The sequence below is a fragment of the Mesorhizobium sp. WSM4307 genome, from assembly GCF_007003945.1.
Taxonomy (GTDB): domain Bacteria; phylum Pseudomonadota; class Alphaproteobacteria; order Rhizobiales; family Rhizobiaceae; genus Mesorhizobium.
Genome location: NZ_VFTB01000004.1, coordinates 228,058 through 340,043, shown reverse-complemented (window position 1 = coordinate 340,043; position 111,986 = coordinate 228,058). Strand labels below are relative to the sequence as shown.

108 protein-coding genes, 1 tRNA gene, 1 other RNA gene and 2 pseudogenes (2 of these 112 only partly in view) are annotated in these 111,986 nt (G+C 63.9%); 48 read left to right on the top strand and 64 right to left on the bottom strand.

Annotated elements, in window-relative coordinates:
- The 8 genes in view from cbiE to FJV83_RS11635 are tightly spaced (at most 39 nt apart) and all read left to right on the top strand, a layout consistent with a single transcriptional unit that may run on beyond the window.
- Positions 1-1,061: the 3' portion of a precorrin-6y C5,15-methyltransferase (decarboxylating) subunit CbiE gene (gene cbiE / locus FJV83_RS11670; RefSeq protein WP_142885209.1), read on the top strand. Its footprint begins 175 nt before the window's first position; only the last 1,061 of its 1,236 coding nucleotides appear in the window; its start codon lies beyond the left edge, outside the window; the stop codon is at positions 1,059-1,061.
- Positions 1,058-1,444, top strand: coding sequence for a cobalamin biosynthesis protein (locus tag FJV83_RS11665; RefSeq protein WP_142885207.1), 387 nt, complete (start codon positions 1,058-1,060; stop codon positions 1,442-1,444). The genes cbiE and FJV83_RS11665 overlap by 4 nt, the downstream gene beginning before the upstream one ends.
- Positions 1,441-2,205, top strand: coding sequence for a precorrin-4 C(11)-methyltransferase (cobM, locus tag FJV83_RS11660; protein WP_142885205.1), 765 nt, complete (start codon positions 1,441-1,443; stop codon positions 2,203-2,205). The genes FJV83_RS11665 and cobM overlap by 4 nt, the downstream gene beginning before the upstream one ends.
- Positions 2,202-3,020, top strand: a complete 819-nt coding sequence (gene cobA, locus FJV83_RS11655; protein ID WP_142885203.1) for a uroporphyrinogen-III C-methyltransferase — start codon at positions 2,202-2,204, stop codon at positions 3,018-3,020. Before cobM ends, cobA begins: the two co-directional genes overlap by 4 nt.
- Positions 3,017-4,336 carry a cobyrinate a,c-diamide synthase gene (locus FJV83_RS11650; RefSeq protein ID WP_142885201.1) on the top strand — a complete coding sequence of 440 codons (1,320 nt, stop codon included), beginning with the start codon at positions 3,017-3,019 and terminating at the stop codon, positions 4,334-4,336. Before cobA ends, FJV83_RS11650 begins: the two co-directional genes overlap by 4 nt.
- On the top strand, positions 4,333-5,109 hold the full coding sequence (gene cobS, locus FJV83_RS11645) for an adenosylcobinamide-GDP ribazoletransferase (protein ID WP_142885200.1): 777 nt from the start codon (positions 4,333-4,335) through the stop codon (positions 5,107-5,109). The genes FJV83_RS11650 and cobS overlap by 4 nt, the downstream gene beginning before the upstream one ends.
- A gap of 39 nt (positions 5,110-5,148) precedes the next feature.
- Positions 5,149-6,159 (top strand): nicotinate-nucleotide--dimethylbenzimidazole phosphoribosyltransferase, encoded by a 1,011-nt coding sequence (gene cobT, locus FJV83_RS11640; protein ID WP_095773037.1) that lies wholly within the window; start codon positions 5,149-5,151, stop codon positions 6,157-6,159.
- Between the two features lie 24 nt (positions 6,160-6,183).
- Positions 6,184-6,924 (top strand): hypothetical protein, encoded by a 741-nt coding sequence (locus tag FJV83_RS11635; RefSeq protein ID WP_142885198.1) that lies wholly within the window; start codon positions 6,184-6,186, stop codon positions 6,922-6,924.
- A 115-nt stretch (positions 6,925-7,039) separates the two neighbouring features.
- Here FJV83_RS11635 and FJV83_RS11630 read toward each other — a convergent pair.
- Positions 7,040-7,115 (bottom strand) — tRNA-Lys (locus tag FJV83_RS11630).
- A gap of 207 nt (positions 7,116-7,322) precedes the next feature.
- A complete protein-coding gene (locus FJV83_RS11625; protein WP_142885196.1) occupies positions 7,323-8,231 on the bottom strand; it encodes a PhzF family phenazine biosynthesis protein in 909 nt (302 codons plus the stop codon).
- A gap of 101 nt (positions 8,232-8,332) precedes the next feature.
- Between FJV83_RS11625 and FJV83_RS11620 the strand changes: the two genes are divergently transcribed.
- From FJV83_RS11620 to FJV83_RS11605, 4 genes are all read left to right on the top strand, one after another.
- A complete protein-coding gene (locus tag FJV83_RS11620; protein WP_142885194.1) occupies positions 8,333-9,625 on the top strand; it encodes an efflux RND transporter periplasmic adaptor subunit in 1,293 nt (430 codons plus the stop codon).
- Between the two features lie 4 nt (positions 9,626-9,629).
- The gene (locus FJV83_RS11615) at positions 9,630-10,337 is read left to right on the top strand and encodes an ABC transporter ATP-binding protein (RefSeq protein WP_095773041.1); all 708 of its coding nucleotides are present in this window, start codon (positions 9,630-9,632) and stop codon (positions 10,335-10,337) included.
- 103 nt (positions 10,338-10,440) lie between these two features.
- The gene (locus FJV83_RS11610) at positions 10,441-11,658 is read left to right on the top strand and encodes an ABC transporter permease (RefSeq protein WP_142885192.1); all 1,218 of its coding nucleotides are present in this window, start codon (positions 10,441-10,443) and stop codon (positions 11,656-11,658) included.
- Between the two features lie 126 nt (positions 11,659-11,784).
- On the top strand, positions 11,785-12,027 hold the full coding sequence (locus FJV83_RS11605) for a hypothetical protein (protein WP_095773043.1): 243 nt from the start codon (positions 11,785-11,787) through the stop codon (positions 12,025-12,027).
- Here FJV83_RS11605 and FJV83_RS11600 read toward each other — a convergent pair.
- Together FJV83_RS11600 and FJV83_RS11595 are read right to left on the bottom strand one after the other, a co-directional pair.
- The gene (locus tag FJV83_RS11600) at positions 12,024-12,740 is read right to left on the bottom strand and encodes a hypothetical protein (RefSeq protein WP_095773044.1); all 717 of its coding nucleotides are present in this window, start codon (positions 12,738-12,740) and stop codon (positions 12,024-12,026) included. The genes FJV83_RS11605 and FJV83_RS11600 overlap by 4 nt on opposite strands.
- Positions 12,741-12,780: 40 nt before the next feature.
- Positions 12,781-13,896: an endonuclease/exonuclease/phosphatase family protein gene (locus tag FJV83_RS11595; RefSeq protein WP_095787359.1), complete on the bottom strand. Its 1,116-nt coding sequence runs from the start codon at positions 13,894-13,896 to the stop codon at positions 12,781-12,783.
- Positions 13,897-14,084: 188 nt separating this feature from the next.
- Between FJV83_RS11595 and FJV83_RS11590 the strand changes: the two genes are divergently transcribed.
- Positions 14,085-14,681 carry a BA14K family protein gene (locus tag FJV83_RS11590; protein WP_142885190.1) on the top strand — a complete coding sequence of 199 codons (597 nt, stop codon included), beginning with the start codon at positions 14,085-14,087 and terminating at the stop codon, positions 14,679-14,681.
- Between the two features lie 184 nt (positions 14,682-14,865).
- Here FJV83_RS11590 and ilvC read toward each other — a convergent pair whose 3' ends face one another.
- From ilvC to FJV83_RS11575, 3 genes are all read right to left on the bottom strand, one after another.
- Positions 14,866-15,885, bottom strand: coding sequence for a ketol-acid reductoisomerase (gene ilvC, locus FJV83_RS11585; RefSeq protein WP_010910140.1), 1,020 nt, complete (start codon positions 15,883-15,885; stop codon positions 14,866-14,868).
- A 26-nt stretch (positions 15,886-15,911) separates the two neighbouring features.
- Positions 15,912-16,565, bottom strand: coding sequence for a TetR/AcrR family transcriptional regulator (locus FJV83_RS11580; RefSeq protein WP_095773047.1), 654 nt, complete (start codon positions 16,563-16,565; stop codon positions 15,912-15,914).
- A gap of 169 nt (positions 16,566-16,734) precedes the next feature.
- Positions 16,735-17,193, bottom strand: a complete 459-nt coding sequence (locus tag FJV83_RS11575; RefSeq protein WP_142885189.1) for a MarR family winged helix-turn-helix transcriptional regulator — start codon at positions 17,191-17,193, stop codon at positions 16,735-16,737.
- A 97-nt stretch (positions 17,194-17,290) separates the two neighbouring features.
- Here FJV83_RS11575 and FJV83_RS11570 point away from each other — a divergent pair, with 97 nt between their 5' ends.
- Complete coding sequence (locus FJV83_RS11570; protein WP_095787562.1) at positions 17,291-18,019, top strand: glutathione S-transferase family protein; 729 nt, start codon at positions 17,291-17,293, stop codon at positions 18,017-18,019.
- Between the two features lie 38 nt (positions 18,020-18,057).
- On the opposite strand, the gene FJV83_RS11565 is transcribed toward FJV83_RS11570, so the two are convergent.
- The 3 genes from FJV83_RS11565 to FJV83_RS11555 form a co-directional block, all read right to left on the bottom strand.
- The gene (locus FJV83_RS11565) at positions 18,058-20,838 is read right to left on the bottom strand and encodes a CHAT domain-containing tetratricopeptide repeat protein (RefSeq protein WP_185973326.1); all 2,781 of its coding nucleotides are present in this window, start codon (positions 20,836-20,838) and stop codon (positions 18,058-18,060) included.
- Between the two features lie 63 nt (positions 20,839-20,901).
- Positions 20,902-22,188, bottom strand: a complete 1,287-nt coding sequence (locus tag FJV83_RS11560) for an NAD(P)/FAD-dependent oxidoreductase (protein WP_142885185.1) — start codon at positions 22,186-22,188, stop codon at positions 20,902-20,904.
- 53 nt (positions 22,189-22,241) lie between these two features.
- Positions 22,242-22,652, bottom strand: a complete 411-nt coding sequence (locus tag FJV83_RS11555; RefSeq protein ID WP_095773051.1) for a helix-turn-helix domain-containing protein — start codon at positions 22,650-22,652, stop codon at positions 22,242-22,244.
- A gap of 136 nt (positions 22,653-22,788) precedes the next feature.
- On the opposite strand from FJV83_RS11555, the gene FJV83_RS11550 reads away from it, so the two are divergent.
- Positions 22,789-23,682 (top strand): SDR family oxidoreductase, encoded by an 894-nt coding sequence (locus FJV83_RS11550; protein WP_095773052.1) that lies wholly within the window; start codon positions 22,789-22,791, stop codon positions 23,680-23,682.
- Between the two features lie 34 nt (positions 23,683-23,716).
- On the opposite strand, the pseudogene FJV83_RS11545 reads toward FJV83_RS11550, so the two are convergent.
- The 4 genes and pseudogenes from FJV83_RS11545 to FJV83_RS11530 all read right to left on the bottom strand — a co-directional run bounded on the left by FJV83_RS11545 (position 23,717) and on the right by FJV83_RS11530 (position 29,643).
- Positions 23,717-24,742: pseudogene (locus tag FJV83_RS11545) on the bottom strand (aldehyde reductase).
- A 41-nt stretch (positions 24,743-24,783) separates the two neighbouring features.
- On the bottom strand, positions 24,784-26,703 hold the full coding sequence (locus FJV83_RS11540) for a potassium transporter Kup (protein ID WP_142885183.1): 1,920 nt from the start codon (positions 26,701-26,703) through the stop codon (positions 24,784-24,786).
- A 187-nt stretch (positions 26,704-26,890) separates the two neighbouring features.
- Positions 26,891-28,804, bottom strand: coding sequence for a potassium transporter Kup (locus FJV83_RS11535; RefSeq protein WP_095787813.1), 1,914 nt, complete (start codon positions 28,802-28,804; stop codon positions 26,891-26,893).
- 98 nt (positions 28,805-28,902) lie between these two features.
- Positions 28,903-29,643 carry a pyridoxine 5'-phosphate synthase gene (locus tag FJV83_RS11530; RefSeq protein ID WP_142885182.1) on the bottom strand — a complete coding sequence of 247 codons (741 nt, stop codon included), beginning with the start codon at positions 29,641-29,643 and terminating at the stop codon, positions 28,903-28,905.
- 161 nt (positions 29,644-29,804) lie between these two features.
- On the opposite strand from FJV83_RS11530, the gene FJV83_RS11525 reads away from it, so the two are divergent.
- On the top strand, positions 29,805-30,224 hold the full coding sequence (locus tag FJV83_RS11525; protein ID WP_095773056.1) for an STAS/SEC14 domain-containing protein: 420 nt from the start codon (positions 29,805-29,807) through the stop codon (positions 30,222-30,224).
- A 2-nt stretch (positions 30,225-30,226) separates the two neighbouring features.
- Here the strand turns inward: FJV83_RS11525 and FJV83_RS11520 are convergent, their stop codons facing one another.
- From FJV83_RS11520 to FJV83_RS11475, 10 genes are all read right to left on the bottom strand, one after another.
- Positions 30,227-31,354, bottom strand: a complete 1,128-nt coding sequence (locus FJV83_RS11520; protein ID WP_010910153.1) for an ATP-dependent RecD-like DNA helicase — start codon at positions 31,352-31,354, stop codon at positions 30,227-30,229.
- Between the two features lie 137 nt (positions 31,355-31,491).
- On the bottom strand, positions 31,492-31,854 hold the full coding sequence (locus FJV83_RS11515) for a nitrile hydratase accessory protein (protein WP_185973325.1): 363 nt from the start codon (positions 31,852-31,854) through the stop codon (positions 31,492-31,494).
- Positions 31,823-32,482, bottom strand: coding sequence for a nitrile hydratase subunit beta (nthB, locus tag FJV83_RS11510; protein WP_095787811.1), 660 nt, complete (start codon positions 32,480-32,482; stop codon positions 31,823-31,825). The genes FJV83_RS11515 and nthB overlap by 32 nt, the downstream gene beginning before the upstream one ends.
- Positions 32,479-33,096 carry a nitrile hydratase subunit alpha gene (gene nthA / locus FJV83_RS11505; protein ID WP_095790858.1) on the bottom strand — a complete coding sequence of 206 codons (618 nt, stop codon included), beginning with the start codon at positions 33,094-33,096 and terminating at the stop codon, positions 32,479-32,481. The genes nthB and nthA overlap by 4 nt, the downstream gene beginning before the upstream one ends.
- A gap of 78 nt (positions 33,097-33,174) precedes the next feature.
- Complete coding sequence (locus FJV83_RS11500) at positions 33,175-36,336, bottom strand: efflux RND transporter permease subunit (protein ID WP_095773060.1); 3,162 nt, start codon at positions 36,334-36,336, stop codon at positions 33,175-33,177.
- Positions 36,333-37,598 carry an efflux RND transporter periplasmic adaptor subunit gene (locus FJV83_RS11495; RefSeq protein ID WP_142885178.1) on the bottom strand — a complete coding sequence of 422 codons (1,266 nt, stop codon included), beginning with the start codon at positions 37,596-37,598 and terminating at the stop codon, positions 36,333-36,335. Before FJV83_RS11495 ends, FJV83_RS11500 begins: the two co-directional genes overlap by 4 nt.
- Before the next feature lie 214 nt (positions 37,599-37,812).
- Positions 37,813-38,409: a LysE family translocator gene (locus FJV83_RS11490; protein WP_095790855.1), complete on the bottom strand. Its 597-nt coding sequence runs from the start codon at positions 38,407-38,409 to the stop codon at positions 37,813-37,815.
- 136 nt (positions 38,410-38,545) lie between these two features.
- Positions 38,546-38,785: a hypothetical protein gene (locus FJV83_RS11485; protein WP_095790854.1), complete on the bottom strand. Its 240-nt coding sequence runs from the start codon at positions 38,783-38,785 to the stop codon at positions 38,546-38,548.
- Positions 38,786-38,862: 77 nt separating this feature from the next.
- Positions 38,863-39,438: an acetolactate synthase small subunit gene (ilvN, locus tag FJV83_RS11480; RefSeq protein WP_013894763.1), complete on the bottom strand. Its 576-nt coding sequence runs from the start codon at positions 39,436-39,438 to the stop codon at positions 38,863-38,865.
- Between the two features lie 78 nt (positions 39,439-39,516).
- The gene (locus FJV83_RS11475) at positions 39,517-41,298 is read right to left on the bottom strand and encodes an acetolactate synthase 3 large subunit (protein WP_095773064.1); all 1,782 of its coding nucleotides are present in this window, start codon (positions 41,296-41,298) and stop codon (positions 39,517-39,519) included.
- 515 nt (positions 41,299-41,813) lie between these two features.
- Here FJV83_RS11475 and FJV83_RS11470 point away from each other — a divergent pair.
- Entirely contained in the window at positions 41,814-43,616 is a 1,803-nt protein-coding gene (locus FJV83_RS11470) for an NAD(P)/FAD-dependent oxidoreductase (protein WP_142885177.1), read from the top strand.
- A 279-nt stretch (positions 43,617-43,895) separates the two neighbouring features.
- On the opposite strand, the gene FJV83_RS11465 is transcribed toward FJV83_RS11470, so the two are convergent.
- Entirely contained in the window at positions 43,896-44,480 is a 585-nt protein-coding gene (locus tag FJV83_RS11465; protein ID WP_095790850.1) for an HD domain-containing protein, read from the bottom strand.
- Entirely contained in the window at positions 44,477-45,628 is a 1,152-nt protein-coding gene (locus tag FJV83_RS11460) for a gamma-butyrobetaine dioxygenase (protein ID WP_142885175.1), read from the bottom strand. The genes FJV83_RS11465 and FJV83_RS11460 overlap by 4 nt, the downstream gene beginning before the upstream one ends.
- A 118-nt stretch (positions 45,629-45,746) precedes the next feature.
- On the opposite strand from FJV83_RS11460, the gene FJV83_RS11455 reads away from it, so the two are divergent.
- A complete protein-coding gene (locus FJV83_RS11455) occupies positions 45,747-46,634 on the top strand; it encodes a LysR substrate-binding domain-containing protein (RefSeq protein WP_095787800.1) in 888 nt (295 codons plus the stop codon).
- 76 nt (positions 46,635-46,710) lie between these two features.
- Here FJV83_RS11455 and FJV83_RS11450 read toward each other — a convergent pair whose 3' ends face one another.
- Both FJV83_RS11450 and FJV83_RS11445 read right to left on the bottom strand, forming a co-directional pair.
- On the bottom strand, positions 46,711-47,019 hold the full coding sequence (locus FJV83_RS11450) for a hypothetical protein (protein ID WP_095787799.1): 309 nt from the start codon (positions 47,017-47,019) through the stop codon (positions 46,711-46,713).
- Between the two features lie 4 nt (positions 47,020-47,023).
- On the bottom strand, positions 47,024-47,587 hold the full coding sequence (locus FJV83_RS11445) for an XRE family transcriptional regulator (protein WP_142885173.1): 564 nt from the start codon (positions 47,585-47,587) through the stop codon (positions 47,024-47,026).
- Between the two features lie 154 nt (positions 47,588-47,741).
- Between FJV83_RS11445 and FJV83_RS11440 the strand changes: the two genes are divergently transcribed.
- Positions 47,742-49,574, top strand: coding sequence for an ATP-binding protein (locus FJV83_RS11440; protein ID WP_142885171.1), 1,833 nt, complete (start codon positions 47,742-47,744; stop codon positions 49,572-49,574).
- 208 nt (positions 49,575-49,782) lie between these two features.
- On the opposite strand, the gene FJV83_RS11435 is transcribed toward FJV83_RS11440, so the two are convergent.
- Together FJV83_RS11435 and miaA are read right to left on the bottom strand one after the other, a co-directional pair.
- Entirely contained in the window at positions 49,783-50,574 is a 792-nt protein-coding gene (locus FJV83_RS11435) for a GGDEF domain-containing protein (protein WP_095787796.1), read from the bottom strand.
- A gap of 105 nt (positions 50,575-50,679) precedes the next feature.
- A complete protein-coding gene (gene miaA / locus FJV83_RS11430) occupies positions 50,680-51,645 on the bottom strand; it encodes a tRNA (adenosine(37)-N6)-dimethylallyltransferase MiaA (RefSeq protein WP_142885169.1) in 966 nt (321 codons plus the stop codon).
- Between miaA and serB the strand changes: the two genes are divergently transcribed.
- A complete protein-coding gene (gene serB / locus FJV83_RS11425) occupies positions 51,635-52,522 on the top strand; it encodes a phosphoserine phosphatase SerB (RefSeq protein ID WP_142885167.1) in 888 nt (295 codons plus the stop codon). The genes miaA and serB overlap by 11 nt on opposite strands.
- Positions 52,519-53,090, top strand: a pseudogene (locus FJV83_RS11420) (GNAT family N-acetyltransferase). The gene serB and the pseudogene FJV83_RS11420 overlap by 4 nt, the downstream one beginning before the upstream one ends.
- 151 nt (positions 53,091-53,241) lie before the next feature.
- On the opposite strand, the gene FJV83_RS11415 reads toward FJV83_RS11420, so the two are convergent.
- From FJV83_RS11415 to FJV83_RS11390, 6 genes are all read right to left on the bottom strand, one after another.
- The gene (locus FJV83_RS11415; RefSeq protein ID WP_095773076.1) at positions 53,242-54,756 is read right to left on the bottom strand and encodes a DegQ family serine endoprotease; all 1,515 of its coding nucleotides are present in this window, start codon (positions 54,754-54,756) and stop codon (positions 53,242-53,244) included.
- Positions 54,757-54,905: 149 nt separating this feature from the next.
- A complete protein-coding gene (locus FJV83_RS11410; RefSeq protein ID WP_056573074.1) occupies positions 54,906-55,094 on the bottom strand; it encodes a DUF2065 domain-containing protein in 189 nt (62 codons plus the stop codon).
- A 3-nt stretch (positions 55,095-55,097) separates the two neighbouring features.
- The gene (locus FJV83_RS11405) at positions 55,098-56,063 is read right to left on the bottom strand and encodes a protease modulator HflC (RefSeq protein ID WP_095773077.1); all 966 of its coding nucleotides are present in this window, start codon (positions 56,061-56,063) and stop codon (positions 55,098-55,100) included.
- Positions 56,063-57,178 carry an FtsH protease activity modulator HflK gene (gene hflK, locus FJV83_RS11400; RefSeq protein ID WP_095790842.1) on the bottom strand — a complete coding sequence of 372 codons (1,116 nt, stop codon included), beginning with the start codon at positions 57,176-57,178 and terminating at the stop codon, positions 56,063-56,065. The genes FJV83_RS11405 and hflK overlap by 1 nt, the downstream gene beginning before the upstream one ends.
- Positions 57,179-57,346: 168 nt before the next feature.
- A complete protein-coding gene (locus tag FJV83_RS11395; RefSeq protein ID WP_142885165.1) occupies positions 57,347-57,865 on the bottom strand; it encodes a dihydrofolate reductase in 519 nt (172 codons plus the stop codon).
- The gene (locus FJV83_RS11390) at positions 57,865-58,881 is read right to left on the bottom strand and encodes a DUF4424 domain-containing protein (protein ID WP_142885164.1); all 1,017 of its coding nucleotides are present in this window, start codon (positions 58,879-58,881) and stop codon (positions 57,865-57,867) included. Before FJV83_RS11390 ends, FJV83_RS11395 begins: the two co-directional genes overlap by 1 nt.
- Before the next feature lie 148 nt (positions 58,882-59,029).
- Here FJV83_RS11390 and cobF point away from each other — a divergent pair, with 148 nt between their 5' ends.
- A complete protein-coding gene (gene cobF, locus FJV83_RS11385; RefSeq protein ID WP_095774003.1) occupies positions 59,030-59,794 on the top strand; it encodes a precorrin-6A synthase (deacetylating) in 765 nt (254 codons plus the stop codon).
- Between the two features lie 113 nt (positions 59,795-59,907).
- Here cobF and FJV83_RS11380 read toward each other — a convergent pair whose 3' ends face one another.
- The 4 genes from FJV83_RS11380 to modA all read right to left on the bottom strand — a co-directional run bounded on the left by FJV83_RS11380 (position 59,908) and on the right by modA (position 62,969).
- Positions 59,908-60,249 carry a winged helix-turn-helix domain-containing protein gene (locus tag FJV83_RS11380; protein ID WP_010910183.1) on the bottom strand — a complete coding sequence of 114 codons (342 nt, stop codon included), beginning with the start codon at positions 60,247-60,249 and terminating at the stop codon, positions 59,908-59,910.
- 91 nt (positions 60,250-60,340) lie between these two features.
- Positions 60,341-61,453, bottom strand: a complete 1,113-nt coding sequence (gene modC / locus FJV83_RS11375) for a molybdenum ABC transporter ATP-binding protein (RefSeq protein ID WP_142885162.1) — start codon at positions 61,451-61,453, stop codon at positions 60,341-60,343.
- Positions 61,450-62,154 (bottom strand): molybdate ABC transporter permease subunit, encoded by a 705-nt coding sequence (modB, locus tag FJV83_RS11370; protein WP_142885160.1) that lies wholly within the window; start codon positions 62,152-62,154, stop codon positions 61,450-61,452. Before modB ends, modC begins: the two co-directional genes overlap by 4 nt.
- Before the next feature lie 20 nt (positions 62,155-62,174).
- The gene (gene modA, locus FJV83_RS11365; RefSeq protein ID WP_095787786.1) at positions 62,175-62,969 is read right to left on the bottom strand and encodes a molybdate ABC transporter substrate-binding protein; all 795 of its coding nucleotides are present in this window, start codon (positions 62,967-62,969) and stop codon (positions 62,175-62,177) included.
- A gap of 211 nt (positions 62,970-63,180) precedes the next feature.
- Between modA and FJV83_RS11360 the strand changes: the two genes are divergently transcribed.
- Entirely contained in the window at positions 63,181-63,390 is a 210-nt protein-coding gene (locus FJV83_RS11360; protein WP_095774042.1) for a molybdopterin-binding protein, read from the top strand.
- 66 nt (positions 63,391-63,456) lie between these two features.
- Here the strand turns inward: FJV83_RS11360 and FJV83_RS11355 are convergent, their stop codons facing one another.
- Together FJV83_RS11355 and FJV83_RS11350 are read right to left on the bottom strand one after the other, a co-directional pair.
- Complete coding sequence (locus tag FJV83_RS11355) at positions 63,457-64,251, bottom strand: thymidylate synthase (protein ID WP_095773998.1); 795 nt, start codon at positions 64,249-64,251, stop codon at positions 63,457-63,459.
- Positions 64,252-64,407: 156 nt separating this feature from the next.
- Positions 64,408-64,719, bottom strand: a complete 312-nt coding sequence (locus FJV83_RS11350) for a DUF2853 family protein (protein ID WP_142885158.1) — start codon at positions 64,717-64,719, stop codon at positions 64,408-64,410.
- A 169-nt stretch (positions 64,720-64,888) separates the two neighbouring features.
- Between FJV83_RS11350 and ssrA the strand changes: the two genes are divergently transcribed.
- Positions 64,889-65,249, top strand: a transfer-messenger RNA (tmRNA) gene (ssrA, locus tag FJV83_RS11345).
- 113 nt (positions 65,250-65,362) lie between these two features.
- Positions 65,363-65,914 (top strand): AAA family ATPase, encoded by a 552-nt coding sequence (locus FJV83_RS11340; RefSeq protein ID WP_142885156.1) that lies wholly within the window; start codon positions 65,363-65,365, stop codon positions 65,912-65,914.
- Positions 65,915-65,959: 45 nt separating this feature from the next.
- On the opposite strand, the gene FJV83_RS11335 is transcribed toward FJV83_RS11340, so the two are convergent.
- On the bottom strand, positions 65,960-67,165 hold the full coding sequence (locus FJV83_RS11335) for a multidrug effflux MFS transporter (RefSeq protein WP_142875822.1): 1,206 nt from the start codon (positions 67,163-67,165) through the stop codon (positions 65,960-65,962).
- 187 nt (positions 67,166-67,352) lie between these two features.
- Between FJV83_RS11335 and FJV83_RS11330 the strand changes: the two genes are divergently transcribed.
- The 4 genes from FJV83_RS11330 (at position 67,353) to FJV83_RS11315 (ending at position 69,188) form a co-directional block, all read left to right on the top strand.
- Positions 67,353-68,042 (top strand): TetR/AcrR family transcriptional regulator, encoded by a 690-nt coding sequence (locus FJV83_RS11330; RefSeq protein WP_095787784.1) that lies wholly within the window; start codon positions 67,353-67,355, stop codon positions 68,040-68,042.
- 146 nt (positions 68,043-68,188) lie between these two features.
- Positions 68,189-68,725 (top strand): SspB family protein, encoded by a 537-nt coding sequence (locus tag FJV83_RS11325; RefSeq protein WP_010910193.1) that lies wholly within the window; start codon positions 68,189-68,191, stop codon positions 68,723-68,725.
- Between the two features lie 16 nt (positions 68,726-68,741).
- Positions 68,742-68,936: a DUF4169 family protein gene (locus FJV83_RS11320; RefSeq protein ID WP_095773993.1), complete on the top strand. Its 195-nt coding sequence runs from the start codon at positions 68,742-68,744 to the stop codon at positions 68,934-68,936.
- Between the two features lie 24 nt (positions 68,937-68,960).
- Positions 68,961-69,188: a ribbon-helix-helix domain-containing protein gene (locus FJV83_RS11315; RefSeq protein ID WP_095773992.1), complete on the top strand. Its 228-nt coding sequence runs from the start codon at positions 68,961-68,963 to the stop codon at positions 69,186-69,188.
- On the opposite strand, the gene FJV83_RS11310 is transcribed toward FJV83_RS11315, so the two are convergent.
- Positions 69,185-70,981, bottom strand: a complete 1,797-nt coding sequence (locus tag FJV83_RS11310; protein ID WP_142885155.1) for a chloride channel protein — start codon at positions 70,979-70,981, stop codon at positions 69,185-69,187. The two genes, FJV83_RS11315 and FJV83_RS11310, sit on opposite strands and share 4 nt — an antisense overlap.
- A gap of 150 nt (positions 70,982-71,131) precedes the next feature.
- Between FJV83_RS11310 and FJV83_RS11305 the strand changes: the two genes are divergently transcribed.
- From FJV83_RS11305 to FJV83_RS11295, 3 genes are all read left to right on the top strand, one after another.
- Positions 71,132-71,569, top strand: coding sequence for a helix-turn-helix domain-containing protein (locus FJV83_RS11305; RefSeq protein WP_095774041.1), 438 nt, complete (start codon positions 71,132-71,134; stop codon positions 71,567-71,569).
- Between the two features lie 126 nt (positions 71,570-71,695).
- The gene (locus FJV83_RS11300) at positions 71,696-72,001 is read left to right on the top strand and encodes a hypothetical protein (RefSeq protein WP_095773990.1); all 306 of its coding nucleotides are present in this window, start codon (positions 71,696-71,698) and stop codon (positions 71,999-72,001) included.
- A gap of 31 nt (positions 72,002-72,032) precedes the next feature.
- Positions 72,033-72,920 (top strand): RNA polymerase sigma factor, encoded by an 888-nt coding sequence (locus tag FJV83_RS11295; protein WP_142885153.1) that lies wholly within the window; start codon positions 72,033-72,035, stop codon positions 72,918-72,920.
- A gap of 42 nt (positions 72,921-72,962) precedes the next feature.
- Here the strand turns inward: FJV83_RS11295 and FJV83_RS11290 are convergent, their stop codons facing one another.
- Positions 72,963-76,919: an AsmA-like C-terminal region-containing protein gene (locus FJV83_RS11290; RefSeq protein ID WP_142885151.1), complete on the bottom strand. Its 3,957-nt coding sequence runs from the start codon at positions 76,917-76,919 to the stop codon at positions 72,963-72,965.
- Between the two features lie 133 nt (positions 76,920-77,052).
- Here FJV83_RS11290 and FJV83_RS11285 point away from each other — a divergent pair, with 133 nt between their 5' ends.
- On the top strand, positions 77,053-78,039 hold the full coding sequence (locus FJV83_RS11285; protein ID WP_142885149.1) for a Dyp-type peroxidase: 987 nt from the start codon (positions 77,053-77,055) through the stop codon (positions 78,037-78,039).
- Positions 78,040-78,069: 30 nt separating this feature from the next.
- On the opposite strand, the gene FJV83_RS11280 is transcribed toward FJV83_RS11285, so the two are convergent.
- Positions 78,070-78,591, bottom strand: coding sequence for a hypothetical protein (locus tag FJV83_RS11280; protein WP_095787779.1), 522 nt, complete (start codon positions 78,589-78,591; stop codon positions 78,070-78,072).
- Between the two features lie 164 nt (positions 78,592-78,755).
- On the opposite strand from FJV83_RS11280, the gene FJV83_RS11275 reads away from it, so the two are divergent.
- Positions 78,756-79,241 (top strand): Imm26 family immunity protein, encoded by a 486-nt coding sequence (locus tag FJV83_RS11275; protein ID WP_142885147.1) that lies wholly within the window; start codon positions 78,756-78,758, stop codon positions 79,239-79,241.
- A gap of 49 nt (positions 79,242-79,290) precedes the next feature.
- On the opposite strand, the gene FJV83_RS11270 is transcribed toward FJV83_RS11275, so the two are convergent.
- Positions 79,291-80,706, bottom strand: coding sequence for an FAD-linked oxidase C-terminal domain-containing protein (locus tag FJV83_RS11270; RefSeq protein ID WP_142885146.1), 1,416 nt, complete (start codon positions 80,704-80,706; stop codon positions 79,291-79,293).
- Positions 80,707-80,867: 161 nt separating this feature from the next.
- On the opposite strand from FJV83_RS11270, the gene FJV83_RS11265 reads away from it, so the two are divergent.
- Together FJV83_RS11265 and FJV83_RS11260 are read left to right on the top strand one after the other, a co-directional pair.
- Positions 80,868-81,347, top strand: a complete 480-nt coding sequence (locus FJV83_RS11265; RefSeq protein WP_142885144.1) for a thioesterase family protein — start codon at positions 80,868-80,870, stop codon at positions 81,345-81,347.
- Between the two features lie 246 nt (positions 81,348-81,593).
- Positions 81,594-81,791, top strand: a complete 198-nt coding sequence (locus FJV83_RS11260; protein ID WP_010910205.1) for a hypothetical protein — start codon at positions 81,594-81,596, stop codon at positions 81,789-81,791.
- Between the two features lie 49 nt (positions 81,792-81,840).
- Here FJV83_RS11260 and FJV83_RS11255 read toward each other — a convergent pair whose 3' ends face one another.
- Positions 81,841-82,320: an Lrp/AsnC family transcriptional regulator gene (locus FJV83_RS11255; protein WP_142875843.1), complete on the bottom strand. Its 480-nt coding sequence runs from the start codon at positions 82,318-82,320 to the stop codon at positions 81,841-81,843.
- Positions 82,321-82,409: 89 nt separating this feature from the next.
- Between FJV83_RS11255 and FJV83_RS11250 the strand changes: the two genes are divergently transcribed.
- Positions 82,410-83,321: a DMT family transporter gene (locus tag FJV83_RS11250; RefSeq protein WP_142885142.1), complete on the top strand. Its 912-nt coding sequence runs from the start codon at positions 82,410-82,412 to the stop codon at positions 83,319-83,321.
- A gap of 10 nt (positions 83,322-83,331) precedes the next feature.
- Here FJV83_RS11250 and FJV83_RS11245 read toward each other — a convergent pair whose 3' ends face one another.
- Positions 83,332-84,180, bottom strand: a complete 849-nt coding sequence (locus FJV83_RS11245; RefSeq protein WP_142885340.1) for a dienelactone hydrolase family protein — start codon at positions 84,178-84,180, stop codon at positions 83,332-83,334.
- A gap of 440 nt (positions 84,181-84,620) precedes the next feature.
- On the opposite strand from FJV83_RS11245, the gene FJV83_RS11240 reads away from it, so the two are divergent.
- The gene (locus tag FJV83_RS11240) at positions 84,621-85,058 is read left to right on the top strand and encodes a hypothetical protein (protein WP_056573171.1); all 438 of its coding nucleotides are present in this window, start codon (positions 84,621-84,623) and stop codon (positions 85,056-85,058) included.
- Positions 85,059-85,215: 157 nt separating this feature from the next.
- On the opposite strand, the gene FJV83_RS11235 is transcribed toward FJV83_RS11240, so the two are convergent.
- The gene (locus tag FJV83_RS11235; RefSeq protein ID WP_142885140.1) at positions 85,216-87,534 is read right to left on the bottom strand and encodes a glucose/quinate/shikimate family membrane-bound PQQ-dependent dehydrogenase; all 2,319 of its coding nucleotides are present in this window, start codon (positions 87,532-87,534) and stop codon (positions 85,216-85,218) included.
- 223 nt (positions 87,535-87,757) lie between these two features.
- On the opposite strand from FJV83_RS11235, the gene FJV83_RS11230 reads away from it, so the two are divergent.
- Both FJV83_RS11230 and FJV83_RS11225 read left to right on the top strand, forming a co-directional pair.
- Positions 87,758-88,564, top strand: coding sequence for a DUF2059 domain-containing protein (locus FJV83_RS11230; RefSeq protein ID WP_246691849.1), 807 nt, complete (start codon positions 87,758-87,760; stop codon positions 88,562-88,564).
- An 84-nt stretch (positions 88,565-88,648) separates the two neighbouring features.
- Entirely contained in the window at positions 88,649-91,309 is a 2,661-nt protein-coding gene (locus FJV83_RS11225; RefSeq protein ID WP_142885138.1) for a UvrD-helicase domain-containing protein, read from the top strand.
- A gap of 51 nt (positions 91,310-91,360) precedes the next feature.
- Here FJV83_RS11225 and FJV83_RS11220 read toward each other — a convergent pair whose 3' ends face one another.
- The 5 genes from FJV83_RS11220 to FJV83_RS11200 all read right to left on the bottom strand — a co-directional run bounded on the left by FJV83_RS11220 (position 91,361) and on the right by FJV83_RS11200 (position 96,324).
- Positions 91,361-92,407, bottom strand: coding sequence for an ABC transporter permease (locus tag FJV83_RS11220; protein WP_095787769.1), 1,047 nt, complete (start codon positions 92,405-92,407; stop codon positions 91,361-91,363).
- On the bottom strand, positions 92,404-93,201 hold the full coding sequence (locus tag FJV83_RS11215) for an ATP-binding cassette domain-containing protein (protein WP_095774037.1): 798 nt from the start codon (positions 93,199-93,201) through the stop codon (positions 92,404-92,406). The genes FJV83_RS11220 and FJV83_RS11215 overlap by 4 nt, the downstream gene beginning before the upstream one ends.
- A gap of 85 nt (positions 93,202-93,286) precedes the next feature.
- Positions 93,287-94,294: a substrate-binding domain-containing protein gene (locus tag FJV83_RS11210; RefSeq protein WP_095773975.1), complete on the bottom strand. Its 1,008-nt coding sequence runs from the start codon at positions 94,292-94,294 to the stop codon at positions 93,287-93,289.
- A gap of 93 nt (positions 94,295-94,387) precedes the next feature.
- Positions 94,388-95,296 carry a sugar phosphate isomerase/epimerase gene (locus tag FJV83_RS11205; RefSeq protein WP_142885136.1) on the bottom strand — a complete coding sequence of 303 codons (909 nt, stop codon included), beginning with the start codon at positions 95,294-95,296 and terminating at the stop codon, positions 94,388-94,390.
- Positions 95,293-96,324 (bottom strand): Gfo/Idh/MocA family oxidoreductase, encoded by a 1,032-nt coding sequence (locus FJV83_RS11200; protein WP_142885134.1) that lies wholly within the window; start codon positions 96,322-96,324, stop codon positions 95,293-95,295. Before FJV83_RS11200 ends, FJV83_RS11205 begins: the two co-directional genes overlap by 4 nt.
- 194 nt (positions 96,325-96,518) lie before the next feature.
- Here FJV83_RS11200 and FJV83_RS11195 point away from each other — a divergent pair, with 194 nt between their 5' ends.
- Complete coding sequence (locus FJV83_RS11195) at positions 96,519-97,544, top strand: LacI family DNA-binding transcriptional regulator (protein ID WP_095773972.1); 1,026 nt, start codon at positions 96,519-96,521, stop codon at positions 97,542-97,544.
- An 18-nt stretch (positions 97,545-97,562) separates the two neighbouring features.
- On the opposite strand, the gene FJV83_RS11190 is transcribed toward FJV83_RS11195, so the two are convergent.
- The 3 genes from FJV83_RS11190 to FJV83_RS11180 form a co-directional block, all read right to left on the bottom strand.
- Positions 97,563-97,877, bottom strand: a complete 315-nt coding sequence (locus FJV83_RS11190; RefSeq protein WP_095773971.1) for a hypothetical protein — start codon at positions 97,875-97,877, stop codon at positions 97,563-97,565.
- A gap of 205 nt (positions 97,878-98,082) precedes the next feature.
- Complete coding sequence (locus FJV83_RS11185; protein WP_142875860.1) at positions 98,083-99,630, bottom strand: trimethylamine methyltransferase family protein; 1,548 nt, start codon at positions 99,628-99,630, stop codon at positions 98,083-98,085.
- Positions 99,631-99,641: 11 nt separating this feature from the next.
- Positions 99,642-99,932, bottom strand: a complete 291-nt coding sequence (locus FJV83_RS11180) for a glycine cleavage T C-terminal barrel domain-containing protein (RefSeq protein WP_246691848.1) — start codon at positions 99,930-99,932, stop codon at positions 99,642-99,644.
- A gap of 269 nt (positions 99,933-100,201) precedes the next feature.
- On the opposite strand from FJV83_RS11180, the gene FJV83_RS11175 reads away from it, so the two are divergent.
- Positions 100,202-101,671 carry an esterase-like activity of phytase family protein gene (locus tag FJV83_RS11175; protein WP_142885133.1) on the top strand — a complete coding sequence of 490 codons (1,470 nt, stop codon included), beginning with the start codon at positions 100,202-100,204 and terminating at the stop codon, positions 101,669-101,671.
- Positions 101,672-101,745: 74 nt separating this feature from the next.
- Here FJV83_RS11175 and FJV83_RS11170 read toward each other — a convergent pair whose 3' ends face one another.
- On the bottom strand, positions 101,746-102,534 hold the full coding sequence (locus FJV83_RS11170) for a L,D-transpeptidase (protein ID WP_142885131.1): 789 nt from the start codon (positions 102,532-102,534) through the stop codon (positions 101,746-101,748).
- 241 nt (positions 102,535-102,775) lie between these two features.
- Between FJV83_RS11170 and FJV83_RS11165 the strand changes: the two genes are divergently transcribed.
- On the top strand, positions 102,776-104,248 hold the full coding sequence (locus FJV83_RS11165; protein ID WP_142885129.1) for an MATE family efflux transporter: 1,473 nt from the start codon (positions 102,776-102,778) through the stop codon (positions 104,246-104,248).
- A gap of 3 nt (positions 104,249-104,251) precedes the next feature.
- Here the strand turns inward: FJV83_RS11165 and FJV83_RS11160 are convergent, their stop codons facing one another.
- Positions 104,252-105,460 carry an MFS transporter gene (locus tag FJV83_RS11160; RefSeq protein WP_142885127.1) on the bottom strand — a complete coding sequence of 403 codons (1,209 nt, stop codon included), beginning with the start codon at positions 105,458-105,460 and terminating at the stop codon, positions 104,252-104,254.
- 146 nt (positions 105,461-105,606) lie between these two features.
- Between FJV83_RS11160 and FJV83_RS11155 the strand changes: the two genes are divergently transcribed.
- Positions 105,607-106,182, top strand: a complete 576-nt coding sequence (locus tag FJV83_RS11155; RefSeq protein WP_095773966.1) for a TMEM175 family protein — start codon at positions 105,607-105,609, stop codon at positions 106,180-106,182.
- 15 nt (positions 106,183-106,197) lie between these two features.
- Here the strand turns inward: FJV83_RS11155 and FJV83_RS11150 are convergent, their stop codons facing one another.
- Entirely contained in the window at positions 106,198-106,479 is a 282-nt protein-coding gene (locus FJV83_RS11150) for a hypothetical protein (RefSeq protein ID WP_095773965.1), read from the bottom strand.
- Positions 106,480-106,613: 134 nt separating this feature from the next.
- Between FJV83_RS11150 and FJV83_RS11145 the strand changes: the two genes are divergently transcribed.
- Positions 106,614-107,480, top strand: a complete 867-nt coding sequence (locus FJV83_RS11145) for an SDR family NAD(P)-dependent oxidoreductase (RefSeq protein WP_142885338.1) — start codon at positions 106,614-106,616, stop codon at positions 107,478-107,480.
- Positions 107,481-107,491: 11 nt separating this feature from the next.
- Here the strand turns inward: FJV83_RS11145 and FJV83_RS11140 are convergent, their stop codons facing one another.
- The 3 genes from FJV83_RS11140 to FJV83_RS11130 all read right to left on the bottom strand — a co-directional run bounded on the left by FJV83_RS11140 (position 107,492) and on the right by FJV83_RS11130 (position 109,564).
- Complete coding sequence (locus FJV83_RS11140) at positions 107,492-107,917, bottom strand: low affinity iron permease family protein (protein WP_095773964.1); 426 nt, start codon at positions 107,915-107,917, stop codon at positions 107,492-107,494.
- Between the two features lie 398 nt (positions 107,918-108,315).
- Complete coding sequence (locus FJV83_RS11135; protein WP_142885337.1) at positions 108,316-108,957, bottom strand: DapH/DapD/GlmU-related protein; 642 nt, start codon at positions 108,955-108,957, stop codon at positions 108,316-108,318.
- 88 nt (positions 108,958-109,045) lie between these two features.
- Positions 109,046-109,564: a CreA family protein gene (locus tag FJV83_RS11130; protein WP_142885126.1), complete on the bottom strand. Its 519-nt coding sequence runs from the start codon at positions 109,562-109,564 to the stop codon at positions 109,046-109,048.
- Between the two features lie 188 nt (positions 109,565-109,752).
- Between FJV83_RS11130 and FJV83_RS11125 the strand changes: the two genes are divergently transcribed.
- From FJV83_RS11125 to FJV83_RS11115, 3 genes are all read left to right on the top strand, one after another.
- On the top strand, positions 109,753-110,331 hold the full coding sequence (locus FJV83_RS11125; protein WP_095787758.1) for an SCO family protein: 579 nt from the start codon (positions 109,753-109,755) through the stop codon (positions 110,329-110,331).
- 11 nt (positions 110,332-110,342) lie between these two features.
- Positions 110,343-111,215 carry a 50S ribosomal protein L11 methyltransferase gene (locus tag FJV83_RS11120; RefSeq protein ID WP_095790815.1) on the top strand — a complete coding sequence of 291 codons (873 nt, stop codon included), beginning with the start codon at positions 110,343-110,345 and terminating at the stop codon, positions 111,213-111,215.
- Between the two features lie 213 nt (positions 111,216-111,428).
- A protein-coding gene (locus FJV83_RS11115; protein WP_142885124.1) for an aminopeptidase P family protein crosses the window boundary here: on the top strand, positions 111,429-111,986 show its start. It continues 1,287 nt past the right edge of the window; the window shows 558 of its 1,845 coding nt (coding positions 1-558); the start codon lies at positions 111,429-111,431; its stop codon lies off the right edge, out of view.

Here is a 111,986-nt window from a genome sequence, read left to right as displayed (position 1 = left end):
CACGGCCCTGGCCGGTGCCATTCGATGCCGGGATGGCCGATGTGCTGGCGCTTGCCGGCAGAAACGTCTGTGTGCTCGCTTCCGGCGATCCTTTTTTCCACGGCGTGGGCGCCACCCTCGCCCGCAAGGTCAAGCCGCGGGAGATGCATGTCATCCCCGCGCCGCCGGCGGTTTCGCTGGCCGCCGCCCGCCTTGGCTGGGCGCTGCAGGATATCGAGATCGTCTCGCTGCATGGCCGGCCGCTCGACCTGATCCGGCCGCTGCTGCAGCCCAATGCGCGCATCCTGGCGCTGACGTCGGATGCCGAAGCGCCTGATGCAATTGCCCGCCTACTCACCGAACTCGATTTCGGCGCCTCGCGGTTGACGGTTCTTGAGGCGCTGGGCGGGCCAAAGGAGAACCAGCGCGCCGCCCGCGCGGATGCCTTCGACGTCGAAAACATCAATCCACTCAACGTGCTGGCGATCGAAATTGATTCGAACCCGCAAGCCCGCGTCTTGCCGCTCACGGTTGGTCTTGCCGACCACCTGTTCGACCATGACGGCCAGATCACCAAACGCGAAATCCGCGCCATCACCCTGTCGTCGCTGGCGCCGAGGCGCGGCGAATTGCTGTGGGACATCGGTGCCGGCTCTGGCTCCATCGGCATCGAATGGATGCTGGCGCACCCCTTGATGCGCACGATCGCCATCGAAGCCGATCCGACCCGCGCCGCCCGCATCCACCGCAACGCCGCCGCCTGTGGCGTTCCCGGCCTTGTCGTGGTGGAAGGCAGCGCGCCCAAGGCGCTGGCCGGACTGGACACGCCGGACGCGATCTTCATCGGCGGCGGCGGCAGCGATACCGGCGTGTTGAACGCTGCCATCAAGGCGCTGCGTTCCGGCGGCCGGCTCGTCGCCAACGCTGTGACGCTGGAGATGGAAGCCTTTCTTCTCGCGCAGCACACAAAGCTCGGCGGCGATCTTACCCGGATAAACATCTCTCGCGCATCTCCGGTCGGCTCGATGCAGGCCTGGCGGCCGGCAATGCCGGTCACCCAATGGAGCTGGGTGAAGCCATGATGGTCGCAGGCATCGGCAGCCGCAAATGCGTGAGCGCTGAAGACGTGCTTGCCGCGATTGAAACCGCTCTCGAAGCGCATGGGCTGGCCGTGACGGCGCTTTCCGCACTGGCAACTGCCGCACCGAAGAAGGATGAAGCGGCGATTGCCGCCGCCGGCCGCACGTTGAACCTTCCGCTCATCATCGTCGATGACGCGGCCCTTCGTGGCGCCGCAGGGGACACGCTGAGCCACTCCGACCTGTCGCAAGCAGTCGCCGGCACGCCCTCGGTTTCCGAGGCATCCGCCCTTGCCGTGGCCGGCACCGGCGCAAAGCTGCTTGGCCCCCGCATCGTGCTCGGCCCGGTCACCTGCGCCATCGCCATCAGCGGAGACGCGCCATGACCGTTCATTTCATCGGCGCCGGTCCGGGTGCGGCCGACCTCATCACGCTGCGTGGCGCAAGGCTCCTGGCAAGCTGCCCGGTCTGCCTGCATGCCGGCTCGATCGTCGCGCCTGAATTGCTGCAGCATTGCGCGCCGGGGACGAAACTGATCGACACCGCGCCGATGTCGCTCGACGAGATCGAGGCGGCCTATGTCGAGGCACACAAATCGGGCCATGATGTCGCCCGCCTGCATTCCGGCGACCTGTCGGTGTGGAGCGCCGTTGCCGAACAGATCCGCCGGCTGGGAAAGCACGGCATCCCCTACACGCTGACGCCGGGCGTGCCCTCCTTCGCGGCCGCGGCCGCAGCACTTCGCCGCGAGCTGACCATTCCCGAAGTCGCGCAAAGCCTGGTGCTGACCCGCGTGTCCGGACGTGCTTCAAAAATGCCGCCGGGCGAAACGCTGGCCGGCTTCGGCCGCACCAGCGCGACGCTCGCCATCCATCTTGCCATCCACGCCATCGACCGCATCGTCGCCGAATTGACGCCGCATTATGGCGGCGATTGTCCGGTGGCGATCGTCTTCCGCGCCTCCTGGCCGGACGAGCGGGTGCTGACCGGTACGCTGGAAACGATCGAGGCACGGCTGGCCGCCGATCCTATGGAGCGCACCGCGATCATCTTCGTCGGCCGCTCGCTGGCAGCGGAAGGTTTTGGCGAAAGTTCATTGTACGACGCCCACTACCAGCGGCGTTTTCGCGGACGGGACGGATTGTGAGCGGCAACACCAAAAACAACGGCGGCAACGCCACGCTCGAACAGGCCCTTTCGCGGCTGAATTTCAAGCCGCGCCCGCTGGAGCCGGGCCATGTCTGGCTGGCCGGGGCCGGCCCCGGCGACCCCGGCTGCCTGACGCTGGAAGTGCTGGCGGCTTTGGCCGAAGCGGATGCGCTGGTCTACGACGCTCTGGTTTCACCTGACGTCGTCGCCGTTGCCGCAAGCGCCGAGCTGTTCTTTGCCGGCAAGCGCGGCGGCCAGCCCTCGATGAAGCAGGATGACATCACCGCTCTGCTGGTCCGGCTGGCGCGCGCAGGCCGCCGCGTTATCAGGCTCAAGGGCGGCGATCCCTATATTTTCGGCCGTGGCGGCGAAGAAGCCTTGGCACTCGCACGCGAAAACATCCCCTTCCGCGTGCTGCCGGGCCTGACATCCGGCCTCAGCGCGCTCGCCGCAACCGGCATCCCGGCCACCATGCGCGGCATCAACAAGGCTGTGATCCTGGCGACCGGCCACGCCGCCGGCACTGACGACGATATCGACTGGGCGGCGATCGCCCGCACCGGCCAGCCTGTCGTGGTCTATATGGGCATGGCCAATTTGCCTTTGATCGCGGCAGCTCTGCTCGATGGCGGGCTGGCGCCGTCGACGCCGGCGGCGGTGATCGTCGCCGCCACCACGCCGCAGGAGCGGACCGTCGTCGCCACGCTCGCCACAATCGCCGAGGAAGCAGCCGCCGCCGGGCTGACCTCGCCGGCGCTGATCGTCGTCGGCGGCATCGTCGCCATGCGCGCCGCATTGACGGGGCAGGCATGACCGCCCGCGCCATCATCATCGGCGCGCCGCGCTCCGGCTCGGGCAAGACTAGCGTCACCATCGGTATCTTGCGCGCGCTCGCCCGGCGCGGCCTGAAGGTGCGCGGCGCCAAATCCGGCCCCGACTATATCGACCCCGGCTTCCACACCGCCGCCACCGGCCTTTCCGGCGTCAATCTCGACAGCTGGGCGATGCCGCCGTCGCTGCTCAATGCGCTGGCCGCGCAACAGGCCGACGACACCGACTTCGTCATCCTCGAAAGCGCCATGGGCCTGTTCGACGGCATTCCGGCCGCGCCCGGGCGAACCGGCTCTGCCGCCGATCTTGCCCGGCTCTACGGCCTGCCGGTGCTGCTGGTGCTCGACGTGTCGGGCCAGTCGACCACGGCGGCCGCTGTCGCCAAGGGGTTCGCCACCTACGATCCGGATGTGCGCATGGCCGGCGTCGTGCTCAACCGGCTGGGCAGCGAACGCCATCGCCGCCTGTCCGGCGACGCCATCGAGGCGATCGGCCTGCCCGTTGTCGGCGCCATCTTGCGCGACCCTACGCTGAACCTGCCCGAGCGCCATCTCGGCCTCGTCCAGGCCGGCGAGTATGATGATCTGATGGCGCATCTCGACCGGCTGGCCGACATGGCGGAGAAATCGCTCGACCTCGATGCCGTGATGAGGCTGGCGACGCCCCTCGCCCCGGCGGCCGGCGATTTTGGCGATGCGCTGCGGCCCCCCGGTCAACGTATCGCGCTTGCCGAGGATGCCGCCTTCACTTTCCTCTACCCGCATGTCGCCGCCTATTGGCGCAAGGCCGGCGCGGAGATCGTTCGGTTCTCGCCGCTTGCCGATGAGGCGCCCGACGATAGCTGCGATGTCTGCTGGCTGCCCGGCGGCTATCCCGAGCTTCACGCCGGCAAGCTTGCCGCCGCTGCGAATTTCCATACCGGAATGGCGCGTTTCGCCGCGACCAGGCCCGTCCATGGCGAGTGCGGCGGCTTCATGGTCCTTGGCGAAGCGCTGGAGGATGCTGCCGGCGAAACGCACCGCATGCTCGGCCTGCTCGGGCACGCCACCAGCTTTGCCAAGCGAAAGATGAATCTCGGCTATCGCGAGGCGCGGCTGCGCGCTGATTGCCCGCTGGGGGTTCAAGGCGCGCTGATCCGCGGCCATGAATTCCACTATGCGCAGATGACGGCCACCGGCAATGACGAGCCTCTGGCCGACCTTGCCGACGGCCAGGGCAATCCGATCGGCGCTTCCGGCTACCGGCGTGGTCGTGTCAGCGGTACCTTCTTCCATGCGATAGCGAGGGCCAGCGCGTGAAGCTCCCGAATTTGACCCTTTCGCCCAGGCAAATCCTCGACGACGTCGCGCTCTGCCTGGTCTTCTTCACCCGCCTGCCTTTGCCCGACCTCGACTTTCGCGGCCGCGGCCTTGCCGCCGCGATCTGGGCCGCACCGGTCACCGGCCTCGTCGTCGGCCTGATCGGCGCCATCGTCTTTGCCACAGCGGAACGATTCGGCCTTGCCATGGGGCCGGCGGCAGCACTTGCCCTCGTGGCAACCGTGATCACCACCGGATGTCTGCACGAGGATGGACTGTCCGACGTCGCCGACGGCTTTGGCGGCGGCAAGTCGCGCGGCCGCAAACTCGACATCATGCGCGACAGCCGCATCGGCGCCTATGGCGCCATGGCGCTGGCCCTGTCGCTGCTGATTCGCTGGAACGTGCTTTCGGAACTGGTGGATCCCACCCAGGCGCTCTTTGCCCTTGTTGCCGCGCACGCGGCATCGCGGGGCGTACTGGGCGCCTTCATGCATCTGTTGCCGCCGGCGCGCACCGACGGCCTCTCGGCCGGCGCCGGCACCGTCTCGCTTGAAACCGCGATCGCCGGCGCCGTGCTTGGCGCGATCCCGCTCCTCTTGCTCGGGGCCGGCGGCGCCATCGCCGCGCTGATCCTGCTCGGCCTGTTCTTTGCCGCCTTCCACGCCCTTTGCCTCAACCAGATCGGTGGCCAGACCGGCGACACGATCGGAGCCTTGCAGCAGGTGAGTGAAATCGCGGTGCTTCTCGTCGCCTCCGTTGCGCTTTCCTGATTCCCTTCGACTTGATTCCCTTCCGGAGACCTTGCCCCCATGCCTTTCAAATCCCTCGATGAATTGCGCGCCGCCTGCCTCGACCTGCCTGCCGGCAGCGATACAGCCGCCAAAGCCGTTGCCACCCGCCAGGACACGCTGACGAAGCCGCAAGGCAGCCTCGGCCGGCTGGAAACCATCGCCGCCTGGCTGGCGCGCTGGCAGGGCCGCGACATGCCCAGGCTCGACCGGGTGAAAATCTTCGTCTTCGCCGGCAATCACGGCGTCACCGCTCAAGGCGTGTCGGCCTATCCCTCCGAGGTCACCGTGCAGATGGTGGCGAACTTCGCCGGCGGCGGTGCCGCCATCAACCAGCTTGCCCGCATCGCCGGCGCCGAACTCGATGTCATCCCGCTCGATCTCGATCATCCCACCGGCGACTTCACGCAAGTGCCGGCAATGGATGAGAAAGCCTTTCTCGCCGCGGTCTCGGCGGGCTATGACGCCGTAACGAAAGACCTCGACCTGGTCTGCTTTGGTGAAATGGGCATCGGCAACACCACGCCGGCGGCCGCCATTTCGGCGGCGCTGTTTGGTGGTGGGGCGGAAAAATGGACCGGGCGCGGCACCGGCGTCGACGACGCCGGCCTGAAGCGCAAAGTGGTCGCCATCGAAGCCGGGCTAGAGCGGCACGCCGCGGCCCTCACCGACCCGCTGGCTATCGCCGCGGCCCTTGGCGGCCGCGAACTCGCCGCCATCTTCGGCGCGACGCTGGCCGCCCGCCATCTCGGCATACCCGTGCTGCTCGACGGCTTCGTCTGCACCGCCGCCGCCGCCCCGCTGGCCAGGCTGCATCCGACTGGCCTCTCCCACACCATCGCGGCCCATGTTTCGGCCGAATCGGGCCATCGCCGCCTGCTCGAAGCGCTCGGCCTGCCCCCCCTGCTCGATCTCGGCATGCGGCTCGGCGAAGGCTCCGGCGCCTGCCTGGCCGTCAACATCGTCCGCTCGGCGCTGGAGTGCCATGCGAGGATGGCTAGCTTTGCCGAGGCCGGGGTATCGGAGAAGTAGACCGCAACGCCCGGATCACACCTGATGAATGAGCCCTTGCAGATTCTCGGGGACCCCAAACAGGGACTTCGCGATATTCTTGCTCGGATTATCCGGGATTTCGACAGCAAAAGCGGGGCTTTTGCCGGCCTGAAGTACAATTCGCCGTGGATACTGGCAACACAGGATTGGGCAGAACGATCTGGCCATACGGTCGAAGAGCTGTGCGAGATGATTTCTCAATGGCGAATTTCAATCTTTTCCGGCGAGCAGGCAGGCCCGGGAATCGTTCAAGTTTTTGAAGACGTCCGCAGCGCTGCAGAAGAGTGGAGAACCGAGACAGGTTACGTCGATCCACCCCTTCCTCATGATCCTGAAGAGGCAAAATTCCTCAATCGCAAAGAACTAAAGGCGCATACCCTTAAAGCTTGGGATTCTTTGGGATTATCGACGCAATGGCATCACTATGATGCCCGAGACCTTAGTTTCAGCGGAATCTTCGAAGATAGATTTGGTCACAACGTTAGATTATCGATGACGTTCAAGCTCGCATATGGTGGCCCTATAAGATTGTTCTTCCAATTCCCTTACTATTCGGAAGGCGATCCGAGACATCTAGATCTCTTTATACTTTCGGGCGGGTTTGTGCGCCAGGACCTTCGTTTGCCCGAATCACCCGATCTTAAATGGATCGTCGGTAAAAGCAGGACAAACTTCGACACCATCGACGGCGTCTTGGCCATCCTGCGGGCAATCCTCAGTTATTTGCGACCCACGCTTCAGTAGCCAAGCCCGCACCGCCGCTCGAGCCTCGGCAGGCTCGCGCCGGAATCGACGCATGCTTAAGACGCGCCAAACGCGTCTCGCTTTCAGGGTCTTTCCACCAAGTCTTCTAGGAATTTGGTGGGTGCGCACAGGATTGAACTGTGGACCCGCTGATTAAGAGTCAGCTGCTCTACCAACTGAGCTACGCACCCACTCGGCCGGCAAAAACCGGCGTTGGCGGGCATATAGCCGCCACCATCGGTCATGTCTAGCCCTGCCGGAATCATTTCCCGACAAATCGACTCAAGCATGATCCCGAAAAGTGGAATCCGGTTTTCGGAAGAGATCATGCTCATACAAAAAGACGGAGCCCCATCCCGATTCCATCGGGATGGAACAGGCTCCGGCCCTTCTTGCGATCAGACGAACAGTCTGCCTTCCGCCACCTTGACCGCGTTACCGCCAATGCGCGCCGAGGCCAGTTTTCCGCCCTGCACGGTCAGTTCCAGGCGGATGCGCGACGGCCGGCCCATCTCCAGCCCCTGCTCGATCCACAGCTGCGAAATGCCATCCGTGGGAGCATCGAAATGCATGATGGCGCCGGCAAAGGCCGCCGCTGCCGAACCGGTCGCCGGATCTTCATAGGAAGGCGTGCCCGGCACGATCATGCGCACATGGAAGGCGCTTTCATGGTTCACCGTCTCGCGGCAATAGACATAGGGGCTGGCGAAGGCCCACTCGCTCTTGCGCGGCGCCAGTTCCGACCAGGCCTGGTTGTCCAGCCGGACGCGGCCCGCCGCTTCGAGATTGGCGACCGGAATGGTCACATAGGGCACGCCCGCCGACCAGAAGGCGACGCGGTGATTCTCGAAGCCGATCTCATGCGGCGCCAGGCCGAGGGCGGCGCCGATCGCCTGCGGATCGGCCTCGAGCTTCAACGGCTCCGGCAATTTCGCCAGGTCGAATTCGGCGAAAGCGGCGCCGTCATGCCTGCTGATGGCGCAGCGCACCGGGCCGATGTTTTCCTCCAGCACGAAGATGCCGGCCCCGCTTTCGCCATCCAGGTCGGCCAGCGCGATTGCCGAACCAACTGTCGGGTGGCCAGCGAACGGCATTTCATAGTCCGGCGTGAAGATGCGGATGCGGTTTTTATGCTTGGGATTGTCCGGCGGCAGCACGAAGACCGTCTCGGACAGGTTGAATTCGCGCGCGATGGCCTGCATCGCTGCCGTGTCCAGACCTTTGCAATCCAACACCACGGCCAGCGGATTGCCGGCCAGTCGCACGGTCGTAAACACATCGTAAAGCAAGTAATTCCGGGGTTGCATTCCTGCCTCAATCCCAACATGGGCGAAATTTAATTTGATATTTGAACCGGTAACCCTGATCTGTGCACAGATAGGGACATTACGCATCATAGGGGTCCGACGTGGACCAGATTGTCAATCTGCCAAAGACGGAATCGGATTCCGCCATCGAGACGGCGCTCGGGCTCGACAAGAAGGGGCGGAGCAAGACGCGCCGGCGTGGCTGGCTCTATGTGTTGCTGACCCTGATCGTGCTCGCCGCCGGACTTGGCCTCTATCAGTGGTATGCGGGCACGCCCGCCAGGATCGATTACACCACGGTGCCGGCCGCCAAGGCCGACCTCACCGTCCAGGTCTCGGCGACGGGCACGCTGCAGCCGCTCACCCAGGTCGATATTTCCAGCCAGCTCTCCGGCATCATCCGCTCGGTCTCGGTCAATGAGAATCAGCAGGTGAAGAAGGGCGACGTGCTGGCGGCCCTCGACACCACCAAGCTGCAGGTGCAGATCGAGCGCGCCGAGGCTTCCGCCAAGGGCGCGGCGGCCAATGTCGAGGACGCCACGGTGACGCTCGCCGAGAACGAGCGCGCGCTGGTGCGCGCGGCCGCCTTGACCAAGCGCGGCATGGCGACCGACCAGTCGCTGGAGGCGGCGACGGCGACGCGCGACCGCTCGAAGGCCGCGCTCGATAGCGCTCAGGCCAATCTGGCCATCGCCAATGCCGATCTGAAATCGCAGCAGACCGACCTTGCCAACAGCACCATCTATGCGCCGATCGACGGCATCGTGCTGACGCGCTCGGTCGACCCCGGCCAGACGGTCGCCTCCTCGCTGCAGGCGCCGGTGCTGTTCATCATCGCCGCCGATCTGCGGAACATGGAACTGGTGGCGGCGGTCGACGAGGCCGACATCGGCGCCGTCAAGGCCGGCCAGCATGCCCGCTTCACGGTCGACGCCTTCCCGGAGCGGCCGTTCGACGCCGAGATCCGCGACATCTCCTATGCCTCGGTCACGACGGACGGCGTCGTCACATACAATGCGCGGCTCGAGGTCGACAACAACGAGTTGTTGCTGCGCCCCGGCATGACCGCCACGGTTTCGGTCGTCACAAGACAGGCCAAGGATGTGCTGACCGTGCCCGCAAGCGCCTTCCGCTATCGCCCGACGCAGCAAGCAGCCCGCGCATGGAGCTTCAGCGACCTGTTCACCGGCCGCATGGGCCGTCCGGGCGGCAATCGCCAGCGCCAGGCCGCAACGGCCCCCACCGACGGCTCGCGCACGCTCTATGTGCTGGAGAACGGCCGGCCGCGTGCGGTCAACGTCAAGATCGGCTCGACCGATGGCGAACTGACCGAGATCACGTCCGGCCTGGAGGAAGGCTCGCAGGTCATCACCGCCTCGCAGTTGCGGAGCTGAGGCCGTGGCCGCGGGCGCGCCTCTCATCACCTTCGACAAGGTCTGGAAGAGCTACGGCCAGGGCGAGGCCCGGGTGCACGCGCTGGCCGGCGTCGACCTTGCCATCCGGCGCGGCGAATTCGTCGCCATCATGGGCCCGTCCGGGTCGGGCAAATCGACGGCGATGAACATCATCGGCTGCCTCGACACGCCGACGGCCGGAACCTACTCCTTCTTGGGCGTCGACGCCGGCCGGCTCGACCGCAACCGCCGCGCCATGCTGCGTAACCTCTATGTCGGCTTCGTCTTCCAGGGCTACAATCTCCTGGCGCGCACCACGGCGGCGGAAAATGTCGAACTGCCGCTGATCTATCGCGGCGTGGCCAGCCGCGAGCGTCGCGACCTTGCCATGCAGGCGCTCGCCCAGGTCGGCCTGGTCGGCCGCGAGCATCACACGCCGGCCGAGCTCTCCGGCGGCCAGCAGCAGCGCGTGGCCATCGCGCGCGCCATCGTCACGCGGCCGATGCTGCTCGTCGCCGACGAGCCGACCGGCAATCTCGACACCGCCCGCACGCATGAGATCATGGAACTGCTGACAAAGCTCAACAAGGAGCTCGGCCTGACCGTCACCATGGTCACCCACGAGGCCGATGTCGCCGACTATGCCGAGCGCACCATCCGCTTCCTCGACGGCCATGTCGCCTCCGACGACGTGAACTTGGAAACGACTTAGCCATGACGCCGAAAAGTGGAATCCGGTTTTCGGTCAGAATCATGGCCAAACAGGAAGATAGAGCCCCATCCCGGCTCTTTCGGGATGGGTCAGGCACTATATCATGATCTGGGAAACCGTCCGCCTCTCGCTACGCTCGATCCGCCGCAACGTGCTGCGCTCCTTCCTGACGCTGCTCGGCATCGTCATCGGCGTCGCCGCCGTCATCGCCATGCTGACCATCGGCTCGGGCACGACGCAGAAGGTCAAGGCCGACATCTCCAAGCTCGGCAGCAATCTTCTGGTCGTCCGCGCAGGACGCCCGGCAGGCCCCGGCGGCCCGGGCGGGCTCGACCAGGTGGTGCGGCCGCTCGCCGAGAAGGACCTCGCGACGCTGGTCGCGCATTTGACCGGCGCGCGCGCCATTTCGCCGGCCTCGCAAAAGCAGGTCCGCGTCATCTTCGGCACCGAGAGCCTGACCTCAGGCGTCACCGGCACCGACAGCGCCTATCTCGATGCGCGCGACTGGAAGCTGGTATCGGGCCGTCCGTTCAGCGATTCCGAAACCCGCTCGGGCACCGGCGTCTGCCTGATCGGCGAGACGGTGCGCCAGCAATTCTTCGGCGCAGGCGATCCCGAAGGCGAGATCATCCGCGTCAACCGCACCTCCTGCAAGATCATCGGCCTGCTCGAACCCAAGGGCTACACCGGCTTCGGCCAGGACCAGGACAATGTCGTCCTGATGCCGCTGCACGCCTATCAGCGCCGCATCGCCGGCAATCGTGACATCGACAACATCTACATCGCCGCCGACGACCGCACGCCGACCAGCGAGTTGCAGCCGCGCGTCGAGGACATTTTGCGCGATATCAGGCGCATCACGCCGGATCGCGAAAGCGATTTCGCCATCCGCGACATGACGCAGATCGCCGACGCCATGGCCAGCGCCACCACCACCATGACCGGCATGCTGGGCGCGGTCGCCGGCGTCAGCCTTCTGGTCGGCGGCATCGGCATCATGAACATCATGCTGGTCTCGGTCACCGAGCGCACGCGCGAGATCGGCATCAGGCTCGCCATCGGCGCGCACGAAAAGCACATCCTGATTCAATTCCTGGTCGAGGCGACGGTGCTGTCGCTGCTCGGCGGCATCATCGGCATCCTGATCGGCCTGGCACTCGCCGGCCTGGCCTCAGCGACGCTGACCATCCCCTTCGTGCCGAGCCCGGCGGTCATCCTGCTCGCCGTCGGCTTCTCGGCGCTGATCGGCATGGTGTTCGGCTTCTTCCCGGCCCTGCGCGGTGCGCGCCTCGATCCGATCGACGCGTTGAGGCACGAGTAAAAGGCCGGGCCGGCTCCGCCACGACTGCGGCCATCCCCAACCTTGGACGCTCGCCTGCATCGACAGCCCTGTCGCCCGCTGGTCGACGATGCTAAGGCAAGACATCTCCGGTCGAGGGAACGACACATGAGCAAGAAGACACGACTGATCGTGACGATGGTGATCATCGAGGCCGCCCTGGCAGGCATCTGGTGGTATCTCGCCCGCTTCGGCATGGCCAATCCCGATCGCGTCACCTCGGATTTCCAGGCAGTCGTCGGCCAGACCATGGGAATGGCCATGGGTGGGTTGCTGGGCATCGGCTTTATCTTGTTCCTCGTCGCGGCCCGCAACGACCGCAAGGCGGCGCAGGAGAAGACGCGCCCTTAATCCACGCCGGAAAAGTGCCACTCGATCAGCGGCTTCATATACGATGTCAGCCCGTCCGGCAGGTCGCCGGCATGGCGTATGACCACCGGCCCTTGGATCTCCGGATCGGTTTCGCTGGCGACGAAGGCTGAGATTCGCCGCGCGATCTCATCAGCCGGCGCCGGCTCGTGATAACGGCGGAAGATCACCGTGCCGCTGTTCGTCGACAAGGCGTGATAGCGCTCGCCGCGCTCAGCAGCCGACAGGTCGAGGCCGGTCTCCTCGCGCACCTCGCGGATCATGTTGAAGTCGACATCGACCAGCCCATCGCGGAAATCGACCGGCTCGAACGAACCGGCGGCGAAATAGACGCGGCCGGCATTGACCGTGTGACGTCCCATGCGGATCGCCACCAGCGCATTGTCGCCGGCCACCAGCATGGCATGGGCATAGGCGTGCTCGGCTCCGGAATTCTCGCGCTGCTTCCGCCAGAGCATGAAGGTGGAGTAGTTGACCGCATGGCAGCGGCCGATCAGGCTGTTGTCACGCCAGGCAAGCTGCGACAGCAGCACCACCGTGCCGTCGAACAGCGCCGGATTGGCTGCTATCTCGCGCTGCCAGTTCTCGGCGATCGCCGCGGCATTATCCCTGGCGAAGGGATGCGGGCCGGGATCGAGCCGGACGTCGACGGCATCGACGGGCAGGATGACATTGCGCGGAAGATCGAAACTCATGCGTCTAAGCCCCAATGTCGCCTATCGAGCCCGATTATGCTTATCCAACCATGTCCAGCGTGATCGCCACCGGGCAATGGTCCGATGCTTTCGGCCGGTCCCAGCCGGCGCGCGGAAAGCGCTCGACTTCCTGGCCAGCCGGAAAGATCGTGCGCCAGGGCTGGCCATTGCGGATGATGTCGGGAACAGCGGTGGTGTTCTTCGCCGCCAGCCCCCTGGACAGCAGGATATAGTCGAGCTGGCAGAGATGCCGCTCCTCGGGTCCGCGCGTGTGATAGAAGGTCCAGCGGTTCATTTCCGGCCGACGCTCGATGACGTTCTCGCAGAAGCCGCCGGCGGTCAGCACGTCGATGCAGGACCGCGCCTCGTCGATCACCTCGAAATGGTAGCCGTCGACATCATCGCCGGCGATCTTCACGCGCTGGCGGTAATCGTTCATGTCGCCACAGATCGCCCAGCGCTTGTCGGCGGCATGGTCCTTGCCGAAACGCTCCTCGATGATCCGCCGCACCGCTTGCGCCTCGGCGATGCGCACCGGCATCGTCGCCTCGCGCCCGTCGAGCCCGTTGCGCGGCGAGCCCATCGACTTGAAATGCACGAGATAGAGCGTCAGCGGCACGCCGCCGACGGTGATGTCGACTTCCAGGCAGTCGCGCCGGAAGATGCGTTCATTGGCCTGGCTGCCGAGGGCCGCCAGTTCAGGCGTGTGCAGCCCGAACTGCTCGTAGGTGACGTAGGCATGGCTGGTCATGCGCACGAATTCGATCGGCTGTCCCTGCGCGGTCTCGTTGCGCATCATCACGGCGACATCGATGCCGCGCGAGTCATTGCCCGAGGTTGTGTATTTCTGCCGATAGCCCTGCCCCACCATCTTGAACAGATAGCCGTATTCGAAGGCCTTCAGCGCCTCGATATTGTCGACCTCCTGCATGCAGATGATGTCGGCCCGGGTGGCGGCGATCGCCAGCGCCGTCAGCTGGCGCGTGTCGTCGGACTGCGCGATGGCGCGGGCCTGCTCCAGCATCTTGTATTCGGCTTCGCTCTGTATATCGAACAGCGCCAGCGTCCGATCCTCGTTGAGCTGGTTGCGATAGCCGGAAAAGTCGAACCTGTTCATCAGGTTCTCGACATTGAAGGTAGCAAGGCGCAGCGACATGCCCTGACCTTTGCCTGCAAGAGCGCCGGAACACAAGATCGCAGGACCACAAGCCAAGATCGTTTGGACCTGACGGCATTCGCGCCATGGTTGACGGAACCTTTCCGTTCATCCGCCGTTCAGACGCAAAGATCCACAGTAGGCCCATTCCAGGGTAGGCGTGGGGCCTTTAGCTCTTGGAGAGTGTTATGAACTCGCTCTTTTCATCCACGGTCAAATCGGGGCTTGTCGCCCTGGGCGTCATATCAGGCATCACGGCGCCATCAGCTGCCGGACCGATCATGCAACCGGATCTGTCGCTTCCCACAAGCACGGCGGCGCCAACGGTCACGCCGGTTCGCGACGAATGGGCGGGCGGCAATGACCGCCAATTCAACAACGACAATTGGAGATGGCGCCGGTCAGGTAACTGGAACGGTGGTCGGCACTGGAACGGTGGAGGCAACTGGAACGGCGATCGGCACTGGAACGGTGGAGGCAACTGGGACGGCGGCGACAATTGGCGCTGGCGCCATGGTCGCCGGCACTATCACGGCGGCTACTATGACGATGGCGCAGCCGCGATCCTTGGCCTTGGCCTCGGGCTTGGCCTCGGCAGCATGTACAACAACTACAACAACTACGACTACTATGCGCCGGCACCGCGCCGCTACTACCGCGCCGGGCGGCTTTCCAACGCCCATGTCCGGTGGTGCTATAACCGCTACCGGTCGTACCGCGCCTGGGACAACACGTTCCAGCCCTATGGCGGCCCGCGCCAGCAATGCTGGTCGCCCTATAGCTGAGCTGTAGGTCAGACCGAACAAGGTAAAATGAAAACGGCGCCGCGCGGCGCCGTTTTTTGTTTTGATCAGGAAGAACGGATTTCGCTCAGCTCTTGGCCTTGTCGACCAGCTTGTTCTTCGAAATCCCCCGCGTGCCCGCAGGGCGCAGCCCGAGGACGCGCAAAGGCAATAATGGGGATTTCGATCAGTTCTTGGCCTTGTCGACCAGCTTGTTCTTCGAAATCCACGGCATCATCGCGCGCAGCTTGGCGCCGACTTCCTCGATCTGGTGGCTGTCGTTCATGCGGCGGATGCCCTTGAAGCGAGACAGGCCGGCGCGGTATTCCTGCATCCATTCCGAGGTGAATTTGCCGGTCTGGATGTCCTTCAGCACGCGCTTCATCTCGGCCTTGGTCTCGGCGGTGATGATGCGTGGGCCGGAGACATACTCGCCCCATTCGGCGGTGTTCGAGATCGAGTAGTTCATGTTGGCGATGCCGCCTTCATAGATCAGGTCGACGATCAGCTTGACCTCGTGCAGGCACTCGAAATAGGCCATTTCGGGCGCGTAGCCGGCTTCCACCAGCGTCTCGAAGCCGGCGCGGATCAGTTCGACCAGGCCGCCGCACAGCACGACCTGCTCGCCGAACAGATCGGTCTCGCATTCCTCGCGGAAATTGGTCTCGATGATGCCCGAACGGCCGCCGCCGACGCCGCAGGCGTAGGACAGTGCCAGGTCGAGCGCATTGCCCGAGGCATCCTGGTTGACGGCGACCAGGCACGGCACGCCACCGCCCTTCTGGTATTCGCCGCGCACCGTATGGCCCGGGCCCTTCGGCGCGATCATGACGACGTCGACGGTCGACTTCGGCTCGATCAGGCCGAAATGCACGTTGAGGCCGTGCGCGAAGGCGATCGCCGCGCCGTCGCGAATGTTCGGCGCGATCTCGTTCTTGTAGATGTCGGCCTGCAGCTCGTCGGGCGTCGCCATCATCATCAAGTCGGCCCATTTGGCGGCGTCCGCCACGCTCATCACCTTGAGCCCGTCGGCCTCGACCTTCTTGGCGGTCGCCGAGCCGGCCTTGAGGCCGATGGCGATTTCCTTGGCGCCAGAATCCTTGAGGTTGAGCGCATGCGCCCTGCCCTGGCTGCCATAGCCGATGATGGCGACCTTCTTGCCCTTGATCAGGTTGAGATCGGCATCACGATCGTAATAGACGCGCATTTTTACTTCCTTCCCGTTTCTTGAGATCAGAGGCCCTGCGGCCCGGTTTTTGCTCCGAAAAGAGCGAGAAACTGCTGCGTCGCCCGCACGGCATCGCCGCCGATCGTCGCCTCAGTCAATTCCAGCCGGTCGCCAAGCAGCAGACGGATCTGCACGTCACGGGCGACCAGCCCGAAAAAGCTGCGGAATGCCGTCTCGGCATCCGCGAAATCGAGAAGCCCGGCCTGGCGCCCTGCCTCGAGCACCGGCTTCAGGCGCCTGGCCAGCGCGAAGCGGCCATTCTCCAGCACGACGGCGCCAAGGTTGTCCTTGCCAGAACCGGCATGGCCGACCGCCACCCGGTTGAGCGCGATCGAGGTGTCGCTGGAAATCACCTTCAACCAGTCGGAAGCAAAACGCTCGAGGCTCGCCGTCAGCGAGGCAAGGTCGAGCCCTTTGCCGTCGACGGGCGCCACGCGCACCTTGGAGGCCTGCCACTGCACGGTCGCCGTCAACAGCCCGTCGCGGTCGCCGAACCATTTGTAGAGCGTTTCCTTGGAACAGCTGGCCCGCCGCGCCACCGCGGTCATGGTCAGCTGATCGCCCTCCTCGACCAACAACCGCAACGCCGCATCCAGAACGGCCTTCTGCCGCTCCGTCAGCGTCTCGCTGGTGTCGATGTCAGGCACGATGTGCAACACGCTCTTCCCTCGCGGACAGCCAAGCCAATCATCCTGGCAAGCCGTACCGTACGTTACGGTTCGGCATATTGCGCAATCCGGCCCGGCGCGCAAGGGGGCGGCGCGGAAAAAGATCGACGGCCGCGAGCGCCAGTACTGTCATTGAGGCATCGCGGCACAGCGGCCAAGATCAGTCGAGGACAGGCGGATCACGCAGCCGGCCAAGCAGCGTCGACATCATCTTCAGTTCGTCCGCTGAAAGTTTGCCGCCGACCAGTTCGGCGATTGACCGTCCGTAGACAGTCCACATCCGGCGGCGCGTCTCACGCCCCTTGGCCGTGATGCGGATCGTCTGCCCGCGACCATCGTCGGTCACCGACAGCTTCTCGACCAACCCGTCCGCCTCGAGCCGGGCCAGCAGCCGCGAGATGTTGTACTGCGCAAACAAGGTGCGCTCGATCAGTTGAAACGGCCGCAGACCGCCCTCTCCCGCTTCGGCAAGCTCGTGCAGCACGTCGTACCAGGCAAGCGGCGGCAGGCCGCCCTCCTTCAGCGCGTCTTCGACGCTTTCCACAAGCTGGCGCGAAACCCGCATCAGGCGAGCCCAGGCCTTGATGGCTTCCGGCGAAGGCGTGGCTTTCTCGGTCATGGCCCACCCTAGACGATAGATGCAAATGCATCAAGCTTGACGGTAGATGCAATTGCATCTATATGCATGCAACTGCATCAACATCGGAACCAAATCCATGAACGCCCTCATTCTCGTCAGCCACCCTCTCTGCCCGTATGTCCAGCGTGCGGCGATCTCGCTGACCGAGAAAGGCGTGCCGTTCGAGCGCGTCGACATCGACCTCGCCGACAAGCCGGACTGGTTCATGGCCATCTCGCCGCTAGGCAAGGTGCCGCTGTTGCGCGTCCAGCGAAATGGCGACGAAACGACAATCTTCGAATCCGCCGTCATCCTCGAATTCCTCGAGGAGACGCAGGCCAAGCCCCTCCACCCGGCCGACCCCTACGCCCGTGCCCGGCACCGTGCCTGGATCGAATACGGTTCGGCCGTGCTGAACACCATCGGCCGGCTCTATTCGGCACCGACCGAGGCCGGTTTCCGTGCCGAGTCCCGCGCGCTGTCGGGGATGTTTGACCGCCTTGAGGCCGAACTGGCGGACGATGCCTTGCGGAGCGCGCCATGGTTCGCCGGCCACCGCTTTTCGCTGGTCGATGCGGTGTACGGCCCTGTCTTCAGATATCTCGACGCGTTCGACCGCATCGGCGATTTCGGCATCCTGGACGCCAAGCCGCACGTCCAGTCCTGGCGGAAGGCGCTGAATGATCGTCCGTCGATCAAGCACGCCGTCGCGCCGGACTATCCGCAGCGTCTGCATGCTTTCCTGCAAGCAAAGGGATCCTTCCTGTCGAGCCTCATCCGCCAAGGCGATCAAGCCGGACCTTTTGCTTTGGCACGATCGGCTTGAACGCACGGATCGCGAGCAAGCATGTGCTTCGAGTGGCATCAGTTCTCGAACATGACAAAGGCGGCCCAGACCCGCGGATCCTGGGCGCCTGATATCTTGCCGTCGCGGGCATCGCGTCGGGTCTGGCGCAGCGCTTCCGGATAGGTTTGTCCCGCGGCAAGATGGCCGTAGAACCCTACCATGAAAGCAGCGGTTCCGGCGTCGTCCACGGGCCACAGCGTCAACAGCGAGCGTTTCGCGCCGGCAATGTCGATTGCCGTCGGCAGGCCGCGCAAACCGCCGACGAATGTCTCCTGGCCGCGAGCCGTCTCACAGGCGGACAGGACAAGCAGATCGAGGCCCGACAAATCCCAGTTCATCAATTCCATGCCATAGAGCCGACCGTCATCGTCATCACGTTTCATCGACTGCCGGTCTCCCGACTGCGACAGCACGACCTGGCTCTGCCAAAGCGCGTTGACGGCGCCCACGCCGCCCTCTTTCTCATCACGGTAGGCGCCATGGGTGGCCAGATGCGCAATCGTCGCCTGCTCCATATCCTTGCGCAGCATCCGCTCGCTGGCCGCTGTGCCGGTGAGCATTTCGACCGAATAGTGATCGGCGCCCAGGATCGAGGCGATCGCGTCGACCTCCTTGCGGGTGCCCGGCAGCGGCTCCGCCCCTTTTTCCGAACCGCGCGCATAGTCCAACCCGCCGGCCAGCAAGGCTCTGCCCGTCTTGGGAAAACTCTGATCGACGCCGGCATTCAACAGCGATTCCGGCCGCGTCAGCACGCGCACCACGAAACGATCATCGAGCGACGCCCCCCTGCCGTCCTGCAGCAAGGGGAATGGCACCGAAAACAGTTTTCCGTCCGGCACCACGAAAAGCGTATCGGCGCCACCAAGCGACGGCTCCAACGGCGCGATCAGACCGGAATAAAGCCCGGTGAATGTGGCGTTCAGATCGATCAAGGTCACGGCGCCCCGTTCCTGCGCGGAGCGCGTCGACCTCAGCTTCGCGATGCGTGTTTCGCGGGCGGCCGGGATGAGCCGGCGGGGATCGCCGAGATCATAGAGAGACGGCTGCCGATCCTTGCGGGTGACGATCGCATAGAGGCGCTCGTCTTCCAGCGGATCGGCACTCTCCCGATCCGCCCGCCACTTGCGGGTGATGAAGTAGTCGATCAGCGCCTCGTTTGGCTTCAGCAGGGCGCCGGCCGACGGCAGTGGCTTGTCCACCACGCCCTGGCTGAAACTGTATTTGGCCATGACTCTGGCCGTGGCCTTTTGGTATGCCGCTTCAACCTGCTCCGGCTGCACTGCCCCAGGATCGTCGGAACTGTCACCGCTGGAGGCCGCCTCCTGATAGGCCAGGGACATCCGGATCCCGGCCTGGATCAAATACCGCGTCTCCGTATCGTTCGGATCGATCAAGCGGGACAGTCTGCGCAACAGATCGCGTTTCTCGTTTTCAAGCGTCGGCCAGCGGCGCACGGCTTCGGCAAACGCCGGCACCGCCGATGCATTGTCTTTTGCGAGGCGCGCATAGTCGTACAGCATGTCGTCGGCGAGGGCGCGGCTGGCCTCGGCCACGATTGGATTGCCGGCCGTGCCCACCTGGAACCAATTCCAACGCAGCATGTCTTCGTCGAGAGCCGCGAAATCGGCAGCCGCCTTCTCCGGGTTCGACTTCGCCTTGAGATTTGCGATGGCCTGCCGCGCGGCAAAGGTCAGCGGGTGCACCACCCCGTACGTCGCTTCGGCGATGCTTTGGGCTCGCTCAAGCTGGCCCATGCCGTTTTCCCTGTCGCCCACTGCGACGAAATGCGCGGCGAGCAGGTTGGCGATCTTGATTGCCAGTATTTCGGGATAGTTCGGGTCGGTGGTCAGTTGTTGCAGCCTTGCCAGCGTCGGCTGATCGAGCGGCTGCGCGCTAGAGAGCGCCCTGGTATAGAGCAGCCAGGCATCGGCCTGTTCGACCAGATTGCCTTCCTGCTTGAGAACGACGGCAATGTCTCGATCCTGGTGGAAGTAGCGCAAGGCCTCGTCGTATTTGCCAAGGTCCAGATAGTCCTGTGCCGTGTTATTGGCGCTGACCAAAACGTTGAAGTGATCCGAGCCGTAGTAGCCGATCCGCTTCTCCAGCACGGCCAGATCGTATTGCAAGGCGCGTGTCGGAGCCCCCATCTGGCGCAGCATGTCGGCCAGATTGTTCTGCAGCTTCCAGATGAAACGATCATCGGTACCGGCTACCTGCGCCGCCAACTTCAGATTACGCTGTTCGATATTGATCGCCGACGCGATTTGACCGAATGCGGCGACCCCAGTGGCCAACACATCGTTGGCAAACAGGAGTTCCTGGGATTCCTTGCCGTGGTATTGGGCGTATAGATTGGTGGCTGTCGCGCACATGGAAACGAAGCCCTGATAGTCCTTCTCGGCCTGCTTCAGCATTGCGTAATTGAGATAAAAGTCGCCGCGCTTCTCGACATCCTGCTGCATCGCCCGGGTTTTCAGGCCTTCGGCAAAAATCTCTTCGGCGTAGTCGAGGATCTGGTTGTTGAGGAAAGTCGCGCCGGCGTTCGAGTAGCTCTCCACGGTGAAGTCGTAGAGGTCGCTTCTGGCGGCATCGAGCAGCGTTGCGCGCAATTGCGCATAACCTTCATCGAAGCGTCCTGCGTCCATCATCAGCTTGTAGGCCGCGTCAATGCGGGCTTTCAGCGCCACTTCGGTGTCAGCCGCCCCCTGCTGGCTGGCTTGGCCCGGCGCCTGGGCTTGCGCCTGCGGTGAGGGAAACGCTACCGCCAGCATCACTAGGATAGATGCAACAACGCGCATCAGATGTTGCGATTCTCGCGTTCTGAACATGGCGTGCATGCGAACCGGCATGGGCGAAAAACTCTATGAAGAGGTCGTATCATGACCTGAATTTTGACCGAAGTCCCATCGCGCTTCCGTCAATCCTGCCCGCCTGAACGGGTCGATCACCGTGCCGGCGACCATCGAGGCAAGAAACTGCGGCGCCGGCGGCATTTTCGCGACGGTCGCCACCAGCCTGTCGCGGATGAAGGGCAGTGCCACCGAATCCGATTGGTAGAACGGCGTGAATGCCAGCGACAGCGCCTGGAAGACACGCACGTGCCAGCGCCGCGCCTTGGCATAGGCTTCGAGCGCTGCCTCGATGCTCTGCGTGCGCGCCAGCGCATGGCTGAGCGCCGCGGCATCGAGCAGCGCCATGTTGGCCCCCTGCCCCAGCTGCGGGCTGGTCGAGTGCGCGGCATCGCCGATGACGGCCAACCGCCGGCCGACCGGTTGTTTCATCGTGTGATGGCCGTAGCGGGCCAGCGACAGCTGGTCGAAACTGTCGATCTGGCTGGTGAACGCTTCACTTTGCGGCCACAGCCGCACCACCCTTTCCTTCCAGGCGTCGATGCCGACAGCGCGCACCGCGTCGGCATCATCAGGCTTCAGGCTCCAGAAGAAGGCCGCCATCGTCTCGGCGCCCGGCTCCGGCCGGCCGATCGGCAGCACGCCGATCATCACGCTGGCCTTGTCGTAGCGCTGCGACAGCGCGTGCTCGTCAAAACCTTCGCCACGCCAGCCGAGCGATGCCCAGAACGCACCATAAGTCAGAGGGCGCGGCGCGCCCGCAGCACCAACGCATTGCCGCAGTTTCGAGCGCGAACCGCTGGCGTCGACGACCAGATCGAAGGGCCCTGCGTTTGGCCCATTGCCTCGGACCAGCGTCGCCCTTTCGCCTGCCTCGACCGTCTCGACCTCGACGCCGGTCTCGATGGCGATGGCCTCGCGCCGAGTGGCGCGGAAGAGCACGCCGAACAGCGCCGCACGGTGCACGGCCAGGCCGAAACGGCGGCCGCGCTGGGCGTCGTAGCGAACGTCCAGCACGGTGCGACCGGTCGAGGCATCGGCGCCGTGCAGCCGGTCGATGCGGGCGCCGAGCGCCAGTATGTCGTCGAGCAGGCCGAGATCGGCCAGAACGGTCAAGCCGGTCGGCTGCAGGATCAACCCGGAGCCGACGGGCTTCGGCTCCTCGAAGCGCTCGAAGATGGTGACCCTGTGCCCTGCCCGCTTGAGATACAGCGCCACGGCCAGCCCTGCCGGACCGGCGCCTGCAATTGCAATGTCGTAGGAAATGCCGATGCCCCCAAGCCGAACTGGCCGGGACAATCCTTCAGCCGCCTGATGAAATCAAGTCGCGCCGCCGAACGCCGTCGCGCTGCTCAAGCCTGCGCTGCGTCGAAACCGGCGCGCGCCTCACGCACCGCATCGTGGTTGAGTTCGGCCCATTGGATCAGGTGATGCAGGGCGCCGAACATCGAGCGTCCGAGGTCGGTGAGGCTGTATTCGACGCTGGGCGGCTTGGTCGGGAACACTTCGCGATGCACATAGCCGTCGCGCTGCAGGTCGTGGAGCGTCTGGGTCAGCATGCGCTGCGAGATGTCGGGCACCAGCCGCCGCAATTCGCCGAAGCGATACGGCTGTTCGGCCAGCGCCGCCATCAGCAACGAGCTCCATTTGCCATTGAGCCCCTGGATGACCTCGCGGACCGGACAATCGGCAAGGTTTCCGCCACCGGTCATGGCCTTGTAGACGTCGAGTTTGGACCTCAGATTGACGATCCGGCTGTCCATGGCTGGTTCCTTGCGTGTGCCTACCTCCCGAAAAACTGCCTTCTTTACGGCACCGGGTCAATTCCTATTTTAGTGCTGGTCTCTTTTTGAGACCATTAAGAGCACCCGCCATGCTGGCGCAAAATCAGGATCTCCCATGACCGAAACCCTTCTCGTCACCGGCGCTTCCGGCCAGCTCGGCCGCAGCGTCATCCGCTATCTCCTGGACACGCACAAAGTTCCGCCGGGAAAGATCATCGCCACCACCCGCAACCCGGAAAGCGTCGCCGATCTGGCGGCGCGTGGCGTCGTTGTCCAGGCCGCCGACTTCAACGATGCGACCTCGCTGGAAAACGCATTCAAGGGCGCCGACAGGGTGCTGATCATTTCGACCAGCGATCTCGATCTCAAAACCGGCAGGCGTCTGAAGCAGCATGAGGCGGCGGTGGCGGCTGCGAAGAAAGCAGGCGTTTCGCATCTGCTCTACACCTCGATGCCCAATCCGGAGCCGGTTTCGCCAGTGCTGTTTGCCGGCGACCACTACGGCACCGAGCAGGCGATCAAGGCCAGCGGTATCGCCTATACGATCTTCCGCAACGGCTGGTACCAGGAGAACCTGTTCATGGCACTGCCGAACGCCATTGCCTCGGGGCAGTGGTATACGTCCGCCGGCGACGGCCGCATCGCCCATGGTGCACGCGACGACATGGCCGCGGCCATCGCCGCTAGCCTCGCCTCCGGTTCGGCCGACAGCAAGACCTACACGCTAACCGGGCCGCAGGCCTATACGACAGCCGAAATCGCCGCCCTGGTGAGCGAAGTCACCGGCAAGCCGCTGAACGTCATTCAGCTGCCCGACGAGGCCCTGACCGAAGGCGTGAAGGCGGCCGGCGTCCCCGAGGAGTTCGCTCGCGTCATCGTGTCTTTCGATGCCAACACGCGGTCCGGCCGCATCGCCATGGCAACGGACGCGGTCGAAACGCTTTCCGGCAGGAAGCCGCGAACGCTGAAACAGTTCCTCGAAGCCAACAAGGCCGCACTGGCTGGTTGAAAGGTGCGCGGCGGGAGGTCTCCCTTCCGCCGCGCTACGTCTTGAGCAGGCCGAGCCGGATCAGACTCTCGTCGGTGGCGGCCGACGCGTCTTCACGCGAGCGCGGCGCCCAGCCGAGCACATGTACCGCCTTGGCGTTGGTGGTATTCTTGACCTTGCCCAGTTCCGTCACCAGCTGCGCGGCTTCAGGGTTGAACAGTTCCCACGATCCGCACCAGCCAATCGGGAAGTTCCCGGGTCTTGACGCGCGCCGCCGCCTCGCCGAGCCTCGTCTTCAAGGTCTGCGCGATTTCCCGCACAGTCATGAAATCACCCGATACTGCCAGGAAGCGCTTGCCTTCGGCGGTTGGATCGGCCATGGCGCGCACGTGCAGGTCAGCCACGTAGCGTGCGTCGACCACGCCGAAGGACAGGCGCGGCAGCCCCGGCATTGAACGTTCATCATGCGCTGGACGAATTCGGTGGAGGTCGAATGGTCGGAGCCGAGCACAGGCCCGAAGATGCCGACCGGATTGACGACCGCCAATTCCAGCCCGCCGCCTTCGGCGGCAATGAAATCCCAGGCTGCGCGCTCGGCAAGCGTCTTCGACTTCACATAGGCGCTGACCTTGGCCGTCGGATCGGTCAAGCTCTCCTCGGTGAAGGGCCGGCCGTCGGGCGGCATCTTGCCGTAGCCGATGGCCGCGAAGGACGAGGTCAGCACGACGCGTTTGACACCAGCGTCCCGCGCCGCCCGCAGCGCCCCCTCGCGAGCCGGGATGATCAGGTCATCCTCGTGCTTCGGCACGCCGGGTGGAAATGGCGAGGCGACATGCAGCACTTAATCACAGCCTGCGACCGCTTGCGGCCAGCCGGCGTCGATCATGAGGTCGGCGACGGCAAAGGACAGCCGACCGCCCGGCTCGGCACCGCCAGCCTTGAGCATGGCCAGAACATCGGTTTCACGCCTGGCGGAGCGCACCGTCGTGCGCACGCGGTAGCCCGCATCCAGCAGGGCAAGGACACAGTGGGCGCCGAGGAAGCCCGATCCGCCGGTGACAAGCACCACTTCACCGCTCATGCCCGCCTCCGCACCTTTTCAGGTAAAGGCGATCGAGCTCGTCAGATCGCCACCTGTGTGCCGATCTCTACCACGCGCCCGGTCGGGATCTGGAAATATTCGGTCGCGTCCGCCGCCGTGCGCGCCAGGCCGATGAACAGGCGGTCCTGCCACACCGGCATGCCGGAATTGGGCGAGGCCTTGAGCGAGCGCCGCGACAGGAAGAACGACGTCGTCATGATGTCGAACTTCCAGCCCTGCTTGCGGCAGATTGCCAGCGCGCGCGGAATGTTGGGCTGTTCCATATAGCCGAAGGTCAGCGTCACCCGCATGAACAGCTCGTTGACCGTCTCCATCTTGACCCGGTCGCTGTCGGACACCACCGGCTGCGGCGCCGTCACCACCGAAAGGATGACGTTCTGCTCATGCAGCACCTTGTAGTGCTTGAGGCTGTGCATCAGCGCTGTCGGCGCGCTGAGCGGATCGCTGGTCAGGAACACCGCGGTGCCGGACACCAGCTGCGGCTTCTTCTTCAAGAGATTGCCGGCGAGGAAATCGAGCGGAATCTCGTTGCGGCGGGTCTTGTCGAACAGATAGCGGCTGCCGCGCACCCAGGTCCACATACCCAGCACGATTGTGAAGGCCACCAGCAATGACGCCCAGCCGCCTTCGAACACCTTGACAATGTTGGAAGCGAAGAAACCGATATCGATGAAGGCAAACAGCACACTCAAGCTGATCGCAACCCAGAGCCGCCATTTCCAGATGCGGGTCATCACGACATAGAGCAGCACCGTCGTCACCAGCATGTTGCCGGTCACCGAGATGCCATAGGCGGAGGCGAGCTTGCTGGATTCGCCGAAACCGACCACCAGCATCATCACCACCAATGCCAGCAGGAGGTTGACACGCGGCATGTAGATCTGGCCGGACTGTTTTTCCGAGGTGTGCAGGATTTCGAGGCGCGGCAGCATGTTGAGCTGCACTGCCTGCCTGGTCAGCGAGAAGGCACCTGAAATCACAGCCTGACTGGCGATGACCGTCGCGGCGGTCGCCAGCACCACCATCGGGATCAGTGCCCAGCCCTCGTTCATCTCGAAGAACGGATGACCGACGACGCCATTCTTGGCCAGCACGAAGGCGCCCTGCCCGGCATAGTTCAGCAGCAGACAGGGGAACACGATCGACAGCCAGGCAAGCACGATGGGCTTGCGTCCGAAATGGCCGAGATCGGCATAAAGCGCCTCGGCGCCGGTGACAGCCAGGAAGATGGCGCCGATCGTCACGAAGGCGACGTCGGGCGAATGGATCAGGAAGGCGACGATGTAGTGCGGGCTGATCGCCCACAGGATTTCCGGATCGGCGATGATGTGCTTGAGGCCGGAAAGACCGATCGCCAGAAACCATACGGCGGTCACCGGTCCGAAGACCAATCCCACCCCACCCGTGCCAAAGCGCTGCACCGCAAACACCACGGCGAGGATGACCAAGGTCAGCGGCACTACGTAGGGCTGGAAAGCCGGTGTGACGACATTCATGCCTTCGACCGCCGACAGCACGGAAATCGCCGGCGTGATGACCGCATCGCCGAAAAACAGCGAGGCGCCGACAATGCCGATGCCCAGGATCACCGCCGAGCGCTTGGGGAAACTGCCGCGCGCCAGCGCCATCAGCGACAGCACGCCGCCTTCACCGCGGTTGTCGGCCCGCAGCACGAACATGATGTATTTGATGGTGACGATGATCGTCAGCGACCAGATGATCAGCGACAGGACACCAAGAATATCTCCGCGATCGGCGACGGTGCCGTGAGACGACGCCACCAGCGCCTCGCGAAAGGCATAGATCGGGCTGGTGCCGATATCGCCGTAGACAACGCCCAGCGCGCCCAGCATTAGCACCTTGGTGCTATGCTGTTCGATTTCCGGATGGCTCGACTGTTCGACGGGTTCTGCCTCACTACCAGTGTTGGCAAGGGCCATGGACGACACTCCGATAAGCGCGCGGTGCTCTACGCTTGCTGCAATGCAATATCAAGTGCCGTGGCGTGATGGCTCCCATGTTGGCAACGCTAGGCTCCTTAGGAAATGGCCTATAAATCAATGGTCGCGGGCTGAATTCGCGGCCACGGGGCATGGCTGGCGCCCATAAAAGCTGCCGTATCAGCCTTTAAATAGCGACTTGCGTGCCGATTTCCACGACACGTCCGGTCGGGATCTGGAAATATTCGGTTGCATCGGCCGCCGTGCGCGCCAGGCCGATGAACAGCCTGTCCTGCCACACCGGCATGCCGGAATTGGGCGAGGCCTTGAGCGAACGCCGCGACAGGAAGAACGACGTCGTCATGATGTCGAACTTCCAGCCCCGCTTGCGGCAGATCGCCAGCGCGCGCGGAATGTTGGGCTGTTCCATATAGCCGAAGGTCAGCGTCACCCGCATGAACAGCTCGTTGACCGTCTCCATCTTGACCCGGTCGCTGTCGGACACCACCGGCTGCGGCGCCGTCACCACCGAAAGGATGACGTTCTGCTCATGCAGCACCTTGTAGTGCTTGAGGCTGTGCATCAGCGCTGTCGGCGCGCTGAGCGGATCGCTGGTCAGGAACACAGCCGTGCCTGGCACCAGGTGCGGCTTCTTCTTCAACAGATTGGCGGCAAGAAAATCGAGCGGGATCTCGTTGCGGCGGGTCTTGTCGAACAGATAGCGCGTGCCGCGTATCCAGGTCCACATGATCAGCCCCATCAGGCAGGCAACCGTGATCGATACCCAGCCGCCTTCGAATATCTTTACGATGTTTGCCAGGAAGAAGCCGCTGTCAATGATGCCGAACAGCAATGTCAGCGGCAGCGCGACCGCCAGCCTCCATTTCCACAGCTTGCGCATGACGACGAACAAAAGGATCGTCGTCATCAGCATTTCGCCGGTTACCGAGATGCCGTAGGCGGAAGCCAGCGAACTCGAACTGCCGAAACCGACGACCAGCAGCATCACCCCCAGAGCGACGAGCAGATTGATGCGGGGCATGTAGATCTGGCCGAGTTGCATTTCGGACGTATGCTGCACCTCTATGCGTGGCAGAAGGTTGAGCTGCACCGCCTGGCGGGTCAGCGAAAAAGCACCGGATATGACTGCCTGGCTAGCGATGACGGTTGCGGCCGTCGCCAGCCCCACCATCGGCATCAGTGCCCAGTCGGGCAGCATCTGGAAGAATGGATTGGTCGGCCTCCCGCCATTGGCCAGCACAAAAGCACCTTGCCCGAAATAGTTGAGCAGCAGGCATGGGAAAACCACGGAAAACCACGCCAACACGATAGGCTTGCGTCCAAAATGGCCGAGATCGACATAAAGTGCCTCGGCCCCGGTCACCGCCAGGAACACCGCGCCGACAGTGACAAAGGCGGCCGTGGGTGTGCTGGCGAGATAGGCGACCGCGTAATAGGGATTGATGGCCAGCAGGATCGATGGATCGTCCAACAGGTGATAGAGCCCTGCTACGCCGATAGCCAGGAACCATAGTGCGGTCACCGGCCCGAACACCGCCGCCACCTTTCCCGTGCCGAAGCGCTGCACCGAGAACAGAATGGCCAGGATGAGCAGCGTGATCGGCACGACGTAGGGGTCCAGTGTCGGCGTCACCACCCTGAGGCCTTCGACCGCCGACAGCACGGAGATGGCCGGCGTTATGATCGAATCGCCGAAAAACAACGCAGCGCCGCAAAGCCCGATCGCCAGAATAAGTCGCGCACCTTTGGGATAGGCGGTTCGCGCCAGCGACATCAGCGATAACGTACCGCCTTCGCCCTTATTGTCGGCGCGAAGTACGAAGGCGACATATTTTATGGTCACGATGATCGTTAACGCCCAGACAATCAGCGACAGCACACCAAGCACGTGAGCGCGCGTAGCGATACCGGGCGAAGCGTGAAGTGCCTCACGGAAAGCGTAGATCGGACTGGTGCCGATATCGCCATAGACAACACCGAGCGCACCCAGCATCAGAACCTTGGTGCTGTGCTGTTCGGCTCCGGAATGGCTCGATTGCTCGACGGTTTCGGCCTCGCTATCGCGACTGGCAAGGTCCATAGACCACTCCCCGACGAGCGCGCGGTGCCTCACGCATGCTACGATGCGATGTCAGTTGCACGCTATGGCTGCCATACCTGCAAGGCGAAACTCTACCCCTACCAACCGCAGGCCCTGAGAAACCGGCCCACCGTGCCGGCCATGCCATACTCCAACGCGTCGGCTGTCAACCCATGTCCGATTGACACTTCGGCCAATGCCGGAATGCGCTTGGCCAGGGCCGGCAGATTGCCCACCGTCAGATCGTGTCCGGCATTGACCTGCAGACCGGCGGCGTGCGCCGCGTCGGCCGTTTTTCCCAATCGTTCCAGTTCCTTGGCGGCTTTTGCCGAATCGGAATGGTAGCTGCCATAAGGGCCGGTATAGAGCTCGATCCGGTCGGCGCCGGTATCGCGCGCGGCTGTCATGCCGGCGGGATCGGCGTCGGAAAACAGCGAAACCCGGAAGCCGCCCTTCTTCAGGCGCCTGACGATAGGCGTCAGCAACGCCGCATCGGCGACGAAGTTCCAGCCATGGTCGGAGGTCGCCTGCGCCGGATCATCGGGAACGAGCGTCACCTGTTCGGGCTGATGCTTTTCCACAAGCGCCAGGAAATCCTCGCTCGGGTAGCCCTCGATGTTGAATTCCGCCTGCGGAAACTCATCGTCGATCAGCGCCCGGATCTCGGGCAGGTCGGAATGCCGCGTATGACGCTCGTCGGGACGCGGATGCACGGTCAGCCCATGCGCCCCGGCGGCAAGCGCAAGCCGGCCGATGCCGGTGACACTGGGCCATGGCAGGTCGCGCCGGTTGCGCAGCATGGCGATGGCGTTGAGGTTGACGGAAAGCTTTGCGGGCATGTCTGGTGTCCGTGAAATCAGGCGGTTAGCACGCGCCACACCTATCCATTCAGCCGCGGCGCGCTTGAGACTGGGCATCTATAGCGCCTTTGACGGGAACAGATAGGGGTTTCCGGTGTTCCAGAAGACGGACGCCGTTTTTTGCGCAAGGAGGCCCATTCGTGAATTTCCTGCAATCCGTGCCGACGATCCGTCGCATCGACACCGATCGCGACGACCTGTTCGCCATCGACGTGGTCGGTCATGTGTCGGCGGCCGATGCGGAAAACCTGTTCGGTCTGCTGGAGGCGGCCTACGCGCTGCATCAGCGAATCGACGTGGCCGTGCGCATCGTCGATCACGACGGCGTCGACTGGACCGACATCTCCGACGAGACCCTGAAGCAGGGCACCATCCATGCGCTGGAGCATATAGGTCGCTGCGCGGCGATCGGCACGCCGGACTGGACACCGGACGCGCGACACGCTTTGCCCGCATCGTCGCCCATCGAATTCAGGCATTTCAAGGCCGAGGACGAAGAAGAGGCCTGGGAATGGCTTGGGGTCCGGCGGGTCGGCGTACGAGAGAAGCCGGCGTCGTAACTCTATCGGACAATGGTCAATCGTTCGGCCGCGCGGGTGATCGCGGTATAGAGCCAGCGCTGGCGCGTTTCCTTGAAGGCCCAGCTTTCGTCGAACAGCACGATTTCGTTCCACTGCGAGCCCTGCGCCTTGTGCACGGTCAGCGCATAGCCATAGTCGAAATCATCAAAACGCTTCTTCTGCTGCCAGGGGATATCGGCGTCGGGATCCTCGAACGCCGCCTTGAGCAGCTTGATCTTGGCGACGCCGCGGTCCGGATCGTCCTCTTCCGGCGAAACCAGGAGGTTGATGCCGGGCTTCACTGTCTCGCGCGACGAGGTCATCACTTTCCACAGCGAGCCGTTGAGCAGGCCCTTGGCCGGGTCGTTGCGCAGGCAGACCAGCTTGTCGCCGGCCTGGGGATAGTCGGCGTTGAAGCCCTTGAGCTCGCGCAGGCGCTGATTGTAGCGGCGGCGCGTGCGATTGGTGCCGACCAGCACCTGGTCCGCCTTCAGCACCAGTTCCTGGGTGACGTCTTCCTTGCCGATCACCTGCGCCGTGCCATAGTCGCCGCGCATGAATTCGCGGCCTTCGCGCACGTCGAGCGCCAGCCGCAGGATCGGATTGTCGCGCGCCTGCCGGTGGATTTCGGTGAGCAGGAAGTCGGGCTCGTGATCGGTGAAGAAGCCGCCGCCCGAGATCGGCGGCAACTGGCCGGGATCGCCCAGCACCAGGATCGGTGTGCCGAAACTCATCAGGTCGCGGCCGAGTTGCTCATCGACCATCGAACATTCGTCGATGACGACCAGTTTCGCACGCGAGATCGGGCTCTGCCGGTTGAGCGAAAAGGTCGGCGACATCGATGTCTTGCCGGTCACCTCGTCTTCCACCGATTCCTCGCCCTTGGGCCTGTAGATCAGCGAATGGATGGTGCGGGCGTTGACCGCCCCCTTGGAGCGCAGCACCTGGGCGGCCTTGCCGGTGAAGGCGGCGAACTGCACCTGGCCGTCGACATGTTCGGCGAAATAGCGCGCCAGCGTCGTCTTGCCGGTGCCGGCATAGCCGAACAGCCTGAACAACTGCGGCTTGCCGGCCTGCAGCCAGCGGGCGACCGCTTGCAGCGCCTCATCCTGTTGGGGAGAAAATTCCATCTGATCGTGTGACCGGATTCGCAAGGGAAAGACAAGATAGGCGCCACCCATCGATACAAACGGCGGCTAACTCCCCACACGCAGACTATCAGGCGCAACCAAGAACGTAAAGGGAACAAACGTCGTTCCGCCCGTGATCATTGCGCGGCGTGCGGATCGTTCTCCAGCAGGATCGGCTTGCCGTGCGGCGTGGCATGAGCCGCGCGCTCCCAGGCCTGCGCCATCGCATCGAAATCGGATTTGGCGGCCAGCCCCTTTGAGGCAAGCAGGCTTTCCAGCGCCGCGAGCCAATGTTCGTAATAGTCATGGCCGTCGCTTGCAGCGCCCGGCTTCTTGACCTCGGCGGACAGGGCCTCCGCCCATTCGCTCCACGAAAACAAGCCCTTGTCGTGCAGTGCCACCGTCATCGCAAAGGCTTCAGCCTGCCATGGTTCTGAAAATACCGGTTCGTCGAACGGCAAGGTGCCTTCATGCCGGCTCAAGATAGCTCTCCCAGGCATCGATCGAAACGGTCAGCGTCGGATCGGCGCCCTCGCCCCAGATCTCCTTACCTTCGAAAACCACCGTATAGACCCATTGCGGGTTTTCGCCTTGCCCATGCGCGTTGCTGTCGGGAAAGACGAAGCCCTCGCGCACCGCCTCGATCTTGCCTTGCCTGCCACGCGCATAGCGCGGCAGCCTTGTGTGGCCGGTCGGGTTGAAATTCTTCGTCCGCACGGGATCGCCGGCCTTGAACCGCGCCGGCTCCGCCATCGGCCGGTTGCAGGGACTGCCCTTGGCCAGCACGGCAGGCACATTTTCCGCCTTCAGCACCCGTTTCGGGGTCGCCGCCGCATCGATCGCTTCGCCCGCCTCGAGATCGCGCTCGCTGACGAACCCATGGCGCTTGAGCAGCGTTTCCAGCGCCTTGATCCAGATCTGGTAATAGCTGGAGGAATAATAGTCGGCCGGATGCAGCGATTCCCGCGCATGCCGGCTCTCGTCGATGGTCCAGGCGCCCATGGCGCCGGCGCACAGCGTGACGCCGAGCGCCCGCCTCTCCCATTCGGCGTGGAAATAGGGCTCGTCCTTTTCGGGCGCGACCGGCCCGAACCCCATCTGTCCGCCGAGATCCTGCGGCCCGTTCATGCCGGCGCCCCCTCCGGTGCTTTGGCCAGCGCGGTGCCGATCATCGCATCGCGGCTCACCAGTGCGGCCAGCCGTTCCTCGCTCCAGCCTTCGGTACCCTTGGGGCGCATCGGCACGACGAGATAACGTAGTTCCGCCGTCGAATCCCAGACGCGTATCTTGGTGGTGGCCGACAGCGCCAGCCCGAATTCCTCGAGCACGCCGCGCGGATCGATCACCGCGCGCGACCGATAGGGCGGCGCCTTGTACCAGACCGGCGGCAAGCCAAGAACCGACCATGGATAGCAGGAGCACAGCGTGCAGACGACGAGGTTGTGCGTCTCCTCGGTGTTGAACACCGCCTGCATGTGCTCGCCCTGGCGGCCGGTATAGCTCAACGATTCGATCGCCGCCGTCGCATCGCGCTTGAGCCAATCCGCATAGGCAGGATCGCTCCAGGCCTTTGCCACCACCCTGGCGCCGTTGCGCGGGCCGATCTTGGTCTCGTAGGTATCGACGATGACGTCGATCGCCGCCGGATCGATCAGCCCCTTGCGGGTCAGGATGGTCTCCAGCGCCCGCACGCGGGCGGCAAAAGGATCGAGCTCGTTGTCGTGGTCATGATCATGGGACATGGCCGCAAATTACGGTCGCGAGCCGCCGGTCGCAAGCATGACGACTTGGGCCAGCGGAAATCAGCGCCTGCTGGCCGGCTATTCGGCCGCCGTCTTCTGCGGCTCGGCCGGGATGTCGTCGTTGATGCCGAACAGCGAGGGCTGTTCGGCATTCCCGACCGCGGGCAACTCGGCCTTGCGCTTCGGCATGAGCCCGGCGAGCCAGCCCGAGAAATTCTCCATGTAGACGTAGATCACCGGTGTCACGAACAGGGTGAGCGCTTGCGAGGCCAGCAGGCCGCCGACAACGGCAACGCCCAGCGGCTGGCGTAGTTCGGCGCTGGCGCCGGTACCGAGCGCGATCGGGAACGTGCCCATCAGCGCCGCAAGCGTCGTCATCATGATCGGCCTGAAACGCATCAGGCAGGCCTTGTGGATGGAGTCCTTGGCCGACATGCCCTCTCGTCGCAATTCAAGCGCGACATCGACCATCATGATGCCGTTCTTCTTGACGATGCCGATCAGCATCAGAATGCCGATCACCGCGATGACCGACAGATCCATGCCGGCGAAGCGCAAGGCAACGACCGCGCCCAGCACCGCCGACGGCAGGCCGGTGAGAATGGTGAGCGGGTGGATGAAGCTCTCGTACAGAATGCCGAGCACGATATAGATCGTCAGGATCGCGCCGCCGATGAGCAGGCCCTGATTGGCAAGCGAATCCTGGAAGGTCTTGGCCGTGCCGGCGAAGGAAGTCGAGATAGCCGTTGGCATGCCGATCTGCTCCTTCAGCGCGCTGATGCGAGCCGTACTGTCGCCAAGCGCCACGCCTTGCGGCAGATTGTAGGAGATGGTCACGGCCGGAAGCTGGCCGAGCTGGTTGACCGTCAGGGTGCCCGCCGTGCGATCGACGCGGGCGAAGGCGCCAAGCGGAACCAGGCTGCCGCTTGCCGTCCGCATCTGGATGGCGAGCATCCGCTCGGGCGACCATTCGATCTTGGGATCGAGCTCGGTGATGACTTCGTAGCTGTCGGCCGAACCGAAGATCGTCGAAACCTGGTCGGTGCCGAAGCCGCCATAGAGGGCGGAGCGCAGCGTGTCGGTATCGATGCCAAGCTGGGCGGCCTTGTCGCGATCGACGACCAGCGATGCCTGCAGCGCATTGTTCTGCAGGTCGCTGGTGACGTCGGTGAAGGTCGCATGGTCGGCCGCCATTGCGTCATTCAGTTTCTGCGCCCAGATATCGGTCTGGACGGTATCGAGGCCTTGGACCACCAACTGGTAGGCGCTAGCGGACGACCGCGAACCCAATCTTAGGTTCTGCACTGGCTGCATGTAGGTTTCGATACCCGCCACGCCGGCCAGCTGCTTGCGCAGATCCGCCTGTACCTTCTCGATGTTGGGTCGCTGGCTCTTGTCCTTCAACTGCACATAGAGCTGGCCCTGGTTCAATGCATTGTTGCCGCTGCCTGCCGACCAGGCCACATGCGAAACATAGGGCGAATGGGAAAAGACGCTTGCCACCTGGCCCTGCAGCTTTGCCATGGCGTCAAAGGAAATGTCCTGACGCGCGATGGTGGTCACCGAGATCTGGCCGATATCCTCTTGCGGGAAGAAGCCCTTCGGCGAAATCTCGATCAGCCATACAGACATCGCCGCGGTGCCGATGAAGACGAGGAACACCAGGAACGTGTGGCGCAGGCAGAAGCTCAGGACCCGGTCGTAGCCGCGCGTGACGAGATCCCGCTTGTGGCCAGGGGCGTGTGCTTCGCGATCGGCCTTGGTGACCGACAAGAGCCGCGAGCACAGCATCGGCGTCAGCGTCAGCGACACGAACATCGATGCCAGGATGGCGACCGTCACGACCACGGCGAACTCGTTGAAGATGCGCCCGATGACACCGCCCATCAGAAGCACGGGGATGAACACGGCCACCAGCGAGATCGAGATCGAGATGATGGTGAAGCCGATTTCGCGCGCGCCCTTCAACGACGCGTCGAAGGCCGACAACCCATCCTCCTCCATGTGGCGGAAGATGTTTTCCAGCATGACGATGGCGTCGTCGACGACGAGGCCCACCGCCAGCGTCAGACCCATCAGCGATATGTTGTCGATGGAAAAGCCGAACAGGAACATCGCAGCCAACGTGGCAATCAGCGAGATCGGCACCGCCACGGCCGGGATGATGGTCGCCGTCACCCGGCGCAGGAACACGAAGATCACCATCACCACCAGGGCGATGGTCAACAGCAGCGTGAACTGCACGTCGTCGACTGCCTGGCGAATCGAGGTCGAGCGGTCGTTGAGCAGCTTGATCTGGGCAGCGGCCGGCATCTGGTCCTGGAAGGACGGCAGCATCGCCTTGACCTTGTCCACGACGTCGACAGTGTTGGCATCGGGCTGGCGCTGCACGGCCATGATGATCGCGCGCGTGCCGTCATACCAGCTCGCCGTCGTCGTGGTCTGCACCGAATCGACGACGCGGGTCACCTCGCCCAGCCGCACCGGATGGCCGTTCTTGGTGGCGATGATGAGGTTGGAGAAGCCGGCGGCGTCGGTCAGCTGGGTGTTTGCTGTGATGGTCAACTGCTGCTTGTTGTTCTGCAGCACGCCGAGCGGCGTATTGCTGTTGGCCGATGCGACCGCCGCCTGCAACTGGTCGATCGAGATGCCGCGCGCGGCAAGCGCTGTCGGATCGATCTGGATGCGCACGGCATATTTCTGCTGGCCGAAGATCGAGACCTGCGCCACGCCGTCGATGGTCGACAGCGACGGCGAGATGACGTTCTCGGCAAAGGCGTCGAGGTCGGTCAGCGGAACCGTGTCGCTGACCAGCGACATCAAAAGGATCGGCGCATCGGCCGGATTGACCTTGCGATAGCTGGGTGGCGACGTCATCTGCGGCGGCAGCGATTTTTGCGTTCGCGCGATCGCGGCCTGCACATCCGCCGCCGCTGCGTCGATATCCCTGTTGAGCACGAACTGGATCGCGATCGAGGTCTGGCCGAGCGAGTTCGTGGTCGAAATGGAATCAATGCCGGCGATGGTCGCGAACTGCTTGATCAGTGGCGTCGCCACCGATGTCGCCATGGTTTCCGGCGAGGCGCCAGGCAGCGAAGCCGAGACGTTGACCACCGGGAATTCGGCGCTGGGCAGTGCGGCCACCGGCAGGAATTTGTAGGCAAACAGTCCGCCCAGCACCAGGGCGAACGACATCAGGAGGGTGGCGACGGGCCTGCGAATACAGAATTCGGAGATCATCGGGCCGCCTCGCCGGCATTGGTTGCCTCAGCCACCTTGGGCGCTGCGGCCGCGGCGCCTTCGTGCACGGCGGCGCCATCCTTCAGCCTGGTCTGGCCTTCCGTGACCACTTTCTCGCCGGCTTTGAGGCCTTGGCTGATGGCACTGTTTTGGCCTTCTGTCAGCGCCACCTGGACCGGCCGCATCTCGACCGTGTTGTCCGGCTTGACCACATAGACGAACGGCCCCTTCTGGCTGGGCTGCACCGCAACGGTGGGAACGGAGGTCATCTGCGGCATCATGCCGGCGTCGAGCACGACATTCACATACTGGCCCGGCCACAGCGAAAGATCCGCGTTCGGTATGCTCGCCCGCGTGGCGATCGTGCCCGAGGCGGTATCGACGCTGGAATCGACGAAATCGAGCGTGCCCTTGCCGATCGGCGTCGGCTCGCCATCCTTGGTCAACGTCACCGCCCCTTGCTGCGGATCGGCAAGCGCCTTGTGCAGCAGCGCAAGGTTGCTTTCCGGCAAGTTGAAGTTGACCTGCAACGGGTCCATCTGGGTGATGGTCACCAGCGGCGTCGAGGTGCTGCTGTTGCCATTGCTGGTGGTCACCAGATCGCCGACGGCAACGTTGACCGCACCCAGCCTGCCCGCGATCGGCGCCGCGATGGTGGCAAAGCCAAGCTGGACATTGTCCGCGTCGATCGTCGCCTTGTCGGCGTCGACGGTCGCGGCCGCCGCCTTCTGTGCGGCCACGGCCTGATCGTAGGTCTGCTGCGTGCCGGCCTGCTTGGCGACAAGGTCCTTGGCGCGCTGAAAATCGGAATTCGAACTGGCAAGCAGCGCCTGGTCCTTGGCGAGCGTGGCCTGGTCCTTGGCGAGTTGCGCCTTGAGCGCCCGGTCGTCGAGCGAGAACAGGATGTCGCCCGCCTTCACCATCTGCCCGTCCTTGACGTCGATCGACACGATCTGGCTGGAGACCCGCGCGTTGATGCTGACCACGGCGGGCGATGAGACGAAGCCGATGGCGTAGCGCCGGATCGGGAAGTCGGCCGTGGTTGCCGTCGCCGAAACGATCGAGGCCGAACGGGCGCCACTGCCGCCGGACCCCTGCTTGCCCCCGGCTGCCTGCTTGTCGGTTGCCGCCTTGTCCGACGCCACGACCTGCTTTGCGCCGATGAGTTGCTCAACCTTGCCCAGCGTGTCCGGAGACAGATAGAGCCAGGCCGCGCCCGCACAGGCGACGACAAGCAATGAAACAGTGACTTTTCCACGCATCGACAAAGGCCTCTCCGTCCGACACGCCGTAGTCAGGTGGTCGTATTCTAGCGCAATCCACGGCTCGTTGCCGCGATTTCGCCGAATAGATAGGACACGCATTTGTTGGAAAAGGGCCAAAACACGGCATTACGAAGATTTAATGTGCACTGCACAATCGGTAGGCAGGCCCGCTATCGCCGCGAGCCGAAGCCCGTCGAACCTTCGGGGAACCCTATTTCAGCATCGGCCAAAGCGTGGCCGCCAAGAGCACGCCCATGGCGATGTTGAACCATTTCAGCCGCACCGGATCCGATAGAAAGCTCCGCAGTGCCGTGCCGAATCCCGCCCAAACCGAAACGCTCGGCAGGTTGACGATGGTGAAGGCGATCGAGATCAACACCACTGACAGGAACGGGTGCTCGGCATTGGCATAGACAGCCATGGCGGTGATCGCCATCACCCAGGCTTTCGGATTGACCCACTGGAATGCAGCCGCATCGATGAAGCGCATGGGCCGCCCTTTCGTGTCACCCTTGCCGGTCAGCGAGCGCGACATGGCGATCTTCCAGGCGAGATAGAGCAGATAGGCGCCCCCGGCGATCTTCAATCCAGTGTGCAGCGCCGGAAACGCCGTCAACACAGCGCCAAGGCCAAGGCCAACGGCAAGCAGCAGCACCAGGAAGCCCATGCTGATGCCAAGCATGTGCGGAACGGTTCTGGTAATGCCGAAATTCACCCCCGATGCCAGCAGCATGAGGTTGTTAGGCCCCGGCGTGATCGAGGTCACGAAGGCATAGACGAGCAGTGCGAGGAATGCGTCGAGGGTCATGACGGCTCACAAAGGTCAGCTATGCTGACTTAAATCGACCGGGCGCCGGACGCAACTTCATTCAATTGGTCCAATGCGCCTGCCGCGATCCGACGACTGATTTCCCGGGCACGCCTGACCGGATAAATTCGGGCAATCAGTCTCGACGACGGCGATACTTCAGCGCCCAAAGAAACCAACTGAAGATGACGATGCATCCGGCATGGAAGAAAATTCCATCCCAGAATCTGGTTGGATTGTCGGCATAGGCGACCCATTCAGCGGTTCGGCCGACCAGGACTGTCATCGTCACCCAGGCATGGGCAAGCACCCAAATCGAGAATGCGATCATGGCGTACATCATCACATGTATCGCCAGTTCTTGTCGCGGGGTCATGCGCCACCAATTCTCAAACCGTCTTTCGGGCTGCCTTGCCCTAACGTGAATGCAGAATCTGAACGTCGTATGAATTCTTACATGCCCTGCGGGCCGCGGTTCATCGCCGCCACGCCGGTGCGGCAGATCTCGACCAGGCCGAGCGGCTTCATGATGGCGATGAACTGGTCGAGCTTGGACCCCTTGCCGGTGATCTCGAAGATGAAATGCTCGGTGTTGGCGTCGATGACGCTGGCGCGGAATGCGTCGGCCAGCCGCAGTGCCTCGACCCGGGCCTCGCCGGTGCCGGCAACCTTGACCAGCGCCAGTTCCCGCTCCAGCGGCCGCTCCTGTCCGAATTCGTGCGAGCGCACGGTGAGATCGACCACGCGGTGGACCGGCACGATGCGCTCGAGCTGGTGCTTGATCTGCTCCAGCACATGCGGCGTGCCGCGCGTCACGATGGTGATGCGCGACAGGTGCTTTTCATGCTCGGTCTCGGAAACTGTCAGGCTCTCGATGTTGTAGCCGCGCCCGGAGAACAGGCCGATGACCCGGGCAAGCACGCCCGGTTCGTTGTCGACCAGCACGGAGAGCGTGTGATTCTCCGGCCGCTCCGTTTCCTTGGCGATGAAATAGGCGGAGCCGGTCGGTTGAAGGTGCTGTGCGTTCATGGCATGGATCTCAAATTCTTGGTCTGATTGTTTGTTTGCGCACGGCTTCTTTCGACAAGCCCTGCCTTGGCCCGTCGACTACACCAGCTCCCTGCCCTTGGCGTCGATGGCATTGGCCACGGCCTCGTCGGTGGCCTCGTCCGGCAACAGCATCTCGTTGTGCGCCTTGCCCGACGGGATCATCGGGAAGCAGTTCGCGAGGTTCGCCACGCGGCAGTCGAACAGCACGGGCTTGCGGACCGAGATCATCTCGGTGATGGCGTCGTCCAGTTCGTCCGGCTTCTCACAACGTATGCCATGGCCGCCATAGGCCTCCGCCAGCTTGACGAAGTCAGGCATCGCCTCGGTGTAGGAATGCGACAGCCGGTTGCCGTGCAAGAGCTGCTGCCATTGCCGCACCATGCCCATATACTGGTTGTTGAGGATGAAGATCTTGATCGGCGCCTTGTACTGCACCGCCGCGCTCATTTCCTGCATCGTCATCTGCACCGAGGCGTCGCCGGCAATGTCGATGACCAGCGCATCGGGATGCGCGATCTGCACGCCGAGCGCCGCCGGCAGGCCATAGCCCATCGTGCCCAGGCCGCCCGACGTCATCCAGCGGTTCGGCTTTTCGAAATGATAATGCTGCGCCGCCCACATCTGGTGCTGGCCGACCTCGGTGGTGATGTAGGTGTCCTTGTCCTTGGTCAGTTCGTAGAGCCGCTGGATGGCGTATTGCGGCATGATCACGTCATTGTTCATCTTGAAGGCGAGTGAATCGCGCGCACGCCATTTGGCGATCTGCTCCCACCAGGGGTAGAGCGCCTTCTTGTCGGCCTTGGCGGTTGCCCGCCACAGCCGCACCATATCCTCCAGCACCCGGCCGACATCGCCGATGATCGGCACCTCGGTGTGCACGTTCTTGTTGATCGAGGACGGGTCGATGTCGATGTGGATCTTCTTCGAGTGCGGCGAGAACGCATTGAGCCGGCCGGTGATGCGGTCGTCGAAGCGCGCGCCGATGCAGATCATCACGTCGCAGTCATGCATGGCCATGTTGGCCTCGTAGGTGCCATGCATGCCGAGCATGCCGACCCAGTTCTTTCCCGACGCCGGATAGGCGCCGAGCCCCATCAGCGTCGAGGTGATCGGGAAACCGGTGAGGTCGACCAGTTCGCGCAGCAAATGGCTCGCTTCCGGACCGGAATTGATCACACCGCCGCCCGAATAGATGATCGGCTTCTTGGCGGTGGCCATCAGTTCGACCGCGGCCTTGATCTTCTCCAGATCGCCCTGGACCTTGGGCTGGTAGCTGGTGCGCGGCGCGATCTGCGGCGAGACGTAAAACCCCTTGGCGAACTGCACGTCCTTGGGGATGTCGACCACAACCGGACCGGGACGACCCGTGGTGGCGACGTGGAAAGCCTCATGGATGGTCGCGGCGAGCTCGTTGACGTCCTTCACCAGCCAGTTGTGCTTGGTGCAGGGCCGCGTAATGCCGACCGTATCGCATTCCTGAAACGCGTCGGAGCCGATGAGAGAGGTCGGCACCTGGCCCGTCAGGCAGACCAGCGGGATCGAATCCATCAGCGCATCCTGCAGCGGCGTCACCGCATTGGTGGCGCCGGGGCCCGATGTCACCAGCATGACGCCGGCCTTGCCGGTCGAGCGCGCATAGCCTTCGGCCGCGTGGCCGGCACCTTGCTCGTGCCGCACGAGAATGTGCTCGACCTCGTCCTGCTGGAAGATCTCGTCATAGATCGGGAGAACCGCGCCGCCGGGATAACCGAAGACATGCTTGACGCCATTGTCCTTCAGCGCCTGCACCACCATTTCGGCGCCCGTCATCTCGCGCCGCTCACTCTGTCCGTTGCTCATCGGTCTGGTCCCGTACTGTCGCCGCTTGGGCGTTGCCACTTGGGTGTTGTCGGTCGTTTAGTCGTGTTTCAGGCAATAAAAAAGGCCCCCGAGGGAGCCTGTGTGTTGCGCATGGGAGGTTTTCGCCCGGCGGTTACACCGCCTTGCCCACGCGCCTTCCTACGAGAATGAGTGCCTTTTTCATGGTCGCGGACACTACGGGCCGGCAAGGCGCCCTGTCAACGGCAAAAATCTCAACGGCAAAAATCGCGCCGGCGATGAAGGCGCTTCCCAATTCGACAAATGGCCCGTCACGATTTCGCGATGAGCGCCGCATCGTGCGACACCACCCCCATCGCCTGTCGCAAGAGCGCTCCAAACCGGCTCGGAAAACGCGTTCTCCAGATAAGTCCTTGAAGCCACGCGAAACTATGGTGGGGCGTGACGAAGGCCGTCCTCTTTGCCGATACTTCATCGTCCGGCTTGCAAGTCGGGAGGAGCCACCATGACGGCCTGGATTTCACGGAGGAAAACTTATGCTCGACAAGGCCCCAAGCAAGAAACTGTCCGACCTGCTCGACCAATTCGGCGGCGCCCTGGCCGCCAGTGATATCGACAGGGCGGTCGGTTGCTTCCAGGAGGATTGCTACTGGCGCGACCTCGTCACCTTCACTTGGAACATCAAGACCATGGAGGGCAAGGACCAGATCCGCGCCATGCTGAAGAGCCAGCTGTCGAAGACGAAGCCGTCGCATTGGGCACTCGCCAAGGGCGAGGACGCGACCGAGAGCGGCGGGCTGATCGAGGGCTGGATCAGTTTCGAGACCGAAGTGGCGCGCGGCTTTGGCCATATCAGGCTGAAGGACGGCAAGATCTGGACGCTGCTGACCACCATGGTCGAATTGAAAGGCCACGAGGAACCGGCCGGCTTCGCGCGGCCGATGGGCGCCAAGCATGGCTCGGGCAAGAACCGTCCGACATGGAAGGAAGAACGTGAGAAGGAAGCCGCCGAGCTCGGCTTCAAGACGCAGCCCTATACGCTCATCATCGGCGGCGGCCAGGGCGGCATTGCGCTGGGCGCAAGGCTGCGGCAGCTCGGCGTGCCGACCATCATCGTCGAGAAGAACGAGCGCGCCGGCGACAGCTGGCGCAAGCGCTACAAGTCGCTCTGCCTGCACGATCCGGTCTGGTACGACCATCTGCCCTATATCGATTTCCCGAAGAACTGGCCGGTCTTCTCGCCGAAGGACAAGATCGGCGACTGGCTGGAAATGTACACCAAGGTGATGGAGCTGAACTACTGGTCGTCGACCGAGGCCAGGAGCGCCTCCTATGACGACGAGAAGAAGGAGTGGACCGTCGTCGTCCGCCGCGACGGCAAGGACATTACCTTGAAGCCCAAGCAATTGGTTCTGGCCACCGGACAGTCAGGCAAGGCCAATCTGCCGAAATTCAAGGGTATGGAGAGTTTCAAGGGCGATCAGCATCACTCCTCGAAGCACCCTGGCCCCGATGGCTATGCCGGGAAAAGAGCCGTTGTCATCGGCTCCAACAATTCCGCTCATGATATCGCGGCGGCCCTTTGGGAAGCCGGCGCCGACGTCACCATGGTGCAACGCTCAAGCACCCATATCGCCAGATCCGACACGTTGATGGAGATCGGACTGGGTGCGCTCTATTCTGAGCAGGCTCTGCAGAATGGCATCACCACGGCCAAGGCCGATCTTATCTTTGCTTCGCTGCCCTACAAGATCCTGCACGAGTTCCAGATCCCGGCCTATGCCGAGATGAAGAAACGCGACGCGGCGTTCTACAAAGGGCTGGAGAAGGCCGGTTTCATGCTCGACTGGGGCGACGACGAATCCGGCCTGTTCATGAAGTACCTCAGGCGCGGCTCCGGCTATTACATCGACGTCGGCGCCTCCCAGCTGATCATCGATGGCTCGATCAAGCTGAAGAGCGGTGTCGACGTCGAAGAGATCAAGCAGCATTCGGTTGTGCTCAGTGACGGATCGGAACTGCCCGCGGACCTGATCGTCTACGCCACCGGCTACGGCTCGATGAACGGCTGGGCCGCCGATCTGATCTCGCGCGAAACCGCCGACAAGGTCGGCAAATGCTGGGGCCTCGGCTCCAACACCACCAAGGATCCCGGCCCCTGGGAAGGCGAATTGCGCAACATGTGGAAGCCGACGCAGCAGGAAGCGCTGTGGTTCCACGGCGGCAATCTGCACCAGTCGCGCCATTATTCGCAGTTCCTGTCGTTGCAATTGAAAGCCCGGCATGCCGGCCTGCCGACGCCGGTCTATGGGCTGCAGACAGTGCACCACAAGGGATAGCCGGCCGGGTGGCCAGCTGTAGCCAGGCCGCAGGGAGGTGCGGCAAATGCCGCGCCTCCAGAATGCATCGCTATGCGCACGCAATGCCCGTGGATTCGAGCGGCTCGGACCGGATCGCCGGATCGAGAAGACCAAGCTTACCAACAGCGGCAACTGAGTTGCACCGGGGGACGCCTTCAACACGCCAGCGCTCCCGGCAATTCTCAGGCCTATGTGGCGTCACCGCCCCTTGCCCGTCGAAGCAGTAACATGGCTGTCCCCTCCGGTGATGATCCGCCGTCAGGCGCGGTTGCTGAATTCGTGCACGACACGCTGCAGCAGCGGTACGTAGTCGCGAAACGCCCGCGTCTTCATGTTGGCGACCTTGCCGCCCTCGTCCCAGATACGGACCCGCACCGCCTCCTCGTGGAACGGGTTCTTGCGGAACTCGGCCACCTCGTCGGCGCTCATCGGTCCGCCCTGCAGCGACAGCGTATGGACCGAAGCCGGCGACAGTCTCGAGAAATAGGTCGGGTCGGTGGCGCAGAGATAGCGCTTGGCCGCGACATGCAGCCTCACGCATTCGACGATGATCGGCGGGAAGAACGGCGCCAGCACCTCGCCGCCGGCCTCGTCATGATGCTTGTCCTCGACATCGTCGGGCGAATAAGTGCCGAACTCGCTGGTGTAGTGGCCGATGTCGTGCAGCAGCGCGGCCGCCACCAGCACTTCGGGCGCACCATCCTGCTCCGCCAGCCAAGCCCCTTGCAGCATGTGCTCGGACATGGTGACGGGCTCGCCGAGATAGGATTCCGCGCCCCGGCGCTCGAAAATGTCGGCGATGAATTCGACGACATTGTCCGCGTTCAAATCCTGGCCGCTCATTCGGCGGCCTCCTTGAAGCTGTGCTCGATCGCCGCAAGCGTCGACAACAGGCCGTCCTTGTCGGCGTAGCAGCCCTGCAGCCAGCGCTTGCCGGTGCCCGAAAACGCCTTGCGGGCATGCATGACGCGCGTGTTGTCGACGATGAAGGCTTGGCCAGGCTGAAGCTTGAACGTCACTTCGAAGGCGGGATCCTCGATCAGCTCCGCGAACCGGCGATAGGCGGCATAGTAGGCGTCCATATCGGCGAACGGCACGTCGACGACAGGCGCCAGCGAACGGTTGTTGAAGCGGATGCAGATCAGCTCGCCATCCGGTCCGAATTCGATCATCGGCCGCTTCGCCTGCAGCCGCACGCCGGACGAGCCGGCATATTCGAAGCGCGCCGGACAGGAACTCAGCAGCCGGAAGCCCTCAGGGTTTTCCGCCTGCAGCGTGGCCGCAACGGCAAAGCCGTCTACGACGCTGGACTCACCACCCTCCACCGTGTTCTCGACACAGGCCAGGATCTGCAGCGTCGGCACCGGATCTCGATAGGGATTGTCGGTGTGCGCCTGGAGGCCGAGATTGGTGTAGGCGAGATTGTTCGGATTGACCTCGGCGCGCACTTCGAACCAGCGGCCGTAATTGGTCTCCCTGATATAGCCGAACAGGTCGGAGACCTTGCACAGCGCCCCGGACTCCGCCGGCAGTCCGTCCATCACCGCAAAGCCGTAGGTCCTCACCGCCGAAAGCCATTCGCGCAGGACGCTGCGGCCATGAAAGGCCGCCTTGTAGCTGGCGCGCGGCACCGAATTCTGCATCGTCGCCTTGGTCCAGCGCTGGATGATATCGCCCGTCCAGCCGGGTTCGCGAAGCTCGTCGCGATCATAGGCGTTGGCGCTCAACCATTGAGCGGGAAAGCTGACCGTTTTTCCTTCCGGCACGAAGCTGATTTCCAGCGCGCCGCCCTTGATCGCGGCAGCCCCAATCCTCGTCTCGGCTGGAATGTCGAGGATGGTGATCAGCCGCTGGCCATTGCCGGCGCTGCGCGTCTTGTCGTCGAGCGCATTGTCGCGCAGCCACATGGCGTGAAAGCGGGTGCGCCTCCCACCCTGCCAGCCAAGTTCGATCGTTCTGCCTTCGTCGCCAATCAGCGCGTGGGTGAGCATGGATCCGTTCCTGTCCTCTACGCCCCGCGGCCCGGTCCGCAGGGTTTCGATTGCATGTTGGCCATAAGAAAGGCATAACTCAAATTATCATTTTTCGGTCAAAGGCCACAAATTTATAATGCCTCGGAAACCCATTCCCCCTCTCCCTCCCCTCGACTGGCTGCGCAGTTTCGAGGCCGCGGCGCGGCTGTCGAACTTCACGGCGGCCGCGGCCGAACTCGGCCTGACCCAGGCGGCCGTCAGCCAACATATCCGCCTTCTCGAGGAGCGGTTGAAGGCGCGCCTGTTCTCGCGGCTGGCGCGCGGCGTCGCGCTGTCGCCGGAGGGCGCCGCCTATCTGCCGCACATCCAGTCGGCCTTCGCCACCATCTCCAGCAGCACGACGGAACTGTTCGAGCCGCGCGCTGTCCAGACCGTCTCGATCCGGGTGCCGATCTCCTTCGCCTTGCTGATACTGGTCCCGGCGCTGCCCGATCTCGCCCAGGCGCTGCCGCGCATCCAGCTCGATCTGGTCACGATCCATCGGCCAACCGACTATGATTTGCCGGGCTCCGCGCTCGACATCCGTTTCGGCAACGGCTCCTTTCCCGGACGCGAGGCCGACAGGCTGACTGCCGAGCGGCTTGTGCCGGTGGCAAGTCCGACCCTCGCAGGTGGCGCCGACTGGACAGCTCTGCCGCTGCTTCTGGTCGCTGGCGCGCGCGAAATGTGGGCGGAATGGTTCACGGCTGCTGGACTGGCCGGCCACCCCCAGCGATCGCATCGCTTCGACAGTTTCGTCGCGGCGATGGAAGCGGCGAGCGCCGGCGCCGGCGTGCTGCTGGGGTCGCGGCCGCTTGTCGACGCAGCGCTCAGGAACAGGAGCCTGGTGCCGCTTTCCGATTTCGAGCTCTCCAGCAGCTCAGGTCATTTTCTGACCAGCGCATCGACCGCGCGCCTGACCAGTGCCGAACAGGAATTCCGCCAGTGGCTGCTGGGGCACCTGTCCAGAAAGCCCCCGGCGTGACCGGCACCGTCTGGCGCGATGTGGCGCCGACACGCTCCCAGCAAATCAACATGCCGGTCAGCCCGCCATGTCGGCGTCAATCGAGATGGCGCACGCGGCGCCGCTTGCGCGCGGCCTTGATGGCGCTGATGCGCTCGGAGTCTTCTTCCCGGAGATGCCGTCCACGCTCGAGGATCTCGAGCGTGTATTCCTCATAGGTCAGGCCCAGCCGCTCGGCCTTGTCCATGCGCATCAGCATGACTTCACGGCTCGGCGCCTTCCATGCCTTGGCGTGCGCGGCCTGCCAGGCCAGGAAAATGTAGGGATCGCCCTTGCCCCAGGGCGGCCCCTTATACTCATCAAGAGGCGGCCCCCCATTGTGGGAGCGCTTTGGCCGTCTCGCCATGATCTCAGCCCCTGACCAGCGCGACGAGATAGTCGGCGCCCGCCTCCAGGGCATGGAAGGTGCAGTCCGACGGCGCGCCGAGCGCCAGGCAGTCGCCGGGTTCGAGCTTGTGCACCACATCGCCCTCGGTGAATTCGAGCCGTCCGGAAATCAGCCAGATCTGCTGCTTGATGAAGGCGTAGGAAGCCGCCGGCAGACTGACCCTGGCGCCAGGCGGCAGATGCACCTTGATCAGTTCGAGCGGCATGTCGCCGGCCGGTGACAGATGCCGCCTGACATAGCCTGTATCGGGATCGCGCCACACCGGCTGATCGGCCTCGCGCAGCAACCCGCCGCCTTGCAATTCCGCGCGCGCAATGAGGGTCGACAGCGTCATGCCGAAAGCCGCCGCGATGCGCACCAGAAGGGCCGCCGTCGGGCTGGTCATGCCGCGCTCGATCGTGCTCAGCATCGCCTTGGAAACACCGGACCGCTCGGCAAGCTCGGCAAGCGACCAGTCCCGCACGACCCTCTCGGCATGGATCCGCCTGCCGATGGTCGAAGAAATATCGTTCGCTATATCATCCATTCGTCCATTATAGCGAAAGACAAGGATTGGTGAAGAGCCATTTCGCGACAATTTTCGCCAGGCGCTTAATCCTCTCTACACCATCCGACCTCATCCGGCCTTAACCCCATTCCAGTAGGGTCTGATGTCAAGGGAAATGGGGATTGGCCTATCCATGTATGTCGAACGCGAAGCTTCCGTCGGAGAACCGACATCGCAGGAGCGCCGCAACGCAGAGCAGAACGACCGGCGCATTCTGGGCAATGTCGTGCAATGCGACGGCGCGCGCGCCACGATCGCCGCCTATGCCGATGACGTCGACGGCGCGGTGACCGGCCTTTGGACGGTCGGCAAGATGATCTCCATCAATTTGGGCACGACGCGAACAGTTGGCCTGGTCTATGGCATCGGCAAGTCGGACCGCGCCTGGAGCAATGAAGGCCAGAACGCCATCGAGGTCAGCATCGAGTTGATCGGCGAAGTGCGCGATGGTGCCGAGCCCGGCGCCAAGCCGATCTTCGACCGCGGCATCACTACCTATCCGCATATCGGCGCGGTCGCGCACCGCATCCGCAGCCGCGACCTGCAGGCCGTCTACGATCTCGCCGGCCGCCATTCCATCACCATCGGTTCGCTGTCACAGGACGAGGCGATCGCCGCCAACATCGCCATCGACGACACGCTGGCGCGCCATTTCGCCATTGTCGGCACTACCGGCGTCGGCAAGTCCACCGCCGTCTCGCTGCTGCTGCGCAAATCGATCGCGGCGCGGCCTGATCTGCGCATCCTGATCCTCGACCCGCACAATGAATTCGCGGCATCGCTGCCGGAATATTGCGTCAAGGTCGATTCCAAGACGCTCGACCTGCCGTTCTGGATGTTCAGGCTCGAGGAATTCGCCGAGGTGCTGTTTCGCGGCCGTGAAACGGTGCCGGAAGAGATCGACGCGCTGCGCGACCTCATTCCGCTGGCCAAGAGCCTCTACCGCAACCCGAATTCAGGCGCCTATATCAGGCGCGGCAACGATGCCCTGACCGCCGATACGCCGGTGCCTTACCGCATCGCCGATCTGCTCAAGCAGATCGACGAGCGCATGGGCATGCTCGAAAGCAAGAACGAGCGCCCGACGCTCAAATCGCTGAAGACGCGCATCGAATCGGCGTCCGCCGATCCGCGTTATCGCTTCATGTTCAGTTCGCGCCTGATCGAGGACACCATCCACGAGACGATCGGCAACATCTTCCGCGTGCCGCATCACGGCCGGCCGGTGACCTGCTTCGAGATGGCCGGCATGCCTTCCGAAGTGGTCAACTCCGTCTGTTCGGTGCTGGCGCGCCTGGCCTTCGACCTCGCTCTGTGGAGCGAGGGCAAGCTGCAGCTGCTATTGCTGTGCGAGGAAGCGCATCGCTATATGCCGGCCGATCCGCGTCTCGGCTTCGCGCCGACCAGGCACGCGCTGTCGCGCATCGCCAAGGAAGGCCGCAAATATGGCTGCTATCTCGGCGTCGTCACGCAGCGCCCCGGCGAGCTTGACCCGACCATCCTGTCGCAATGTTCGACCTTCTTCGCCATGCGGCTCGCCAACGAGCAGGACCAGGCGATCATCCGCTCGGCCATCGCCGACTCCTCCGCCTCCACGCTTGCCTTCCTGTCGTCCATGGGACAGCGCGAAGCCATCGCCTTCGGCGAAGGCGTGGCGACGACCATGCGGCTGAAATTCGAAAGACTGCCCAGCCACCTGCTTCCCGGCGCGGCCAAGCGCGAACAGATCGAGTCGCCAAAGGCCGGCGATGATGTCGACCTGGTGGCGATCGTCGAGCGGCTGCGCAACGTGCCGAAACCGACGCCGCAGGCGATGGCCTTCGCCGAAGTGGTCGATTCCGGCCGCCAGGCCGGCGATCCCGATTACCGCAAGCCGGCAACCGGCCGCGCGCAAGCGGACGACGATTTCGACATGCGCTACGGCCTGAAGCCCGCCACCTTCGGCCTGCGCCCCCAGAACGACTGAGCCTGCAACTTTCTGACGAAGAGCGGCACCAGCTTCGAAAGGCTCGACGTCGAACCAGCTTGGGTAAATCCCGAAAGGGAATTCATCAGGCCGGATTGAATGGCGCGGTTTTCGAGAAGCCGGAGCGGAGCGGACATTCAGTCCGTGAGCACCGGAAGTCGAGAAAGCCGCGTCAGGCAACCGGCCTCATGAATTCTTCTTCGGGATTTTAGGCGCAGACGCGGTTGCGGCCCTGCCTCTTCGCCTCATAGAGCTGGCGGTCGGCGCGGCGGTAGAACTCCTCGGCCGTTTCCTTGCGGTCCCAGACGGCAAGGCCGACGCTGGTGGTGATCTTGAGCCGGACGTTGCCCGAAAGGATCGACATGTTGGCTACCGCCTTGCGGATGCGCTCGGCGAACTTGGCCAGCAACTCCGCCTCCATGTTGGGCGTGACCACGGCAAACTCCTCGCCGCCCAGCCGTGCCACCACGTCGTGGAAACGTGTCATGTCCTTGAGGCAACTGGCGACGGCCCTGAGGACCTCGTCGCCGACATCGTGGCCGTGCGTGTCGTTGACCTGCTTGAAATGGTCGAGATCGAGGATCATCAGCCCGACCGGCTTTTCGATGCGGCGGAACTCCTCGAGATATTCCTTAAGCGCATCGTCGAAATAGCGTCGGTTCTGCATGCCGGTCAGGCTGTCCGTCAGCGCGGCGTGCTCGAGCGTTTCGGAGCGAGCGCTGAGCGAAACCGTCATGGCGCGCAGCTTGCCTTCTTCCGTCGCCTGTTTGCGGATCAGCGGATAGATGAAGAAGATGCCGAAAAACAGCGCGGTCGCAAGCAGCACCCCGGTCGCGAACAACAGCTTGTTGAGGTAGATGACCTTGTCCAGACCCGACTGCGTATGGAGTTCCGTGGCGAAGGATTGCAAGAGCCCATAGGCATGCAGCGTCACCAGGCCAGCGGCCAGGATCACGAAAATAAAGACGAAAAAAGCGGATTCCGCCTTATGGAAACGCATCTGCTCCCCAATGGAAAAGTGCCCATCGACCTTATGGCACGGACCGCCTTACGGAGCGTTAATCCCGGCAACTTCGGCGCGAACCCTTCCGTCATGGTCAACTTTTTAAGTTGCATTAGCAACAAGTGTTTGGATCGTGGTTTCGAGATTGTCACCGGGGCGCAATCTCTGCCATTCCGGCCCCAGCTGGTGGCGAAACCAGGTCGCCTGCCGCTTGGCGTATTGTCGGGTTGCAATCTTGGCGCGCTCGATTGCTTCGGCAAAGCTCAACTCTCCAGCCATCGCCGCCTGCAGGTCGCGAACGCCGATCGCCTTCATTGCCGGCAGATCCGGATCAAGGCGAAGGGCCGCAAGCTGCCTGACTTCCTCCAGCGCGCCCTTGTCTAGCATCTGGTCGAAGCGCCTCTCGATGCGATCGACCAGCGCGGCCCGCTCCGGCTCGATGACCAGGAAACGCGCCGTCTGCCTGTCGATGAGCGGCCGGCCGCGCTCGGCCTGCCATTCCAGGATCGATCGGCCGGAGGCGTCGAGCACTTCGAGCGCCCGCACGATGCGCTGGCTGTCAGTTGGCTTGAGCTGCATGGCGGCTCTCGAATCCTCGCGCAGCAGCAGGCCGTGCAGCTTGACCGCGCCTTGCTCCTTCAGCTCGTAGCGCCAGCGGTCGCGGATGCGCGGCGGAATGTCAGGCATTTCCGAAATACCCTCGGCCAGCGCGCGAAAATAGAGGCCGGTGCCGCCGACGAAGACCGGCCGCCGCGACAGTTCGCCATCGTCGATGAGTTTCATCACGTCGCGCAGCCACGCGCCCGTCGAATAGGCGGTCGCGGGATGGACGTGGCCGTACAGAAAATGCGGCACGCGTGCGAGGTCGGCCGGCTCCGGGCGGGCGGTCAGCACGTCGAGCACCGAATAGCCTTGCATGGAATCGGTGTTGACGATGACGCCGCCTGCGCGTTCGGCCAGGTCGAGCGCCAATGCCGACTTGCCGCTGGCGGTCGGCCCGGCTATCAGGATCGCGTTCTTCACGCGACCTTCGCCCGCATCCGTGCCGGAATTCTCGATGCCGCTCATTGCCACGCTTGTTTCCCGTCCCGCTGACCGCGCACTATCGCCGTCGCTTGCGAATATGGCCTCGCGGTCGGTGGGCGCAAGCACTGTCGTCTGGCTGGCCGAAGGCATCGCCTGCGATCTAGCCCTGCCGCAAGCGGCCGACACCGCCAATACCACGGCTGCCCTGCGTGCCGCATTGGCCGCGGAACCGGTCGACGTGATCGTCCAACAGGCCGAAACGCGCCGCAAGAAAATCCTCATCGCCGACATGGATTCGACCATGATCGACCAGGAGTGCATCGACGAGCTGGCCGACGAGATCGGCCTCAAGGAGCACGTCGCGGCGATCACCGCGCGATCGATGAACGGCGAGATCGCCTTCGAGCCGGCCCTGCGCGAACGCGTCGCGCTGTTGAAGGGGCTCGAAGCCGCCATCGTCGACCGCATCGTCGCCAATCGGCTGACATTGGCCTCGGGCGGCCGCGCGCTGGTGCAGACCATGCTTGCTAATGGCGCCTGGGCGGCGCTCGTCTCGGGCGGCTTCGAAGTGTTCACGACCCGCATCGCGGCCATGCTCGGCTTTCAGGAGAACCGCGCCAACCGCCTGCTCGAACAGGATGGGCGCTTTACTGGCCTGGTCGGCGAGCCGATCCTCGGCCGCGCCGCAAAGGCCGACGCGCTGCTCGAAATATCCGCACGCCTTGGCCTGACGCCGGCCGACGCCATCGCCGTCGGCGATGGCGCCAACGACCTCGACATGATCCGCCTCGCCGGCACCGGCGTCGCGCTGCATGCCAAGCCGACCGTGGCGGCGCAGGCCAAGGTTCGCATCGACCATGGCGACCTCACCGCATTGCTCTATCTGCAGGGCTATCGCCAGGAAGAGTTCGTCCAATGAAACCCATGCGCACCGAACGCCTCATCCTGCGCAATTGGGAAGAGCGTGACCGCGAGCTCTTCCATCGCATCAATTCCGACGAGCGCGTCATGGAATTCTTCCCGTTCCGTCGTGACCGTGCCGCCGCGGACGCCAAGATGGACGAGGTCCGCGCATGGATCGATGAGGACGGCTATGGCTTCGCCGCGGCCGAGATTGCCGCCACGGGCGAGTGCATCGGTTTTGTCGGCCTGTCTGGAACAGAGGATATCGACGTCCTGCCCGCCGGCACCATCGAGATCGGCTGGCGGCTGGCGCCCGAATTCTGGGGCAGGGCTATGTCACCGAGGCGTCGCAAGCCTGGCTGGCTTACGGTTTCGAAACATTGGCCGTCGAAGAGATCGTCTCCTTCGCGGTCGCGGGAAACCACCGCTCGACCGCCGTCATGAAACGCCTCGGCATGACAGCCGATCCGGCGGCCGACTTCGACCATCCCGGCATTCCCGACAGCCATCCAAAGCTCAAGCGGCATGTGCTCTACAGGCTTTCACGCGAGGACTGGCAGGCAAGAAAAAAGGCGGCCGGTTAGAGCAATTCCAGGAAAAGTGCGAAGCGGTTTTCCCGGGAAAAGCGCATAGCGCTTTCCCTTGGGAATTGCTTCAAAACAAAAGCATAGAGCATTTCACCGTTTCCGTGTGAAATGCTCTATCCGCCTTTTTGAAAATCGCCGGATTGAAATCTCAATCCATCCGGATCGTCACGAAGCGCAACTCGCCGGTCTTCGACGCCAGCATCAGGAGCGCGTTCTTGCGACCCTGCTCCTTCAGCGCGCCGATCCGGTCCATGACGTCCTTGGGCGTGGCGACCGATTCCTGCGCGATCTCGGTAATCACCTCGCCCGGCTGTATGCCGCGTTCGGCGGCGGCCGAATCCTTGGCCACGTCGGTGATGACGACGCCGGAGACATCGGCGGCGATGCTGAACTTCTTGCGCGTCTCGTCATTGAGTTCGCCGACGGTCATGCCGAGCACCGAGGCGGTCGAAACGGCCGGAGCCTTGTTGCCCTTGTCCTGGTCGGTGTTGCCGTTCTCGCCGCTGGCAAGCTTCTCGCCATCCTCGAGCCGGCCAAGCGTCACCTTCACCGTCTGCTCGACGCCCTTGCGCACGATCAGCACGTCGACGGCCTTGCCGACGGGGCTTTCGGCGACGACGCGCGGCAGGTCGCGCATTTCATGGATGTCCTTGCCGTCGAACTTGATAATGACGTCACCGGCCTGGATGGTGCCGTTGTCGACCGGGCCGCCCTTGATGACGCCGGCGACCAGCGCGCCCTTGGCGGTCGCCATGCCGAGGCTTTCGGCGATGTCGTCCGTCACCGGCTGGATGCGCACGCCGAGCCACCCGCGCCGCGTCTCGCCAAACTGACGCAACTGGTCGACGACGCCCGCGGCAAGCTGCGAGGGAATGGAGAAGCCGATGCCGATCGAGCCACCGGACGGCGAAATGATCGCGGTGTTGATGCCGATGACTTCGCCGGCGCTGTTGAACAGCGGTCCGCCCGAATTGCCGCGATTGATCGCCGCGTCGGTCTGGATGAAATCGTCATAGGGACCGGAATTGATGTCGCGGTTGCGCGCCGACACGATGCCGACCGTCACCGTGCCGCCGAGGCCGAACGGATTGCCGACAGCCATCACCCAGTCGCCGACGCGCATCTTGGTGGAATCGCCGAACTTCACCGCGGTCAGCTTGTGGCCTTTCGGATCGACCTTCAGCACCGCGACGTCGGTCTTGGTGTCGGTACCGACCAGCGTCGCCTTCAGCGTCACGCCATCGGAGAAGTTGACCTCGATGTCGTCGGCGTCGGCGATCACGTGATTGTTGGTGACGACGATGCCTTGCTCGGCGTCGATGACGAAACCGGATCCCAGCGACTGCACTTTCTGCGCGCTATTGTCCTTGTCGCCGCCGCGGTTCTTGAAGAAATCGTCGAAGAAATCCTGGAACGGCGAGCCCTCGGGAAGCTGCGGCATCGGCACCGCGCCTGGCCCCTCCGTGCCCTTCACCGTCTGCGAAGTCGAGATGTTGACCACCGCGCCGAGCACGCCCTGCGCCAGGTCAGCCACCGAAGCAGGCCCATCGGCCGCGAAGGTCGGCGCCACGAAGGACGGGACGGCGACGGTGCCGACGAGCAGCGCTGCCGTGCCGGCGATGAAGGTCCGCCGCGCCGCGCGCAAAAGGAGTGTGGATGTCATCGAGAAGCCTCCCGGTCTTTCTGAAAGAGAAAGCGCAACGGCGAAAACACCGCGTTGCGCTATGTTGGCAAAAAATACGGCACGTTTGCGGCTACGACTATCGGCAGAGGATTAATCCTCCGTTTTGCCGCGGACGAATAACGGCCATCTCATCCGCCCCGCACCAGCCAGACGATGCCGACACCGATGGCGATCGCGACCAGCCCGGCGATCCGCAATGCGTTCTCCGGCATCGACAGCACCTCGCCGGCCAGCTTCCGCGCGAAGCCGGGAAAGCCGCCATAGACCAGGCCCTCTATGACGAGGACCAGGCCTATCGCCGCGAAAAAGTCCTGCACCCGCTATTTCTGGCCGGTGCTGGGTTGTGTCGTCGGCGCGGCGGGCGCCGTTGCCGGTGCGGCGGGTGCCGCCGGTTTCGCCGGCCCTTCCTTGCTATCGGGATCGCGGAAGTAGCGGAAGAACTCCGAACTCGGCGACAGCACCATGGTCGTCCCGGTGTTGTCCAGCGCCGTGCCGTAGGCATTCATCGACCGGTAGAAGTCGAAGAAGGCCGGGTCGCGCTTGTAGGCGTCCGCGAAGGTAGCGCTGCGCTGGGCTTCGCCCTCGCCGCGCAGGATCTCGGATTCCTTCTGCGCTTCGGCAACGATCTCGACCACTTCACGATCGGCGCGCGCCGTAATGCGCTGTGCCGCCTCGTTGCCGCGTGCCCTGAGCCGGGCGGCCTCGGCCAGACGTTCCGCCTTCATGCGATCGTAGGTCTGCTGTGAAACCTCGGCCGTGAGGTCGGTGCGGCGGATGCGGACATCCTCGATCTGCAGGCCGAGCGAGGTGGCGTCGGGCCGGAGTTGATCGCGCACCTCACGCATCATCACGGCACGCTGTTCCGAGAGTGCCGCCTCGAAGTCGCGCAGGCCGTAGACGCGGCGCAAGGCAGCGTCGAGACGCGTCCTCAGCCGCGCCTCGGCCAATTCGATCTGACCGGACACGGCGGCACGGAAGACGCGCGGATCCGAGATGCGATAGGCGATGAAGGCATCGACCTCATAGAACTTGCCGCCCGACACCTGGACGCGGATGTTGTCGAGGTCGAAGCGCAGCACCCTGTTCTCGATCAGTTGCACCGTATCGGCGTCGAAGAACGAGAACGGCGCCTTGAAATAGATGCCGGGCTCGGTCTTGACGTCGACGATCTCGCCGAACCTCAACACCAGCGCCTGCTGGCGCGCATTGACCACGAAGACCGAGGAATAGATCAGGAAAAGCACGACCGCCGCGATGACGACGAAAATGGGAAGACGGTTGGCCATCACTGTGTACCTCCCGTGTTCGCGGCAGGCGCGGCCGGAGCCGGCGGTTTCGCCTGCAATGCCGGCAACGGCAGATAGGGCACGACACCTTGTCCGTTGCCCTGCTCGACGATGACCTTGCTCGAGTCCTTCAGAACCCTCTCCATGGTTTCCAGATAGAGACGCTTGCGGGTTACATCCGGCGCCTTGGCGTACTCGTCATAGACCGAGATGAAGCGCTGGGCCTCACCTTCGGCTTCCTGCACCACACGGTTCTTGTAGGCGGCCGCGTCTTCGCGGATCTGTGCCGCCTGGCCGCGCGCCTGGCCGAGCTTCTGGTTGGAATACTGGTTGGCCTGCTCGACGAACTTGTCCTCGTCCTGCTCGGCACGCTGCACCTCGTCGAACGCATCGGCCACTTCGCGTGGCGGCGCTGCATCCTCGATCGATACGGCGTTGACGTTGAGACCGGCCTTGTAGCCGTCCAGCGTCGACTGGATGATTTCTCGCACCGACGCCGCTATGCCCTGGCGGTCGTCGCGGAAGATATCCTGTGCCGGCCGGCGGCCGACGGCTTCGCGCATGGCGCTTTCGGCAACCTGCCGCAGCATGCCGTCCGGATCCGAGACGTCGAACAGATAGGCCCGGGGATCGGAGACCTGGTAGGCCACCGAAAACTGCACGTTGACGATGTTCTGGTCGCCCGACAGCATCAGGCCGTTGCCGCTGGTGTTGCCGCCGCCAATGTCGACGAGCTGCTCGGAAATCTTGGCCGTCTCGACGGTTTCAAGCGGCCACCAATGGAAATGCAGGCCAGGTTGTGAGAGTTCGGGCTTCGGCTTGCCGAAACGCAATTCGACGGCGACCTCGTCGGGCTGCACCGTATAGACCGCCTGGAATGCCCACAGAACGACCAGCACCGCGGCAATCAGCCCGAACACTGCCGGACTGGCGCCACCGCCGCCGGGCAGAGCGCGCCGCAGCCGGTCCTGGCCGCGGCGGATAATGTCTTCGAGGTCCGGGGGCGAGCCCTGTGGGCCGCTTGGCCCCTTGGGCCCCTGCCCCCAGGGCCCCTGATTGTTACCGCCGCCGCCCCACGGGCCGCCGCCTCCGCCACTCTTGTCGTTCCAGGGCATGAACGTCCTTTCGCTTGGAATTCCCTCAAGCGCCGGAGTTACGGCGCAAATCCAGTGTTGTTCTTCTATAGGGACGCCACAGCACGCTTTCAACGCGATGCGCCGCCGACATCATCCGTTTTGGGCCGGTAGCGACCCTTTGTCGTCCTTCAATGCACTTTTTGTCTATCAAAGTATCGGGCGGCGGCGCTCATAAACCGAATAGCGTGTTGCGTGGCTGTCCTTTTCCCCGCCCGGAACCCCCTGCGAACTGACCACGCGCCATGTCTCGGCGTCGATCGGCGGGAAATGCGCGTCGCCGTCGACGGCGGCCAGCACATGGGTGACGTGCAGCCGGTCAGCCAGCGGCAGCGCCTGGGCATAGATCTGACCGCCGCCGATCACGCAGGCCTCGTCGACGCCGGCCATGCAGCGCGCGCGCACCGTTGCCAGCTGAATCGCGGCCTCCAGCGTATGCGCCACCTCGACGCCCTCGGCGCGCCAGCTCTTGTCGCGGGTGACGACGATGTTGAGCCGGCCCGGCAGCGGACGGCCTATGCCTTCATAGGTTTTGCGGCCCATGATGATGGGCTTGCCCATCGTGTCGGCCTTGAAGCGCTTGAGATCGGTGGAGAGCCGCCATGGCAGTCCGCCATCCCGCCCGATCACGCCGTTCTCGGCAATGGCGACGTAGATTGCCACATGCATCAGTTCGCGTCCCCGCCGTTGCTGTCCGACGGTTCGAGCAGCAGGATATCGATGTCGTGCTCTGGGTAAAAATCGTTCGCGGTCATCTCGAAACTCGTCGGCCCGACCTTTTTGACATTGTCGCCGCAGAACGAGACCAAGTCTTTCGGATTGCCCTTGTCGATGGTCAGCTTGAACTTACCGATGGTGCCCGCCGCCCAGTTGCCGCCGGTGGTCAGTATATAGGCGATGCGGCTTTCATAATATTTGGGATAGCCTTCCGGATTGTCCTTCGCCGCCTTGCGCACCGCGTTCTCGAACGTGTCGTCCATGCAGTAGCGGGCCTTGTATGTCGCATATTGCCCCTGGAACTGGCCGTCATAGAAGAAGCTGACCGACGACGTGCCGCCGACGCTCGGCTTGTAGCGATGGGAAACGTGAACGTCCTTGTTGGCCGGAAAGGTCGAGCGCCACCAGTAGGTCGAGCGCAATTGCCAGAACGGCGCATAGGAGGATTTCATGCCGCTGCCGTCATCGGCGGTGTCCTCGATGATGATGCCGCGGTTGACCCAGTCCTCGGCCACCGCTTGCGGCAGCTTCGCCAATGCCGCCTTGGCCGCATCGCCGAACGGGTTGAACGGCACATTCTGCGCCTTGAGATCGGCACCGATGTCGATGCCGAGCGCGAACACCTTCTGCTCGAGTTGAGGCTTTGCCGCGACACCATCAATCGTCACCTCGAAGCCGAGGAAATTGTCGCTTTGGTTTTCGGGGATGGCCGGCATTTCTTCGGGGTCGCCCGAAATATCGGGCATCGGGAAGGCGACGATCGCGTCGACATCCTTGTCGGTGTTGTTGTGAAAGACGTAGTCGACCGTGACCTTGTCGGGCGAGATGAAGAGATCCTCGCTTTGCATCGCGACCGCATCGCTGCGCGACAGGATCAAGCCGCCTGTGCCAAGCTCGGCAACCGAATCGTTGGCCAATGCGGGTGCCGCCGAAAGCGCCAGCGCCGCAGTCAGAACATATCGCAACATCGAAGCCCCCTCGGCAAGAATGCCCCGACGACCCTAGCCGTTTCAATGCGGCGTTTCAAAGCCCTTCCACTTGCGCGGCTACGCCACACCGGCCTGGACATGCCGGCGGTCTGGACTAACAGCTTCCGATCGGGCAGGAGTTCGGCCCATGCGCAAGCTTCTCGTCATCGGCATCGGCGCCGGCAACCCCGACCACATGACGGTTCAGGCCATATCGGGCTTGAACCGCGCCGATGTGCTGTTCATCCCCGACAAGGGCGCCAAGAAGAACGACCTTGCCGAATTGCGGCGCGAGATCTGCGACCGCTTCGTCAGCAACCCGAAATCGCGCCGCGTCGAATTCGGCGTGCCGGTCCGCGCCGAACCGACGTCTTCCTACCGCTCGACCGTCGACGACTGGCACGAAGCCATCGCTGCCATCTACGAAGCCCTGATCCGCGACGAGATCGCCAAGGATGGCTGCGGCGCCTTCCTGATCTGGGGCGATCCCTCGCTTTACGACAGCGCGTTGCGCATCCTCGAACGCGTGCGCCTCAGGAACAATGTCGCCTTCGAACTGGAGGTCATCCCCGGCATCACCGCCATCCAGGCGCTTGCCGCCAGCCACAAAATGGCACTGAACCGCATCGGCGATTCGTTCCTGGTCACCACCGGCCGCAGGCTGACCGAAGAAGGTCTGGCCAGCAATGCCGGCAGCACAGTCGTCATGCTGGACGGCAAATGCGCCTTCAACACAGTCGCCGACCCGGATGTCATCATCCATTGGGGCGCCTATCTCGGCACGCCGGACGAGATCATCGTCTCCGGTCGCCTCGGCGATGTCGGCGCCGAGATCGAAAAGGTCCGCGAGCAAGCCCGCCGGCAAAAGGGCTGGATCATGGACACCTATCTGCTGCGCAAGCCGGAAGAATAGGCAGTAGGCAGTGAAATTCTAACTTAGACGCGCGTTAAGGCAGATTTGGAAACGAAAATCTCCGACGGCGAAGAGTTGGGCCGCAATCCCTACTGCCCTACCGCCCCCGCCTCTCAGCCCGCATCGATCTCCGCCTGCAGCGCATCCATATGCGTCGCCGCTGCCGCAGTGGCCGCACGTTCGATGGCGCGGAAACGGCTGACCACCGCCAGGCCAATGGCCGTCAGCTGCGCGCCGCCGCCCTTGCGGCCTCCGGTCTGCGCGGCGACCAGCGGCTTGCCGAACACCCGGTTCATGTCCTCCACCAGATCCCAGGCGTGCTTGTAGGACATCTCCATGCCGCGCGCGGCGGCCGAGATCGAGCCGAAGGTGGCGATCTGCTCCAGAAGCTCGATCTTGCCCGGACCGATCCGCCCGTCGGGATCGAGATTTATCCGCAAGCTCAGCGATGGCATCTTTGCTCCTCCGCGGTCGCCAGGACTCCGGCCGAAGCCACTTCAGCGATACCGTTATTCCAAATCAATATAGCGGCGAACGCCGCTTCTGTCAGCCATCGACCTCGAGCGGCAGGCCGGCGCCGGTGTTGGCCTGGTCGAAACTCACTGTCTTGACCACAGCGAAAACGTTGCCGCCGAGCCGCAATTCCAGCGCCTGCCTCGACTGTTCGGTGATGCGGGCGAGCACCGTTGCGCCATTGCAATCGATGTCGACCTCGACCGCCGGCCCTTCGCCCGGGCGGATCGCAACGATCGTGCCGGGCAGGATGTTGAGCGCACTGAGGCCTGCCGGCTTCTCCGCGGCGATCATAACATCACGGGCCCGGATGCGGACACGCACGGGAGCCCCGGCTTTCATCGCCAGACGCGGCACGCGGATCTCTCCTGCGGCCGAGACGAGCACGGTCATGCCGAAAATCTCGTCGTGGCGCAGCACCTTGGTGTCCAGCACCGCACCGCCCTCGCCGCGTTCTTCCGCCGGCAGCAGGTCGAGCCTTTGCATCACCGCATCGGTCGGACCGCTGGCAACAACCTTGCCTTGCGCCAGCATCACCACGTCGCTGGCCAGCCGCGCCACCTCGGCGACCGAATGGCTGACATAGACGATCGGGATCTTCGTCTCATCGCGCAGCCGTTCGATATAGGGCAGGATCTCGGCCTTGCGCGCCTCGTCGAGCGAGGCCAGCGGCTCGTCCATGAGCAACAGCCTGGGGCTGGCGAGCAGCGCCCGGCCGATCGCCACGCGCTGCTTCTCGCCGCCCGAGAGCTTCACCGGGCGCCTGTTGAGCAGCGGGCCGATGCCGAGCAGGTCGACGACGGCATCCATGTCGGCGTAGCGCTCCTTGGCCGGCGTGAACCAGCGGCCGTAACGCAGATTGCCGGCCACGCTCATATGTGGAAACAGGCGCGCGTCCTGGAACACCATGCCGATACGGCGCCTGTGCTTCGGCACGAAAATGCCGGCATCGGTGTCGACCAGTGCACGACCCTCCACCTCGATGCGGCCCTTGTCGGGCCGGATCAGCCCGGCGATCATGTTGATGAGCGTGGTCTTGCCGGAGCCTGACGGCCCGAACAGCGCGGTGAGCCGCCCGGCGCTCTCGAAGCGTGCCTCGATGGCGAAATCGCCGAGCCGATGGCCGATGTCGACGCGGACGCTCATTCGATGTCCATCCGCCGCCCGACCCGCCGCGCCAGCACTTCCGAGGCGACCAAAGCCGCCATCGAGATGACGACCGAGATCAATGTCAGCCGCAATGCCCCCTCATCGCCGCCCGGCACCTGCGTGAAAGTGTAGATCGCCGAGGGCAGCGTCTGCGTTTCGTTGGGGATGTTGGAGACGAAGGTGATGGTCGCGCCGAACTCGCCCATCGCCTTGGCGAAGGCCAGGATGGCGCCCGCGATCAGCCCGGGCAGGATCAACGGCAGCGTGATGGTGGCGAACACCCACAAAGGATTGGCGCCAAGCGTTCCCGCCGCCGCCTCCATCTTGCGGTCCACCGCTTCGATCGACAGCCGGATTGCCCGCACCATCAGCGGAAAGCCCATGACACCGCAGGCCAGCGCCGCACCCGTCCAGCGAAACGAGAAGACGATGCCGAAATGCTCGGCCAGAAAGGCGCCGGCCGGGCCGCGCTTGCCAAACGTCAAAAGCAGGAGATAGCCGGTCACGACAGGCGGCAGGATCAGCGGCAGATGAACCACGCCGTTGAGCAGCGTCTTGCCCCAGAATTGTCCGCGGGCAAGCAGCAGCGCGATGGCTATGCCCGGCGGCAGGCTGGCGAGCATCGCCACGGTCGCCACCTTGATGGACAGCCGGACCGCATTCCATTCGTCGGGAGTGAGGTCCAGCAGCCAGTTCATATTGCGCTATCAGGCCCTGTTCAGTTGCTCGGCGTGAGCACGGTAAAACCCTGTTCCTTGAAGAGCGCGCCGGCCTTGGCAGACTTCAGGCATTTCAGGAAAGCCGTCGTATCCTTGTCCTTCGAATCGGCGGTCTGGGCAACCGGGTAGATGATCGGCGGATGCGAATCCTCCGGGAAGGTGCCGATCACCTTGACGCCCTTGTCGGCATGCGCGTCGGTGGCATAGACGATGCCGAGAGCGGCCTCGCCTGTCGAAACCAGCTTGAGTGCGGCGCGCACATTCTCGGCCTGCGCCACCTTGCCCTCGACCGAGGACCAGACGCCGAGCGATTCCAGTGCCGCCTTGCCGTACTTGCCGGCCGGCACCGCCTTGATGTCGCCCATGGCGAGCCTGCCGTCGCCGACCAGCTTGGCGAGGTCGAAACCCTTCTCGATCTTGGCCTCGACCTTCGAATCCTTCGGCGCCACCAGCACGATCTCGTTGCCGAGCAGCTTCACCTCGGTGTCTGGCTTGGTCAGCTTCTTGTCGGAAAGATATTTCATCCAGTCGAGATCGGCCGAGATGAAGACGTCGGCCGGCGCCCCGCCCTCGATCTGCTTGGCCAGTGCCGAGCTTGCCGCATAGGAGACAGTCGCGGCCTCACCGACATCGGCCTCGCAGGCCTTGTTCACCGCATCGAGCGCGTCCTTGAGGCTGGCTGCGGCAAACACCACGACCTTGTCTTGCGCATGTGCTGCCGGCACCGCAGCCATCAACGTCGCCGCAAGACCGCCGATGGCGATCGCCCTCAACCCGAAACCTTTGCGCGTCATCGAAAACTCTCCCTGGTTTGAAATCCGTGCGGCGCGAGGCCTGTCGATCGATATATCCGCATGAATATAACAAGGGAAGGCCCGACGGCTTGCGAAAACGCCATGCCCCGTCGATTGTTCTGGTAAGACGAGCGGCAAACCCTGATGCATGTTGCCCAAAAGCGACCTCGGTTTTGCGAGAACGGCATGCATTAAAGCAATGGAGAGCCCGATGAAGGTCAGCGCCCGCAATGTGCTCAAGGGGACGATCACCGAAATCGTCAAGGGGGCCACCACTTCGCATGTCAGGATCGACATTGGCGGCGGCGCCGTCGTCACCGCCTCGATCACCAACGAGGCGGTCGCCGATCTCAAGCTCGAAAAGGGCAAGCCGGCCTATGCCGTGGTCAAGGCCTCGGACGTGATGGTCGGCATCGACTGACGGGGGTCGAGCTCAAGGCATGTTGAGAGTCAGATCAGGCCGGCATCACCTGAATATCGAGATCCTTCAGACGGCGATCGGCGCCTTGATCGAGGCATCGGCCACGTAGTTTTCCAGGCGGAAATCCTCGAAGCGAAAGGCGAACAGGTCCTTCACCTCCGGATTGATCCACATTGTCGGCAGCGCCCTCGGCGTGCGCCGCAATTGCTCGCGCGCCTGTTCGAAATGGTTCGAATAGAGATGCGCGTCGCCCAGTGTGTGGACGAAATCGCCCGGCTTCAGCCCGGTCACTTGCGCCACCATCAGCGTCAGCAGCGCGTAGGACGCGATGTTGAACGGCACGCCGAGGAAGATGTCGGCCGAACGCTGGTAGAGCTGGCAGGACAGCCGGCCCTCGGACACGTAGAACTGGAACAGGCAGTGGCAGGGCGGCAGCGCCATCGCCTCCACTTCGGCCGGATTCCACGCCGAAACGATCAGCCGGCGCGATTGAGGATTGCGGCGTATCTCCTTGAGAAGGCCCGCGATCTGGTCGATCGACCCGCCATGGCCGTCCGGCCAGGAACGCCACTGCTTGCCGTAAACGGGGCCAAGGTCGCCATTCTCGTCGGCCCATTCGTCCCAGATGGTGACACCGTGGTCGGTCAGGTATTTGATGTTGGTGTCGCCGGCCAGGAACCACAGGAGCTCATGGATGATCGACTTCAGGTGCAACTTCTTGGTCGTGGTGACCGGAAAGCCGCGCGCCAGGTCGAAACGCATCTGGTAGCCGAAGACGGAGCGCGTGCCGGTGCCGGTGCGGTCGGCGCGATCGGCGCCATTGTCCAGCACGTGCTGCAAGAGGTCGAGATATTGGCGCATCGGTTCCAGCTCGATTCGAGTGTGCGCATATTATAGCGACCGTCCGGCGGTCGAACACAGCAAAACGGCGCTAATCGGACCTGCGCATTGCGTGAGCGGGGAGAAAGTGGCTGGCCGCAACGCCGGCGCCGGCCTTCGCAAATTGACGCGCGATCGTCAGAGCGCGCCGAGTTTGCCCAGATCCTTGGCCACCAGGTAGTAAAAGGTCACGCGGCTCTTGGTGTTGTCGGCGTGCATCGCCTTGCAGGTCTTCCCGATCGAGGCGTCGGCCTTCGCCCCGTCGCTGACGCCGAGCTTTTTGGCCACCCAGCTCTCCTTGACGCGCTCGAGCTCCTTCGGGTCAGTGCAGGATACCAGCGAGGAATCGCGGTTCCTCAGCGCAATGCCCAGATGCTTGACGATCTTTTCGACCGCGTCGGCGCTGGCGCCCGCGTCGTATTTCTTCACATCCGCAAGATAGTCGGCCATCAAAAATTCCCCTCGTCGGCGCCACGGATCCGATCGATGAGGGCTGTGGCGCGCTTCGCAACTTGTGCGCTAGGTCGGTAACTCCTCACCGCTCGCAAAGCTTCCGTTGAGACCGCGCCCAAGTCAACCCTTGCCGTCGCGATTTGACACAGGGGCAAAGCCTCACTCCGGCCTTTCATTTCCGGCGAACGCCCCCTATATTCGATTTGTCGGCTTGACCGACTATGGCGATAAATGGGCGATGAAATAAGCCGTTCGGACCCGGGGGCGGTACCCGGCGCCTCCACCAAAAGCCGCTGTTGACGACAGAGCGGTTTTTGCTGGGGGCGAAATAGGATCGACGAAGGTGTAAAGATCGTACTTTTGCCCGGCATTGTACCACCGTCATCGGGCTAAACTTATAGTTGCCAACGACAACTATGCGGAAGCACGTCTCGCTGCTTAATGCAGTGCGATAGCTTCAAATCAAGCCCTAGGGGTTCGCACTTCTAGGCGGGGTTCGGAGGTACCTGGCAACAGAAACCTCCACTTCTCCCCCTGCCTCAATCCACGTCACGCGCAACGGCCGTCTTTTGCCGTCCGGACTTCGTACGGCCCATTTGCCGCGAAGCCGCATCGCGTGCCTCTTTCTCCATGGACAAGAATGCAAAACGATTCCGATCGATTCTTCGTGCTGACCGGTGGCCCGGGCTCCGGCAAGACCACTTTGATCGAAGCCCTGCGCGGGGCGGGCTTTGCGACTTCAGTCGAAGCCGGGCGCGGCATCATCCGCGACCAGTCCTCGATAGGCGGAACCGCCCTGCCCTGGAGCGACCGCGCGCTGTTCGCCGAACTCATGCTGTCGTGGGAAATGCGCTCATATCGGAACGCGGTCGAACAGAAGGGACCGGTCTTCTTCGATCGCGGCTTGCCGGACACGCTCGGCTATCTCAGGCTGAGCGGCCTGCCGGTGGCAGAACACATCAGCACCGCCGCCAAGCGCTTCCGCTACAATCGGCGCGTGTTCATCGCCCCGCCCTGGCCTGGCATTTTCACGCAGGATCAAGAGCGCAAGCAGACATCAGACGAGGCCGAGCGCACTTACCATGCGCTGGCCGGCGTCTATGTGGAGCTGGGTTACGAGCTGGTTCCGCTGCCCCTGGCGCCGGTCGAGACACGGTTGCGCTTCGTATTGGCCGAGGCAGGGCTGGAATGAAAAGGCCGGGGGAACCCGGCCTTTTCGTGCGCTTGCGGGCAATGCCTATTCCGCCGGCGCTTCGACCGCCTCGCGCGAACGGCCGAGCGTGACCTTGGCCAGCGTGAAGGAAATCACCGCGCAGAGCGTGATGCCGGCGACCATCGGCAGCGGCGTGCCGTCGAAGAACACGCCGGCGACGCCCATGGCGAGCGCGCCGATGGCGAAGTGCAGCGTGCCCATCAGCGCCGAGGCCGTGCCGGCGATCTCGCCATGTTCTTCCATGGCCAGCACCGAGGTGGTCGGGATGACCAGGCCGAGGAAGCCGTAGCCGACGAACAGCAGGGCCGCCATCACGTCGAGCCGGTCGACGCCCGTCGCCATGATCGCCAGCAGCACCACCATCGTCGAGGCGTAGCCGGTCACCGCGACGCGCACCACGCGCCGCAGCCCGAAACGCTCGGCCAGCAGGCCCGTCAGCTGCGACATGCCGATGAAGGCCACCGCGTTGATCGAGAAGAACACGCTGTAGACCGAAGGCGACAGCCCGTAATGGTCGATCAGGATGAAGGACGAGCTCGACAGATAGACGAAGAAGCTCGCAATGCCGAAGCCGGCGATCGCCACCAGGCCGAGGAAGTTGCGGTCACCCATCAGGAACCGATAGCCGGCAAGCGCGGTGCCGAAGGAAGAACCGACGCGCTCTGCCGCCGGCCGCGTTTCCTTGAGCGAGGTCGCGAGCAGGATGGTGGCAAGGGCTGCCGCAGCGGTCACCGTCCAGAACACGGCGCGCCAGCCGAAATTCTCGATGATCTGGCTGCCGGTCAGCGGCGCCAGGATCGGCGACACCGAAAACACCAGCATCAGCAACGACATCAGCTTGGCCGCCTCATTGCCGGTGTGCAGGTCGCGCACGATGGCGCGCGGCACGGCCATGCCGGCGCTGGCGCCAAGGCCCTGCAGGAAGCGGAAGGCGATCAGCCACTCGATGGTCGGCGCCATTGCCGAACCGATGCCGCCGACCATGAACAGCGCAAGACCGCCATAGAGCGGCAGCTTGCGGCCGACCATGTCGGAGATCGGCCCGACGACGATCTGGCCGAACCCCATCGACAGGAAGAAGATCAGCAGGCTCATCTGCACGGCGGCGGTGCCGGCGTGCAGATCCGCGCCGATCGACGGCAAAGCGGGAAGATACATGTCGATCGCGAAGGGGCCGATGGCGGACAACAGGCCGAGCACGACCGCGATGCGGAGGAATTTGGGACTCATGATACTGGCTTCTTTCGAAATCTGGTTGCCGCCGCCAGGCGACGTCTGACCTAGGACGTTCCATCCCGTGAGGTTCCGACACTCCAGCAGCGAATCTTGTCGTCTCCCGGCGCGAAATCTCTTTATCGCATGTCCACAAATTTAGACAGCCTTGTCTAAATCGTCAATCACCTCTATATAGATTTTCATGAGAGCCAGCGTTTCTCCTGACACTTTCCCGCCACGCGGCCATGAGGCCAAGCGTCTGTCGATCGTCGACGCCGCCGCCGGCGTGTTCTGCCGCGAAGGCTTTGCCGGCGCCAATATCGATCTGATCGCCGCGGAGGCCGGCGTCTCGCGCCAGACCGTCTACAACCACCATGGCGACAAGGAAAAGCTCTTCATGGCCGTGGTGCGCGACCTCACGGACCGCTGCAATGTCGGCATCTTCGCCACCATTGCCACCTTCCCTGACCAGCCCGGCGATCTCGAAGCGGATTTGATCGGCTTTGCCGTGCGCCTGAATCAGAACTGCATCTGCAACCGCGACGGAAAGTTCCTGCGCAAGCTGATCCAGACCGAAGGCGAACGCTACCCCCAACTGTTTGCCGAATGGCGCGAACAGGGTCCGGGCACGACGTGGCCGGCAATCGCCGCCCGCTTCGCCCGCCTCGCCTATGGCGGTTACCTCACCATCGATGACCCCGACGTCGCGGCGCGCCAGTTCTTCGGCCTGGTCAATGCCGAACTGCAGACCACCTTCATGCTCGGCGGCACGCCGCGTGAGGACGAAGTGGTGCAATCGGCGACGAATGGCGTGCGCACCTTCCTGCGCGCTTTTGGCAGGCGCCCTTCCCCGGGCAACGTCAAAAAGCACACTGCGCTGGCCAACGCATAACATTTGCGGTTGCCGCAAAGCCGCCTTGCCGATCAAATCGTTGGCAATAGTCCTCGCTTCGACGTGACGGTGGGCTATATCAGGTTTACGCCGCGCTCAAGCTTGATTACAGCTATGCGGACGATTCAACGGAACCCGACCACCACATGGCCGACGACCACATCCGCTACGACATTCTGGCCCAGGAGGCGTTGCGCGGCGTCATGCGCAAGGTCCTGGCCGAGGTCGCACGCACCGGCCTCCCCGGCAACCATCATTTCTTCATCACCTTCCTGACCGGCGCGCCCGGCGTGCGCGTGTCGTCGCGCCTGCGCGAGCGCTATCCCGAGCAGATGACCATCGTCATCCAGTTCCAGTACTGGGACCTCAAGGTGACCGACACCGGCTTCGAGGTTGGCCTGTCCTTCTCCGACGTGCCGGAGAAACTTGAAATCCCGTTCTCGGCCGTGCGTGGCTTCTATGATCCCTCGGTGAATTTCGAGCTCGAGTTCGACGTCAAGACCGATGCGCAGCCTGAAGAGGAACCGGCCCAGCCGGCGTCCGAGCCGCTGACCATCGTTTCCGAGAAGAAGCCGAAGGCCGAGAAGAAGGCTGCAGCCGAGCCGGAGAAGAAGCCCGCCGCAACCGAGGCCGGCGCCAAGGGCGCCGAAGTGGTTTCGCTCGACGCCTTCCGCAAGAAATAGCTTCGCGGTCCGCGCCATGGCCGACATCGTCAATCTCCGCCAGGCTCGCAAGCAGAAGGCGCGGGACGAGAAAGCGCGCGTCGCCGAACAGAACCGGGCCCTGCATGGCCGTTCCAAGGCGGACAAGCAACGCGACCGGCTGAATGCCGACAAGGCCGAAAAATTTGTCGCCGGCCATCGCCTCGACCCGTCCGGCAAGGACAAGCAGTGAGTCTCCGGCAGTGAGTCTCCGGCCGTGAGCGTCGTCGAAAAGCGTTCGGTGACCATTCGCGGCCATCGCACCAGCTATTCCCTCGAAAAGCCCTTCTATGACGACCTCGTCGCCATCGCGGCGGCGAGAAAGCTGACGCTGGCCGCACTCGTCGCCGAAGTCGATGAGACGCGGCCCCGCGACACCAACCTGTCCTCGGCGCTGCGGCTTCATGTCCTGGAATGGGCGAAGCGCGGAACTGGCTTGGGCTAGACGCCTTCGACCGCGTCCGCCTTTCTCCCGCGCCTGGTGCCGAAGCCAAGCAAGGTCGAACGGTCGCGTTCCTCGGCCTGTTTCCTCGACCGCACGCGCATCAGGTCCTTCCAGCCGACATAGCCGATCAGTTGCAGGCTTTCGCGGGTCACGACCGGCAGATGCGAGACATTGGCCATCAACAGCTTGTCGGAGAGGCCTTCGAGATACTCGTCGGGATAGGCAAGCGTCACCTTGCTTCCAGCAAGCAGGTCGCCGAGCGTCGTCGTCCTGTGCTTGCCGGCACGGCGCCAGCGCAGGATCGCCGGCGGATCGATGAGGCCGAGCACCCGCCTGTTCTCGTCGATGACCGGGAAGCTCGGATGCCGGGTTTCCGGCGCGGTCAGGAACGCCGCCGCGCCATGCAGCGTCATCGTCGCCGGCACGCTCTCGACCTGCGCCGTCATCACCTCGCGCACCCTGGTCAGCGCGAACGGGTCGACGCGATATTCGCGCACGAGGTGGTGCCCGCGCCTGGCGATCTTCTCGGTCAGGATCGACCGTTTCATCAGGAGCACGGTGACGGCGTGCGCCGCGGCACAAGCCGCGATCAGCGGCACCAGCACATGCGTGTTGCCAGTCAGTTCCACGGCAAAGAACGTCGCCGTCAGCGGCGCCCGCATCGTGCCGCCCATGGTCGCCGACATCGCCAGCAGGGCCCAGAAGCCCGGATCCGCCGCGGGCAGGATGCCGGCGAGCACCGCCCCCATTGCGCCACCCATGATCAACAGCGGCGCCAGCACGCCCCCTGATGTTCCCGAACCGAGCGCCACCGACCAGATGATGGCCTTGACCACCAGCAGCAGCAGCGCGGCGGCCGCGAGCGTGCGGCCATCCAGCATGTCGGCGATGTTGTCGTAGCCGACGCCGAGCGCCCGCGGCTCGATCAGCCCCCCAATGCCGACCACCAGGCCGCCGATCATCGGCCACCACATCCAGTGGATGGGCAGTTTCTGGAAGGCGTCCTCGCAGGCATAGACCATCTGGGTGAGCAGCCCTGACAGCAGGCCGGCGCAGATGCCGACCAGAACCCAGCCGCCAAGCCCGGTGAACGAGATCGCCATGCCGCCCTGAAACGGAAAGATCGGCCCAGGCAAATGCAGCACGGTGCGCTCGACCTCGGCAATGATCGCGGCAACCGCCACGGGAATGAAGGAGCGCGGCGTCCATTCGAACAGCAGCAGTTCCACCGCCAGCATGATGGCCGCGATCGGCGTGCCGAACACGGTGGTCATGCCCGCTGCCGCGCCAGCCACCAGTAGCGTCTTGCGTTCATTGTCGGTGACCGGCAGCATCTGCGCGATCAGCGAGCCGATCGCGCCGCCGGTCATGATGATCGGGCCCTCGGCGCCGAACGGCCCGCCTGAGCCGATCGAGATCGCCGACGACAGCGGCTTCAGGATCGCAACCTTGGCATCGAGTTTTGAGCGCCCGAGCAGGATCGCCTCGATTGCTTCGGGAATGCCATGGCCACGGATCTTCTCGCTGCCGTAGCGCGCCATCAGCCCGATGATCAGGGCGCCGATGACCGGCACCACCACCGCTGCAAGCCCAAGCGGCGTATCCTGCAATTTCAGATCGGCGAACGTGAACTGGCCAAAATAGGCAATGTTGGTGGCAAGCCGGATCAGTTTCAAAAGCACGATGCCGGCGAACAGCCCAGCCGTGGCGACCACCACGGCGATGGTCGCGATGGTCAGCACCCGCGCATCGGTGGTGAAATCCCTGAGATGGTTGTTTTCGGAGAGCTTCATGGCGGGCTTTCTGGCGACGGCCGGATCTCGAATACGCGGCACGGCGAAGACGCCGGCCGGCTGTGTCGGCTCGCTATGTATCGTAACACGATATAAATTCAAGCTGGTTCTCCGTCAAAACCGTTTGAGCCTTTGGCCGGAATGGAACAAATGTCGGGAATGACGCAGCCCAGGAAATCTCGCCCCACCATCGAACTGGCCGACTACCAGCGGCTGTCGGAGTTTCGCTATCTGATCCGCCGCTTCCTCGAATTCAGCCAGTTGCAGGCGGAAGACGCCGGGCTGACGCCGCGCCAGCATCAGGCCTTGCTGGCGATCAAGGGTTATCCGGGCGGCGGACCGATGACGGTCGGCGATCTGGCGGAGCGCCTGCGCATCCGACATCACAGCGCCGTCGAGCTGGTCAACCGCCTGAGTGAAGCCGGCATGGTCGTGCGCGATCAGGACAAGGACGACCATCGCCGCGTGCTGCTGCGGCTGACCGAACGCGCCGACGATCGCCTGGCCGAACTGTCGGCGGCGCATCTCGACGAGCTTTCGCGCATCGAGCCCATGCTGAGGCGCTTGCTCGATCAGGGCCGCGAGTGACGCTTCGGCATCCTGCGCTGAATGGCACCTTTATTTTTCGGGCGCCCGCATCTTTTGGCTTCCCGGCATCGTCTAGGCGATGAGAGGCCCAAAGGGCGCGCAAGGCAATCGAGAGGAAGACCAGCGATGAAACGCCATCTGATACGCTACAAGATGAAGCCCGAACGAGCCGATGAGAACGAGCGGCTGATCCAGGCCGTTTTCCGGGAATTGCGCGACAAATCGCCGGACGGCGTCCGCTACCTGACGTTGCGCGCCGCCGATGGGACATTCATCCATCTGGTCGAAACGCAAACCGATGCGCATTCTGATAGCATCACCGGCCTGGCCACATTCAAGGCTTTTCAAAGCGGCTTCGGGGATCGCTGCAGCGAATCTCCGCAACGCGACGAGATGGCCGTGATAGGCAGCTACCGGATGCTGGATGCCTGATCGAGGCAGACGAGGCGCAGAACGGAGGCTCATGAACATTCCCATTCCCGGCGGGCAGCGTGGGCTCTTCGAGCGCCTGTTTGGGGAATTGCGCCCCAAGCTGCACCGCTACTGTGCTCGCATGACGGGCTCGGTCTTCGATGGCGAGGATGTGTTGCAGGAGGCGCTGGCCAAGGCGATCGAGGCCTTGCCCGGTGCCGGCCCGATCGCCAATCCGGAAGGCTGGCTGTTTCGCATAGCCCACAATACGGCGCTCGATTTCCTGCGCCGCCGCACCCGCGAACAGGCCTATTCCGACGAGGATTTGGACATGATCGTCGACCCGGCGAATCCCACCATCGATCGCCAGGCCGCTTCTGCGGGGCTGCATACCTTCATGCGCCTTCCCGTCACGCAGCGAAGCAGCGTCATCATGATGGACGTTCTGGGCTACTCCCTGCAGGAGATCAGCGCCACGCTCGATACCAGCATCCCCGCGGTCAAGGCCGCGCTGCATCGCGGCCGCGACCGGCTGCGCCAGATTGCGCACGAGCCCGGCGACCGCCCTCTCCCGAGACTGAGCGCTGCCGAACGTCAGTTGCTCAACGCCTATATCGATCGCTTCAATGCCCGTGATTTCGACGCGGTGCGCGATATGCTGGCTGAAGAGGTGCGGCTGGAACTGGTGGCCAGGGCACGGCTCAACGGCAGCAAGGAAGTCGGCACCTATTTCGGCAACTACTCCAGGGTGCAGGATTGGCATCTCGTACCGGGCTTCGTTGAAGACAGGCCGGCAATCCTCATCCGCGATCCCAACGACCCGACGGCGCGACCCGCCTATTTCATCCTGCTGGCCTGGCAGGACGGCAGGCTTGCCGCCATCCGCGATTTCCGCCACGCCCGCTATGTCGCTGACAGTGCCGAGATGCTCGTTCTCTGACACGATTTCGGAACGGGAAGGCTTCGCGCAACCGCCCTACCGCTACTGCAACGACTTCAACAAATTATCGATCGTGAACGGATTGGACTTCGGCTTGGCTGGCGGCGGGTTGTCGTTGGCTTGCGGCAACGGCGCAGGCTCGACCTTGGGCGCCTGTTCGGCTGCCTTGCGTTCGGCTTCCAGCCTGGCCTTTTCCTGCGTGGCGATGCGCATCGCCTCTTCCGCCTTCTGGCGCTCCTGCTCGGCCTGCGCCTTGGCTGCTTCGTCGGCGGCTTGCCGCTCGGCCGCGGCCTTGGCGTCGGCATCGGCTTTGGCCTTCGCGTCGGCATCAGCCTTGGCTTTCGCTTCCGCGTCGGCCTTCGCCTTGGCATCCGCTTCAGCCTGCGCCTGGGCGTCAGCCTCCGCTTTCGCCTTGGCATCGGCCTCGGCTTTCAGCCGCGCCGCCTCTTCCTGCTGGCGCAGTTCCTCGGCGGCCTTGTCGCGCGCGTCCTGCAGTGCCGCATAGTAGCGCACTTCGCGCCGCAGGCGTTGCTTCTCCAGCAACGCCGCCTGCATCGCCTCGACGCGCTGCTGCTCCTTCTCCAGCGCGCGCTGGGTCAGGAACTGCGCCAAAGGCTCGCTGTCGAACTGCCGTTTGACGGCGCCGAACGGCCCCTCGGCGGTGAAATTGACGACCGGCTCGGAGCCGACCAGCGCCTCATCGCCGGGCCGATAGGTAATGGCGCCCTCGGCGGAAACCGTGCTGGTATTGAGATCGGCCGTGACATCGGCGGACAAGGTCGCCTCCGGGTTTTCGAGGCTGATCGGCGGTGCCCTCAGCGTGCCGCCGGCGATCGTGAAGGCGATGTCGGCATTCCCGGCGGGGAAATTGCCATCGGCGGCGATCCCGGGCGCGAAATCAGCGGTCTTGGCCGCATCGATGTCGCGCCCGATCGCGTCCGCCTTGGCCAGCAGAGCGTTGAACGCGTCGGGATTGACGCCCGCCACCTGCAAACCCCTGAGCGTCGCCGTGCCGGAACCCGAGAGGGCGGCGATCATCGCATCGACCGACTTGCCGCTGGTCGACAGCGTCGTCGAGAAATCGCCGACGCCGCCAATGCCGGTATCTGGCAATACGGTTGCCAGATCGGCGCCCGCCAGCTTCATCTGGCCGGTGAAAAGCCCGGTGCCCTCATTGTTCTTCAACTCGAACAGGCCAGTCAGCGCCCCACCAAGAAATTTTGCCTTCAGGTCCGAAACGCGGATGCCTTCCTGGTCGAGCTTCAGCGAAAAAGCGGCGTCATAGGCGGTGGCGAACGGTCCGGCGGCAAGCGCCGCCGTCGTCAGGTCGAGAGCGGCGGTAAACGGCAGGCTGGACTTCTGGCTGAAGGGTGCTGCCGGCCAGGAGCCGCCCTTCTCGCTCGCGCTTTTGTCGGCGCCATTCTTCTCGACAAGGAAAGCGGAATCGCCGAACAGCGCCACGGCCATCGGATCGAGATCGAGCTCGTCGAGTGCCAGCGCGCCCGCCAGATGTGGCACGCCGTCCTTGGCGTCGATGTTGACGTCGCCGGACACCGCCGCCTCGTTGATCGCGCCGCTGACATTGTCCAGCACGAGCAGCCCATTGCCATAGTCGCCCTGCGCCGAAAGCGATGTCGACATGCCTGCCCCCATGCCCGGCAGGCCGATGCCCGACGTCATCAGCCACGGTTCGATGTCGGCCGCATCCAGATTGATCTTGCCCTTGGCGGCAGGCCCTTGCGGCGTGTCGGCAACGGTTCCCTCGAAGCTGGCCTTGAAGTCATTGCCGGCAAGGCTGAAAGTCGTCGCCAGCCCGCCGCCCAATGTGCCTTTGGCCTGGATGTCGGTCGTTGCCTCGCCCAGCATGCCGAGCGGCAGCGCCGGCAGGCCGTAAAGCGCCAGCAGCGCCGTCGCATCCGGGTTTTTGGCGTTGAAGGTCAATGTCACCGGCGCCTCGAGAAGCTTGTCCGGCGCGCCCTTCCCCGACAGCGAAGCCGAAAAGGCCGAGCCGCCGGCGTTGCCCTGTCCGCTCACCGCCAGGCCCGTCGTGCCATCGCCATTGTCGGCGGCACTTGCCACGAGGTCGACGCGCGCATCCTGGAACAGGTCGGGATAGGCGGCAGCGCGGCTCGCCAGTCCCTTCAGCACCGCATTGTCGGGATAATGCTGCGCGGCGACGTCGATCAGCGGCTTGAGGTCCACAGCGACAACCGATGCGTCGAGCTTGCCGGTCGGGCTCGCCGGGAAATCCTTGATCCGGCCGGTGGCGCTTATCGAGGCGCCGGCCAATCCGCCGACCGACAGCCGGTCGACTTCGAGCAAGCCGTCACGCAGCCTGAGCGCGGTATCCACCGTATCGGCGGTCAGCCCGCCGGCGCTGACGGGCCCGGCCTTGATCTGGAAATCGAGATCGCGGTCGGCAAAGCGGTTGGCGCCCTTGTCGCTGACGAAGATCGAGGCGAAGGCCGCCAGCCCGTCGACGTCGAGCTCACCGCCTTCGAGCCGCATCAGAACCGATGGCCTGGCTTCGTCAGGCTGGCTGGAATCGATGCGGCCGGAGAATTTCGCCTTGCCCAGGATCAGCTCGAGATCGCTGAAGGCCTGGCGTTTTTCCGTCAGGTCGACCTTGGCCTTGAAGCCGGCCGCGGGCAGACGGCGGATCGCCTCGTCCACATCTTTCGACAGCCAGGCGGCAAAACCGGATGGCTGCGCCACGGCCAGCAGCAGCGAGCCGGTGAAGCCGAAATGGCCCTCGACGCTGAGCATGCCGTCGGCTTCCAGCGTGGTGCGTCCGGGCAAGGTCGCGGCCAGCGATTTGACCGACCAGCCGCCCTCGGCCGGCTCGGCGGACAGATGCACGTCACGCACGGTGGTGTCGCCGGCCACCACAGCCGGCAGCTTCACCTCGACGGTGCCGGGGATGGTCGGCTTCGGCAGGGCGATCAGCGCCTGTTCGAGCCCGGCGATGCGCTGGTCGAGCGTCAGGCCGGCGCCGGCTTCTGCGCCCACCGCCTCGTCGAACTGCACCTGCGCGCCATTGGCCTCGATGGCGAAATTAGGCTTCTGGCCGAGATCGACAGAAGCCTTGCCTTCGGCGGTGTAGGGATTGTCCAGTGGCCCGGTTTCGAAACGGAATTCATCGACGGCAAGCTTCTGGTGGTCGAGCGAGAACTTGCCGTTCAGGCGAAAGCCCGGATCGGGCTTGCCGGCGCTGACCTTCACCGTCTCGCCACCAGTGCCGCGCAATTGAGCTGAATTCTTATCGGCGCTGGAGATCTTGAACTGGCCGGAATAAACGGCGGCACCATTGGCGATGCCGGCATTGCCGTCGGTTTCGATGACCAGCGGATAGGCGTCGGGATCGGCCTTCAGCCGCAGCCGCATCTGGCCGTTGCCTTCGGCCTTGCCGGTCGATGCTGCGATCGTGGTGCGCAATCCGTCGAGCCGCAACGTGCCGTCCATGCGCCACGGGCCGGCCAGAGACTTGGCCGAAATGGTCGAATTGATCTCGGAAAAGATATGGCTGCGTCCACCGGCGGCATGGCGCAGTTCGATCTGCCCTTCCGTCACCGTCAGCTTCTCGATCGAGATCTGGTTGAGGTCGAAGGGCGAGGACGGCCGCATCGCCCAGTCGACGGTGCCGTCATTGGCAATATCGATGGTCGCCTTCGGGTGCACCAGCCGCATGTCGAAGATCAGCACCTCGCCGCGCAGGAATGGCGCCAGTTCGGCATCCATCGAAAACGTCTCGACGGTCATGGCCGGCTGGCCATTGGGGCCGCCGGCGACGGCAACGTTGGAGAAGGTCACCGACGGGAACGGCAACAGCCTGGCCGTGGCGTCGCCCTGCACGGTCACCTTGCGGCCGAGGATGGCGCTTGCCTCACGCTCGAACTGGGCGCGGTAGCCGGTCCAGTCGACAAAGTACGGGACCACCAGCGCCGCGCACAGCACCAGCACGAACAGGCCACCGAAGATCACGAACAGGCGTGCGAGCATCAGCTCCGAACAGGTTGATTGAAATTCTGCCGCACTCTACCCGCATCCGCGTGTCGATAAAGAGGCAATTCATCCAGTATTGCGTCATCCCAGGCGATCTGAAACAAATCCGGCAAAAGCGGAGACTTTTCAGATGTCAGGCAAGAACTGGGACCGCGTACCGATCGACGCGCAGAGCGTCGATGCGCCGCTTTCGCAATCGGCGATTTTTCTTGTCGTCACCGTCGCCGGCGAACAGCCCGCCCTGGCCAAGGTCTGTTCCGTGCTCGGCGAGCTTGACGATCTGGTCAAGACTGTCGGTTTCCGCGATCTTGGCGGCCGCCTGTCGTGCATTGCCGGCATCGGCCGCGATCTCTGGGATCGGCTCAGCCCCGGCCGGCGGCCACAGGAACTGAAACCGTTCGCGCCGATCAAGGGCGCGGTCCATTCGGCGCCATCCACACCGGGCGACCTTCTGTTCCATATCCGGGCCGAACGGCCCGACATGTGCTTCGAGTTCGAGCGTATCCTGCTCGACCGGCTTGGCCCTGATGTCACCGTCGTCGATGAAGTGACCGGCTTTCGCTATTTCGATGCCCGCGACCTGCTCGGTTTCATCGACGGCACTGCCAACCCGACCGGCCTCGACCTGCCGGCCTCGGCGCTGATCGGCGACGAGGATGGCGACTTTGCCGGCGGCTCCTATGTGGTCGTCCAGAAATACCTGCACGACATGCAGGCCTGGGCGCGCATTCCGACGCCTGAGCAGGAGGCGATCATCGGCCGCACCAAGATCGACAACATCGAGATCGACGATGACGAAGCCCCGCGCAAATCGCACAAATCGCTGGCCACGATCGAGGATGCCGAAGGCAACGAATACGACATATTGCGCGACAACATGCCGTTCGGCCGGCCCGGGCAGAATGAGTTCGGCACCTACTTCATCGGCTATTCCAGGTATCTCTGGGTCACCGAAAAGATGCTGCAGCGCATGTATGTCGGCGATCCGCCGGGCGCCTACGACCGCCTGCTCGATGTCTCGACACCGCAGACCGGCACGACATTCTTCGCGCCGACCCGCCCGATGCTGCAGGCCCTTGTCGAGGGCGTGCGGCAGCAGCTTCCCGCAGCACGGTAAAGCGGCTGTCGACAGCCCTTGTCGAAGGGATCAGCGTGCGTCGCGCTTGGCTTGCGCCACCTTGCCTGCCTTGCGCTGCCGGCCCAGTTCCGCCGGCCGGACCAGCTTCGGCGCCCGCTCGTTGGCGACGGCCCGCATGCCCTTGTGAGCCGTGCGTGAATTGTGCGCGGGACCGTCCGCCGGCGCACTTTGCTTCATCGCCAGCGCCTTGCGTGCGTTCCCGACCAGTGAAACGCGGGCCGCCAGTTGGCGCCGCCGTTCGGCCTCGCCATTGAGCCGCCGCATCGCCATCGCCAGCACCGCCAGCTTGACCTGCGAGCCGCCATCGGCCTTTGAAGCGGCAGCGCCCTTCGGCGCGCCCTTGCCGCGTATTTCACGGCGGCGGCGATGTGCTTCGGCCTGCGCCTTGTCGCGCCGCCCGCGAAGCAGCTTGACCAGTCCGGAAAGGTCGACGTCGGAAAGCTCCTGCACCACCGGATGATGCGACTTCTCCACCAGTTCCTTCTCATCGGCACTCAGTGCGCGCGCTTCTTCCTTGCGTGAAATGGCCATGACAGTTCTCCTCCGCTGGCAACGCCTGTCTTGTCAGACCTGCCGCGCAAGAAGCCTCGACCCGAATGACGGCGCGGTCAAGACGAGCTATTCGGTTGCGGTCTCAGTCAGAAAATTGTCTGCTGGCAATCCTAGACGACAGTGGACTAGCTTGGCAGCGATAAATGATCGGGGGATCGAAGTTGGCGAAACGGTTGCCATATCGCGAAGGCTCGGTCTTTCGTATTCCCCTGCCTGATGGAGGCTTTGCGAGGGGGCTGGTGGCGAGAATGGCTCCGCGAGGACGAATACTTCTGGGCTATTTTTTCGGACCAAGAATGTTTTCAGCGGATACCAATGTGAGCGATCTTCTGCCAACTGAAGCTATTGTCGCCGGGCGATTTGGCGATCTGCATCTCATGGACGGCAAGTGGGAGATCTTTGGAGAGATTGTAGGCTGGAACCGGACCGATTGGCCTATCCCAGAATTCATCCATCACGACGCGCTACGCATCTTGCCAGACATGATCGTCCGATATTCAGACGACGATATCGTCCTGGGGACCAGAGAACGGAGACCAGTGTTTCCAGCAGACCTTGCGGAAGATGGACTGATGGGTGCGGGGTTTGTCGAAATCAGATTGAGCAGGCTACTGGCCGAAAAAACGTAAATGCGGGTGGTTCGGTTGCGCACACACCAGCTTTCAAGCATCGACTAATCTACCCCACAGCCGGCAATATCTTGCCAGGATTCATGATGTTTTGCGGGTCCAGCGCCAGCTTGATGGTGCGCATGATGTCGACGCCGTGACCGAGCTCGCTGCGCATGAAACCGATCTTGCCCTGACCGATGCCGTGCTCGCCGGTGCAGGTGCCGTCCATGGCGATCGCCCGCATGTTGAGCCGCGCGACGAATTTTTCCGACAGCGCGATCTCCTTCGGATCGTCGACGTCCATCAGCACCAGCACGTGGAAATTGCCGTCGCCGGCATGGCCGACGATCGGCGCGATCAGGCCCATCTCGGCGATGTCGGCTTCGGTTTCGGTGACGCATTCGGCAAAGCGCGAGATCGGCACGCAGACGTCGGTCGACAGCCCCTTGGCGCCCGGCCGCAGCGTCAGCGAGGCCCAGTAGGCGTCGTGCCTGGCCTTCCACAGCTTCGTCCGTTCCTCGGCGACGCTGGTCCACAGGAACGGCCCGCCGCCATTTTCCTCGGCGATCATGCCGAAGGTCTCGGCCTGTTCGGCAACGCCGGCATCGCTGCCATGGAACTCGACGAACAGGCACGGGCTCTCGGGATAGTCGAGCTTCGAATAATTCTTCATCGCCCGCATCTGCAGCGCATTGACCAGTTCGATGCGCGCCACCGGAATGCCCATCTGGATCGTGGCGATGACGGCGTTGCAGGCCGCCTCGACGCTCGGGAACGGGCAGACGCCGCCGGAGATCGCCTGCGGAATGCCTTGCAGCTTCAGTGTCAGCGAGGTGATGATGCCGAGCGTGCCTTCCGAGCCGACAAGCAGCCGCGTCAGATCGTAGCCGGCCGAGCTCTTTTTCGCCCGCTTGCCGGTCGTCACCGTCTCGCCATCGGCCATGACGGCGGTCAGCGACAGCACGTTCTCGCGCATCGTGCCGTAGCGCACCGCATTGGTACCGGACGCCCGCGTCGCCGCCATGCCGCCGAGCGAGGCATTGGCGCCGGGATCGATCGGGAAGAACAGGCCGGTGTCGCGCAGATGCCGGTTGAGGTCCTCGCGCGTCACGCCGGGTTCGACCGTGCAGTCGAGATCCTGCGGATTGACCGCGAGGATGCGGTTCATCCGCGACGTGTCGATCGAAATGCCACCGCCCGGTGCGTTGGTGTGGCCTTCCAGCGAGGAGCCGACGCCAAAGGCGATGACCGGCACACGATGCGCGGCACAGGCGCGCACGATTTCCTGCACCTCGGCGGCCGTCTCCGGGAAAGCGACACCATCGGGCGCCTGCGTCGGAATATACGTAGTGGTGTGCGCGTGTTGCGAGCGGATGGCCTGGCCGGTCTGAAAACGCTCGCCGAACTGCTGCTTGAGGATGCCGAGCACCGCCGCGATGCCTTCCTCGTTGCGTTCGACCGGATTGAGGTCGCTCAGAGCCATGAATTCCTCCGCGAATGGACCAGCGCCCACGCTTGTTATGCAGCTATGGATGCCTAAAGCAATTCCAGGAAAAGTGTGAAGCGGTTTTCCGTCCGGAATTGCGTCAGAACAAAAAGTCTTCGCAGCCACAATTTGTCCAGCACCAGAACAAGGAAGTTTCGATGTCCATCCCTGCCCCCTTCGTCTCCAGGCCCATGGACATCGAGAAGGACTGGATCGACTACAACGGCCATCTCAACATGGCCTATTACAACGTGCTGTTCGACCGCTGCTCGGACGAGGCCTTCGAGGCGATGGGCATGGGGCTGGACTATGTGAAGGGGCGCCGTCTCACCATCTACACCGCCGAGGTCCATGTCTGCTACGTCCAGGAACTGCATCTCGACCACAAGGTCCAGGTGTCCTTCCAGCTCATCGACCATGACGAGAAACGGCTCCGGGCCTTCCAGGAAATCCGCCATGTCGACGGCTGGCTCGCCGCCACCTCCGAGACACTGTCGCTGCATGTCGACATGTCGGGGCCGAAGGTCGCGCCCTTCCCCGCCGATGTGATGGCCAAGGTCGAAGCCATGCGCGCCGCCCATTCCGTGCTGCCGATGCCGGAGCGTGCCGGCCGCTCGATCGGCATCAAACGCAAATAGGGCGAAGCCGACACCGCTCCGAACAGAGTGACGGGACCTCAAAGCCACACCGGCGATCCAAAATCGCCGCCCCCTCAAATCGGCCGGTCCCAGTGCTTGAAGCCGCCCGGCACCCGCATTAACCTTACCGAGGTTTTAACGGGAACAAGCCAATTGAGCCGTTGAACGACTCAGCGGAGCGGTCGAAAACGATCCGCATCGAGTTGCGATACGGACGGCGGGGCGAAGCCGGTTCGAGGGACGTGCATGAAAACCGACATCAAGATCGAGGTGGACAGGCTGGCCGCTGATCCGCGCATCACGGACTATGATTTCTGGCGTTCGCTCAAGAACGTCGACAACGAGATCTTCCACATCGCCAACAACAATGAGCCGATCCCGTTCGACATGATTCGCTGGCGCAGCATCCTGAAGCGCGCGCGCCTGAAGCGCGGCCACGCATAGGCCGGCGAGACGGCTCGCGAAAACACCGGGCAACCAATCAAACCGCCGTTTACGGCGACCGCTTCACCGCCGCCAGCGGCGAGCGCGCCACCACCGGTGACGACTGGATGATGGCCGTATTCGTCATTGCATAGGGAATGATACGGTCGATCACCCGTTCGAGTTCGGCCACCGAGCCGACATGCGCGAGCGCGATGAAGCAATCCTCGCCGGTCACGCGGTCGCATTGCGCGATCTCCGGCGTTTCACGGATGATCTCGGCCACGACGGACAATTGCCCCGGCACCGGCCGGATGCGCAGCCATGCCGACAGCTTCAGGCCCAGCGCGGCGGGATTGATCTTGACGCAATAGGCCTCGATCACGCCGTTTTCCTGCAGCCGCTTGATGCGCTCGGCGACACTCGGCGCCGACAGGCCGACCGAGCGCGCCAGCTCCGCCGTGCTGGCGCGCGCGTCCTTTTCCAGCAGCCGCAGGATCTTCATGTCGGCCGCGTCGAGATCGACATTTTCAGTTCGAAGGCGTTTCACGGATAAATCCTTGCTTTCGACAGAGATATGATCAGATAGGTCGATCGTCATCCATGTAGGTTGCGGAAAATGCCTGCGATACTGATCCGATGGACGATCAAGCGCAAGCTCCCACGGCAGGCCCTGTGCTTGCCCCCGCCTCCACCGGCTCTGGCCTTGGCCTGGCAACAAAATTGCCGCCGCATGTCTGGTTCGGCGTCAGCGCCGTCTTCCACTATCTCGGCCCGGCCTTCGCCGTGCTGCTCTTCCCCCATGTCGGCGTGCTCGGCATGGCGTGGCTGCGCATCGCCACCGCCGCACTGATCTTCGCGCCGCTGACGCGCCCCTGGCGAAGCTTTGCCCGCGCCGATCCCCGGACGCGGCAGCTGTTGCTGGCCTTCGGCGCTTGCCTCTCGGTGATGAACTGCTCCTTCTACCTGGCCCTCGACCGCTTGCCGATCTCGCTGGTTGCGGCAATCGAATTCGTCGGCACTATCGGCGTCGCGCTGGTCGGTCTCAGGAGCCTGCGCAATCTCGCCGCCCTTGCCGTGGCCGTCACCGGCACCTTGCTCCTGATCGACGTCAGATGGTCCATCGATCCCGTCGGCCTGTTCTGGGCCTTCCTCAACGGCGCGCTCTTCGTCGGCTACATCGTGCTCGGCCACCGCGTCGCCCGTTCCGGCGCCGGCGACGGCATTGCCGGCCTGGGTGCCGCCATGGCGGTCGCATTCGTCGTCGTGCTGCCGATCGGTTTCCGCGACGCGCTGCCAGCCTTTTTCTCGCCGCCGCTGCTCATCGCCGCCATCGGCGTCGGCATCTGCTCCTCGGTCATTCCCTACATCTGCGACCAGCTTGCCATGTCGCGATTGCCGCGCTTGAGTTTCGCGCTGATGCTGTCGCTGCTGCCGGTCACCGCGACGTTGATCGGCGTCATTGTGTTGCGCCAGATTCCAAGCCTTGGCGATTGCCTGGGGATCGCATTGGTCGTCGCCGGCGTTGCCTTCCACAAGCCGGCGCGCTGAAACAACGACTCTAGGCTAGCTTCTCCTTCAGGAAGGCGATCGTCCTGCCCCAGGCAAGATCGGCCGCTTTCTTGTCATAGCGCGCCGCCGACGTATCGTTGTTGAAGGCATGGTTGGCGCCTTCATAGACATAGACCGTGTATTCGACATGCGCGGCATCGAGCGCCTTCTTGAACGCATCGATGCCGGCATTGGTGCGATCGTCCAGCCCGGCATAGTGCAGCAGCAGTGCGGCCTTGATCTTCGAGGCATCGGCGGCATTCGGCTGCATGCCGTAATAGGCGACGCTGGCGGCGAGGTCAGGCGCGTTGACGGCCAGCATGTTGGCCGTGCCGCCACCCCAGCAGAAGCCGATGGCGCCGACCTTGCCGTTGCCGTCCTTGTCGGCCTTGAGGAAGGCGACGGTCGCCACGCCGTTGGCGACGGTCTGCGCCGGATCGAGTTTGGTGAACATGTCGCGCGCCTTGTCCTCGTCATCAGGCGTGCCGCCAAGCGGCGACAGGAAATCCGGCGCCAGCGCCACGAACCCCTCCAGCGCCACGCGCCGGGCGACGTCACGTATATGCGGGTTGAGCCCCCGGTTTTCGTGGATGACGATGACGGTGCCGAGCTTGCCGGCCTGGTTCGCCGGCTTGACCAGATAGCCCTTCATCTCGCCGACGCTGCCGGGATAGCTGATGTCCTCGCCTTTCACGCGGGCATCGTTTTCGGCAACGATCGCCGCCTGGGCGGAATTCGCCGCCAGCATCGGCGCGATCGCGGCCGCTGCCGCACCCGATCCGGCAAGCCTGGTCAGTTGTTCCATGAAGCGGCGGCGATCGAGCGTCAGATGCGTGTATTCGTCATAGGCATCGATCATCGCCTGGGTGATGACAGGTTTGTCGGCGATGGTGGATCTGGTCACGGGGGCGCTCCTCGACTTTGGTGTCCTTGCGTTCGCAAGATAGGGGCGAGGCCCGCGTCGTCCAGTCACGGCTCGGTGTCGCTTCCGTTCCCTGGCAAGCTGCGGCAACCATCATCACGATTTTGTCATCGGCGACAAATCTTGATGGCGCTGCCACAATAGTGGGGGAAACTGACTATCCGGCTGATCCATGACATGGCCGCGATCCTGAAGGGCCTGAAAGGAAAGCTGATGACCATGACCCGCCGATCTTGGCAACCGCCTTCATGCTTGCCGCAGCCGCCATTCCAGCGATGCCCGCAACCATTGCGGCGGCGAACCGGAAGTCCATGGTCAAGGTCCCCAGCCGCCAGCGCCATCCGGCAAACACGAAAACCCAGGGTTGAGGTGAAGTCATGGACGTACAGGATATCGTGAACACCGTCTCGCAGAAGGCCGGTCTTGACCAGGCAACGACCGAAAAAGTCGTCGGTACCATTTTCTCGGTGCTCGAGCACGAGGCGGAAGGCACCAGCGCCTCATCCTTCTTCGCCAAGATTCCCGGCGCCGATGCGCTGGCGCAGAAATATGACGTCATGGCCGCGGCTCCTGCCGGTGGCGGTGGCGGCTTCCTGTCCTCGCTGCAAGGCGCGCTTGGCGGGGTTCTCGGCGAAAAGGCGGGCGCGCTGGTCAACGGCCTCGCCGCGCTGAAGGCATCCGGCCTCGATCTGGCGCAGATCCAGAAGGCCGGCGAGACGTTGGTCCAGCAGGCCGAAGCCGCCGCCGGCCCCGATTTGACCAACCAGGTGCTGGGCTCGGTGCCCAGCCTCAAGAGCCATCTCGGGCTCGGCTAGAGCATTCCAGGAAAAGTGTGAAGCGGTTTTCCCGGGAAAAGCGCGTAGCGCTTTGCCTTGGGAATTGCGTCAAGACAAAGGGTTAGAGCAGTTCGCCGTTTCCATGAAACGGTGAACTGATCTAGCGCCGAGAACGCTTTCGGCTGGCGCGGCCCAGCTACTTCGGCAGCGCGTACGCCATCACATAATCCCCGGGCTTGGTGCCGACCGAGCCGTGGCCGCCGGCGACGATGACCACGAACTGGCGCCCGTCGGCGACCGTGTAGGTCATCGGCGTCGACTGGCCGCCTGCCGGCAATCGGGTCCGCCAGAGCTGCTTGCCTGAGGTCAGGTCATAGGCACGCAGATAATCATCGACCGCCGCGCCCAGGAAGGCGACGCCGCCGGCGGTGATCATCGGCCCGCCAATGCCGGGCACGCCGACCTTCAGCGGCAGCGGCAATGGCGTCATGTCGTAGACGGTGCCGTTGCGGTGCTTGTAGTTGATCGTGCCGGTCCTGAGGTCGACGCCGGCGACGTAACCCCAGGGCGGCGCCTGGCAAGGGATGCCGAGCGGCGACAGGAACGGTCCCATCACCACCGCATAGGGCGCGCCCTCATTGCGGTTCAGCCCCTGTTCGCTGCCCTTGGTGTTGTCACCCGGCGGCGACACGTCCGCGCGGGGAATGAGTCTGGACGTAAACGCCAAGTAGGTCGGCATGCCGAACATCACCTGCCGCACCGGATCGACCGCCACCCCGCCCCAGTTGAAGGTGCCGAAATTGCCGGGATAGACCAGCGATCCCTGCAGCGAGGGCGGCGTATAGCGGCCTTCATAGCGCAATTTGTGGAATTCGATGCGGCAGGCCAGTTGGTCGAACATGGTGATGCCCCACATATCGGCATCGGTCAGCGGCTTCGGGTTGAAGGAGAGATCGGAGACCGGCTGCGTCGGCGACGTGTGGTCGCCCTCGATGGCACCGCCGGGCGCCGGCACTTCCTTGACCGCGATCACCGGTTCGCCGGTGCGCCGGTCAAGCACATAGAGGTCGCCCTGCTTGGTCGGCCCGACCAGCGCCGGCACGACCGAGCCGTCGGCCTTGGTGATGTCGATAAGGCTTGGTTGCGCCGGCACGTCCATGTCCCAGAGATCGTGGTGCACGGTCTGCCGCACCCATTTCAACTGCCCGGTGTTGAGGTCGAGCGCGGTGATCGAGGAGGAGAATTTCTCGACATTGGCGCTGCGTCCGGCGCCGAGCTGGTCCGGCGTCTGGTTGCCGAGCGGCACGTAGAGCAGGCCGAACTTCTCGTCGGCGCTCGGCGTCGACCACATGTTGGGCGAGTTGGCGGTATAGGTCTGGCCGGCCGGCAGCGGCGTCGTCTGGTCCGGATTGCCGGAATCCCAGTTCCAGATCAGTTTGCCGGTGCTCGCATCATAGGCGCGGATGACGCCGGACGGTTCCTGCGTCGAATAATTGTCGTTGACCGCGCCGCCGACGATGATCTTGCCGCCTGAAATCAGCGGCGCCGAGGTCGAGTAGTAATAGCCCGACTTCGGGTATGGCATTCCGGTCAACAGGTTGAGCGTGCCGCCCTCGGCGAAGGCGGGACAGACCTGCCCGCTGGCGGCATCGAGCGCGATCAGCCGCGCATCCGAAGTCGGCAGGTAGACGCGGGCAGCACAAGGCTGGCCGGCGGCGCCGGTGGCATCGGCATAGTAGGATACGCCGCGGCAGGTCTGGTGCTGGCGGTCCTTGTCGAGCTTGACCTTGGGATCGTAGCGCCATTTTTCCTTGCCGGTCGCGGCGTCCACCGCGATGGCGAAATTGTGCGGCGTGCAGATGTAGAGCGTGTCGCCGATCTTGAGTGGCGTCACCTGATAGGTGGTCTCGCCGATGTCGTCAGGCCCCTTCACGTCGCCGGTGCGGTAGGTCCAGGCCGGCTGCAGATTGGCGACATTGTCCGGCGTGATCTGGTCGAGCGGCGAATAGCGCTGGCCGAACTGCGTGCGCCCATAGAAGTGCCATTCGCCCGCCGGCACGTCATTGCCCAGATTGGCGTTGGGAATCACCTTGTCGGTATCGAGCGCACCGGCAATGTCCTTCGGGTCCGTCGTCATCGAATAGCCGGCCACCGCCAGCGATGCCAGCACGGCAAGGATCAGCGGCGCGCGCCCGTCGGGCCCGGCAAGGCCCCGCCTTGCCCAAGGCGTCAGCAGCCACAGCGCCACCAGCACGATGATGCCGCCGCGCGGGCCGAGTTCCCACCAGTCGAAACCGATTTCCCAGACCGCCCAGGCCAGCGTGCCAATCACGATCGCCGCATAGAGCCAGAGCGCCGTGGATCGGCGTCGGTAAAGCAGCCAGGCGGCGATCAGGAAGGCGAGGCCGACGACGATGTAGTACCAACTGCCCCCCAGCGACGCCAGCCAGATGCCACCGCCACCAAGCGCCAGACCGAGGAGAAAGAGAACGAGAGAGGTGATGGTGACAGCCAAGATGATACTCCTTCGACTGTTGCGCGCTCACGCGGCCATGGGCAACCCGGTGCACCGCTCCTGCCCTGCGCACAGCTTTCTCCCGCCTGCCCCGCCTGTCAAGCTGCCCACACGCCAAGGTGGCAATCCATCTTGCCTGCGTCAGGGTTTTCCCGCAGTCTCCATGGATCGTCTTTCCCGTGGAGCAAGCAAAATGCCGTCACTCGTTCCGCCGCTGACGCGCATGGCGCTGATGCTCTACTGCCTCGTCCCGCTCTTTGCCGGCACTGTGGCCGCGCCGGCGCAGACAATCAGCGAGATCAACAAGGCGAACGGCTTTCACGAGATGCTGATGGGCATTGGCCCGGGTTTCACCGCGGCCGTGAAATCGGCGCCGGGAACGCCGCCGCAAAAGGTCCTGGACGCCCTTGCCGCCGCCATGGAAGGTGCCTTTGACCCGGAGAAGATGGAAGCGGCGATCGAAGCCCGGATGGCGGACAGGCTCAGTGCCAAGGACCTGTCCGAACTGGCCTCGTTTTATGCTTCACCCCTGGGCAAACAGGTCACCGCGCTCGAGATCCAGGCTTCGTCGCCGCAAGCAAGGGAGGCCAAGAAGATCGAGGGCGCCAAAATCCTCGGCGAGCTTCCATCCAGGGATCCGGCCAGGTTCGCATTGTACAGGAAGATGATGGACGATATCAGCGCCGTCGACACCGGAGAAGCCGTCGCCTTGAACATGGGCTACGCCATGCTTTCCGAAATGCTGGGCGCGGCCGGAAAGCCCCTGCCCGACGACCAGGTAATGGCCCTGCTGCGCAAGCAAACCGAAGGGCTTCGCCGTGACATCGACAGCGAGGCCATGGAATCTGCAGCCTATGTCTACCGGGATATGTCCATGGCCGACCTGAAGCTCTATGATGCCTTCCTGGCCTCGCCCGCCGGCAGCCGCTACTACGACCGGATGCAGGTCGCTTTGGGCGCGGTGATGACGGACGAGGCGCGCTCCTTCGGCCATCGATTCTTCGTCGCCCTCGGCTACCGCAAGGCTTGAGCCGCCGGATAAGCCACTTTTACCCGGAACAAAACGTAGACAGTTCTGGTCTTTCCCTGCCGAATCACTACATTCGGGGGGAAGATGTCCGGCTTTTCCGAAGACATGCCCTTTTTCGATGAACCCAATGCGCGGCCGACGGCCCCGTCGGGCATTGCCGCGCGCGCCATGGCTGCCCGCGGCGGCCAGAGCAGTGCGCCCGATTATCTCAAGGGGCTGAATCCGGAACAAAGACTGGCGGTGGAAACCACCGAAGGCCCGGTTCTGGTGCTGGCCGGCGCCGGCACCGGCAAGACGCGTGTGCTCACCACCCGCATCGCCCACATCCTTGCCACCGGCAAGGCCTTCCCGTCGCAGATCCTCGCCGTGACCTTCACCAACAAGGCCGCGCGCGAGATGAAGCAGCGCATCGGCATCCTGATCGGCGAAGGCAATGTCGAGGGCATGCCCTGGCTCGGCACCTTCCATTCGATCGGTGTGAAGCTGTTGCGCCGTCATGCCGAACTCGCCGGCTTGCGTTCCGACTTCACCATCCTCGACACCGACGACGTCGTGCGGCTGATCAAGCAGCTGATCCAGGCCGAGGGCCTCGACGACAAGCGCTGGCCGGCCAAGCAGTTCGCCCAGATGATCGACGGCTGGAAGAACAAGGGGCAAGGTCCGGCCGATATCGCCGAGGGCGACGCGCGCAGCTTCGCCAACGGCAAGGGGCGCGAGCTCTACAAGGCCTATCAGGAGCGGCTGCAGACGCTGAACGCCTGCGACTTCGGCGACCTGCTCTGCCACCCCATCCGCATCTTCCGCGCCAATCCGGACGTGCTGAAGGACTATCACCGGCGCTTCAAATACATCCTCGTCGACGAGTACCAGGACACCAACACCGCCCAGTACATGTGGCTGCGCCTGCTGGCGCAGCGGCCGGACGCGGGGCGTTCGACGACGTCAACGGATCCGCGATCGGCCGAAGGCCGCAAGCCCGACCGGGCGTCGGCCGGCCAGGCCGCCCCCGCCGAGGCCAGCGAGCGGAGCTCGCGTGCGGCCGTGAGCGAAAACAAAGTCAACATCTGCTGCGTCGGCGACGACGACCAGTCCATCTATGGCTGGCGCGGCGCCGAGGTCGACAACATCCTGCGCTTCGACAAGGATTTCCCGGGCGCCACCATCATCAGGCTGGAGCGCAACTACCGCTCGACCGCGCACATCCTTGGCGCGGCTTCGCATCTCATCGCCCACAATGAAGGCCGCTTCGGCAAGACGCTGTTCACCGACCGCAACGACCCCGAGGATGGCAAGGTCAATGTCCACGCCGCCTGGGATTCCGAGGAGGAAGCCCGCGCCATCGGCGAGACCATCGAGGCCTATCAGCGCCAGAAGCACAATCTCAACGACATGGCGATCCTGGTGCGCGCGTCCTTCCAGATGCGCGCCTTCGAGGACCGCTTCATCACGCTCGGCCTCAACTACCGCGTCATCGGCGGCCCGCGCTTCTACGAGCGCATGGAAATCCGCGACGCGCTGGCCTTCTTCCGCGTCGTCGCCAACAGCGGCGACGACCTCGCCTTCGAGCGCATCGTCAATGTGCCCAAGCGCGGGCTGGGCGAAGCCACTATCCGCCAGATCCACGACACGGCGCGTGCGCTGCGCATTCCAATGCTGGAGGCCGCCGGCAATCTCGCCGAGAGCGACGAACTGAAGCCGAAACCGCGCGCCGCGTTGCGCGAAGTGGCCGCCAATTTCGAGCGCTGGCAGAAGGCGCTGGAAACCAAGCCGCACACCGAGCTCGCCGAGACCATTCTCGAAGAGAGCGGCTACACCGACATGTGGAAGAACGACCGTTCGGCCGAAGCGCCGGGCCGGCTGGAGAACCTCAAGGAACTGATCCGCTCGATGGAGGAGTACGAGTCGCTGCGCTCCTTCCTCGAACATGTGGCGCTGGTGATGGATGCCGAGCAGAATGCCGGGCAGGACGCCGTCTCCATCATGACGCTGCATTCTGCCAAGGGCCTCGAATTCGAGACGGTCTTCCTGCCCGGTTGGGAAGAAGGCTTGTTCCCGCACCAGCGCGCGCTCGATGAAGGCGGCCGCTCCGGGCTGGAGGAAGAGCGCCGGCTGGCCTATGTCGGTCTCACCCGGGCCAAGAAGAACCTGCATATCTGGTTCGTCTCCAACCGCCTGATCCACGGGCTCTGGCAATCGACCATCCCGTCGCGCTTCCTCGAGGAGCTGCCGGAATCCCATGTCGAGATCGCCGAAAGCGGCAATTCCTATGGCGGCTACGGCAATCCCTATGGCGGCGGCTCCTTCGCCTCCGGCCGTGGCGGTGGGCGGCAGAACCCCTACGGCGCCTCGCGTTTCGACAGTGTCGGCGCCAACACCGAAAAATCCGGCGCCTTCTCCAACACCTATTCGACGCCCGGCTGGCAGCGCGCGCAGGCCAACCGGACTGAAGCGACCGACCGCAACTGGGGCACGCGCTCCGGCCACCAGGTCGAGCGCATCGGCTATGGCGAGACCGACTCGGGCTACGGCGCCGGCCGCACCAGCGTAAAGGGCCGCACCATCGACGGCGAACTGGTCGCCAAATCCGTCGCCGACAAGCCGTCGCCCTTCAGCGTCGGTGACCGCGTCTTCCACCAGAAATTCGGCAACGGCAACATCTCGGCCATAGAAGGCAACAAGCTGACCATCGACTTCGACAAGGCCGGCCAGAAACGCGTGCTCGACGGGTTCGTCGCGGCGGTGTGAGCTGCCCTTCCGAGCAGCTCTCGCGCCGTTCCAACAACGGCAGTGCTTCCCTCACCGATACCGTGCCTGGTTCCACTTATGCCCGAGCAGCGACAGGATGATGATCAGCCCGTTGAAGAACTGCACGTAGAAGCCGCTCAGGCCTGCCGCCACCACGCCGGTCTGGATGAACGACACGGTGACCGCGCCGATGGCGCCGCCAACGACCGTGCCGATGCCGCCCCAGGTTGGCGTGCCGCCGACGAACACCGAGGCCAGCACCGGCAGGAGATAGCCGTCGCCGGCCGTCGGCCACCAGGTGAAGTTGATCATCACCGAAAACGTGCCGGCGATCGCAGCCCCTATGCCGACGAAGACGAACACCTTCACCCGCACGCGCTTGACGTCGATGCCCATCTGCTGGGCGCTGTCGGGATTGTCGCCGACCACCCTCACCTGTGCGCCGAAGCGATGCCTGTTATAGAGCATTGCCGACAGCACGACGAAGGCGATGGCCCAGAAGATCTGCACCGGAACGCCGTAGATCTGGCTGGAGAAGATCTTGTAGGCCCAGCTGTTGCTGAGGCTGGTCAACGACATCGACTTGCCTTCGTTGATGATCTGGATCAGGCCGCGCAGCAGGAAATTCATCCCGAGCGTGGCGATCAGCGAGGACAGCCCGCCATAGACGACCAGCGAGCCGACGAGGAAGCCGAGCAGCATGCCCGTCACGAGTGCGGCCGCAATGCCGAGGAACGGGTCGTAGCCGGCCTGCACCACCAGGGCGAAAACCCAGGCGGCAAACCCCATCGTCGCCGGAAACGACAGGTCGATCTCGCCGCAGGTGACGACGAAGACCAGCGGCACCACCACGAACAGCGCCACGGGCAGCGTCGTCAGCACCGAACTGTAGAGATACCAGGTGGTGAACACGGTCGGGTTGGCGACCATGAACACCGCCATCATGACGATGAACACGGCGAGCGTGCCGAGCGAGGCGCGGTTGTCGAGGACGAAGCCGCGCAGCCAGTGGTCGGATGGATGTTTCCACTCCTGGCGGGCGGACCCGGCGTGAGGGCGCAGAGGGCTTTCGAGATCGGGTTCCATGGTCTTGCTCATCGCGCTTGCTGCTCCGCTTCGCCGGCCTCGCGCAGCCCAGGCAATCCGCCGGGATGCGCGACGTCCTCCATGAAATTGATCAACTCCTCCGCCGACTTGACCGCGCTGCGGTCGGCGGTCAGCGCCACCTTGCCGCGATCGAGCACCACGAAGCGGTCGGCAATGTCGAAGACATGATGGATGTTGTGGCCGATGAACAGGATCGAGCGTCCGCTCGCCCGCACCTGGCGCACGAAGTGGAACACCTTGGCGGTCTCGGTCAGCGACAGCGCCGTGGTCGGCTCGTCGAGGATGATCAGCTCGGCCTGCTTGTAGATGGCGCGCGCGATCGCCACGCCCTGGCGTTCGCCGCCCGACAGCTGGCCGACGATCGAGTGCGGCGTGAACACTTTCGAGGTGAAGCCGATCTCGCGCATCAGCCGGCTCGCCTCCTCGATCTCCTTGTTGACCTTCAGCCAGCCCATGAAGCCGGTCAGTTCGCGGCCCATGAAGATGTTGCGCACGATGGTCTGCTGCACGGCCAGCGCCCGGTCCTGGAACACCGTCTCGATGCCGGCGTCGCGCGAGCGCGCCGCGCTCCAGCCGCTCACCGGCTTGTCACGCACGAGGATGTCGCCGGTGGTCGGCCTGACCACGCCGGACAGGATCTTGATCAGCGTCGACTTGCCGGCGCCATTGTCGCCGATGAGGCCGACCACCTCGCCGCGGTCGACGCTGAGATTGACGCCGCCCAACGCATAGACCTGACCGTAGGATTTCGTGATATCGCGCAGTTCGATGATGCGTTCGGCCATCGGATCCTCGCTTTCATTGTCGCATGCCGGCCCTTTGCCGGCGGTCCTGCCGGCCGGGTCCAACCCGGCCGGCAGCCTTGGGAGGTCAGCGCAGCGCCTGCTTGGCGAGCTCTGAGACGATCTCGTAGTTCTGCGGCGTGACGAAGCCGGCACCGGTGTCGACATTCATCGGCGCCAGCCCCAGCACCACTTGCTGGCAGAGGCTGAGGATCGGCAGATAGCCCTGCATGAACGGCTGCTGGTCGGCCGTCAGCTGCACCCAGCCGCCCTTGAAGCCCTCGACGATCTGCGGGCTGGTGTCGAAGCCGAAATTGAAGATATCGCCGGGCTTCCGGCCCGCGGCCTGCATATAGGTCGGCACATTGCCCAGCATCTGCCCGCCGGGGTAACCGACCGCCTTGACGTTGGGATTGTTGAGCAAGGCCGCGGTGATCACCGGTATGGCGAGGTTCGGATCGGCGGCCCACTCGGTTACGGAATTGATTTGCACGACATCGACGCCGGCCTCCTTCAATGCGGCGACCGTACCACGCTCGCGTGCGCCCCGGCTCTCATTGTCGAAGGGGCCGATCATGATCGCCTTGTCACCGGACTTCAGCCCGGCCAGCTTGAACGCCTCGGCGCCGAGCGCGCGGCCCTGCTGCTCCTGCTGCGCGCCGACATAGCCGCCGCCGAACGCCGCCGTCACCTTCGGCACCGGCACGTTCTGGTACATCATCTTGATGCCGTCCTTATGCGCCTGCTCGGCCAGCGGCATGATCGCGTCTTCGCCTGGATGGCCCATCATGGCGATGCCGTTGGGCTTGACCGCGACCGCCTCGCGCAATTGCTGCACCATCTTTTCGACGTCCCAGCCGGAGAAGATGTAGTCGACCTTGGGGCCGAGATCGGCCGCCGCCTGCTTGGCGCCATTATAGACGATGGTGCCGAAAGCGTCGCCCTCGGCGCCGCCGACGAAGAAGCGGATATGGACATCCTTGCACCACTGGGCGTCGAGCGCCCGTGCCGGCAAGGTCGAGATTGCGGCGCAAAGCGCCGTGGCGGCGGCCACGACGGTCGTGCGCAGAAGTGTCGTTCTGATCGCGATGCTCATGCACTTGTCCTCCCATTGTTTCCCTCGTCAGCCGAGGGGCTGTTGACGATTGTTTCGCCACTTACGAACCGGCTCCTCCCGCCGGCCGGGTCCTCACGTCGGATTTTGCAGGTAGCTGGCGCCTCCCCGGCATTGCTTGAGATAATCCAGCGCGCGGACCTGGCCTGACATCTCGAGATCGCCGCGATAGACCGGATCGTGCCAGCCCTCTATGTCGATGGCGCCCTTGTAGCCAGCCAGCCGCAATTCGCTGATCACCCGCGTCCAGTCGCTGTCGCCGAAGCCGGGCGTGCGCATCTGTACGAAGGGCAGCCGGCCGAACACCCCGTGCTCGCGGATGACGTCCCAGCGCACGGTGGCGTCCTTGCCATGGACATGGAAGATGCGTGGCGCCCATTTGCGGATCTGCGGGATCGGATCGATCAGATAGACGAGCTGGTGGCAGGGTTCCCATTCGAGCCCGAGAGCGTCGTCCGGCACTTCGTTGAACATCAGCTCCCAGGCGTCCGGATTGTGGGCGATGTTCCAGTCGCCGGCCGCCCAATTGCCGTCCATGGCACAGTTCTCGAAGGCGATGCGCACGCCCTTGTCGGCGGCGCGCTTGGCCAGCGGCCCCCACACTTCGCGAAAGCGCGGCAGGCTGTCTGTCAGCTTCTTGCCGCGGATGCGCCCGGTGAAGCCGCTGACCATCGAAGCGCCGAACAGATGCGCGTTGTCGATGGCCGTTTCCCAGGCCGCGAGCACGCCACGATCGACCTCGCCGCTCTCCAGCGGATTGCCGAACACGCCGAGGGAAGACACGACGACATCGGCATCGCCGATCGCCTCGCGGATTTCGCCGGCAAGGCGCGGAAGATCCTTGCCGCCCAGCGTCTGCCAGAAGAAGGGCTGGATGCTCTCGAAGCCGAGCGGCAGGATCTGCTTGATATACGCCGCCGGGTCGTCGAGGTTGGCCCGCACCATGGTGCCGATCCTGATGTCGAGAAGCGGGTTTGGCATCATCGTGTTTCCTGTGAAATCGCCACGCGGCGTCCGGTTTCGGCGCTCTCGATGGCGCTGAAAACCATGGCCAGGCTTTTGATGTTGTCGGTGCCGCGCGTCTCCGGCTCGGTGCCGGTCTCGATGGCGTGCATGAAATCCCTGATGATGCCGAGATGACCGCCGACGCGGTCGGCTGGATCGAGCGGCGGGACCTCGATCGGCTTGGTCTTGGCGAACAGCCCATCGCGGCCCGTCGCGACCACCTCCGCCGTCAAGAGGTCATGGCCATCCCAGATGAGGCTGCCGCGCTCGGCGACGATGCGCCAGCTGCCTTCCCAGCTGGTGCGAAAACCGTCGGCGCACCAGGAGCCGGCATAGGTGAAGACCTTGCCGCCGCCGAGATCGAAGACCGCACTTGCCGACGAGCCCTGCCGGTACCAGGAATTGGCCGGTTCCCATTCCTGGCAGTAGACGCCGGCCGGCTCGCCGCCGGCCATGTAGCGGGCGGCGTCGAAGGTGTGGATGGCCATGTCGAGCAGCAAGACATGCGCCATCTCCTCGCGAAAGCCGCCGAAATGCGGCGCGACGAAGAAATCGGCATGGATGCTGGTCGCCGCACCAATGGCGCCGGAGTCCAGGAAGCGGCGGATGCGCCTGACATTGGCGACGTAGCGGCGGTTCTGCACGACGGCATGGATGCGCCCGGCCCGGCGGGCCGCCTCGACGATGGCGCGCGCGTTTTCAGGACTGTCGGCCAGCGGCTTTTCGGTCAAGAGATGGCAATTGTGGGCGAAGGCCGAAAGCGCGACCTCGCGCCGGGCAGCGGGAACGACGACATCGAACACCGCGTCGGGCCTGGTCTGGGAGAGCACCGCGTCAAGGCTGGTGCCGATGACAATGCCGGTGAGGTCGTATTCGTGCGCCCTCGCCTTCGCCCGCTCGGCGTCGAGGTCGACAAGGCCGACAACTGCAAGCCCATCGATCTGCCTCGCGGCATCGAGCCATTGCCTGCTCATCGCGCCGCAGCCGACGAGGACGACATTCATCATCCGGCGTTCCTCCTCCGCTCGGTCCCTCCAGACCGATCGTCACGGCATCCACGGCATCACCGTAAACGTTTTTCCGTAAACGTTTACGAGAACACACCCGATAGCGTAGAATGTCAATTGGCCGCTCACGAAAATCGTCTTTCGCCTTGGCCTCGGCACCGGCCAATGCTAGCGAAGCTCGGGGGAGAAAGTCTTTGGCGTCCAGCATCCACGACCTAGCGCGTCACCTGAACATTTCGATCGGCACCGTATCGCGGGCGCTGAACGGCCGCGCCGACGTCAATGCCGACACGCGCCAGCGCGTGCTCGACGCCGCCAAGAAGCTGAACTATTCACCCAACCAGTCCGGCCGCAGTCTCAGGCAAGGCGCGACCCACTCGATCGCCTTCATGCTGCAGCCGCATCCCGGCGACCAGCAATATGGCGAACCGTTCTTCATTCCCTTCCTGATCGGGCTGCAAGGCCGCCTTGCCGAAAGCGGACTCGACCTGACCGTGGTGATGGGCGCGCCGGGCGACTATCAGCAGGAGCGCCTGCGCCGCGTCGTCGAAACCCGCCGCGCCGATGCCGTGCTGCTGGCCTGGACGCGGCGCGAGGACGAACGCATCGATTATCTCACACAGGTCGGCTTCCCCTTCGCCACGCTCGGCCGCAGCCGCAGCGGCGGCAAGGCCTATCCCTCGCTCGACCTGGATTTCGAGAAGGCAGGCAGCGATGCGGTCGACCGCTTGGTGGCGCGCGGCCACCGCCATATCGCCGCCATCCGCCCTTCCCTCAATCTCAATTTCGGCCATCTGTTTCTGAACGGCTACCGCAAAGCCCTGAAACGGCACGGCATCGAGGCCGACCCCGCGCTGATCGCCGACGGCTTCATCAACGAGGCCGGCGGCTACCAGGTGACGCCGCGCGTGATGCTGGCAAAGGACCGGCCGACGGCCATCATCTTCAACAACGACGCCATGGCCCTCGGCGGCTGCAAGGCGCTGGCCGAGATGGGCATCCGGCCGGGCCACGACATCGCGGTGACCGTGATCGTGGACACGCCGCTCTGCCGGTATTTTTCCCCGGCGCTGACCGCCTTCCGCCCGGCGCTGGAGCCGATGGGCCGGCGCCTGGCCGAAATGCTGCTGGCCTCGCTTCCCGCCTTCGCCGGCCCGGAAGGCCCGCGTATCATTCACGAAGTCTGGCCGCTGGAATTGGTCGCGCGCGACAGCGATTGATGGCGCTCGTAAAGCCTATCAATCCACCTTCTTCTCGCCCCGCTCGCCGGCCTTGACGATGTCGCCAGTGGTGAACAGGATTTCCTTCAACTCCGCCCGCCAGTCCTTCTTCTGGCGCAGCAGGAATTCCAGGTCCATGCCGAAATGCTTGAACTCCTCGCCTTGCGCGTTCTGCATGATGGCCCGCGCTTGCGCATCCTTCTCCACCGAGATGCGCTGTTCGTACCAGCCGATCGCTTCCGCCTCCTCGATCAGCGAGGTGATCATGCGGGCAAAGGTCCGCACCTTCTGCGACAGTTCTTCAGGCGGTTCGTGATACTGGTCGAAACCCATGTCGTCCTCCGTGGTTCATTCCCATGAATGCCCGGGAATGCCGCCGGTTCCGCATCACCGCTGCAATTCCGCCAGCGCCCGCTCCAGCGGCGCCGGCGAAATCTGGATGGGTCCGGAGAACGGCACCGCTTGCCAATGACCCCGGCACCGATCACGCGGCGAAAGTCGCGGCAAAGGCCAGGTGTCTCGCGCGAAAGCTCGCCGCTCACGAAACCGGCGCCGCGCCGCCCTCTTCGGTGCGGCGCGCGATGAACTCGTCGAGCACTCCGGCGGTCGCCGCAGCTGAAGCGGGCGGCTCGAAATCGGCAAGAATGCGTTTCCAGATACCGGTGGCGCGCTCGCTGGCGGTCTTTGATCCGCTTTGCGTCCAGTTGCCGAAATTCGACCAGTCGGCCACCAGTGGCTCATAGAATGCGGTGCGGTAGCGCGCCATCGTGTGGCCGGCCGAGAAGAAATGCCCGCCCGGCTGCACTTCGGCGATGGCCTCGAAACCGATCGCATCGTCGTCGCCAGGCGTTGCCGCGCAAAGCTCGGCAATCGACTGCACAGCCTCGATGTCGGTGATCAGCTTCTCGAAGGAGACGCTCAGGCCGCCCTCCAGCCAGCCCGCGGCGTGGACGCAGACGGTGGCGCCGGCAAGCACCGAGCCCCAAAGGGCGAACTGCGACTCATGGGCGGCCTGCGCATCGGAAATGTTGGCGGCACTGCCGGCGCCCGAACGCCAGGGAAGACCGATGAAGCGTGCCAATTGGCCGGCCCCCAGTGTCGCCTTGACGTGCTCGGGCGTGCCGAACGCCGGAGCGCCCGACTTCATGTCGACATTGGAGGAGAAGGAACCGTAGAGCACGGGTGCGCCGGGACGCACGATCTGCGCCAGTGCCAGACCGGCCAGCGCCTCGGCATGCTGCAGCGTCAGCGCGCCGGCGACCGTGATCGGCGCCATCGCGCCTGCCAGGCAGAACGGCGTGATGACCAGGACCTGCCCGGCGCGGGCGAAGTCGATGATGCCTTGCGCCATCGGAATGTCGAGCTGGCGCGGTGAATTGGTGTTGATGATGGTGTAGCAATGGGCGCCAGCGCGGAATTCATCCTCCGACAGCCCGCGCGTCAGCCGGATCATCTCGAAGCCATCCTCGACCTGCGGCGTGCCGCGCGCGAAGACAAAGGGGAACTTGTCGGACAGCGTCAACTGCGCGCGGTTGATGGCATAGTGGCGAAAACGGTTGTCGACATCCTGCGGCTCGATGCAGGGGCAAAGCATGTGCAGTACGTCGAAATGCTGGATGAGCTTGGTCAATTCCTCGAAGGCGCCGAGCGTTCCCGGCCGGCGGCCGCGTTCGAGATCGGTGACGTTCGGCGCGCCAGCGCCGGCGAGGAACGTCATCGAGCCGAGTTCGAGCAAAAGATCGCGGCTGCGGTCGCCCGCCAGCGCTGGAATTGATTTTGGCGCCGAGGCCAATGCCGCGGCCACGATGTCGCGGCCGATGCGCACCATGTCGGTGTCCGGCTCCACAAGCGCACCGGCGCGGGCGAAAATCTCCCGCGCCTGTGGCAAGAGCACCTTGATGCCGAGTTCCTCCAGCACACGCAGCGCCGTGTCGTGGATGGAAGCCACCTGGTCATCCGAAAAGATCGGCTGCGGCAAGAACGGGTTCTTCAGCGACCGGTAGTTGGGCCGGCGGCTGCTTTCGCTGCCGGCTTCGCCCGTGCGTCCACGCCGGCGCTCGCGCCTGCTGTCTCGTGCCTCGATCATCGAAATCCTCCTCATTGCCGCATCGCCTTGCCCGAGGGATCGTAGAGCGCCGGCTCGACGACGCGAGCCGGCCGTTCGACGCCGACAATGTGCACCGAAAGCGCCGTCCCCTCCTCGGTAAAATCGGCGTCGACCAACGCCAGCGCGACGCTCCTGCCGATCGTGTAGCCAAAGCCGCCCGAAGTGACGAAGCCGACGCGCCGGCCATCACGCCAGACCGGCTCGAAGCCGCCGGCGTCGGCCCGATGACAACTGCGCGGTTGTGCGACTTGAAGGCCTCCCTCCCGGTCTGTCAGAAGCACACCATATGCGCACTAGACATAAGTGTCCAGTACGGCACTTGCACACCCCAACGGATGCGTGGAGATCATCCATTCTTCCGCCAGAGCGCGTGTTTTTCTCGGCCTGTGAACACGCCGGCGTTCAGGCATGCCGCACTGTCACGCAAGCATCATGTTCGCGCCGTAGACCGCTTTCCCGGGGGGGGCGCGCGGCATCATCGATGTACCGCCTCTTTCAGCTTTTTTGCTCTTCGGCCGCTCCGGCACATCTGTCACAAAGAGGATCATCCATGAAACATCTGCACCGACCCGCCTGGATCGGCGTCGCTCTGGCCTTGTTCACCGCGCTCACGCCGGCGCTTGCCGACAGCACCGCGACAGTCGGCGGCCCGGTCAACAAGGGCCTAGTCGGCGTCGGCCGCATCCCGGCCGCACAGCGCGACAAATTCGGCGAGACGTTCGGCTCGGGTTCCGGCATGGCGATCGACACATCGAGCTGGACGCGTGATGCGGGCACCTACAAGGGTTCGCTCTGGCTGCTGCCGGATCGCGGCTACAATGTCGCCGGCACCACCGACTACCGGCCGCGCCTCAACACGATCGGCATCGAGTTCACGCCGGCAGCAGCAGGCGCCGCTGGCCAGGAACAGACCGAAGTCAAGGCGACGCTCACCGACACCATGCTTCTCACCGACGACAAGGGCGCCGATGCCACCGGGCTCGATCCGCTGTCGGATGTGCGTGCCGCCGCAGGCGACATGCCGATGCTGCCCGCCGCCACCAATGGCAAGCTCGCCCTCGACAACGAGGCGATCGTGCGCCTGCCGGACGGCTCGATGTTCATCTCCGACGAATATGGCCCCAACATCTACCGCTTCTCGGCGCAGGGCCGCCTGCTGTCGGCGACCCAGCCGCCGGCGGCCCTGGTGCCGATGCGCAAGGGCGCGCCGAACTTCTCCTCGGACAATCCGGGTCCAGGTGCCGCCGAGCCCGATCCGAAGGATCCCGAGACCGGCCGCCAGAACAACCAGGGTCTCGAAGGCACGGCGATGACGCCGGACGGCAAGTTCCTGATCGCCGTGCTGCAGTCGGCGACCCGGGAGGATGGCGGCGATTCAGGTTCGACCCGGCAAAACACCAGGGCGCTGGTCTATGACGCTTCCGACCTCGCCCATCTCAAGCTGGCGCATGAATATGTCGTTCCGCTGCCGGTGTTCAAGGACGCCAAGGGCAAGACCAAGGTCGCCGCGCAAAGCGAGATCGTGGCGCTGTCGGACACGTCCTTCCTGATGCTGACGCGCGACAGCGGCAACGGCCAGGGCGTCAAGGGCGACAGCTCGCTTCTGCGCCAGGTCTTTGTCGTCGACGTTTCGGCCGCAACCGACATCGCGGGCAGCCCTTTCGACGCCGCCGACAAGCCGGTCGCGCCCAAGGGCGTGCTCGATCCGTCGGTGATGCCGGCCAGGCTGACGCCGTTCATCGACATCAACGACAATGCGCAGCTCAACCGCTTCGGCCTGCACAATGGCGCGCCGAACGACCACAACAACCTGTCCGAGAAGTGGGAAGCAATGTCGCTGGCCAGCGTGCTCGATCCACAGCAGCCCGACGACTATTTCCTGTTCGTCGCCAATGACAACGACTTCCTCGCCCAGGACGGTTTCCAGGTCGGCGCCCCCTACAAGGTCGATGACGGCGCCAATGTCGACACCATGTTCCTGGTCTATCAGGTCACGCTTCCCGGCCTCGCCAGGAAATAATCAGTACGATCCAGGCGGACGCGCATGGCGCGTCCGCCTGAGTATTCCGGTCGAACCGTCGATCGTGAAGGTACTTACTTCAAGAACTCCGCGTCCTTCGGCACGCCGGCATCGATCGGCTCAGCCGTCCTGCTCGACACCGCCATGATCTTGCCGGCAGCCGACAGGTTGGGACGCACGAAGACCTGCGCGGGACCGTTGACGCGGCTGTAGAGGTCGATGATGTCCTGGTTCATGAAGCGCACACAGCCCGACGAGGCATTCTTGCCGATGGAATCCCATTCTGGCGTGCCATGCAGCCGGTACATCGTGTCCTTGCCGTCGCGGAACAGATAGAGCGCGCGGGCGCCGAGCGGGCTCTGCGGGCCTGGCGGCATGCCGTCCTTGAATTTCGCCAGTTCCGGCCGGCGCTGGATCATTTCCGGCGGCGGCGTCCACACCGGCCACTTCTTCCGCGCCTGGACCACGGCGCTGCCGGTCCAGCCGAAGCCGGCCTTGCCAAGGCTGACGCCATAGCGGATGGCCTTGCCGCCGTCGCGCACCAGATAGAGGAAGTGCTCCGCGACATCGACGACGATGGTGCCGGGCTTTTCTCCGGTCGGGTCGGCCACTATCTGGCGGACGAACTTCGGATCGAGCTTGGCCACCGGGATCGCCGGCAGTTGATAGCCCTCGTCGGTGCGCGCCGCGTACATGGTTGCGGCGTCGCCGAGTGCCGGCTCACTTGGCGCTGGCGCCACTGGCGGCGGCGCTATATCAGTCGTGGTGCACGCCGAAACAACCACCGAGGCCGCGCTCAAAGCGGATGCCCCGAGAAAAGAGCGCCGGTTCAGGCGCTCGGAAAAAAGCGGAATATCGGACATGATCCCCCGGCTTGTCCATAAGATCTAGTAAGGAATGCGGGCCCCACCCCCCGGATCAATATCCCATTCCGTGAGCTTTGAGAACATGATTGGATCAAGGTCCATCACAATCCTGGCGGGCACGTTCCGCGCCCGTCCGCGATAGCCGCCCCGTGGACTACTGCTCCACGGCGCAGGGTGCATCTCGATCGGGCCTCCGATATCGTCGCGGGCCAGATTCACATTTGCCGAGTCGCCAGCCATGGACGAAAAAATGCCCGCGCGCCGGCGCACCGGCGACCTCACCAGCGGCCCGATCCCGCGCACGCTGCTGCTGTTTGCCCTGCCGGTGCTGGGTTCCAACGTGCTGCAGTCGCTCAACGGGTCGATCAATGCCGTCTGGGTCGGCCGTTTTCTCGGTGAATCGGCGCTGACCGCCACCTCCAACGCCAACCTCGTCCTGTTCCTGATCCTGGGCACCGTATTCGGCATCGGCATGGCGGCGACCATCCTGGTGGCGCAGTCGGTCGGCGCCCGCGACCTGCCCGAGGCGCGCCGGATCGTCGGCACCAGCGCCACCTTCTTCTTCTTCGTTTCGGTGGTCTTCGCCGTCTGCGGCTGGATCTGGGTCGATGCCATCCTGGGCACGCTTGGCACGCCGGCCGACGCCTTGCCGCTGGCGCGTTCCTATCTGCGCATCATCTTCGTCGCCGTGCCGATGATGAACCTCCTGTCCTTCGTCATGACGGTACTGCGCGGTGCGGGCGATTCACGCACGCCCTTTATCTTCATGGCGCTGGCGGTCGTCCTCGACATCGTGCTCAACCCGCTGCTGATCCGCGGCATCGGCCCCTTCCCCGAGCTTGGCATCGCCGGCTCCGCCACCGCGACGCTGATCGGCCAGACGGTGAGCGTCATCGCCATCCTCGTCGTGCTCTACGCGCGCAAGCACCCGCTGCGGCTGGCCGGCGCCAATCTCGCTCTGCTGCGGCCCGACCCCGCCTTGCTGCGCATCGTCGTCTTCAAGGGCGTGCCGATGGGCCTGCAGATGATCGTCATTTCAGCGGCGGCCCTGACGGTGATGGGCATCGTCAATTCCTACGGTTCGCAGGTCGCCGCCGCCTATGGCATCGCCGCGCAGCTATGGACCTACATCCAGATGCCGGCGCTGGCCATCGGTGCCGCGGTCTCCTCGATGGCTGCACAGAATGTCGGCGCGGGCCGTTGGGACCGGATCGGCCGCGTCGCCGCCTCCGGCGTCGGCTTCAACCTCGTCCTGACCGGCGCCCTGGTCGCGATGCTGTGGCTCTTCGACCGCCCGATCCTCGGCCTGTTCCTGAGCAGCGACAGCGCGGCGATCGACATCGCCGCCCACATCAACACGGCCGCGTCCTGGTCGTTCATCCTGTTCGGCATCACCATCGTGCTGTTCGCTACCGTGCGCGCCACCGGCGCGGTGATGCCGCCGCTAATCATCCTGGTGATTTCGGTGCTCATCGTGCGCACCGGCTTCGCCTATTTCATGCGCGGCGTGATCGGCGAGGAAGCGTTGTGGTGGAGTTTCCCGGCCGGTTCGATCACCTCGCTCGTGCTGGCCGCGGCCTATTACCGCTTCGGCGGCTGGCGCACATTGCACATGATCGAGAACAGGCCGGCCGCCGGCGAGCCGCCGGACACCGGGCTCGGCGTGCCGCGCGGCCGCGCCAACATGGCGCCCGAGACGCCGAACGGTTGAAGCTCAGCGGGTGAATTTCGCGCCGAACCCCACCGCCACCAGCGAGAAGACGGTGATCATGCCGGCGAAAGCCAGGCTCGCCACCGTGGCGCTCGCCCAGCTCGACAGGATGCCGATGCCGATGACCGGCAGTGCATTGCCGCAGAAGCAGCAGATGAAGAAGGCCGACGCCACCTCGGCCCGGCGATCCGCCGGCGCAAGCTGGTTCACTACCTGCAGGCCGCCGCGATAGCCGAGCGCCGCCGCCACCCCGCAGAAAGCGGTGGCGACAATCATGGTGGCCATGGACGCGAAGAATTGCGCGGCCACGATCAGCGCTGCCGTCGGGATCATCAGCACCAGGGCCGCCAGCATGGTGAAACGGCTGGACAGGCCCGCTGTCACCACGATGGTCGCGGCAGCCACCAGCGACAATTCGAAAAACAGCGCGCCGGCTCCGGCATGGTTGGTCGCGTGCAGCTGCTGCGCCAGGATGCTTGGCGCCAGCGCAGCGTAGAAGCCGACCAGCGCCATGGCGCCGAAGCCCGTCACCGCGGGTGCAACGAAGCGCGTTCGGATGCTGACGGGAACCGAGAGGCGCGGCCGCATCGAGACATCGGTCAGCCGCCCCGGCCGCGACACGGTTTCCCGCGTGCGCCAAATCAGCAGCGTGACGAGGGCAAGCAAAGCAAGATAGACAGCGAATGTCAGCCGAAGTGGCCAGGGCGCGTATTGCGCCAGCAGTCCCGCCACAAGCGCGCCAAGCCCGAGCCCGACGAAATTGATGCTGGTGGCGATGATGGCCGCGCGCGATTTGTCTTCGCCTTCGATCAGCTCGGCCAGCCAGGCGGTTCCGGTTCCCGCGCCCACTCCGATCCCAAGACCGCTGAGTATCCGCGCAAGGTCGAGCCAAGCCACGTTTTCCGCAAACAGGAAAATCAGCGCACTGACCACGGCAACGGCCATCGCCGCCAGCGCGGCTGGACGGCGGCCGACGACATCAGAGAGACGTCCGAAGAGGATAAGCGCGCCCAGATTGCCGATGACGTAGACGGCGTAGACCAGTGTCAGCGTGATCTGCGAGAAACCGAAGGCCTGCTTGTAGATGACATAGAGTGGCGTCAACGCCGTGCTGCCGGCGAAAAGGGCCGCAATCATGGCGGCGACGGCGGCCGTCGCCGCACGGCCACCGAGTTCGTTGTCGTGAGTCATGGTCTGAGCGTTGATAGTCATGCCGGCATCTTCTTTTTGGGAAACTCCTGCCCAACGTCTACCTGGCGACGGCGGTTCCCGTTTCCGTCCAAAGCTCCTGACAAGATTGTCAGTATGGGGCGGCGCCACATCCTCTCGTAACGTTCGCCTGTTCGAGAGGGAGAATCATGGGCAAAGGCAGGGTCGAGGCATTCACCGACGGCGTGGTGGCCATCATCATCACCATCATGGTGCTGGAGCTGAAGGTGCCGGAGGGCGAGAACTTCGCGGCCCTGGTGCCGCAATTGCCGGTCTTCCTGTGCTACGTACTGTCATTCATCAATGTCGGCATCTACTGGAACAATCTGCACAACATGTTCCACACCGTGCAGCGCGTCGACGGCGGGGTCTTGTGGGCAAACCTGCATCTGTTGTTCTGGCTGTCCCTGATGCCTGTAACGACCGCCTTCATGGGCGAGAACCATTTCGCCACGGTTCCCGTCGCGGTCTACGGCTTCGATCTCGCAATGTGCGCGACCGCCTATGCCATCCTGGTCCTGGCACTGCGCCGGCTGCATGGTCAGGGCACCGCCTTCGCCAAGGCAATCGGCACTGACCGCAAGGGAAGGATTTCGCTTGCCGTCTATATAGCGGCCGTTGCGCTTGCCTTCCTCAACCGGTGGATCGGTGTGGGCCTCTATGTTGCCGTCGCCCTGGTGTGGCTTATACCGGACACGCGTTTTTCCCGCGTTCTCGAAAAATAGCTCCAAAAAGCCGCTCTATTTGCGCATCGCTTTCAGCTTTTCGGCGACCGACGCCGCAAGATCGGCGTAGCGCTCCTCCAGCCGTTCGGCTGCCTTGATGATCGAGAAATCATGGCCGAATTTCTCCAGCGCCATGCGCAGCTTCTCGACGAACTCGGCCTGTTTTTCCAGCGCGGAGAACAGTGTCTTCACTTGGGCTTCGCTGATATCAGGGTTGGCCAGCATCTGCGGCACCTCGCGCCCCATCTGGTCACCGGTGGCGGTCTGCTCTTTCAGAATTGCGATCCAGTCCGTCAATCGAAAATCTCCATTTGTGGGCAGCATGCGCAGTCGCGGCCCGACTGGTCAACCCGAACACGTGCTGACGAAGGCTTGCGCAAGCCCGTCCCGGCGCTAAGTTCGGCGCCATCGAGAAAAGGATGCTGTTGCTCATGATCACCGACGCTGAAATCCAGATCGCCCTGCCCGCGCTTGGCCCCGGCAACGCCGCCGTCATCACTGGCGCGGCCAGCGGCATAGGCCTGGCAGCCGCCAAGCGGCTTGCGCTGATGGGCATGAAGATCGTACTCGCCGACATTGGCAGCGCGCGCCTTGACGATGCCTCCCGCGCCGTCTCGGCCATTGCCGGCGACGATGCCGTGCTTGCCGTCGCCGCTGATGTTTCGAAGGCCGATGAGGTCGATCGTCTCGCCGACCGCGCATTCGGCGCCTTCGGCGAGGTCTCGCTGCTGATGAACAATGCCGGCGTCGGCGACAATCCGGGAAAACCCTGGGAAAACCGCGATGGCTGGAAACGGCTGCTCGACATCAATTTCTGGGGCGTCGTGCATGGCGTCGAAGCCTTCGCGCCGCGCATGCTGGCGTCGGCCAAGCCGGGCCTGATCGTCAACACCGGTTCCAAGCAAGGCATCACCACGCCGCCCGGCAACCTCGCCTACAATGTCTCCAAGGCCGGCGTGAAGACATTCACCGAAGGCCTGGCGCACGCATTGCGCAACGAACCCGGCGCCCGCCTGTCGGCGCATCTGCTCATTCCCGGCTTCACCTATACCGGCCTTACCGAAGGGGCGACGGAAAAGCCCGCCGGTGCCTGGACCGGCGAACAGGTCATTGATTTCATGCTGGAATCCCTGATCAGGGGCGACTTCTACATCCTGTGCCCGGACAATGACGTGGCGCGGCCGCTGGATGAGAAACGCATGGCCTGGGCGATCGGCGACATCATCGAAAACCGCCCAGCCCTGTCGCGCTGGCACCCCGATCACAGGGATGCGTTCGCGGCCTTCATCAAAGGCTGATCAGCAAGCTCTCAAGCCGCGTGCTTTTTCGGGCCTCGCTTTTGCGCGACGGCCTTCTTGGCGGCCATGGCGGCGATCTTTTCGTCATGCCGCCGCGCCGCCCGCTCGCACTTGTCGCGGATTTCCTCGACCTCGGATTCCGTCAGGTGCTCGATGCCGATGAAATGGTTGTGGCCCCTGCCGACCCGGATCAGTTCATCGAGCTTGGCCTGGATCGCGGCACTGTCGCGATTCTGGGTGTTCTGGATCAGGAACACCATTAGGAAGGTGATGATTGTCGTGCCGGTGTTGATCACCAATTGCCAGGTGTCCGAGAAGCCAAAGAATGGCCCGCTCACCGCCCAGACAACGATAATCATACAGCAGACGGCGAATGTCAGCGGCAGCCCCGTCATGTGGGCTACCCAATTGGCAATCTTGGTAAAGACCTTTTCCATCTGTCGAGATCTCTCAATGGCTGCGGCGATGAGAAACAACCGGAGACCCGCTCGGGTTCCAGTCGGCAACAAATACATCAGGTGCAATTGGACACACGCAAGGCGCGCATGCGGCGGAAAACACACCTTATCGGTCTAATGTCATAGTAACCGTGCAGGCAAAAGTGCCTGTTCCTTCCGCTCCACAGCGGTTTACCTCCGGCCCCTTCCGCCGCGCCACCCCCGCATGGCGGAAGGGGTTTCAGTCCGGAGCGCGGAGGGATGGTTCCCGAAAGCGCCGACCGGCATACGGACAGACGGTCGCTTCACTTTCCCGCAGCCCGCTTGCCAGCGCCGCTCTCGGTCTGCTGATGGCCTGCGGCGGTGACGGCCAGGGCCAAACCGTTGTCAGCGGAAGCCTAGGCGGCGGCGTTTTCCCAACGATCAAGGAAGGCCTCGATCGGCATGGACTGGATATCGGGAACCGCCCTGGCGAGTTTCTCGACCGGCCAGTCCCACCAGGCAAGCGCTTCGATCCGCGCCGCTATGTCGGGAGCAAAGCGCGCCCGGAGCGGCTTTGCCGGCACGCCGGCGGCGATCGTGTAGGACGGCACGTCCTGCGTCACCACCGCATTGGCGCCGATGACCGCGCCATTGCCGATCGTGACGCCGGGCATGATCACCGCGCCGTGGCCGACCCAGACGTCGTGGCCGATGGTCACGGCCTTCGCCTGCCGCCGCTCGCGGAACGCCGCATCGACACCCAGCCAGCGGAAATATTCGTTCGGCCGATAACTGACCTTGTGCTGGGTCAACCGCTCGATCGGATGTTCGAGCGCGTTGATGCGGCTGTTGGCGGCAATCGAGCAGAATTTGCCGATGCTCGTATAGATCGCCTCGGCATGGCGCTCGAAATAGGAGAAATCCCCGACGCTCACCTCGCGCAGCACCACCCTCTCGCCGATCGAAGCGTAACGGCCGAGCTTGCACGCCTTCAACTCCGCGGTCGGATGGATGCGCGGCTCGGGATCTTTCAGGACGAGGTTTTCGGTGCGGTCCATGCGCGCGGCTTTACGCCCGAGCAATTGCTCCTGCAAGGCAGGAGCAATGGTCCGTGGCGCCAATCAGCACAAAAAGACGCCCATCCACCTATTTCGGCTTGCCCTTGCTCCACACCACGTTCTGGCCATAGAGCGGCACCGTGGTCACCGACATTTTGGCCGAGCCGTTCTGCACCTGGCGCGAATGCGAGAGATAGATCAGCGTCTCGTTGGTCTTGTCGTAGATGCGGTTCACCACCTGCTTCTTCCAGATCAAGCTGAGGCCCTGCTTGAACACCTCCTCGCCGCCCTCGCTCATGTCGATGTCGCCGATGGTGATCGGGCCGGTCTGACGGCAGGAGATCGACGAATCGGAGGGATCCTCGAACCAGTTGCCCTTGTGCAGGCGGTCGATGATGCTGCGGTCGAAATAGGAGACATGGCAGGTCACGCCATCCACCTTGGGATCCTTGATCGCTTCGACGATGATGTCATTGCCGACCCAGTCGACGCCGACCTTGCCGACTTCCTCGGCGACGGCGCCGCCGGCGCCAAGCGCGACGCACGCGGCCAAGGCGCCGCCGATCAGTTTTCGCCCAATCCGTTCGCGCCCAACCAGTTCGAGCAAAGGAGCCTCCTGCGGTTCGAGTTGCCGGTATCAGGTGGGACGCGGCGTGCGGCTTTGCAAGCGGATGCGTCAACACCACCACGGTTGCGGCATCGCGGCACTTTGCCTGCGCAGGGCCAAACCGCTAAGACTGTCGCACCGGCGCGGCATTGAGCCGGCGCGATGATTTCTGCGGACGGACTTTTGTGATGATGCGTTCTATCCTGGTCGGCATTCTCGTCCTGATGGCGGCCGGCATCGGCTGGCTGACCTTCGACTGGTATCGCGGCCATTATGGCGGCGAACCGTTCGGCGCACCCTTCACCCTCGTCGACCAGAAAGGCGCGCCGATCACCGAAGCCGCCTTCCGGGGCCAGCCCAGCGTCATCTTCTTCGGCTTCACCCACTGCCCCGAAGTCTGCCCGACCACCCTGTTCGAACTCTCCGGCTGGCTGAAGACGCTCGGCGACGACGGCAAGACCTTGCATGCCTATTTCGTCTCGGTCGACCCGGAGCGTGACACGCCGGCGGTGATGAACGCCTATGTCAGCAATTTCTCGGACCGCATCACCGGCATCACCGGCGACCCTGACAAGGTCCATGCCATGGCCAAGTCGTTCGGCATCTACTGGAAGAAGGTCGATACAGGCGACGGCGACTATACGATGGACCACACCGCCTCGGTGCTGCTGCTCAACTCCAGGGGCGACTTTGCCGGCACGATCGCCTATGGCGAAAGCGCCAGCACGGCCGTGGAGAAGCTGAAGCGCCTCGCGGCCAAGGGTTGATAAGTATCCATATGACCCAGACGCGGCTTCATTTCACCACCGGCAAGATCGAGGCAGAGCGCGTCTTCGCGGCGCTTGAGCTGGCCTTCGAGGATGAAGGCCTGCCGATCGCCGTGCTCGAGGTCGACGAAGACCAGGACATCCACGAGGTTTCGCTCTACGCCGATGGCGACGTCGATGCGATTGAAGCGCGGGTGAAGGACATTCTCGCCGGGCTTGCTCAGTCGAAGCCGGTCGAGCGCGAAGTGCTGCCCGACATCGACTGGGTGGCGCGTTCGCTGGAGGGCCTGAAGCCGGTGCGCGCCGGCCGTTTCTTCGTTCACGGCGCGCATGACCGCAGGAAGCGCCACAGCGGCGAACTCGCCATCGAGATCGAGGCCGGCCTTGCCTTCGGCACCGGCCATCACGGTACCACCGCCGGCTGCCTGGAAATGCTGGAGAAAGTGGTGCGGCGCGAGCACCCGCGCAATGCGCTCGACCTCGGCACCGGCAGCGCCGTGCTGGCCATCGCCGTCGCCAAGCTGGCGCATATTCCGGTGCTCGCCACCGACATCGACCCGGTGGCGGTGAAGGTCGCCGCCGCCAATGCACGGCTCAATCACGTCAAGGCGCTCATCGAAACGGTCACCGCACCGGGCTTTCACCATCCGATCTTCGGCAAGCGTGCCCCTTTCGACCTGATCGTCGCCAACATATTGGCGCGGCCGTTGATGCGGCTGGCGCCGCAAATGGCCGGACACATCGCGCTTGGCGGCTCGATCGTCCTGTCGGGCATTCTCGAGCGCCAGCGCGACGCCGTCATCTCGGCCTATGTCGGCCAGAACTTCCGGCACATCAGCACCTTGCACCGCGAAGGCTGGGTGACGATCCACCTCAAGCGCTGAGATCGGCAACGCAACTGCCGATCCTCGACAGTCGCAACTTAGAACTTTGATGGGCCGTGGCATGGATTTCTCCGGAAAGCTGATCGTACCGCGGCTGGACCAGCCCCATTTGGTTGTCAGCCAGCCGGCGCCGTAGCAGTTTGCGCCAACCGGAAATCGATTCCGATTTCCGGACCCATAGGCTACGGTCACGCTGACATCAGGAGGCCCATCATGTTCCAGACCTTCGATTCCGCGGGCGACCCTTCGGTTGGCAAGCCGCGCGTGGCGCTGCTGCGCCAATGGCTGGCCGCCAATGGCCTCGACGGTTTTATCGTTCCGCGCGCGGACGAGCACCAGGGCGAATATGTCGCCGATCGATCGGCACGGCTGAAATGGTTGACCGGCTTCAGCGGCTCGGCCGGCGTCGCCATCGTGCTGCGCGACCGCGCCTTCATCTTCGTCGACGGGCGCTACACGCTGCAGGTGCGCAGCGAGGTCGATCTCGACATCTTTGCGGTCGAAAGCCTGGTCGACAACCCGCCCGCCGTCTGGCTCAAGGACAATATAGGCAAGGGCGCGCGGCTGGGCTTCGACCCATGGCTGCACACGATTGGCGAGGTCAAGGCGTTGCAGGCCTCGGCCGACAAGACCGGCGCGGCGCTCGTGCCGCTCGAGAGAAACCCGATCGACATCATCTGGAACGACCAGCCCGCCGCGCCGGTGACGCCGGTCGAGCTGCACCCGATTGGCTTTGCCGGCGAACTCGCCAAGGACAAGCTGGCGCGGCTG

Coding starts and splice junctions, on each gene's coding strand:
- FJV83_RS11665 (WP_142885207.1), top strand. CDS start 1,058: ATGATGGTCGCAGGCATCGGCAGCCGCAAATGCGTGAGCGCTGAAGAC.
- cobM (WP_142885205.1), top strand. CDS start 1,441: ATGACCGTTCATTTCATCGGCGCCGGTCCGGGTGCGGCCGACCTCATC.
- FJV83_RS11650 (WP_142885201.1), top strand. CDS start 3,017: ATGACCGCCCGCGCCATCATCATCGGCGCGCCGCGCTCCGGCTCGGGC.
- cobT (WP_095773037.1), top strand. CDS start 5,149: ATGCCTTTCAAATCCCTCGATGAATTGCGCGCCGCCTGCCTCGACCTG.
- FJV83_RS11635 (WP_142885198.1), top strand. CDS start 6,184: ATGAATGAGCCCTTGCAGATTCTCGGGGACCCCAAACAGGGACTTCGC.
- FJV83_RS11625 (WP_142885196.1), bottom strand. CDS start 8,231: ATGCAACCCCGGAATTACTTGCTTTACGATGTGTTTACGACCGTGCGA.
- FJV83_RS11610 (WP_142885192.1), top strand. CDS start 10,441: ATGATCTGGGAAACCGTCCGCCTCTCGCTACGCTCGATCCGCCGCAAC.
- FJV83_RS11605 (WP_095773043.1), top strand. CDS start 11,785: ATGAGCAAGAAGACACGACTGATCGTGACGATGGTGATCATCGAGGCC.
- FJV83_RS11600 (WP_095773044.1), bottom strand. CDS start 12,740: ATGAGTTTCGATCTTCCGCGCAATGTCATCCTGCCCGTCGATGCCGTC.
- FJV83_RS11595 (WP_095787359.1), bottom strand. CDS start 13,896: ATGTCGCTGCGCCTTGCTACCTTCAATGTCGAGAACCTGATGAACAGG.
- FJV83_RS11590 (WP_142885190.1), top strand. CDS start 14,085: ATGAACTCGCTCTTTTCATCCACGGTCAAATCGGGGCTTGTCGCCCTG.
- ilvC (WP_010910140.1), bottom strand. CDS start 15,885: ATGCGCGTCTATTACGATCGTGATGCCGATCTCAACCTGATCAAGGGC.
- FJV83_RS11575 (WP_142885189.1), bottom strand. CDS start 17,193: ATGACCGAGAAAGCCACGCCTTCGCCGGAAGCCATCAAGGCCTGGGCT.
- FJV83_RS11570 (WP_095787562.1), top strand. CDS start 17,291: ATGAACGCCCTCATTCTCGTCAGCCACCCTCTCTGCCCGTATGTCCAG.
- FJV83_RS11565 (WP_185973326.1), bottom strand. CDS start 20,838: ATGCGCGTTGTTGCATCTATCCTAGTGATGCTGGCGGTAGCGTTTCCC.
- FJV83_RS11555 (WP_095773051.1), bottom strand. CDS start 22,652: ATGGACAGCCGGATCGTCAATCTGAGGTCCAAACTCGACGTCTACAAG.
- FJV83_RS11550 (WP_095773052.1), top strand. CDS start 22,789: ATGACCGAAACCCTTCTCGTCACCGGCGCTTCCGGCCAGCTCGGCCGC.
- FJV83_RS11540 (WP_142885183.1), bottom strand. CDS start 26,703: ATGGCCCTTGCCAACACTGGTAGTGAGGCAGAACCCGTCGAACAGTCG.
- FJV83_RS11535 (WP_095787813.1), bottom strand. CDS start 28,804: ATGGACCTTGCCAGTCGCGATAGCGAGGCCGAAACCGTCGAGCAATCG.
- FJV83_RS11530 (WP_142885182.1), bottom strand. CDS start 29,643: ATGCCCGCAAAGCTTTCCGTCAACCTCAACGCCATCGCCATGCTGCGC.
- FJV83_RS11520 (WP_010910153.1), bottom strand. CDS start 31,354: ATGGAATTTTCTCCCCAACAGGATGAGGCGCTGCAAGCGGTCGCCCGC.
- FJV83_RS11515 (WP_185973325.1), bottom strand. CDS start 31,854: ATGCCTGGGAGAGCTATCTTGAGCCGGCATGAAGGCACCTTGCCGTTC.
- nthB (WP_095787811.1), bottom strand. CDS start 32,482: ATGAACGGGCCGCAGGATCTCGGCGGACAGATGGGGTTCGGGCCGGTC.
- nthA (WP_095790858.1), bottom strand. CDS start 33,096: ATGTCCCATGATCATGACCACGACAACGAGCTCGATCCTTTTGCCGCC.
- FJV83_RS11500 (WP_095773060.1), bottom strand. CDS start 36,336: ATGATCTCCGAATTCTGTATTCGCAGGCCCGTCGCCACCCTCCTGATG.
- FJV83_RS11495 (WP_142885178.1), bottom strand. CDS start 37,598: ATGCGTGGAAAAGTCACTGTTTCATTGCTTGTCGTCGCCTGTGCGGGC.
- FJV83_RS11490 (WP_095790855.1), bottom strand. CDS start 38,409: ATGACCCTCGACGCATTCCTCGCACTGCTCGTCTATGCCTTCGTGACC.
- FJV83_RS11485 (WP_095790854.1), bottom strand. CDS start 38,785: ATGACCCCGCGACAAGAACTGGCGATACATGTGATGATGTACGCCATG.
- ilvN (WP_013894763.1), bottom strand. CDS start 39,438: ATGAACGCACAGCACCTTCAACCGACCGGCTCCGCCTATTTCATCGCC.
- FJV83_RS11475 (WP_095773064.1), bottom strand. CDS start 41,298: ATGAGCAACGGACAGAGTGAGCGGCGCGAGATGACGGGCGCCGAAATG.
- FJV83_RS11470 (WP_142885177.1), top strand. CDS start 41,814: ATGCTCGACAAGGCCCCAAGCAAGAAACTGTCCGACCTGCTCGACCAA.
- FJV83_RS11465 (WP_095790850.1), bottom strand. CDS start 44,480: ATGAGCGGCCAGGATTTGAACGCGGACAATGTCGTCGAATTCATCGCC.
- FJV83_RS11460 (WP_142885175.1), bottom strand. CDS start 45,628: ATGCTCACCCACGCGCTGATTGGCGACGAAGGCAGAACGATCGAACTT.
- FJV83_RS11455 (WP_095787800.1), top strand. CDS start 45,747: ATGCCTCGGAAACCCATTCCCCCTCTCCCTCCCCTCGACTGGCTGCGC.
- FJV83_RS11450 (WP_095787799.1), bottom strand. CDS start 47,019: ATGGCGAGACGGCCAAAGCGCTCCCACAATGGGGGGCCGCCTCTTGAT.
- FJV83_RS11445 (WP_142885173.1), bottom strand. CDS start 47,587: ATGGATGATATAGCGAACGATATTTCTTCGACCATCGGCAGGCGGATC.
- FJV83_RS11440 (WP_142885171.1), top strand. CDS start 47,742: ATGTATGTCGAACGCGAAGCTTCCGTCGGAGAACCGACATCGCAGGAG.
- FJV83_RS11435 (WP_095787796.1), bottom strand. CDS start 50,574: ATGCGTTTCCATAAGGCGGAATCCGCTTTTTTCGTCTTTATTTTCGTG.
- serB (WP_142885167.1), top strand. CDS start 51,635: ATGCCGCTCATTGCCACGCTTGTTTCCCGTCCCGCTGACCGCGCACTA.
- miaA (WP_142885169.1), bottom strand. CDS start 51,645: ATGAGCGGCATCGAGAATTCCGGCACGGATGCGGGCGAAGGTCGCGTG.
- FJV83_RS11415 (WP_095773076.1), bottom strand. CDS start 54,756: ATGACATCCACACTCCTTTTGCGCGCGGCGCGGCGGACCTTCATCGCC.
- FJV83_RS11405 (WP_095773077.1), bottom strand. CDS start 56,063: ATGGCCAACCGTCTTCCCATTTTCGTCGTCATCGCGGCGGTCGTGCTT.
- hflK (WP_095790842.1), bottom strand. CDS start 57,178: ATGCCCTGGAACGACAAGAGTGGCGGAGGCGGCGGCCCGTGGGGCGGC.
- FJV83_RS11395 (WP_142885165.1), bottom strand. CDS start 57,865: ATGCATGTGGCAATCTACGTCGCCATTGCCGAGAACGGCGTGATCGGG.
- FJV83_RS11390 (WP_142885164.1), bottom strand. CDS start 58,881: ATGTTGCGATATGTTCTGACTGCGGCGCTGGCGCTTTCGGCGGCACCC.
- cobF (WP_095774003.1), top strand. CDS start 59,030: ATGCGCAAGCTTCTCGTCATCGGCATCGGCGCCGGCAACCCCGACCAC.
- FJV83_RS11380 (WP_010910183.1), bottom strand. CDS start 60,249: ATGCCATCGCTGAGCTTGCGGATAAATCTCGATCCCGACGGGCGGATC.
- modC (WP_142885162.1), bottom strand. CDS start 61,453: ATGAGCGTCCGCGTCGACATCGGCCATCGGCTCGGCGATTTCGCCATC.
- modB (WP_142885160.1), bottom strand. CDS start 62,154: ATGAACTGGCTGCTGGACCTCACTCCCGACGAATGGAATGCGGTCCGG.
- modA (WP_095787786.1), bottom strand. CDS start 62,969: ATGACGCGCAAAGGTTTCGGGTTGAGGGCGATCGCCATCGGCGGTCTT.
- FJV83_RS11360 (WP_095774042.1), top strand. CDS start 63,181: ATGAAGGTCAGCGCCCGCAATGTGCTCAAGGGGACGATCACCGAAATC.
- FJV83_RS11355 (WP_095773998.1), bottom strand. CDS start 64,251: ATGCGCCAATATCTCGACCTCTTGCAGCACGTGCTGGACAATGGCGCC.
- FJV83_RS11350 (WP_142885158.1), bottom strand. CDS start 64,719: ATGGCCGACTATCTTGCGGATGTGAAGAAATACGACGCGGGCGCCAGC.
- FJV83_RS11340 (WP_142885156.1), top strand. CDS start 65,363: ATGCAAAACGATTCCGATCGATTCTTCGTGCTGACCGGTGGCCCGGGC.
- FJV83_RS11335 (WP_142875822.1), bottom strand. CDS start 67,165: ATGAGTCCCAAATTCCTCCGCATCGCGGTCGTGCTCGGCCTGTTGTCC.
- FJV83_RS11330 (WP_095787784.1), top strand. CDS start 67,353: ATGAGAGCCAGCGTTTCTCCTGACACTTTCCCGCCACGCGGCCATGAG.
- FJV83_RS11325 (WP_010910193.1), top strand. CDS start 68,189: ATGGCCGACGACCACATCCGCTACGACATTCTGGCCCAGGAGGCGTTG.
- FJV83_RS11320 (WP_095773993.1), top strand. CDS start 68,742: ATGGCCGACATCGTCAATCTCCGCCAGGCTCGCAAGCAGAAGGCGCGG.
- FJV83_RS11310 (WP_142885155.1), bottom strand. CDS start 70,981: ATGAAGCTCTCCGAAAACAACCATCTCAGGGATTTCACCACCGATGCG.
- FJV83_RS11305 (WP_095774041.1), top strand. CDS start 71,132: ATGTCGGGAATGACGCAGCCCAGGAAATCTCGCCCCACCATCGAACTG.
- FJV83_RS11300 (WP_095773990.1), top strand. CDS start 71,696: ATGAAACGCCATCTGATACGCTACAAGATGAAGCCCGAACGAGCCGAT.
- FJV83_RS11295 (WP_142885153.1), top strand. CDS start 72,033: ATGAACATTCCCATTCCCGGCGGGCAGCGTGGGCTCTTCGAGCGCCTG.
- FJV83_RS11290 (WP_142885151.1), bottom strand. CDS start 76,919: ATGCTCGCACGCCTGTTCGTGATCTTCGGTGGCCTGTTCGTGCTGGTG.
- FJV83_RS11285 (WP_142885149.1), top strand. CDS start 77,053: ATGTCAGGCAAGAACTGGGACCGCGTACCGATCGACGCGCAGAGCGTC.
- FJV83_RS11280 (WP_095787779.1), bottom strand. CDS start 78,591: ATGGCCATTTCACGCAAGGAAGAAGCGCGCGCACTGAGTGCCGATGAG.
- FJV83_RS11275 (WP_142885147.1), top strand. CDS start 78,756: ATGATCGGGGGATCGAAGTTGGCGAAACGGTTGCCATATCGCGAAGGC.
- FJV83_RS11270 (WP_142885146.1), bottom strand. CDS start 80,706: ATGGCTCTGAGCGACCTCAATCCGGTCGAACGCAACGAGGAAGGCATC.
- FJV83_RS11265 (WP_142885144.1), top strand. CDS start 80,868: ATGTCCATCCCTGCCCCCTTCGTCTCCAGGCCCATGGACATCGAGAAG.
- FJV83_RS11260 (WP_010910205.1), top strand. CDS start 81,594: ATGAAAACCGACATCAAGATCGAGGTGGACAGGCTGGCCGCTGATCCG.
- FJV83_RS11250 (WP_142885142.1), top strand. CDS start 82,410: ATGGACGATCAAGCGCAAGCTCCCACGGCAGGCCCTGTGCTTGCCCCC.
- FJV83_RS11245 (WP_142885340.1), bottom strand. CDS start 84,180: ATGATCGATGCCTATGACGAATACACGCATCTGACGCTCGATCGCCGC.
- FJV83_RS11240 (WP_056573171.1), top strand. CDS start 84,621: ATGGACGTACAGGATATCGTGAACACCGTCTCGCAGAAGGCCGGTCTT.
- FJV83_RS11230 (WP_246691849.1), top strand. CDS start 87,758: ATGGCGCTGATGCTCTACTGCCTCGTCCCGCTCTTTGCCGGCACTGTG.
- FJV83_RS11225 (WP_142885138.1), top strand. CDS start 88,649: ATGTCCGGCTTTTCCGAAGACATGCCCTTTTTCGATGAACCCAATGCG.
- FJV83_RS11220 (WP_095787769.1), bottom strand. CDS start 92,407: ATGAGCAAGACCATGGAACCCGATCTCGAAAGCCCTCTGCGCCCTCAC.
- FJV83_RS11215 (WP_095774037.1), bottom strand. CDS start 93,201: ATGGCCGAACGCATCATCGAACTGCGCGATATCACGAAATCCTACGGT.
- FJV83_RS11210 (WP_095773975.1), bottom strand. CDS start 94,294: ATGAGCATCGCGATCAGAACGACACTTCTGCGCACGACCGTCGTGGCC.
- FJV83_RS11205 (WP_142885136.1), bottom strand. CDS start 95,296: ATGATGCCAAACCCGCTTCTCGACATCAGGATCGGCACCATGGTGCGG.
- FJV83_RS11200 (WP_142885134.1), bottom strand. CDS start 96,324: ATGATGAATGTCGTCCTCGTCGGCTGCGGCGCGATGAGCAGGCAATGG.
- FJV83_RS11190 (WP_095773971.1), bottom strand. CDS start 97,877: ATGGGTTTCGACCAGTATCACGAACCGCCTGAAGAACTGTCGCAGAAG.
- FJV83_RS11185 (WP_142875860.1), bottom strand. CDS start 99,630: ATGATCGAGGCACGAGACAGCAGGCGCGAGCGCCGGCGTGGACGCACG.
- FJV83_RS11175 (WP_142885133.1), top strand. CDS start 100,202: ATGAAACATCTGCACCGACCCGCCTGGATCGGCGTCGCTCTGGCCTTG.
- FJV83_RS11170 (WP_142885131.1), bottom strand. CDS start 102,534: ATGTCCGATATTCCGCTTTTTTCCGAGCGCCTGAACCGGCGCTCTTTT.
- FJV83_RS11165 (WP_142885129.1), top strand. CDS start 102,776: ATGGACGAAAAAATGCCCGCGCGCCGGCGCACCGGCGACCTCACCAGC.
- FJV83_RS11160 (WP_142885127.1), bottom strand. CDS start 105,460: ATGACTATCAACGCTCAGACCATGACTCACGACAACGAACTCGGTGGC.
- FJV83_RS11155 (WP_095773966.1), top strand. CDS start 105,607: ATGGGCAAAGGCAGGGTCGAGGCATTCACCGACGGCGTGGTGGCCATC.
- FJV83_RS11145 (WP_142885338.1), top strand. CDS start 106,614: ATGATCACCGACGCTGAAATCCAGATCGCCCTGCCCGCGCTTGGCCCC.
- FJV83_RS11140 (WP_095773964.1), bottom strand. CDS start 107,917: ATGGAAAAGGTCTTTACCAAGATTGCCAATTGGGTAGCCCACATGACG.
- FJV83_RS11135 (WP_142885337.1), bottom strand. CDS start 108,957: ATGGACCGCACCGAAAACCTCGTCCTGAAAGATCCCGAGCCGCGCATC.
- FJV83_RS11125 (WP_095787758.1), top strand. CDS start 109,753: ATGATGCGTTCTATCCTGGTCGGCATTCTCGTCCTGATGGCGGCCGGC.
- FJV83_RS11120 (WP_095790815.1), top strand. CDS start 110,343: ATGACCCAGACGCGGCTTCATTTCACCACCGGCAAGATCGAGGCAGAG.